The organism is Caulobacter sp. GW821-FHT09B11 (assembly GCF_059418205.1).
The window spans coordinates 57672-159138 of record NZ_JBWKPK010000012.1 but is presented as its reverse complement, the minus strand read 5'-3'; the positions used below and the strand labels follow the sequence as shown (position 1 = coordinate 159138).

The following is a 101467-nucleotide window of genomic DNA, read 5'->3' as shown; positions in this document are numbered from 1 at the left end:
CCGGTGGTCCTGGCCGCCGCCCCGCCGCCACCCGCCGCCGCTGCGCCCCAGATCGCGCCCGGACCGCCGCCGCCCGTCGGGGTGGATCCGAACCAGTCGCGGGCCGGGCCGATGGTCATCGACAACACGGCGATCGAGGCCGCCGCGCCGCGCGTCTCGGGCGGCCTCGCCGCCTCGGCCGCGCCGCAGGGCCAGCTGAGCGCCGACGAGCAGTTCGCGCTGCGGGCCGGAAACGACGCCCCGCCCAGCGCCCGCGCCTCCAGCCTTTCCGACCCGGCCGGCACCGTCGTGCAGGGCGCGATCATCCCGGCGGTGTTGGAGACGGCGCTGAACTCCGACCTGCCCGGCTACGCCCGCGCCATCGTCAGCCGCGACGTGCGGGGCTTCGACGGCTCGCGGGTGCTGATCCCGCGCGGCAGCCGGCTGATCGGCCAATACAAGAGCGGCGTCGCCACCGGCCAGAGCCGGGCCTTGGTGGTCTGGACCCGCCTGATCCGCCCCGACGGCGTCTCGGTGCAGTTGGCCTCGCCCGTCACCGACGAGAGCGGCCAGGCCGGGGTCGGCGGCAAGGTCGACCGCCACTTCGCCCAGCGGTTCGGGGCGGCCATCCTGCTGTCGGTGGTCTCGGGCGCGGCCTCGTCGCTGGGCGACGGCTCGTCGAGCACGGTGGTCATCGGCTCCAGCGGCGACGCGTCCAGCGCCGCCGGCCAAGCCTTGCAGACCGACGGCAAGATCTCGCCGACCATCCGCGTGGCCCAGGGCACGCCGGTGCAGGTGTTCGTCGCCCGCGACCTGGAATTCGGCCGGTGAACGCCCCGGCGGCCCTTCCCCCGCAGGACGTCTATCTGCGCACCTACCTGGCGCCGTTCGCGCCGTGGCTGGAGCGCGCCGACGTCTCGGAAATCCTGGTCAACCGGCCGGGCGAGGTGTGGATAGAGACCGCCGGCGCGCGGAGCATGCAGCGCGTGCTCGTCCCCGCCATCGACAACCGCCTGCTGGAACGGCTGGCGACCCAGGTGGCGCGCTGGACCTTCCAGGGCGTCAACCGCCAGAGCCCTCTACTGGCCGCCACCCTGCCCGGCGGCGAGCGGTTGCAGATGGTCGGACCGCCCGCCACCCGCGCCGGCTGGGCCCTGGCCATCCGCCGCCATCGCCTGGCCGACCTGGACCTGGAGGCCTTCCGCAAGGGTCCCCTGCCACCGCCGGCCGCGCCCGCTTCGCCCGAAGCCCTCGACGCCGCCGCCCGCCAGGAGCCGATCGAGTTCCTGCGCGACGCCGTCGCCGCGCGGAAGACCATCCTGATCTCGGGCGGCACCTCGTCGGGCAAGACGACCTTCCTCAACGCCCTGCTGCGCACGGCGCCGGTCGAGGACCGCATCGTGCTGGTCGAGGACGCGCCGGAACTGGCCCTCTCCCAGCCCAACGCGCTCGGCCTGGTGGCCGTGAAGGGCGACGAGGGCGAGGCGCGGGTCGATGTCGACGACCTGCTGCAGGCCGCCCTGCGGCTGCGCCCCGACCGGATCATCCTGGGCGAGATGCGCGGCCGCGAGGCGGCGACGTTCCTGAGGGCGATCAACACCGGCCACCCCGGCTCGCTGAGCACGGTGCACGCCAGCACGCCGCGCGGCGCCCTGGAGCAGATCGCCCTCATGACGATGCAGGCGGGCATGGCCCTCTCGCGCCGCGAGACCATCGACTACGTCGGGGCCATGGTCGACGTGGTCGTGCAGCTGGGCCGAATCGGCGGCGAGCGGCGGATCCTCGATATCCTGACGCTCAACTGCGGAGCGGAACGATGATCGCGTTTCCCGCCTCGGTCGCAAATACCACCCTCGCGCGACGTCGTGACGCGCGCAGAGGCCCGCTTGCAGCCCCTCCCCCTATGACTCGGAGCCTTTCGGTGTGTCATAGTCCGGACGCGATGACCCCCGACGCCTCGATCACCGAGACCGCGACCGTCCTCCTGGTGGAAGACGACGACGTCCTCCGCCGCGAGATGGCCGGCTACCTCGGCGCCCAGGGCTACGCGGTGCGCCAGGCCTCGACGGTCGGCGCCGCGCGCGAGGTGCTGGACGCCCGCGCCGTCGATGTGGTCGTGCTCGACGTCAACCTGCCCGGCGAGGACGGCCTGTCCCTGTGCCGCCAGCTAGCGCGAGGCGACGGACCGGCCATCCTGATGCTCAGCGCCATGGGCGAGCCGGTCGACCGGATCCTGGGGCTGGAGCTGGGCGCCGACGACTACGTGGTCAAGCCGATCCCCCCGCGCGAGCTGCTGGCCCGGGTCAAGGCCCTGCTGCGCCGGCGCAGCGCCGCCGGCCCTGCGGGCAAGAACCCCAAGCGCAACACCTACGCCTTCGCCGGCTTCCGCCTGGACCTGGCCGCCCGCCAGCTGACCGCGCCGAGCGGCATGCTGCTGCTGCTGACGCGCGGCGAGCTGGCCATCCTGTCGCTGTTGCTCGACAACGCCCGCTCTGTGGTGTCGCGCGAGGACCTGCTGACCGTCATCCGGGGCGAGGCCGCCGAGACCGTCGGCCGCGGCGTCGACCTGCACATCAGCCGCCTGCGCCGCAAGATCGAGGCCCAGTGCGATCAGGAACTGATCAAGACCTATCGCGGCGTCGGCTATGTTCTGGACGCCAAGGTGGTGGTCGAATGAAGACCCTGGCCGCCTCCTTGCGTCGTCCCAGCGCCCCGATCGCCCTGCAGATCGTCGCCCTGCTGCTGGCCAGCCTCGTCGTCGCCCAGCTGGCGACCCTGGCGCTGACCTTGCTTCTGCCGCCCAAGCCGCCGGCCCAGCACAGCCTGGCCGACATCGCCGCCGGCCTGAAGGGCGGACCGATCGACGCCAGCGAAACCCGTCCGCTGGTGCGCACGGTCGAGAAGGAGCCGCCCTCACTGTCGAGCCCCGGCTGGGTGGCCTCGGAGAAGTCGAGCGCCGACCTGGCCCGCCTGCTGAACGCCGATCCCGACGACGTGCGCCTGCTGTTCTACGCCCCGCCGCCCTTCGCCGGCGCGGGCGCGGCCAGCCGCCGGGCCGACGCCGCCGCCCTGCCCTTCACGGTCCTGCTGGGCTCCAGCGCCTACGCCCAGGGCCCAGCCCCCGGCGGTCGGGCCATGACCCCCGGCGGCGGCATGATGCAGCCCTCGGTCGGCCCCGGCTCGGTCGGCTTCCCGGTCAGCGCCGCCCAGAACAATCCCGCCATGTGGCGCGCCGCCCGCGCGGCCCTGGCCGGCAGCGGGGCGACCCGTCCCGACTATCGTCCCGGCGGCGCCATCGGACCGGCCGGCGCGACGTCCTCGCGCTACGGCCAGCAGCGCTTCCCTGGGATCGGGGCCGGCGGCGCGCCTCCGGGCGGCGTCATCGGCGGTCCGCCGCGCATCGGCCAGCGCCTGCAGCCGCGCTTCGCCACCGACCCGCTGTTCACCGCCCCGTTCCGCTCGTCGAGCTTCACGATCGGCGCCCCGCAGGCCGTCGATCCGATCGAGGCCCTGCCGCCGGAAGACGTCCGCGACGACGACGCGCCGGTCAGCACCCACACGATCGCCGTCGCCCCCGCCCTGACGGCCCGCGCCAAGCCGGCCAGCGAGGCGATCGGCGCCGCGCCGCGCCTTGCGACGACCGCCCCGGCCAAGCCCGCCGCCAAGCCGCAGCCGCAAGGCCGCCCGCTGGCCGCGCCGGTGGCGCGCGGCCTCTTCGGCCTGGCCCCCGCGCCCTATATCGAGGGCGACTTCGTGGCCGCCCTGCGTGTCTCCGACGGCCGCTGGGTGACCCTGCAGCCCAAGCCCGAGGGCTTCCCCAACAGCTGGCAGCGCCGGGTGCTGCTGTGGTTCCTGGTCTCGTTCGCCATCGTCGGTCCGATCGGCTACGTCTTCGCCCGCCGCCTGGCCGCGCCGCTGGCCGGCTTCGCCGACGCCGCCGAGGCCCTGGGCCGCGACCCGTCCTCGCCGGTGCTGGCCGCCGACGGTCCGGCCGAGGTGGGCCGCGCGGCCCGCGCCTTCAACCAGATGCAGGCCCGCCTGACCCGGTTCATCAACGACCGCACGGCGATGATCGGGGCCATCTCGCACGACCTGCGCACGCCGCTGACCCGCATGCGTTTCAGGCTCGAACGCGCCTCCCCGACCCTGCGCCGCGAGATCGGCCAGGACATCGACCAGATGGAGGCGATGATCAATTCGGTGCTGGCCTTCATGCGCGAGAACGCCGAGGCCGGCGCCCGCCAGCACGTGGACCTCCGCTCGCTGCTGGAATGCGTGGTCGACGACGCCGAGGTCACCGGCGGCGACGTCGCCCTGGAGCCGGGCCAGACGCCGCAGGTCGAGATCGACGTGCTGGGCCTGCAACGGGTGTTCACCAACCTCGTGGACAACGCCGTCAAGTACGGCGACAGCGCCCGGGTCAGCCTCTATGTCGACGGCGACGAGGCCGTGGCCGAGATCCGCGATCGTGGTCCGGGCATGAGCGAGGACGAGCTCAAGCGCGTCTTCACCCCGTTCTACCGCAGCGTCGCGGCCCGCACCTCGACCAAGCAGGGCGTGGGCCTGGGCCTGGCCACCTCGCGCTCGACCGTCCGGGCGCATGGCGGCGACATCCGGCTGGAAAACGTCGAAGGCGGCCTGATGGCCCAGGTCCGCCTGCCCCTGGCCGCCCAGCGCGGCGGCTCGCAGACCGAACCGCCGCTGCCGATCGCCGCGGAGTGATCCTTCTCCCCTTGCGGGAGAAGGTGGCGGCCGAAAGCCGGCGGATGAGGGGTCTCTCAAATGTGAGACGCCTCGCCCGGCCTGACCGCTGTACGCGGTGTTGAGTTCTGAGAGACCCCTCACCCGACCTGCTTCGCAGGCCACCCTCTCCCGCAAGGGGAGAGGGAACGGGTGGGCGATCTCACGCGCGATTGCGCTGAGCTGATGAAGGAGAGCGGAGCGCCCGGGCGACGCCCGGAGGTGTTGTTGTGTGTACCGTTTCGACGAAGCCTAGGCGCTCCGCGCGGTCGTTTGGCTGCCGGCTTCCCGGGCGGCGGCGCTCTTAACGCCTTACCAGAACCATCCGCCGGGTTTCCCGTTTGGACGGCGGCGAGGAGAGGGGTGCTCTGTAATCCTCGCCCAAGCAGACGACGGGCGGGCCTGGCCAGCGCCAGGTCCCCGGACGCGACGGATCTTCCCAATCCGCCCCAGTCCCGCTCGATCGCATCCCGCCGCCGCATGGTCGCTGGCCGCGCGCCCCTTCGGTGCGGCGAGACCCAGTGATTATGCGGGTGGTTTGAGCGCGTCTGATCCAGAGCGGTGAGAAAGTTGTAAGCCGCTGGATTGGTTGGGGTCTTTGGAACGGTCGCCGGGGATAGACGGCGTTGTATCCCCGTCCGCGATCCTTCTCCCCTTGCGGGAGAAGGTGGCGGCCGAAGGCCGACGGATGAGGGGTCTCTCAGACTTGAGACGCCCCGCCCGGCCTGACCGCCGCATGCGGTGTTGGGTTCTGAGAGACCCCTCACCCGACCTGCTTCGCAGGCCACCCTCTCCCGCAAGGGGAGAGGGAACGGAAAAGCCTGGGTCCCCGCTTTCGCGGGGATTTTGCGGGAGGGGGATGCGCGGAGCCCAGTCTCGCCCCCTCCACCACTTCGTGGTCCTCCTCCCCCGTTTGCACGGGGGAGGAGCAGGTTCAGAACGCGTCCTTGCCGGCGTCGCCGCCGTTGGAGCGGCGGGGGGCGGACTGGAGTTTGGCGCGGGCGGTTTCCAGGGCGTCGCCGACCAAAGCGAGGTTCTGGATGGCCGCCAGGCCCCACTGGGACGAGGCGTTGGTCGAGACGCGGGGGATCTCGACGATCGGCTCGATGACGGCCGGACCCTCGATGCGGCGCTCGCTGGCCACCGCGCCGATGCCCAGGCCCGCATCGCCGCTGAAGAACTCCAGCCAGGCGCGTTCGGCCAGGGCCGGGTCCTTGCGCTGGAAGGCGGCGTAGGCGGTCAGGCGCGAATGGCCTTCCTTGAGGTTGCGCCCCTTGGCCGGTGCGCCGGTCTTGGCCCGGAACTCGGCGTCGGAGGCGTTGTAGAACTGGCAGTAGTCGAGCCAGGCGCCCTTGTAGGCCGGACTGTCGATCAGCTGGAACAGCTCGGAATGGACCTCGACCGCGCCGAACACGGCGTTGAGGTGCGAAACGCTGACCTTGTCGCCCGCGCCCAGGAAGCGGCCGGTCTTGAGGTCGAAGTCGGCGCCGCCAGCGAACCACTGCTGCTTCAGGCCCGCGATGCTGTCCATGCCGGCCACGAGGCGGTCGCGCCAGCGCTTGTCGCCGGTGCGCTCCCACTCGGTGAGCCAGGCCGCGGCGAAGGCGCTCCAGCTGGTGCCGAAGCCCATGTCGACGACGCCCGGCGGGTGCGAGGCCGGGCCGTTCGGCAGCTTGCGGCTGATATCGACGCGGCTGAGGGTCTCGTCCGAGCCGATCAGGTCGTGCATCAGGTCGCCGACCCGCTCGTCGGCGGTCAGGTAGTAGTAGTAGCGACGATAGGCGGCGTTGGAGACGCGCGGCTGCTTGGAGCTGTCGGCCCAGTGCTGGACCCCGTGGCGCGTGCCGAAGCCGCGATAGGGGCCAAGGTGGCAGACATCGACCTCGCCGGTGTGGCGGGTCATGGCCTCGGCCAGGCGGAAGACGTCGGCGCGACCCGAGCGCACGAACGACAGCCACAGCCACAGGTCCGGCGACAGCTCGGAATTGGCCCAGGCGAAGCCGCCGATGTCGTAGCGCCAGACGTGACGGTCGCTGTCATAGGTGTGCATAACGTCGCCGTGGTTCCAGAAGCCGTACCAGCGGCGCTGTTCGACGTCCTTCATGTAGAAGTCGAGCAGGCCGTCGTTCTGGTCCTCGATGACGCGGCGGGTCGGGGTGGAGCGATCGACCAGGCTCCAGTCGCCGAACACCTGGGCCGCCTTCAGGCGGGCCGGGGTGGCCACGAGGCGCGGGGCGGCGCGCAGGCGGCCGGCCATGGCCGCGAACTCATCCCGCGACGGGGTGGTCGGCAGGGCCCAGAGGGTGATCTCGTTGGTGCGGGCGATGCCCAGCGGGCGACCCCAGCCCTTTTCATAGTCCTCGTAGGTGATCTCCAGGCCTTCACGCTCGGCGGCGTGGTCGCTCATGCCCAGGCCGTCGTGGTAGAAGCGCAGGTCCATGGCCGGGGCGTCCGGCGACCACAGCCAGATGGTGAACTCCGCCGCGTCGGTATGGGCGTGGCGGATGTCCAGGCGCGTGGGGCAGCGCTTCCAGAAGTCGGTCAGGGCGAAGGCGACGCCGCCGCCGGCCCCGCCGATATAGCCCAGGCCCGTGGCCCGGCCGCTGGTGACGGCGTCGATCCAGCCGTGGCCGGCCTTGGTGCGCTTCCTGATCGAGAAGCCGTCGGAATTGGGCTGGCTCAGCGTGAAGTCGCCCCAGGCCGGGATCAGGTCGAGGCGCTTGGACACCGTCGGCGCCATGCCCTCGAGCCCCGGGGTCTTGCGGCCGGCCACCTGGGCGTCGCGCCATTCCTTGCCGGGATCGCGGCGCAGGCCGGTCAGTGGTCGCACGCCCTCGCCCCAGACGCCGTCGCCCTCGCCCGAGAAGCGGACGTGGCGGTCGTAGAGGGCGTCGGTCAGCGGCGCCGTGCCGACGAGGCCGAGGCCCCGCAGGAAGTCGCGGTTCTCGTCGCCGTCGAAGATGAAGCTGTGCATGATCCGCAGCGAGCGGGCGCCGGCATAGACGTAGAGGCGCAGGGTGAAGGGCAGCCAGGCGCGGTCGCCCTGGCGGTGCTTGCCTTCCAGCTTCACGACCGCGCGGACGGGGCCCTTCTGCTCGACGGTCACGGCCGTGACCTCGCCCTCGAAGCGGGTCTGGGTGACGGGGCCATCGTCGAGGTCGGGCTTGTCCTGGGTCAGGGCCACCAGGCGCACGTCGCGCAGGGTCTCGCGGCCGGCCACCGTGGCGCGGGCGATGACGTTGGGACCCTTGCGGGGGATCAGCCAGGACTGCTCGCCGCTGACGATCTCGACCGCGTCGGGCGTCTCACGCACCGAGACGCCCGATGCGGGGGCGACCGGCTTGCCGGGCGCGACCTTGAGGGCCGGCGCGAGGCCGGCGCCGGCGGGGACGGCGTGGCCGGTCCACTTCAGCGAGCCGTCGGGCCAGTAGGCCAGCGGCCAGGTCTGGACGGGCACGGGCCGGCCGTCGGTGCCGGCGATCGTGAAGGTCGCCTTGGCCTTCTGGGCGCCTCGCGGCCACGGCAGGCCGAAGGTCTGGCCCTCGTGGGCGGCGGGCGGCGCGCCGTCGAGCCAGCGGACGCCGTCAGCGTCTAGCGCGACAGGGGCCGGAACGGCGGCCTGGGCGGCCTGTGCGGCGACGGGAACCATGGCCCCGGCCACGGCGGCCGTGCGCAGGAAATCGCGGCGGTTGAAAGGATCCATGGCGGTGCGCCCTCCCGTACCGGGGCGGTCGAGACGCCGCGCAGACGGAAGACTACCCGCCCATTCAACACCGGAACGAGCGCAGGTTTATTCTCACATAATGGATAGTCAATGCATTATTTGGAATATGCAGTTTGAGCCGCGAACCAGGGCGTGATGCGCTCCAGCGCCTCCTTCACCAGCGGCGTCGAGACGGCGAAGCTGAAGCGGATGAAGTGTCGTCCCTCGACCGGGTCGAAATCGAGGCCGGGGGCCGTGGCCACGCCGGTCTCGCGCAGCAGGCGCTCGCAGAAGGCCAGGCTGTCGTCCGTCAGGTGGCCGATGTCGGCCCAGATGTAGAAGGCCCCGTCCGGCGGGGCGATGGCGGTCAGGCCCAGGGCCGGCAGGGCGTCGAGCAGCAGCTGGCGGTTGGCGCGATAGACGGCGACGTGGCCTTCCAGCTCGTCGCGGGCGTCCATGGCGGCCAAACCCGCGTGCTGGCTGAGCGACGGGGCGGTCAGGAACAGGTTGCCGACGAAGGCACGGGCGCGGACCACGAGGTCGGCCGGCGCGACCAGCCAGCCCAGCCGCCAGCCGACCATGCTGAAATACTTGGAGAAGCTGTTGACGATCAGGGCCGTCGGCTCGAACTCCAGCATCGAGTGCGTGGGGTCGACATAGCTGAGGCCATGATAGATCTCGTCGGAGACGATGCGGATGCCCCGCTCGCGGCAGACCTCGGCGATCGCTTCCAGTTCCTCCGGCGGGATGATGGTGCCGGTCGGGTTGGCCGGGCTGGCGATGATCACTCCGGCCGGAGCGGGCTCCAGCGCCGCCAGGGCGGCGGCGGTCAGTTGGTAGCGGCTCTCGGGACCGCAGGCGATCTCGACCGGCGCCAGGTGCAGGGCTTTCAGGCTGTTGCGGTAGGCGACGTAGCCCGGCCGGGCCAGAGCCACCCGGTCGCCGGGCGAGAAGGCGCTGGACAGGGCCAGGACCAGGGCCGGCGAGGCGCCGCAGGTCAGGATCACCTGCTCGGCCTCGATGGCGACGCCGTAGGTCTCCTGATAGTGACGGGCGATGCGGGCCTTGAGCGCCGGGCTCTCCCAATAGCCCATGCCATCGCTGTCGAGCACCTGGTGGGCGCGGGCGATGGCGGGCGCGGGCGCGCCGGTCGAGGGCTGGCCGAACTCCATGTGGATGATCGAGGCGCCCTCCCCCTTCAACTGATGCGCCAGGCGGCTGATGCCGATGGCGTGGAAGGGTTCGATCTCGGCGCGGGTCATCTGCGAGCGGTCCGTCGGAAAACAGAGGCCGACTGCTAGACGGGTTTTGCGGTTTGCGCCATCAACCGCGGCAGTTGGTTGGGAGAGTCCCGATGTCCAAGAGCACGCCCGCGACCCTGGCGCTTTCCAAGGCCGGCGTCGCCTTCGAGGTGGCGACCTACGACTATGATCCCAACGCCGAACGCGTGGGCTTGCAGGCCGCCGAGGCCCTGGGCGTGGAGCCCGGACAAGTGCTCAAGACCCTGATGGCCCAGGTGGACGGCAAGCCGGTCTGCGTGATCGTGCCGTCCGACCGCGAGGTCAGCATGAAGAAGCTGGCGGCGGCCTTCGGCGGCAAGGCGGCGGCCATGATGAAGCCGGCCGACGCCGAGCGCCTGACCGGCTTCAAGGTGGGCGGGGTCAGCCCGTTCGGCCAGCGCAAGAAGGTCCCCACCGCCATCGAGGACGAGGCCTTCGTGCTCGAACGCGTCTACATCAACGGCGGCCAGCGGGGCCTGCAGGTGCTGCTGGCCCCGGCCGACGCCATGGCGGCGGCGGGCGCGATCCGGGCGGCGCTGGTGGCGTAGCGGGCCAAAATCCGTCGTCATCCCGGCCGAAGCGAAGCGCAGAGCCGTGACCCAGGGGCCGCCCCATCGCCTCGGCCACAGTCCCCTGAGACCCGGATGAGCCCTTCGGGCTTTCCGGGATGATGAGCTTTGGGGACGTTAGAACCGATAGGTCAGCCCGACCTGGGCCACCGGGAAGTACTTGAAGTCCTTGGCGTCGTCGCGGACCTCGGCCTCTTCCTCGCGCAGGCGCGACTGGAAGGTCGGGTCGTTGGACAGCGTTCCGCCCGAAGCGGTCAGGTCGACCTTGGGGCTGTCGCTGAACGACACGCCGCCCAGTACGCGGAAGCCCCAGCCGCCGTCGCCGCTGAAGGTGTTGTCCCAGCCCAGGCCGACGAACGGCTGGGCGTCGGAAAGCTGGACGTCGCCGGTGATCGTGCCGATCTGCTCGGGCGTGAAGGTGACGCCGCCGATCTCGGTGTTTCGGGTCGGCGTGCCCGAGAGGTTGATCTTGCGCTTGCCGAAATAGCTGCCGCCGGAGACGAAGAAGCCGCCCTGCATCGGATGCCAGTCGAGGAAGACGCCGCCGGTCTTGGACTTCAGCTTGCCGGAATAGGCGATGTCGCCATAGGTCTCGTCGTGGTCGAAGTCGAGCCAGTCGCCGCCGCCGCGGACCACGAAGCTGTCGTTGAGGCGATACAGGCCCTCGATCCCGAGACCGGGCGTGCCGACATTGGCGCCGAGCGCGAAATCGCCGCCGTCCTGGGCCTGGGCGCCGGCGGCCGCCAGCAAGGCCGCGCCGACCGTCGCCGCGAAAAGTCGAATCTTCATTTCGGAACGTCCCTTGAAGTCTTGTTCGGGCCGCAAACCCGCAAGACGCCGCGACAGTTCCTAAGGCTCAGCCTGCGGCGGACTCGACCGCGACGTGGGCGGCGCGGGTCTCGCGCTCGTCCACCGCCCGGCGGACCGCGTCCAGGGCCTTGTCGACGACGGCGATCCCCGCCCCCTCGGCGACGCCCTCGACGGTGAGGATCCGTCGCCAGGCGCGCGCCCCCGGCAGGCCGTGGAACAGGCCCAGCATGTGGCGGGTGATCCCGGCCAGGCGCCAGCCCTCGGCCAGGCTGCGCTCGATATAGGGGCGGTAGCGCTCGACGGCCTCGAACGGCGAAACGTCGGGAACGTCCAGGCCGTAGACGCGGCGGTCGACGGCGCCCAGCAGGCCCGCCTCGTGATAGGCCGCGCGGCCCAGCATAACGCTGTCGACGTGCTTGAGGTGCTCCAGCGCCGCGTCGACGCCCGGCACGCCGCCGTTGATGGCGATGAACAGGTTCGGGCGCTCGCGTTTGAGCCGATAGACCAGCGGGTAGTCGAGCGGCGGGACGTCGCGGTTTTCCTTGGGCGACAGGCCCTGCAGCCAGGCCTTTCGGGCATGGACGACGAAGCTGGTGACGCCGGCGGCGACGCACTTGTCCACGAGCGTGAACAACGCCTCCTCCGGATCCTGGTCGTCGACGCCGATGCGGCACTTGACCGTGACGGGAACCTTCACGGCGTCGGCCATGGCCGCCATGCACTCGGCCACCAGGTCGGGTTCGCGCATCAGGCAGGCCCCGAACCGCCCGCTCTGCACGCGATCGGACGGGCAGCCGACATTGAGGTTGATCTCGTCGTAGCCGTAGTCCTCGCCGATGCGGGCGGCGGCGGCCAGATCGACGGGCTCGGAGCCGCCCAGTTGCAGGGCCACGGGATGCTGGTCGCTCGAATAGCCCAGCAGCCGCTCGCGATCGCCGTGCAGCACGGCGCCGGTGGTGACCATCTCCGAATAGAGCAGCGTCCGCGACGACAGCACCCGATGCAGCGACCGACAGTGCCGGTCGCTCCAGTCCATCATGGGCGCAACGGAGAATCTATGCGCTTTGAATTGCTGTTCTTTTTCTTCAGTTTCAACGTGTTGGGTCACCAGACCACCCGCCTATTCTACGACCCGATCCGACCCTTTCGTCCCGCTACGATCGCTGACTGCACACGTAGAGCACACGAAAATGGCCAGGTTGACGAAGCTCTTAAAGAGCCCGGAAGGGCCGCTATATAGGCGAGACGTTCGTCAAGCGCGAGGACGCACGGAAGCAGCGGCGCGATCCGAGCCCGCTCCACATCTTCAAGCCACTGAACCTGCCTGCCATCTTCAAGGCTTCCTTCCAGAAGCCTTGAAGTCAGCAACGTGCCCGCCAGCGCCTATTGGACCCTAGGCGGTCATAAGCTGGGACGCTGCGGCCTTGAGGCCGGCCGAGGCGGCCAGCGGCAGGTCGCGGGCGGCGCCGTCGCGGGTCCAGACGGCCGCGCCGCCGCCGGCCTGGCCGCCGAAGCCGGCCATGGCCTGGCGCAGCAGGGCCTGGTTCTGGATCAGCGCCGGGTCGAGCGCGCCGGAAGCCGCCAGGCCCAGGCCCGAACCCAGGCCGGGAGCCGCATCCATCGCCGCCAGCCGCGAGGCCAGCGAGCCGCCGCCCAGCAGGTCCGAACCGCTCTCCTGGCGCCACCAGGCGCTGGAGGCCTGGCCGGCGCCGCCATAGGCGGGGCCGGTGTCCAGCGGCTCGCCGCCGGCCAGCGACAGGCCCAGGGACGGGGCCCCGAAGCTCACCCCCAGGCCAGAGGCGGCGGCCGAAGCCCCCTGCCCGCCGCCGGCTTGGCCCAGGCCCGTGGCGCTCACCGTCTGGCCCGCCTGGGCGTAGGCCTGGTCGACCACGTCCCGGCGCGCCTTGGCCGCGGCGTTGAAGTCGTTGGCCACGGCCTGCTCGGCCGAGATCAGCCGCACCTTGCCGGTCGTCTCCTGGCCGGTCAGCCAGCCGGCCTGCTCCGAGGCGCTCATCTTCTTCCAGCGTTTGGCGATCGAGGCGTCGACCCGGTCGTTGTCGCTGAAGTCCAGCTGGGCGGCGGCCTTGACCTCCTCGTAGCTGGCCCCGATCGCGTCCAGCAGGCCCTTCTTGGCCTTGATCCGCGCGGCCTTTGCCAAGGTCTTGGGATCGTTGGACAGGCGGCCAAGCTCGCCGTCCTCGTCGGCCGCGCCCCACTCGGCCTGGTACGCGCCGGCATAGAGGCCGTCGCTGCCCAGCACCCGCCGCGCCAGGGCCACGTCATAGCCCTCGCCCGTGCGGCCGTCGGCCCACACGAAGCTGATCGTGTTCTGCACGAAGCTCTCGGTGGTCAGCTCGCGGGTCTGGCCGGTGGCGACGCCGCCCAGGTTGATGGCCACGATGCCGGCCTGTTCCAGCGTGCGCAGCTCCCTGGCGGTCGAGCGGCCGTTCTGGTTGGCGTCGACGAACAGCAGGATCCTGGCGAAGTCCTTGTCGTTCCTGTCGAGCAAGCCATCGCCGTTGCTGTCCCAGGTGCGCAGGCCTTCCAGGTCGCTGGTCGCGCCCGGCTTGTCCTGCACGAACGACAGTTCCGACAGCTTGTTGATCGCCCCGTCGCCGTCGCGGTCCACGGCCAGGAAGCCGTCGGTCGGACCCACCCAGCCGATCCGCGAGATCCCGCCGCCGGCCGTCCTGACCACCACCTCGGAGCTGTCCACCGCCGACAGGTTCAGCCCGTCGCCGTCAAGATCCAGCGCGATCGGGTAGCCATAGTCGTAGTTGTAGACAATGTTCTCCGTCCAGGCGATGTCGAGCTTGCGCAGATCGATCGAGGTGCCGCCGGCCAGCACGTACTCGACCGTGTTCAGGCTCTCGTACATCACCGTGTTCGAATAGCCGTCCACGACCACGGTCTTGTAGCCGCCGCCCTGGATCCTCACCCGATCGGCGACCTGCGAGGCCGTCATCGTGGTGTTCACGACGTCACGCGCGCCGACATAGAGATCGCCGCCGACCACCTCGAAGATCACGTCCTCGGCCGCGATGGTCGAGCCGAACACCAGGGCGTCCTCGCCGCCGGCGTCGATGATCGTGTCGACGCCGTCGCCGCGGTCGTAGGCGAACTGGTCGTCGCCGCCCGAGGTGACGATGGTGTCGTTGCCCAGGCCGCCGATGATGACGTTGCCCTTGTCCTCCCAGGCCGAGCCCGAGCCGGTGATGTAGTCGTCGCCGTTGTAGGCCAGGATCAGGTCGTAATAGCTGTTGGTGCCGTTGATCGTGTCGGCGCCGTCAGAGCCGCCGCGGCCGAAGTCGACGGACCCCAGGTCCAGCGCCCCGCCGTCCTCGCTGGCCAGCGACTTGATCTTGGTGTTGTTGCGGGTGGCGAAATTGCCGCCGATGCGCACCTGGGCGCTGTCGCCCCGCACGCCGACGTCAAGCCAGCCGTTGACCCCGCCCGCCGTGCCGAACCACAGCTCCGAGAACTTGATGTCGCCGCCGAACGACAGCGTGTTCCAGCCGGTGTTGTCCTCGACGATCGTGTCGGCGCCGTCGCCGCGATACATGATGTAGGTGTCGGCCCCGCCTCCGCCGTAGAGGTAGTCGTTGCCCTGGCCGCCGACGAAGACCTCGTCGGCCGCGCCGCCGCCGATCGTGTCGGCATAGGCCGTGCCGATCACGCCCTCGACGCCGATGTAGCTGTGGTTGGACACCGTCCCGTCAACGCCCCGCACCTGGCCGTAACCACCGCCCAGATTGATGCTCAGGGCCGCAAGCGTGGTCGTGGTGGTCTCGTAGTGGCCGCCGGTGACGATCCAGTTGTACTGGTAGTTCCAGTCGTCGTACTCCCAGTAGCCGTCCTCGACCCAGGTCTGGTAGGTCGAGGTCCCGGCGGCGAAGCCTTCGGAGTAGTCGACGAAGTCGAAGCCTTCGCCGCCGACATAGGCGTCCTCGCCGTTGGTGGCCACGAACCAGTCGTCGCCGCCCAGGCCTTCCAGACGGTTGTGGAAGAAGTTGCCCTTCAGCTGGTCCCCGTTCTGCGAGCCACGCAGGTTCTCGATCTCCTGCAAGGTGTCGCCCTCGGCGTCGCCGCCGAACAGCTCGCCCGTGGAAAGATCGACATAGACCCCCTCCGACGAGCCTTCGTAGCTGGCGGTGTCGTAGTAGCCGCCGCCGACCAGCAGGTCGGCGCCCGCGCCGCCCTCGAGGATGTCGTCGCCTTCGCGGCCGTAGAGCTGGTCGTCGCCGTCCAGGCCCTTGAGCACGTTGTTGCCGCCCGTGCCGTAGAGGCGGTCGGCGTAGTTCGAGCCCGTGGCGTTCTCGATGCTGAGCAGGCCCTCGCTCGTCACCCAGGCGCCGGTGGCGGCGTTGGTGACGATGGCGGCGCGCGTGGCTGCGTTGCCCGCGTAGTAGTCGGGGTGGCCGTTCCAGTCGGCCGGACGGAAGTCGAGGTCGAACGCCACGCCGAAGGTCAGGCGCTCGGCGCTGATGGTGTCCTTGCCGTACGGGTCGCTGTTGAAGTCGCCGTCGCCGCCCCAGAACCAGTTGAAGGTGGCGTCCTCGGCGATCAGGAAGGTGTCGTCGCCGTCGTTGCCCTGCAGGACTTCCGAGCCCTGGTCATCGGCCAGGATGTCGTTGCCCGCGCCGCCGCCCAGGCCGTCGTTGCCCGCGCCGCCGGACAGGTAGTCGTCGCCCGCGCCGCCGATCAGGGTGTCGTCGCCGTCACGCCCGATCAGGGTGTCATTGCCATCGCCGCCGTCGAGATAGTCGTTGCCGCCGCGACCATCCAGCCAGTCCCAGCCGCTGCGGCCGTAAAGCGCATCGCCGCCCTGGCCGCCGACGAAGATGTCGTCGCCGCCGTCGCCGGTCGACCAGTAGGAATTGTCGACCTGTTCGTAGTCCCAGCCGTTCCAGTAGTAGTCATACTGCTCGACCCAGACCGAATGGGTGTCGTCGATGGTTACGCCGCCGACCGCCAGGCGCTGGTCGACGAAGTCGTTGCCGGTCGTCGTGTTGCCGGGCGTGGTCAGCGTGTAGCCGATCAGCGACAGGTCGTCGATGTTGACCACCTCGCCCGGGGCCGTCCACGTGGACGTGGCGGCGCCGACGTAGCGCGAGGTCGGCTGGGTGAAGAAGCCGAACGGATCGGTCCCGCCCGCGGTCGCCACCAGCCGCAGAACCATGCGCCTGAAGGCCGTGCCGGCCGGCGCCGTGGCTGTTCCGCTGAGGGTGTTGAAGTTGGCCAGTTCGCCGTGCCAGGCGCCGCTTTCCAGGCCCGAGCCGCCCATGAACGCCACGCTCAGCAGGTTCATGTTGGCGTCGTAGAACTCCATGTACATCTGGGACGTGCCCCGATGCTGCGCGGCCTTGACCGAGCCCTCGTAGACCGCGCCCGCGACGGAAACCATCGCCGCCGAGCGCACGTCGATGATCGAGCCGGCCGCCGGCGCTCCCGGCATGTGCATCCAGAAGACGTCGTTGCCGGCGCCCGACCAGTCGGCGTTGAGGTTCACCCCGCGCTGCGGATTGCCGACCTGGTAGGTCGCCATGTCCCATCCGGCCAGCCCGTCGCCGAACCGCGCATTGAGCACCTCGTTGTCGCCGGGGCCGTCCTTGGCCTGCGGCAGGATCGAGAACAGGTCGCTGCCGGCCTTGCGCACCTGGATTTCCGCCCCGTCGCCGACGGCGAACATGCGGACGTTCTCGTAGGCCACGCCGTGGCCCTTGAGGTCGAAGCTGTCGAGGAACCCGCGCAGGCCGCCGTAGAAGTCGGAATTGGTGAACTTGTTCAGCCCCAGCTCGTCCACGCGCGCCAGGGTCAGAAGATAGCCGGCCGCGAACGCCGAGTTCGGCGCCGCCGCGATCGCGCCGTTGATCGCGACCTTGTTGGACAGGTAGTCGACATAGTCGGTCGCCGTCTGGATGTCGCCGGCCAGAGCCTGCAGGCTCTGGGCGTTGCTGCGGGCGAAGACCCGCTTCATCATGATGTTGCCGCCGACGATCTGCGTGGTCTTGATGGCCCTCAGCACCCCGAAGTCCACGGCCTGGTCGGCCGATGAGAAGTTGGTGCTGACGCCGTTGATCTTCACGTAGATCTGGTTGCCGGTGTGGCCGTAGGTCTGGTTCGAGGCCGCGCCGTTCAGGTTGGAGACGTAGAGGGGACCGCTGGCGTAGTTGACCAGTCCGATCAGGCTGTTGAGCGCGTCGCGCGCGCCGGTGGCCATCGAGACCACCAGGTCGCGATTGCCGTTGTTGGCGACGGTGATGGTGCCGAGTTCGTAGCGGGCCAGGGGGGCCTGCAGGGTGGTCTCGGCCGAGGCCGTCGGTATCTTCGGCTTCTTCTTGCCGAACAGGTTGCCGATCAGCGCCCCGAGAACGAAGCCGATCAGCGACCCCAGTCCGGGCACCACGAAGTCGCCCAGATGGCCCAGCGACGCGGCCAGGCTGGCCGCCCAGGTTCCCACCGCCCCGGCCGCGCTCGCCCCCGCCGCGCTGAACATGTAGGCGCCGAGCGAGGACCCGATCGAGGAAAGCGCCACCCCGGCCTGGGTCTGGGGACTGACGATCATCGAGCCGAGCTTCGACCCCAGATAGGAGCCGATCGCCGAGGCCAGCGCCCCGCCCTGCCAGGCCTTCGGATCGACCTTGGTGGCGTCCAGGCTGGCGGCGTTGCCCCAGAGGTCGGTGGTCGAGAAGCCGTTGAACAGATTGGCGCCCGAGACATGGGTGGCCAGGTCGTAGGCGTTGTTCAGCAGGGTTCCGATGACCGTCGAACCCGTGACCTGGAAGAGGTCCCCGCCAAAGCCGCTGAGACCCAGCACGCTGCCCAGTTCCAGCGAGAGCGCGCTGCTCACGCTGCCGATCGCCGAGGAGCGGAAGGCCTGGCCCAGGTTGGCCGAGATGTTGCCCGCCACCGTGCTGATATTCTCGATCAGCCCCTTGGAGAGATCCAGGGTCAGCGAGCGGTCGAGCAGCGAGCCCAAGGTGGAGCCGACGCTGGACAGCAGGCTGGACGCGCCGACCGAGGCCAGGGGATCGCCGTTGCCGATCAGGTTGCCGATCGAGGAGCCGATGTTGGACAGGATCGCCGACATCTGCACCGGATAGACGAGCTTCCAGTTGTAGTCGGCCGACAGGTCAATGGACTTGCCGCCATAGTCGTCGACGCTGCCCTTCAGCTTGAAGATCTGCCGCGTGCCGTCCTTGTAGACGGCGGTGTAGGACAGGGCGTCGGTATTGCCGTCGAAATTGACGTCGACCGCGTTCATGATGATGACGACGCCGTCGCCGGTGACGCCGCGGACGTTCGAATAGACGCCGGTCGCCGGATCGTACTCGCCCGGATCGGTGATCGTCGCGCCCAGCAGGCCCATAAGGTCGTCGACGGAGTCGTTGTGAACGCGCAGGCCGTCGGCGACGTAGGTGTGCAGCCCTTCGATGGTGAGGTTGAACGTTTCCCACTGCTCGCGATGGACCGGCGCGCCGCTCGTGCCCGAGCGCAGCTCCACGGCCTCCAGCACCTCCCAGTCGAACGTGATCGCGCGCCCCTCGGCGTTCACCAGCCGCCGCCCCTGGCTGACCACGTCCTCGATCTTGTGGAAGCTGCCGTCGTCGGTGAGCACGTAGTGGCCGGGCGTGATCAGCGTCTTCGCCCCCAGGCGGAAGAAGCGGTCCGTCACGTTGCGATGCAGCTTCTCGATCCGGCGCGGCTCGAGGGGCCCCAGGCCGTCGAAGGCCATGACCAGGTCGCCGACCTGGAGCGTCTCGATCGCCCGCTCCGAACCGTCGGCCATCAGCACCAGGGTGCCGGCGGCGAAACACTTCGGCGGCGGCTTGGTCTTGAAGCTGGCCACGGCCGCGGCCTGCAGCGTGTTGAACTGCTGGCGGTTCGCCGGGGCCTGGGTCGGATCGGCCGCGACCATCTGGTCCATGCGCGCGGCCGTCGTGCGCTGGGTCACGTCCGGGATCTTGTAGCTTCCCACGCCCAGGACATCGCCGTGGAACAGGGCGGGGTTGGCGATCTCCAGGGCGGTCTCGCTGACGCCCAGCAGGTTGGCCCACTGCGACACGGTGCGCGAGCTGCCGCCGGCGGGAATCACGAGGCTGAGAACGCCGCGCGTCGACGTGAGCTGGAAGCCGCCGCCCAGGTCGTTGACCAGGCCGTTCACGAAGTCCTGGAAGTCGTTCTGGACCTGATTGATCGTCCCTTGCGTGCTGTGCTTGTCGCGGATCATGCCGTTGATGCCGGCGCTGATCAGCTTCGAGTTGGCGATGATGCGCGAGATGAGCGCCGTCGCCATGGCGGCGCGGTCGGCGGCCGTGGCGCCGTTCGGATAGATGGCCGGATCGCTCAGGCGCGCGGCGATGATCTCCTCGGCCGACTGCTGGAACCTGATCTGCAGGCCGGCGCTGTAGGCCTTGGCGTTGCCGTCGTGGACCGAAGAGTACATCCAGGCCATCTGCACGGCGAACTCGGCCACGTCGTTGGTCGAGAGCGGCTTGGCCAGGGACGCATAGATGGTGCCGGCGTTGTAGACCTTGCTGATGAGCTGGATCTTCTCCAGCGACCCGCCGGTGAACTCGGTGACGAGCGCGCCGCCGAGGTTGTACTTGGTGTCCGTGGCCTGGATCTTGGCCATGAACTTGGCTTCGTAGTCCGGAAGCGTGATGGTCAGCAGCGCCGAGGCCTGCGCCGCCGTCATGAAATCGCCGCTCGCCGGATTGAGGGCGGCCAGGAGTTGCGGCGTCGAGATCGTCCCCGCCCCCCAGTTCAGGATCGCCTGCCTCTGGGCCTGGGTCAGCGTGATGCCGACATTGGGGTTGGTGAAGTCATTGATGATCGATTGGGCGTTGTTGCGCCGGCTCGACAGGTCATAGCCGTAGCCGACATCGATCATCGTCGTCCCATGGGACGCGCTGATCCGCGTCTTGATGCCTTCCTTGGCCTTGATCAGCGCCTGCAGCTGGGCGTCGTACGAGGCCTGGGAAATCTTGTGGGTTTTATAGACGGACATTATGATCTCGCCGTTGGAGCCACAGACATGACGTAGAAGTTTTTAAGTTGATCAGCGACGGAACAAGCAAGACGGCGTCGATGACGTCGCCCCTGAAGACCATCCATCCAGATTCACTTTGTAGGTTGCAATAATTCCGCGACGCTTCTCGACATACGCGTGGTACGCGACATCGGAAACGAACCAGACGTCCTGCTCTATGCGGTCCGAAGCGCGGGATACGCACTCCTTGCAAAGCAGTTCGCCGGTCAGATCGGGAACGAATTTCGATCCCGCCGCCTCTTTGACGGCGGATCCCTTTCTCAGAGGATAGAAGACGCCGTCATCGCTCCGGAGGACGATTGTCGTCCCGCCGCGCGCGCCAGCCGATGAATTCAGGCGGCCGATCGAAACATGGCCGTCGATCGGGCTCTTCGTTTTGTATTCGCCGTAGATCTCGATGTCCGAAAAGGGGTTCGCCTTCTCGAACGTCTTCCAGGCCGACACAGGCACGGCTTTCCACCTGTGCATGCTCTCGTAGTCGGCGGCGTTCACGCGCCGCCGTATTTCCCGGCAGTTGGCGTCGCCATCGAGCACCGCGCGATAGCCCCGCGGCTCGGCATGCGCTGTTCCCGCGGCCGCGCCGAGGACCGTCAAAAACGAAATCACGGCAAGGACGCGAACACGCCCCACTCGCACGCCACGACCTTCCGACAAACGCAAAGCCACACGAAACGCCATCGCACGCGACTCCTCGCTCCGCGAGCCGTCCCGCCACCCCCACAAGGGGCCGCTGCCATCAAGGACGATCTGTTAGAAGCGTGACCGCACCCCACATCACAGATTACCGCAAGTCAATTTAAAGTTGCCAAACTGAAACGCTCGCAATCAGTGTGACAGATATGCGCCAGTTCGCGCCCCGACGATCACGTGGGGATCGGCGCCCGCGAGCGAGGCCGCGCGGATGTCACACGGCTGTCGTCGCCCGATGGCATGGGCCGCCCATGCCATTGCCCCTCTATGACGGCGGTGCGGTTCGAGACCCCGGCGACGTCGACGGCGCCGAGCGCTTCGAGGCCCTGACCCGCCGCCTGCGCGCGCCGCTGCTCAGCTACTTCGCCCGCCGCACCGGCTCGCGGCTCGACGCCGAGGAACTGGTCCAGGACCTGTTCCTGCGGCTGCTGCGCCGCCGGGGTCTGATGGCGCTGGAAAATGTCGACGGCTACGTCTTCGAGGCGGCCGCCAACCTGCTGCGCGACAAGGCGCGCCGCGACCGGGCGCGGCCCGAGGGCGGCCCCGTCGATCTCCACACGCTGGACCCGGCCGACGACCTGCCGGGCGCCGAGCAGGTGGTCGGCGGACGCCAGAACCTGGCGCGACTGCGCACCGCCCTGAAGGCGCTGCCGCCGCGCGCCCGGACGATCGTCATCCTGCGACGGTTCGAGGACATGACCCACGCCGAGATCGCCGCCCGCCTGCGGATCTCGGTCAGCGCCGTGGAAAAGCACCTGGCCCGCGCCATGATCGTGCTGCGCGACGCCCTGCGGGAGGAGGTCTGATGGCCGGCTCTCCCAAATCCCCCAAACGCCCTGAAGCCTCGGACGCCTCGGCCCACTGGTTCGCCAAGGTCGAGGGCGGCCGGCTGTCGCTCGACGAGCAGCGCGCCTTCGCCGACTGGTTGGGCGAGGCCGACAACGCCCGGGCCTTCGGCGAGCTGGAACAGAGCTGGGAAGCGCTTGGCGAAGCCGGCGGCGACCGCGAGCTGCTGCGCATGCGCTCGACCGCCCTGCGCAAGGCGTCGGGGCCCAGCCGGCGGGCGATCCTGGGCATGGCCGGCGGCGCGACGGCTGCGGCTTTCGCCGGAGGAATCGGCCTGATGATGGCCGGCGCGGCTCAAGCCACCATCCGCACCGGTCCCGGCGAGCGGCTGACGACCTCGTTGCCCGACGGCTCGCGCGTCACCCTGGCGCCGCTGTCGAAGCTGCGGGTCGGCTATGGCGGCTCCAAGCGCGCCGCGCGGCTGGACGAGGGCCAGGCCTATTTCGAGATCCGCCAGGGCAAGCCGTTCAGGCTGATCGCGGGCGAGCAGGTGGCCGACTGCGCCGGCGGGCGCTTCCAGGTCTCGCTCGACGGCGAGCGGGCGCAGATCCTGCTGGAGGAAGGCGCCTTGCAGGTCGCCGCCGAGACGGGCGGCGGGCGGCCGCTGGCGATCCGCGCCGGCCAGATGGTCTCCGGTCCGGCCCAGGCTCCCGCCATCACGACGGCGTCGAACGCCGAGGGGCTGACGGCGTGGCGCACCGGGCGGCTGGTGTTCAACGACGAGGCGCTCGACGACGTGGTCGCCGCCTTCAATCGCTACTCCCGCGACCAGTTGGTGCTGGCTCAGCCGGAGCTGGGGTCGATCCGCATCTCAGGGTCGTTCCGCTATGACGGCGCGCGCGAATTCGCCCAGGCCATGCAGGCCGCCTTCGGTCTAAGCGTGCGCCAGGTCGGGGCCTCGACCTGGTCGATCGCCGCGGCCACCCCGGCCTAGAGACCGCCGTTCGCTGCGTGAAATTTTCACGACGGGATGAGGCTTCGGTCACGGCGGCGGTTCCTGGAGTCGATCGGTCAGGGGCCGGCGGCTGTTTGGGACCATAGTCATGACGAGCTTCACTTCACGCGCGCTTCGACGCAACCTGCTGGCCTGCGGCGCGGTCGCCGCGCTTGGCCTGGCGTCGGGCCTGGCCACGCCGGCCCTGGCCCAGGCGAGCGGCGTCGCGGCGCTGAGCCTGCAAAGCCAGCCGCTGGAACTGGCCCTGCCCGCCCTGGCCCGCCAGGCCGACGTCCAGCTGCTCTATGCGCCCGCCCTGGTGCGCGGCAAGCGCGGCGCGGCGGTGGCCGGCGCCCGCACCCCCGCCGAGGCGCTGGAGCGCCTGCTGGCCGGCACCGGCCTGAAGGCCGTCGCCACCGGCGAGCGCACCTACACCATCACCGCCGCCGTCGAAGAGCGCGCCGAGGTCAGCCAGCTGGAAGAGGTGGTCGTCACCGCCCAGAAGCGCTCGGCCGCCATCCAGGACGTGCCGATGGCCGTCGCCGTGGTCGAAGGCGCCGACGCCTCGCGGCGCGGCATCACCAGCGTCACCGACCTGGTCGACGAGGTGGCCGGCCTGTCGGTGAACTACGCCTTCGGCGGCACCAACTACGGCCTGATCAGCATCCGCGGCATCGGCGGGGCCGACGACTACAAGCCCAACGGCAATCCGTCCGTCGCGCTGCACGTCGACGGCGTCTACCAGACCTCCAACGCCTATCTCGGCATGCCGTTGTTCGACCTCGACCGCGTCGAGGTGCTGAAGGGACCGCAAGGCACGCTGTACGGCCGCAACACCACCGCCGGCGTGATCAACGCCATCACCCGCGGCCCTGGCAAGGAGTTCGAGGGCTCGGCCCGCGTCGAATACGGCAGCTACGACTACACCGAGTTCGAGGCCTCGGCCGGCGGTCCGGTCAGCGACAATCTCGGCGTCCGCATCGCCGTGCTGGCCCAGAACGGCGGCGGGTTCATGACCGGCGCCGGGGCCGGCACGCTGGCCGGCTACCGGCCCTCGGTGCGCGGCGTGGTCCAGACCCAGGTTCCGGCCCTGACCGATCCCGGCCGCCGCGAAGGCTTCGGCGACAAGGACCTGTTCGCCGCCCGCGCCACCATCGACCTGGCCCTCGCCCCCGAGACCGACCTGACCATCAAGCTGTTCGGCAGCCGCGACCGCGGCGACACCCGCCAGTACGACCGCATCGCCCGCAGCCAGGACGCCACCATCGCCAACGCCGGCGAGAACGCCGACCCCTACGAGTTCTATTCGACCGGCTATCCGACCCAGAGCATCGACATCTATGGCGGCTCGGCCACCCTGGCCCATCGCGTGAAGGAGAACCTGAACTTCACCGCCGTCGGCGGCTGGCAGGGCTCGACGCGGTCGATCCAGGGCAACGGCGACGGCTCTCCCTACCCGGCCTCGTATTTCGACGCCGACGAGAAGCTGAGCCAGGCCTCGCTGGAACTGCGCCTGGCCGACGACACCGGCGGCAAGGTCGACTGGATCGCCGGCGCCTTCTACGTCACCGACGAGGTCGAGTTCGACACCAACTGGATCAGCTACACGGCCCTGACGGTCTACGACAACCTGCACAAGCAGCAGCGGTCCAGCCTGGCCCTGTTCGGCCAGGTCGACTACCGGCCGATCGAGCGCCTGCAGATTTCGGCGGGCCTGCGCTACACGCGCGACGACGCCGACTACAAGGGCAAGAACGTCGACCGCAATCCGTGGGGCATCAGCACTTTCACGACCACCTTCGCCACCACCGCCAACTTCGCCTGGGACGAGACCTTCAACGACGACAACGTCTCGGGCCGCCTGACCGCCAAGTACGACGTCACCGACGACCTCAACGTCTTCGTCTCGGCCGGCACCGGCTATCGCGGCGGCGGCTTCGACGGCACCTCGATCTTCACCGTCGCCGAGACCAAGCCTTTCGCCTCCGAGACCGTGAAGGCCTACGAGGCCGGCCTGCGCTGGACCACCGGCCGCGTGCGCCTGTCGCTCGACGCCTTCCGCTATCGGTTCAGCGAGCTGCAGGCCACCACGCGCCTGGCCAACGACACCAACGGCCGGGCCAATGTCGGCAAGGCCAGCAGCGAGGGCGTCGAGGTCGGCCTCAACGTCCAGGTCCTGCGCAGCGAGCGCCAGAGCCTGCAACTGGACGCCAACGCCACCTGGCTCGACACCGAGGTGCTGTCGTTCAGCTCCAACCGCGTGGCCGACGTGCTGGCGACGGTCGGCGACCCGCTGCCGGGCGCGCCGGACGTCTCGGCCACCCTGGCCCTCAACCACGTGCTGTTCCTGGACGGCGGCTGGAACCTGCGCAGCCGCCTGGGCGTCACCCATCACGGCGAGGAGAGCAACCGCCTCAACGCCCTGCCGGGCAACACCGCCCAGCCCTACACCCTGGTCAACCTGCGGATGGAGCTGGCGACCCCGTCGAACTGGACGCTCTATGCCTACGGCAAGAACATCACCGACGAGGTCTATTTCCCCGAACTGAACGGCGCGGCCCGCCTCGTGGGGGCACCGGCCACCTGGGGCGTCGGCGCGCGGTTCGACTTCTGATGTCGTAAGGTTGATCGACCTCGACGCCGTGCATGGTCCTCGCCCTTCGACGGGCTCAGGGTGAGGACCAAGTACACGCCGGACGGAGGAAAAACCTCATCCTGAGCTTGTCGAAGGACGAGGTTTTCGCCCCCGTCTGAACGCCGACCCCGCCATCCTTGAAGGAGGCCCGCCATGTCCCATCTCACCCGCCGCGGCCTGGTCGCCGCCTCGGCCGCCCTGGCCCTGGCGCGCGCAGACGCCGTGCTGGGGATGGAGATGGACCGCAGGGCGGGCCTCGATCCCTTCGCGCTCGGCGTCGCCAGCGGCGATCCGAACCTCGACGGCTTCGTGCTGTGGACCCGGCTCAGCGCCCATGGCGCGCCGCTGGACGCGCCCTCCGTGCCGGTGACCTACGAGGTCGCCGAGGACGAGGCCTTCGTCCGCATCGTCCGCAAGGGCCGGCGGGCCGCGTCGCCGTCGCTGGCCCACGCCGTGCACATAGAAATCGCCGGCCTGCGCCCCGGCCGGCCCTATTGGTACAGGTTCCACGCCCTGGGCGCGGTCAGTCCGGTCGGCCGCACGACCACCGCCCCGCGCCAGGCCGCGCGAGCCAGGATCGCGGCGACCTCGTGCCAGCACTTCGAGCTCGGCTGGTTCACCGCCTATCGCGACCTTGTCGCCGCCGCGCCGGACCTCGTCGTCCAGCTGGGCGACTACATCTACGAGAACAGCTACGCCCAGTTTCCCAAGGTCCGGTCGTTCGACGGCCCCGAGCCGATGGACCTGGCCGGCTATCGCCGCCGCCACGCGCTCTACAAGTCCGACCCCGACCTGCGCGAGGCCCATCGCCTGCTGCCCTGGGCGGTCACCTGGGACGACCACGAGGTCGAGAACGACTATGCGGACCTGGCCAACCTGAAGGCGCTGGAGGCGCCCGTCTTCGCCCGCCGCCGCCAGGCCGCCTACCAGGCCTATTTCGAGCACATGCCGGTGCGCCCCAGCCTGTGGGCGCGGCCGGATGCGCCCAGGCTTTATCGCCGCCTGGCCTGGGGGGATCTGGTCAGCTTGCCGATCCTCGACGGCCGCCAGTATCGCTCGACCCAGGCCTGCAACGCCCCGCGCCAGGCCGGCAACCGTCCGCGCCGTGATTGCGCCGAGCTCGAGGCTCCCGACCGCACCATGCTCGGCCCGGCGCAGGAGACCTGGCTGGCCGATGGCCTGAGGCGCGAGACCGCCCGCTGGACCCTGCTGGCCCAGCAGACCCCGATCGCGCCGATCCAGACGCCAGAGGGCGTGATGTCCGACCAGTGGGACGGCTATCCCGCCGCCCGCCGCCGGTTACTTGGCGCCCTGACCCAGCCGGCCGTCCGCAACCCGGTGACCCTGGGCGGCGACATCCACGCCTTCCTGGTCGCCGACCTGCATGCGACGCCCGAACGGCCGGAGACTCCGGTTGTGGCCACTGAACTGGTGACCACCTGCCTGGCCGCCAGCCATGCGCCGCGCGCCCGCTACGGCGAGGCCCGCGCCCGCAATCCGCACCTGCGCTTCGCCGACATCGAGCGGTCCGGCTATCTGCTGCTCGACGCCCGGTCCGACCGTCTGGAGGTCGACCTGCGCGCGGTCTCCGACCAGGCCGATCCGAACGCGACGACGACCAGCCTCGCTAGCTTCGTCGTCGAGGACCGGCGGCCCGGCGCGCAATCGGCTTGAGACGCAATTTATGGCGGATTGCATCACGGGCGCCTAACCGGCCTAGGACTGGCTAGTTTGAGACGCCTGGTCGAAAAACGGGGTCGGGCCGCGCTAGAAGGGCCTGGGCCGACAGTCCGGCCATGGGGATTCGGCGTATGACGACCGGCGTCCAGGATGATCGCCTGCCGCATCTGGCGGCCTGCATCGGCGCCGACTACGCCGACAGTTTCGCCGCCTGCCGCGAACTGCTGGCGACGATGTTCGAGCTGGAGGCGCCTTCGCCCGAGGTGCGCACCGGCTATGTCATGGACTTCGCCCTCTACGACTACGGCCCGATCAAGCTGGGCACGTCGAGGGCGCCGGCGTCGATCATGGTCCGCAGCCCGCAGACCATCGCGCGGACCGGTGTCGACCACTTCCACGTCCAGTATTATCGGACCCACGGCTTCGCCCTGACGCTGGACGGCGCCGAGCAGGAGGTGAGACCGGGCGACGTCTGCATGCTCGACCTGTTGCGCCCGGCCGCCTTGCGCACTGACGGGATCGACAACCTGTCCGTCATCGTCTCCCGCGACCTGCTGGCGCCGCTGCTGGCGGACGCGGGCGATGTCCACGGACTGGTTCTGCGCCGCGACAGCGAGGCCGGCGTCGCCGTTCGCGAACATCTGGAAGAGATGTGGCTGCAGGGTCCCGACCTGACCGTCGAGCAGGGACTGCGGTGGAGCCGCGCCACCGCGGCCCTGCTGGCCGGCGCCGTGCGGGCCAACAGCCAGAGCCGCGCGGCGACCCGGGCTGAGATGCGCAGGAGCCAGTTCCGCGCCATCTGCCGGCGCATCGACAGGGAGATCGGCGACCCCGACCTCGGGCCGGCCGTCCTCGCCAGCCAGTTCTTCGTGACGCGCCCGACCCTCTACCGCATGTTCGAACCGCACGGCGGCATCGGCAAATACATCCTCGGACGGCGGCTGACCGGGGTGTTCCGCGACCTGTCGGACCCGTCCCTGGCGCGCGAGCGGATCGCCACGGTCCTGCGCCGCTGGGGGTTCAAGAACCACACGGCCGCCGGGCGGGCCTTTCGCGCCGCCTACGGCATCACGCCGTCCAACTGCCGGACCCAGGCGCTGGACCTGCACAGAACCGGCGGCATGATCGGCGAGACGGCCTTCGACATCCCGCCCGAGGTGCCGGCCAATGTCAGGGCGTTCCAGAGCGCCGCCGGGTCGGATGGCGTCGACCTCGGCGATACTTCCCCGAAATGATGGCTGCATGGGCGGCGGCTAGCTGGCCCTTACGTCCAGGTCCTTGGCGAAGTCGCGACCGACCAGCCCGACGGCCTGGCGCCGACGGTCGAGGCCAAGCGCCGGAAACAGCAGCTCGGCGACCTTGTAGGCTTCCTCCAGATGCGGATAGCCCGAAGCGATCACGGTCTCGACGCCGATCGCCTGGTACTCGCGCAATCGCGCGGCCACCGTGGCGGGGTCGCCGACCAGGGCCGTCCCCGCCCCTTCCCGGATCAGGCCGACGCCGGCCCAGAGATTGGGCGCGATCTCCAGCGCGTCGCGCCGGAAGCCGTGCAGCGCGTTCATCCGCCGCTGCCCTTCGGACTCGGACCGGCGGGCGTGACGCTGGCGCGCGGCCTCGATCGCCTCGTCGGTGACCTTGCTGATCAAGCGCTCGGCGGCGGCCCAGGCCTCGTCCTCGGTCTCGCGGACGATCAGGTGGATGCGCAGGCCAAAGCGCACGGCGCGCCCCCGCGCGGCGGCCGCGGCCCGCACCTGGGCGAATTTCTCGGCCACCGCCTGCGGCGGCTCGCCCCAGGTCAGATAGTGATCGACATGCCGGGCGGCGACCTCGACCCCGGCCGGCGAAGAGCCGCCGAAATAGAGCGGCGGATAAGGGCTCTGGATCGAGGGATAGGCCAGGCCGCCGGCGCTTTCGACGGCGTAGTGCGCGCCCTCGAAGCGGATCGGCGCGCCGCTGGCCACCGCCCGCCAGATGGTCAGGAACTCGTCGGTCTGGGCGTAGCGCTCGCCATGGCTCAGGCGGACGCCGTCCTGGGCCAGCTCGGTCGGATTGCCGCCGGTGACGATGTTGAGCAGCAGCCGCCCGTCCAGCACGCGGTCAAGGGCGGCGGCCTGGCGGGCGGCGAAAGCCGGCGCGATCACGCCGGGCCGCATGGCGACCAGGAACTTGAGGTCACGGGTCAGGGGCGCCAGGCTCGAGGCCAGCGTCCAGCCGTCCAGGCACGACGGACCGGTCGGCAGCAGCACGCCCTCGAACCCCAGGCGGTCCGCGGCCTGGGCGATCGCCTGCATGTAGCCCGTCTCGGCCGGCCGCCATCCTTCTTGCGAGGCGAGATAGGGCCCGTCGCCCGCCGTGGGCAGGAACCAGAAGAGACGCAAGGCGGGCAGGCTCATCGCCGGGCGTTCCTCACCGTGATCCGAGGTTGCGGTGATAGGCCAGGGCCAGAAATCCTATCGACAGCGCCCACCGGACGGGACGGCCAGACTGAAACAGAGACAAAGGCGAGGCACCCGATCGCGGCCAGGACCGCCTCCATGCTGTAGTCGCCCCGCGCCGCCCCGACGATGGAGAGTTTCTCATCGTCCTGATGAGCGGGTCCGATCAACGCGGGGCCGCCAGACGACCGATAACCGCGTCGAATACAGATGATAAGAACGCCTCGTTGGTCTTGGCCGTGGCGAACGCCTATCCCGGCTTTCGACCCACGCTGCTTTCGCCAGCGCCTTCCCCGGCGCGGCGATCTTGGCCTGGAGAGTCGAGCGGACGCGGGGACGCATGAGCGATCTTGATCTGGAAACGGACGTTCTGGTGATCGGCGGCGGCATGGCCGCGACCTGGGCGGCCATTTCGGCGGCCCGCCAGGGCGCGGCGGTGACCCTGGTCGACAAGGGCTTCGTGGGGACCAGCGGCGTCACCGCGACCGCCGGCCCTGGTCACTGGTGGGTTCCGCCCGATCCAGAGCAGCGGCGGGCGACGATCGAGAAGCGCTATCCCAGCAGCCATGGCCTGGCCGAAAAGGCCTGGATGGAGCGCGTGCTCGACGTGACCTGGCGCACCCTGCCCGAGCTTGCGCCCTACTACGCCTTCGGCCGCGACGGCGACGGCCGGACCTATTATCCCGGCGTCCGCGGCCCGGAATATCTGCGCGCGCTGCGGGCCTACGCCCTGGCCAGCGGGGTGACCGTTCTCGATCACCATCCGGCGCTGGAGCTGCTGGTCCACAAGGACGGCTCGGTGGCGGGCGCCGCCGGCTACGCGCGGCTGGAGCGCCGCGCCTGGACCGCCCGCGCCGCCGCGGTGATCCTGGCCAGCGGCGGCTGCGCCTTCCGCTCCGGCCTGATCGGCAGCCACACCAACACCGGCGACGGCCACCTGATGGCGGCGGAAGCCGGGGCCGAGCTCTCCGGCATGGAATTCTCGGCCATCTACACCCTGTCGCCCGCCTGGTGCTCGACCCGCACCCTGCCCTACACCGCCTCGCGCTTCTTCGACGCCGAGGGCCGGGAGCTCGACATCCCGCCGCCGCTGTCGGACAAGGCCCACCATCGCGCCCTGGCCAGGGCGATGATCGCCGGGCCCGTCTTCGCCGATCTCAGCGAGGCCCCGCCCGCGCTGCGGCCGATCCTGCACCGCATCCAGCCCGCCACCGTCGCGCCGTTCCAGCGCAAGGGCGTGCGCCTGTTCGACCAGCGCTTCGAGGTGCGGCTGTTCGGCGAAGGCACCATCCGCGGCACGGGCGGCCTGCGCATAATCGACGAAGACTGCCAGACCACGGTGCGCGGCCTCTTCGCCGCCGGCGATGCGGCGACCCGCGAGCTGGTGGTCGGGGCCAGCAGCGGCGGCGGCTCGCCCAATTCGGCCTGGGCCCTGACCTCGGGCCAGATCGCCGGCGCCGCCGGCGCGCGCCTGGCCAGGATCGAGGGCCGACGCAGCGGCGAGCCGGTTCATGCGGCCGGCCGCGCCGGCCTTCGCCCCGGCGGCCAGGTGGCGGCCGTGGACGAACGCGACGCCGTCAGGACCGTGCAGGACGAGATGCTGGACTATGACAAGGCGCTCTGGCGGCGGCGTCCGACGCTGGAAGCCTCGCTGGCGCGGCTGGACGCGGCCTGGGCGGCGATCGCCGCCCATCGCCGGGCCGAAGGCCTCGACCAGGTCGCCGCCCGCGAAACCGCGGCCCTGGTGGCCAGCGCCCGCTGGTCGACCCACGCGGCGCTGGCGCGAAACGAGACCCGCGGCCTGCATCTGCGGGACGACGCCCCGGACCTGTCGCCCGACGGCGCCCGGCGCCTGCTGGTCGGCGGACTGGACCAGGTCTGGAGCCGCTACGAAACCTCCGCCGCCGTGGAGGCCGCCGCGTGATCGCCCACATCTTCGAAGAGTCCTGCAACGGCTGCCAGGCCTGCGTCAGCGCCTGCCCGACCCACGTCTTCGACCCCGGCGCCGCCGGCGGCCCGCCGGTCGTGGCGCGCCTGGACCGGTGCCAGACCTGCTTCATGTGCGAGCTCTACTGCCCGACCGACGCGATCTATGTCGGCCCCGACCAGACGCAGCGGGAAACGATCGATCCCGAGGCGATCAAGGCTTCCGGCGTTCTGGGCCAGATGCGCCGCGACCACCTCTGGGACGCCCCTGCGGGCGATCCCGAGCCGCTGGCCGAATACTGGCGCCTGGGGCCGCTTCTAATGGAGGGCTCGCAGATTTCCACCCGCCGCCACGCGCTCAAGCATCCCCCAAAGCCGTCCGAGCCCTGACCTTCCGGCTTCGGCTTCCCGCTGAGGCGCAGGGCCCACTTCACCGGCCGTAAGGCCACGCTTTAAGGAAACTCGTTTGTCCTGGCCCGACCGCGGGGCCATGCCACGAGCCTGCTTCAGCAAGGACACCGCAGCCGTGACCGGGTTTTCTCTTCCCTCCTTCCAGACCCGCCGCGCGCTCCTGGGCCTCGCCGCCGCGGGCCTGGCGGCGGCCTGCGCGCCCAAGGCCGCGAAGCCCGCGGGCAAGCTTCTGGTCGGCGACCAGCGCGGCGGCTCGCGCCTGGTGCTGGCCGGCGCGGGCAAGCTGGAAGGCGCGCCCTATCGCATCGAGTGGTCGCAGTTTCCCAACGCCGCTCCACTGCTGGAGGCCCTGAACGCCGGCGCGATCGACACCGGCATCGGCGGCGACTCCGCCTTCATCTTCGCCATCGGATCCGAGGCCCGGATCAAGGCCATCGGGGCCCAGATCAGCCAGGGCATGGGCCCCGCCATCGTGGTTCGCGGCGGCTCCGCCGTCCGGGACTTCAAGGACCTGGCGGGCAAGACGATCGCCACGCCGCGCGGCTCGATCAGCCACAACCACGTGCTGGGGATCCTGGAGGCCAACGGCCTGCCCTACGACGCGGTCAAGTTCGCGTTCCTGTCGCCCAACGACGGCCGCGCCGCCTTCCAGGGCGGGTCGGTCGACGCCTGGGCGATCTGGGACCCGCACATCGCCCTGGCCGAAAGCCAGGGCGCCCGGATCCTGACGGGCAAGCAGGACGAGGATCCCGGCTATACCCTGATGTTCGGCCGCGACGGCGCCATCGCCGAAAAGCCCGACTATCTGCGCGACTACCGCGACCGGCTCTATGAGGGCTGGACCTGGGCGGCGGCCAACCGAACCGCCTATGCCGAGGCGATGTACCGCGACACCGGCATGGATCCGGCGATCCTGAAGACCATGATCGGACGCACCCAGCGCCTGCCCGTGCAGATTGATGCGGCGCTGATCGCCACCGAGCAGCGCACGGCCGATCGCTATCTGCGGGCCGGCGTGATCGCCAAGAGGATCGACGTCGCCAAAGGCTTCGACACCCTCGGTTGATTTCAATCCAGATTAATATTCCCGTCGGCTCGCGAGCCATATTTACCGCGCAAATCCTATTCTTCGCGCTCATGGAGCAGCAAACAAATAGTCGTTTGCACGGATCAACACCCCACTGCCATTGAAGCGTCGCGCCGCTCCCAACACCGGCGACCACAAAGCATCGCCTCGCCTTGAGAGAACTTGGCGGGTCTTCGATCGGGGGATCTCATGACGACCACTTCTGCTCGACGCGCCGGCGGCGCGCCGACGCTGAAAGCCTTGCTGCTGACGGCGTCGGCCCTGCTCTCCAGCGCCGGCTTTGCGGGCCACGCGCTGGCCGCCGACGCGAGCGACGCGCCCGCCAGCGGCGCGGCGACGCCCGACAACGCCGGCGCGGCCGAGGTCGACGCCCTGGTCGTCACGGCGCGCTATCGCAGCGAAGACGTCCAGACCGTGCCGATCCCGATCACCGCCCTGGGCGGCCAGCAACTGGAAGCGCTGGGCGGCACCTTCAACCTCAAACAGCTGATGAGCCAGCTGCCCAGCCTGAACATCCAGGGCTTCAGCGGCCGCAACCAGACCACCACCATCCGCGGCATCGGCACCAACGCCGGCGGCACCAACGACGGCCTCGAGCAGGGCGTCGGCCTCTATATCGACGGCGTCTACCGCCCGCGCACCGGCACGGCGATCACCGACCTTGTGGACGTCGAGAGCATCCAGCTGCTGCGCGGCCCGCAGGGCACTCTGTTCGGCAAGAACACCGTCGCCGGGGCCATCGACATCCGCACCCGCGAGCCGTCGTTCACACCCGAATGGCGCGGCGAGGTCTCGGTCGGCAACTACAAGTACCTGCGCGCCTACGGCAGCTACAGCGGCCCGATCACCGACAACCTGGCCGTCCGCTTCAGCTACCTGCGCAACGAACGCGAGGGCCTCTACTACAACACCGTATACAAGAAGCGCTGGGACAACCTGGACAACAACGCCTACCGGCTGGACCTGCTGTACAAGCCCACCGACGACTTCAAGCTGCGGGTGACGGCCGACTACAGCATCCAGGAAGGCAATATGGGCTTCAACGTGGTGACGGCCGTGCTGCCCACCACCAAGGCCAACGGTTCGGTCGTGCGCGGCTTCTACGAGAAGGCCGCCTCGGTCGGCTATACGCCCATCGCCATCGATCCTTTCGCCCGCAAGGTCGACCTCGACAACTCCCAGTTCGACCGCATGCCCAGCTGGGGCGTGCAGTCGCGCGCCGACTGGCAGGTGGGCGGCTTCACCCTGAGCTCGATCTCGGCCTATCGCGACTGGCGCTGGATCCCCAACTACGACGGCGACCAGATCGGGGCCAACGTCTCGACCCAGGGCATCGTCGACACCGTCCAGACGCAGTTCAGCCAGGAGCTTCGCCTGGTCTCGCCGGACGAGCGCCGCCTGCAATACACCGCCGGCCTCTACTACTTCTGGCAGGAGGCCGACGACTGGACGACCTCGGCCTACGGCCGCGACGCGGCGAAATGGCTGCTGGGTCCCACCTATCCGGACGCGGTGCTGAACGGCCTGGCCTCGGTGGCGCACGTGGTGCCGGCCACCCACAGCTACGCCGCCTACGGCCAGGCGACCTGGAAGCTGCGCCCCGACCTGCGGCTGACCGCCGGCCTGCGCTACACCTACGAGGAAAAGACCGGCCTCTACGACGCCAAGGTCGGCGGCTCGGCCGTCGCCATCGCCGACCTGCCCGCGGCCTGGCAGGCCCTGGCGGTCACTGCCCGCGCCACCTACGCCCCGGTCAGCCGCTACGAGGCCGACTGGAACGGCGACAACGTCTCGGGCCTGCTCAGCGCCAGCTACGACCTCAGCGACGACGCCCACGCCTACGCCAGCTATTCGCGCGGCTACAAGTCGGCCGGCATCAACCTGGTGCGCCAGACCACGGGCGTCGACATCTTCGTCGCCCCCGAAAAGGTCGACGACTACGAGCTGGGCGTGAAGACGCGCCTGCTGGACCGCCGCCTGGAGCTGAACGCCAACCTGTTCTGGACCACCGACGAGAACTACCAGGCCAACTACGTCAACACGACGGTCAGCCCGGCGGTCACCTACATCGCCAACACCGGCACGCTGCGCTCGCGCGGCGTGGAGCTGGACGCCCGCGCCGCCCCCTTCACCGGCCTGACCGCCACCCTGTCGGCGAGCTACAACGAGGCCCGCTACCAGTCTTACAAGAACGCCTCGGCCCAGTACCTGACCTCGTACCAGGGGGTGAAGGACCTGTCGGGAGCGGAGGCCTCGGGCGCGCCGCGCTGGACGGTGGCGGCGACGCTTCGCTACGCCAAGCCGATCACCCTGCCGGGCGGCGACGGCGGCGAGGCCTATATCGGCGGCGACTACAGCCACCGCTCGCACTTCTTCGCGGCCGTCAACGACGACATCTTCAGCCTGGCGCCGGGCTACCAGGTGTTCGGGCTGAACGGCGGCGTGCGGTCGGACAAGGGCTGGGACGTCTCGATCTGGGCGCGCAACCTGTTCGACGAGGAGTACTTCAACACCCTGTCGGTCAACGCCACCTACGGGATCGTCCAGGGCACGCTGGGCGAGCCGCGCACCTTCGGCGCGACCCTGCGGATCAAGCGTTAGACCTCCGCATGAGCCCGGCCCGCACCTACACCGCCGCCCACTGGGGGATCTACGAGGTCGAGGCCGGGCTCGATGGCGCGCCCCCTCGCCTCTTCCCGCTGACCGGCGACAGCGATCCGTCGCTGATCGGCCTGGACCAGCTGGACCCCGCCACCCAGGCCCTGCGCATCTCCAGGCCGGCGGTGCGCGAGAGCTGGCTGGAGGGCGGGACAGGCTCGCGGCCCGAGCTGCGCGGCCGCGAACGCTTCGTCGAGGTCGACTGGGACACCGCGCTGGGTCTAGTGGCGGCCGAGGTCAGCGACGTGCGCGAGCGCTTCGGTAACGAAGCGATCTTCGGCGGCTCCTACGGCTGGTCCAGCGCCGGGCGGTTTCACCACGCCCAGAGCCAGGTGCACCGGTTCCTGAACCTGCTGGGCGGCTATGTGCGCAGCGTCGACAGCTACAGCCTGGGCGCGGGCCGGGCGCTGATGCCGCATATCGTCGCCTCGATGGACGAGTCGAACCTGTCCCACACCTCGTGGGACGTGCTGGCCGAGCATACGCAGCTGTTCGTCACCTTCGGCGGCGTGCCGCTGAAGAACACCCAGGTCTCGTCCGGCGGCTCGGGCCGCCACCGCACGCGCGACGGCCTGGCGGCGATGGCCAAGGCCGGGACGCGCTTCGTCAACATCAGCCCGGTGCGCGACAACCTGGAGACCGGCGGTCCTGTCGAGTGGATCCCGATCCGCCCCAACACCGACACCGCCCTGATGCTGGCCCTCGCCTTCGTGATCCGCCAGGACCCGCGCTTCGACCGCGGCTTCATCGACCGCTGCACGGTCGGCTACGACCGCTTCGAGCCCTACCTGACCGGCCAGCAGGACGGCGTCGCCAAGACTCCGGCCTGGGCCGAGGCGATCACCGGCGTGCCGGCCGCCCGCATCGTCGCCCTGGCCGACGAGATGCTGTCGGCCCGCACCATGATCAACGTCGCCTGGGCCCTGCAACGCGCCGCCCATGGCGAGCAGCCGTTCTGGGCGCTGGTGACGCTGGCCTGCATGCTGGGCCAGGTGGGCCTGCCCGGCGGCGGCTACGGCCTGGGCTACGGCGCGATGAACACGCAAGGCAGCGCCCATGCGCGGCTGTCGGGTCCGGTGCTGTCGCAGGGCCAGAACGCGGTGCCAGCCTTCATCCCCGTGGCGCGCATCGCCGACATGCTGCTGCACCCCGGCGCCCCCTTCACCTACAACGGCGTCACCCACGCCTATCCCGACATCCAGCTGCTGTACTGGGCCGGCGGCAACCCGTTCCACCATCACCAGGACCTCAACCGCCTGAGCCTGGCCTGGCGCAAGCCGCGCAGCATCATCGTCCACGAGCAGTACTGGACGCCGGCCGCGCGCTTCGCCGACGTCGTGCTGCCCGCCACCACCTCGCTGGAGCGCAACGACATCGGCTTCGCCGGTCGCGAGGGCTATTTCATCGCCATGAAGAAGGCGGTCGAGCCGCTGGGCCAGGCCCGCGACGACTACGCCATCTTCGCCGACCTGGCCGGCCGTCTCGGGGTTGGCGAGGCCTACACCGAAGGGCTCGACGCCGAGGCCTGGCTGCGGCGGCTCTATGACGAGAACGCCGCGCGCGTGGCCAAGGCCGGTTTCGACCTGCCCGCCTTCGACGCCTTCTGGGCCCAGGGGTTGATCGATCTGGCGCCGCACGATCGGCCGCTGATCATGCACGAGGCCTTCCGCGCCGATCCCGAAACCCATCGCCTGGGCACGCCTTCGGGCAAGATCGAGATCTTCTCCGAACGCATCGCCGGCTACGGCCTCGACGACTGCCCGGGCCATCCGGCCTGGTTCGAGCCGTTCGAGTGGCTGGGCCATCCCGACGCCGCCCGCCATCCGCTGCACCTGCTGTCGGACCAGCCCAAGCGCCGGCTGCACGGCCAGCTGGACCACAGCCCCTACAGCCGGGCCGGCAAGGTGGCCGGACGCGAGCCGGTCTATCTCAATCCCGGCGACGCCGCCGCGCGGGGCATCGCCGACGGCGACCTCGTGGAGCTCTTCAACGATCGCGGCCGCTGCCTGGCCGGCGCCATCGTCACCGACGACATCATGCCCGGCGTGGCCAGGCTGGCGACGGGCGCCTGGTTCGATCCGGGCGCGGACCTGGAGCGCAACGGCAACCCCAACGTCCTGACCCTGGACCGCGGCTCCTCGGCCTTCGCCCAGGGCTGCGCGGCCCAGACCTGCCTGGTCGAGGCCCGCCGGCACGAGGGCGCGCCGCCGAAGGTCGAGGTCTATTCATTGCCGCGCTTCGCCCCGGCCTGAGGAGGATCGGCGCGGGGGCAGATTTTCTCCAACAGGCGCGAGAAATCTCAACACCATCTGATTTCATTGAATTTTCCGAGATGAATTGATCAGCCACAATCGAACTGTTCAGTACTGCTCGTTATTCGCCCGCCCGCGCCCGTCATAGCCTCGAACCTTCAAATTCGAGGATCTCGACATGACGCAGCAACCTGCCCGTCAACTCAAGCTCGGCGCCATCCTGGCCGGCGTGGGCACCGATCACACCCGTTGGCGCGATCCAGCCCTGGCCGGCGACGCCAGCATCGACATCAACTGGTACATCGAGAACGCCCGCCTGGCCGAGGCGGCCAAGTTCGACCTGGTGTTCATCGTCGACAGCCCGTTCATCACCCCTGACACCGCGCCGCACTTCCTCAACCGCCTGGAGCCGCTGACCCTGCTGTCGGCCCTGGCGGTCTCGACCTCGAAGATCGGCCTGGTCGGCACCCTGACCACCTCGTACTGGGAGCCCTACAATGTGGCCCGCCAGTTCGGTTCGCTGGACCACATCAGCAAGGGCCGCGCCGGCTGGAACGTGGTGACCACGGGCCTGGAGGGCGCCGCGAGGAACTATGGCCGCGACGAGCACTTCGACCACGCCGTGCGCTACGAGCGGGCCGGCGAGTTCGTCGACGTGGTCCAGGGCCTGTGGGACAGCTACGAGGACGATGCTTTCCCGCGCGACAAGGCCGCCGGGGTCTTCCTCGACAAGACCAAGCAGCACGCGCTGAACCACAAGGGCAAGCACTTCTCGGTGGCCGGTCCGCTGGCCTTGAGCCGCTCGCAGCAGGGCCAGCCGGTGATCTTCCAGGCCGGGGTCAGCGGCGCGGGCCGGGATCTCGGCGCGCGCATCGCCGAGGGCGTGTTCGCCGGCGTCGACACCTTCGAGGACGCGGTGGAGTACTATGCCGACCTCAAGGCCCGCGCGGCGGCCCAAGGCCGCGATCCGGACCACCTCAGCGTCCTGCCGGGGATCTCGCCGATCATCGCCGACACCGACGAGGAAGCCCAGGCCATCGCCGAAGCCCGGGCCGGCAGCCGCGAGATCGACAAGCTGCTCGTCGAGCTCGGCAGGGCCTTCGGCTATCACGATTTCAAGCAGTACCCGCTGGACGGCCCGTTCCCGGACGTCAGCCAGCTCAGCCTCAACAGCTACAAGGGTCATGCCGAGCGCATCGTCCGCATTTCCCAGGCCGAGAACCTGACGGTGCGCCAGGCGGCCGAACGCTTCGGTCGCTGGAAAGCCAATTTCGTCGGCTCGCCCCAGACCGTCGCCGACGAGATCGAGCGCTGGTTCGTCGGGCGCGCGGTCGACGGCTTCATCCTGCACGTGACCGGTCCGGACGACTTCGCCCGGTTCCGCGAGCAGGTCGTGCCGCTGCTGCAGGCCAAGGGCCTGTTCCGCACCGAGTACGAGCACGACACCCTGCGCGGCCACCTGGGCCTGCCCGTTCCCGAGCACCGCTGGGCCGGGGCCGCCGGCAAGATCGCCGCCGAATAGGCCCCGCAGATGTCGCTGTTCGAGTCGCTGGCTCTGGGCGGGCTGGTCCAGCCCAACCGCATCGTTATGGCGCCGGCGCTGGAAGCGGTCAGGTGAACGACCTCGAACGCCAGACCTGGGCCGGCGGCATCAGCCGCCGCCTGCTGCTCGGCGCGGGCCTGGCCCTCGGCGGCGGCCTGCTGCTGGGCGGTTGCGGCCCGCGCCAGCAGGCCGCCCCGCCGGTGCTGCGGGTGTCGATCACCGGCAAGGGCGAGGGCGACCAGCAATTGCTCCAGCGCCTGGCGGGCCTCACGACGCCCGGCTTCGAGGTTCGCTTCGCGCGCTTCGAATCCGGTCACCTCGTGGTGGAGGTGCTCAACGCCGGATCCCTCGACTATGGCAGCATGAGCGAGATCCCGCCGGTCTTCGCGGCGGCCTCGACGACCCAGAGCTTCCGCCAGATCGCGGTGCTGCGCGGCGACGTCAACAACCAGGTCGTGCTGGTGCCTCGGGGCTCGACTATCCAGACCCTGGCCGAGCTGAAGGGCAAGCGCGTCGGCTATGTGCGCGCCACCACCTCGCAGTATTTCCTGATCAAGATGCTGGCCTCGGCGGGTCTGGGGTGGAGCGACATCACGCCGGTGGCGATGAGCGTCTCGGACGCCGCCACGGCCTTCTCCAGCGGCGCGCTGGACGCCTGGGCGATCTACGGCTTTCCGATCCAGCGCGCCCTGGCGACGCAAGGGGCCCGGGTCCTGAAGACGGCTCTCGGCTTCCTGTCGGGCAACTACATCATCTCGGCCCATGTCGACGCCCTGGCCGACCCGAAGAAGGCCGAGCTGATCGGCCGCTATCTGCAGGTCGTGCGCCAGGGCTATGCCTGGGCCGCCGCCCATCAGGACCAATGGACCGCGGCCATCGCCCACGAGATCGGCGTGCCGCTGGCCTATGTCCGCGACCAGTTCGCCCGCAAGAGCGCCAGCTACGAACTCGCCCCGGTGAACGCCGCCGCCATCGCCTCGCAGCAGGAAGTCGCCGACGTCTTCGCGCGCGCGGGCCTGATCCCCAAGGCCGTGGACGTGCGCCCCCTGTGGGACGACCGCTTCAACCCCATCCTCGAACGAAAGGCCTGACCGCCATGCCCGCCGCGCTCGCGCCCGCCCTTCGGGCCGCCCCGCCGATAGACCAGGATCGCCTGGACGCCCTCACCCATCGCCTGGCGCAGACCGCCGAGGCCTACGACCGCAGCGCCGAGTTTCCTCGCGCCAATTTCGACATCCTCGCCCAGGAAGGGCTGATCGGCCTGACGGTTTCGCCGGAGTTCGGCGGCGGAGGGGCCGGTCTCGTCGAGGCGCTGCGGGTGCTGGGCGCGGTGGCCAAGGGCGAGCCGTCGACGGCCCTGATCCTCTTCATGACCTACGCCCACCACGCCCAACCCGACCGGGGCCAGTCGTGGCCCGCGCACATCTACGGCCCGTTGGCGCGCCAGGCCGTGGCCGGCCGCGGCCTGATCGGCGGCCTGCGGGTCGAGCCGGAACTCGGCACGCCGGTGCGAGGCGGCCTGCCCAAGACGGTCGCGCGGCGCACCGCCCAAGGCTGGTCGCTGAGCGGGACCAAGATCTATTCCACCGGCTCGACGGGGCTGGACTGGTTCTCGGTCTGGGCCAAGACCGACGAGGAGACGCCCCGGGTCGGCAACTTCCTGGTCGCCGCCGCGAGCCCCGGGGTGACGATCCTGCCGGCCTGGGACCATCTGGGCATGCGGGCCACGGTCAGCCACGAGGTGACGTTCGACGACACCCCCGTCCCCGCCGACCACGCCGTCGACCTGCGGCTTCCGGCCGACTGGGCGCCCAGGCCCGGCGACAACGGGCCGGGAACCTGGAACGCGCTGGCGATCTCGACCATCTACGACGGCGTCGCCCGGGCCGCGCGCGACTGGCTGGCCGGCTGGCTGGTCGACCGCGTTCCGACCAATCTAGGCGCCTCGCTCGCCTCCCTGCCCCGAACCCAGGAGAAGTTCGGCGAGATCGAGGCCCTGCTGCAGGTCAACGCCACCCTGATCGGCGACGCCGCCGCCAGGGCCGATAGCGGACACGGGCTCGGCGCAGTCCAGACCAACCTCGTCAAGTACGTGGTCGCCGGCAACGCCATCCGCGCCGTGGAGATCGGCCTGGAACTGACCGGCAATCCGGGGATCAGCCGCAGGAACCCTCTGGAACGGCACTATCGCGACGTGCTGTGCAGCCGCATCCATTCCCCGCAGAACGACACCGTCCTGGTCGCGGCGGGGCGCGCGGGCCTCGGAGCCTTCGCATGAGCCTGGTCATCGCCAGCCAGATGGAAGACGGCTTCAACGCCGCGCTCCAGCGCCATCCCCTGGCCCCGACCCTGATCGCCGCGCCCGAGGCCGAGCCCTGGAGCGCGGCCGCCGACGCCGATGTGCTGATCACCCGCCCGAGCCCCGCCTGGCGCGGCGCCAAGGACCAGGGCCGGCCGCCCGGCTGGCCGGGCCGCCTCAAGTGGGTGTACAGCGCCTCGGCCGGCGTCGATTTCTATCCGCCCTGGCTGCTCGACGCCCCGCTGGTCACCTGCGGTCGCGGCGTGGCCTCCGAGGAGATCGCCGACTACGTGGTGGCGGCGATCTACCTGCGGTCCAAGGATCTGGAGGCGGTCCGCGCCAGATCGCCCCAGCAGTGGGTCAATGTTCCCCTCGGCCGCGTGGCCGGAACCACGATCGGCCTGGTCGGCTTCGGCGCCATCGGCCAGGCGGTCGCCCGCCGCGCCCTGGCGCTGGGCGCGCAGGTGACGGCCACCCGCCGCCGGCGCCACCTGCCCGCCGCCGTCTCGGGCGTGCGCCTGCTCGACACCCTGGAAGAGGTGGTCGCCAGCGCCGATCATCTGGTCCTGGCCCTGCCCGGCACCGACCAGACCCGCGACCTGATCGACGCGGCGATCCTGGCCAAGGCCAGGCCCGGCGCGCACCTGATCAATGTCGGACGCGGCTCGGTGCTCGACCACCAGGCCCTGGTCGAGGCGCTCGACGCCGGGGGCCTGGGGTTCGCCACCCTGGACGTCACCGAGCCCGAACCCCTTCCCGCCGGGCACGCCCTGTGGACCCACCCGCGCGTGCGCCTCACCCCGCACGTGGCGTCCAACCACACGCTGGTGCGCCACGTCTTCCTGCAGAAGGTCGGCGAGAACCTGGGCCGCTTCTCCCGTGGCGAGAACCTGCTCGACCGCGTGGATCCCGCCGTGGGTTATTGAGCAGGCGCGGCCTGGCGACGCCGCCGGGCCGCATCCAGAACACCTGCAATCGACCCGCAATTTTTCTAAATATTCAATAATCACTCATAGCGCTCATTGAATATAATCGCTGCCTAAGCGTTCAAAATTGAAATCTACATGTCGCCGCCACAACAATCGACGGGGGCGATCGATGTTCATTTCACCGACAGCGAAAGACGGTGCGTGCGCCGCGAGAGCGCCATTGTCGCGCTTCTATTTCGGCGTAGCGGCCTGCGCCCTGCTGCATACGGCCGCCCAGGCGGCGGAACCAGCCTCGGCGCCGGCCGCCGACAGCAGCGTCGAGGTCGACGGACTGATCGTCACCGGTTCGCGCGGAGCCCCGCGCACCGTGGCCGAAAGCCCCGCCCCGATCGACGTGATCTCCAGCGAGAAGCTGCAGCTGACGGGCCGCTCGGAGTTCGGTGAGGCCCTGGGCAAGCTGCTGCCGTCGTTCAATTTCGCCAGCAACTCGGCGGGCATCAGCTCGATCGTCCGGCCGGTGACCAACCGGGGCCTCGGCCCGGCCTACACCCTGGTGCTGGTCAACGGAAAGCGCCGCCACAACGGCGCCCAGATCACCAACGGCTCGGGCGACAACAGCGGCGTCAATCCGGTCGATCTCGACCTCGTGCCGCTCAGCGCGGTGCGCAGCATCGAGGTGCTCAAGGACAGCGCCGCGGCCCAGTACGGCTCCGACGCCGTAGCCGGCGTCATCAACGTGCAGCTCAAGCGCGGCGCCAAGGGCGGCCATGTCGGGATCACCGCCGGCAGCCTCTATGACGGCTATGGCGATCTGGAGACCTACAAGGCCGAGGCCGACTTCGGCCTGGCCCTGGGCGACAAGGGCTTCGTCCACTTCAGCGCCGACGCCCGCAAGCGGGGCCTGGCCTGGTGGAACTTCGCGGCCAGCAACAGGACGATCTACGCCCCGGCGACCAACGCCAAGAACGCGACCTGGAGCGGTGACGGCGCCCACAATGGCGACCCGGAGATCAAGGCCTTCAACCTGGCCTACAACGCCGAATACGAACTGGGCGAGGAGGCCGTCCTCTACTCCTTCGCCACCTATGGCGAGCGCGACACCGTCATCGGCAACAACTTCCGCCGTCCCAACGAGACGGCCAGCTTCACCTGGTTCTCACCCGACGGCTATTACCCGCTCAACAACACCGCCGAGTACGACTTCCAGGTCGTGGCGGGCGGGCGCGGCGTGACCGCCGGCTGGCGCTGGGACGCCAGCAGCTCCTACGGCAAGAACCGCGTGCGCCAGTACAGCGACTTCACCATCAACCCGTCACTGGGCCGCGCCTCGCCGACCCGTTTCGACAACCTGGCGACCTACCAGTTCGAGCAGTGGACCCAGAACCTCGACGTCACCCGCGGTTTCGACTTCGGCCTGGCCAAGCCGGTGCAGGTGTCGTGGGGCGCGGAATATCGCACCGACAGGTTCTCGACCTTCGCCGGCGATCCGCTGGGCTACGCCAACGGCGGCTACGTGATCCAGGCCGGCGACCAGGAGGGCGATCCCAATGTCGGCAAGCTGGCGGCGATCGGGGCCCAGGCGGCGATCACCCTGCGCCCGCAGGACGAGGCCCGCCTGACCCGCAACGTCATCGCCGGCTATCTCGACCTGGGGATCTATCCGGCCGAGACCTGGTACGTCGGGGCGGCCGTCCGGGCCGAGCACAACGACGACAGCTCCGGCGACACGGTCGGCGGCAAGCTGAACTCGCGCTGGGACGTGACGCCGACGTTCGCCATCCGCGGCACGGTCGGAACCGGCTTCCGGGCGCCCTCGCTCAGCCAGCTCGGCTACGCTCAGACCGACAACCGCACGGCGCTGATCAACAACGTGCTGGTCCCGAGCCTTTCCTACCTGGCCCGCAACGGCTCGACCCTGGCCAAGGCCCTGGGCGCGAGCGACCTCAAGCCCGAGAAGTCGTGGAACCTCGGCCTCGGCGCGGTCTGGCGGCCGCTGGACGACGTCAGCGTCACGATCGACGGCTACCGGGTGGTGGTCGAGGACCGGATCATCCGCACCAGCCTGCTCTACGGCCCGACGGTGCGCGCGGCGCTGGTCGCCAACGGCTTCTCGGGCACCGAATACGTCGCCTACTTCACCAACGCCGTCGACACCACGACGACGGGGGTCGACATCGTCGCCGAGACCAAGCGCGACCTTGGCCGCTGGGGCGGGCTGAACCTCAGCGCGGCCTTCAACTACAACAAGACCAAGCTCGACCGCATCGCCGACACGCCTTCGGCGGTCGGGACGCTGGACAGCGGCTTCTACTATTTCGGCCGCGACCGGCAGGGCGAGCTGACGGTCGGCAACCCTGAGACCAAGTGGGTGCTGAGCAGCCGCTGGACCCTGGGCAAGCTGGGCGTGAACCTGCAGACGGCGCGCTATGGCGGCGTCACCTGGCAGCGCTCGCAGACCGCCTCGCAGGACGTGAAGTACGGCGCCAAGTGGATCACCGACCTCGACGTCGGGTTCGCGGTCACCGAGCAGCTGCGGGTGTCGGTCGGGGCGGTGAACCTGTTCGACGTGCGGCCCGACTCCAACGGCCCCGGCGACGCCAAGACCGGGGTGGCCAGCTCGGTCTACGGCCCCTCGCCGTTCGCACCGAGCGGCGGCTTCTACTACGGCAAGATCGCGTACGACTTCTGATGACGACGCGCCCTTCCCTCCTCTCGCGCCGGAGCCTGCTGGCGTCCGGCCTGGCCGGCGCCGCGGTCTCGGCCTGCGGCGGACATACGCCCGACGAGGTGCTGGTGCTCGGCGACCAGGCCAACCTGACCCGCGCCAGGGTCGAGGCGGCCGGCTTGCTGCGGGACCGGCCCTATGCCTTCCGCTGGGCCAATTTCGTCGGCGCCGCGCCGCTGTTCGAGGCGGTGATGGCCGGGGCGGTCGACACCGCGCCGGCCGGCGACACCCCGGTGCTGGCCGCCGCGGCCGCCGGCGTGCCGATCAAGCTGGTGGCGGCCGTCCGCTCGTCGGGCCGCAGCGTCGCCCTGCTGGTTCCGCCGGACTCGCCCATCCGCAGGCTGCCCGACCTGCGCGGCGCCGAAGTGATCGTCTCGTCGGCGCGGGGCAGCATCGCCCACTACCTGCTGCTGGGCGCGCTGCGCGAGGCGGGTCTGTCGATCGACGACGTCAAGGTCGGCTTCATGCTGCCGGGCGAGGCCCAGGCCGCCTTCGAGGCCGGCCGCATCCAGGTCTGGGCTACCTTCGGCCTCTACCAGGCCCTGGCCGAGCATCGCGGCGCGCGGGTCCTGCGCGACGGGACCGGGATCAACACCGGCCTAAGCTTCGTCACCGCCTCGACCAAGGCCCTGGCCTTGGACTTCAAGCGCAGCGCCATCGCCGACGTCATAAGGCAATTCGAAGCCGCCTACGGCTGGGCCAACGCCAACAAGGAAGCCTATGCCGGGGTCTATTCCAAGGTCACGGGCGCGCCGCCGGCCGTCGCCAGACTGCTGGTGGAGCGCGAAACGCCCGTGCTGGGGCCGGTCACTCCCAAGGAAATCGCCGAGCTTCAACGCGTCGGCGACACCTTCTTCGCAGCTGGACTGCTTCCCCGCGCCGTCGATGCAGCCGGCCTGGCGGACAGGTCCTTTCTAGCCGCCGCCGCACCGGGGCCGTCGACATGACCGCATGACGCGTGCGCCCCTCATTGCGGCGGCTCATCCGACCTATTGACGAAAATCGCGTGTTTTGCCGGCCCGCCCTTCCTAGGCTCCGCGCGCAAATCCTCCCGCGCCTCCTGCGATGTCCCGCGTCGCCAGAGCCGATGCGCCACCCAAAGATCGATCGCTCTTGCCTCGCCCCTTCGAACGCTCCGGCGCGTCTTCCGTCCTGATCCCGCTGGTCGTCGGCTGCGGCCTGCTCATGCAGGGGCTGGAGGGGACGGCCATCACCACCGCCCTACCGACCATGGCCCAGGCCCTGGGCGAAAGCCCAATCCGGCTGAACCTGGCGATCAGCGCCTACATGCTCAGCGTGGCCGTCTGCATTCCGCTCAGCGACTGGACGGCCAACCGCTTCGGCGCCCGTAACGTGTTCTGCGCGGCGATGGGGCTTTTCGCCCTGTCCTCGGCCCTGTGCGGCCTGTCCACCAATCTTACGCAGCTGCTGGCCGCGCGTGTGCTGCAAGGCATGGCCGGCGCCCTGATGACCCCGGTGGGACGGGTGGTGATCCTGCGCGCCACGCCGCGCGACCAGATCGTCCGGGCGATGTCGATCCTGACCGTTCCCGCGGTGCTGGGCCCGATCCTTGGTCCCTTGATCGGCGGCGTCATCGTCGAGGCCGCTTCGTGGCGGTGGATCTTCCTGCTGAGCGCGCCCGTGGGCCTGCTGGGTCTGACCGCCGCGCTGCTGATCATACCGAACCTGCGCGGCGAAGCCGGCGGCCGGCTCGACCTCTGGGGCTTCGTCCTGATCGGGAGCGGCGTGGCGGCCCTGGTCACCGCGCTCGGCGAGGTGGGCCGGCCCGGCTGGCCGCCGGGCGCGATCGCCGGCCTGGCGGCCCTGGGCGCGCTGTCGCTCGCGGCCTACGTCCGACACGCCCGATCGACGCCCGCGCCGATCCTGGATCTGGCCCTGCTGCGGATCGCGCCGGTGAAGCTGGCCACGTTCGGCGGCGGCCTATGGCGCGTGGCCATGGGCGCCTCGCCGGTTCTGGTGGCGCTGCTGTTGCAGGTCGGCTTCGGGATGTCCCCGCTACGCTCCGGCGTGATCAGCTTCGCCGGGGCCATGGGCGCGCTGCTGATGAAGGCGTCGGCGACGACGCTGCTGCGGCGCTACGGCTTTCGGCGGGTGCTGATCGTCAACGGGGCCCTGACCAGCCTGCTGCTGGCGGGCATCGGCCTTTTCCAGACCTCGACCCCGCACGCCCTGATCTTCGTCCTGCTGCTGATCGGCGGCTTCCTCCGCTCGCTGCAGTTCACCGCCCTGTCGGCGCTGAGCTTCGCCGACGTGCCCGACCGGGCGCTGGGCGGCGCCAGCGCCCTGGCCAGCATGACCCAGGAGCTGGCCCAGAGCCTCGGCGTGGCCCTGGCGGCGACCACCCTGCAGAGCCTGCTGGCGCTGCGCCAGGGCGCGTCGCTGACGGTGCACGACTTCTCGGTCGCCTTCTTCATCATGGGCGGCCTGTCGCTGCTGTCGCTGCCGCTGTTCCTGCGCCTTCCCCCCGAGGCCGGCGATCAACTGAGCGGTCGAGCCACCCGCCCGGCCGCCGCGACGACCACCGCGGATCCGATCGAGCAGGCGGCGTGAAAGCCGCCACGCCCTCCGCGCCCGCCCGACGACGATCGGTTCAGCCGAAGGCCTGAACGCCTGCGCCGAAAGCCGGCTCTGCGTCCTCCGCGGCATAGTCGAACTGCTCGTAGGGATAGCCGGACCGATCTGACCGGCGCCGCCGAGAACTATCGCCGAGCGCCCCATGCCGTTCAGTCCGGCGACACGCCGGCAAGGTCGTAGACATAGGCCTTGTCGCCCTTGCTGCTGACCCACGCGATCCTGGGCGGATGATCGCCCTGGCGCTCCTTGGGCAGGACCCAGGGCAGGCTCAGCACCGTCCCGGCCGTGTCGAGCACGGCCCATCCGTGCTCGGACGTCCAGGCCAGATACAGGGCCCCGTCGCTGCGCCGCCAGCTCGGCCGCCCGGACCGTTCCGCCGCCGGCGAGAACCGGTAGACCAACCCGTCGAGACGTCGGCGGAAGGCCAGTTCAGCCTGTTTCGACATGCCGTTCTTCCCCGCGAACGCGCCGGGCCGCCGCGATCGTCGCGCGCCCCAGGCCAGCCAGGATGTTGCGGGCGCCAAGAGTGGTCCAATGACTTTTCGTCATTCGATCCTATTTGCGATCGCCCCGCCTCAACTTCCCTATCAACCCTCCTTATTGGACCGGCCTTCTCGGCCAAGGAGGCGCTCTACAAGCGCCAGCATGCGCTAGCCGGGCGGTTGCTGGATTTCCGCGACTTCGACCTGCTCTCGCCCGGTGCGGATCGTTTCGCGCCGCGACGGACACGCCCAGCCGATTCTCGCCTTCCTCTAGCTGAGGATCGAGGGGCGCTCGACGGCGGATCGCTCGCATGTCTACACCGCCGCCTGGATCAAGCGATCGGCGCCGCACCGACAACAATTTCGGACCCTTCCGTCTGAAGTGCTCGGATGCACGCGCCGTTGCCGCACCGCAAAAGCCGGTATACCCAAATAGAAAATCTGACGAATACGCGCCCAAGCCACGAGCGCGGTCGACGGATCAAAAACTATTCATCGCATTCGGGACGCAAGTCGCAGCACGACTTGGCGCGATCGCCTCCGCACAACTGAAGGCGGAGCCTGACGAGGCGCGCCAGTAACATTGAGCAAGGTGATCATGACCATCTTCGCCGCCGCCTTCACCGCCGCCACCGCCGGCGCTCCACCGCGAGAAACCCTGGCCGCCCTCCTGCTGGACCGCGCCGAGACCGATCCGGGCGCCGTCGCCGTCATCGAGGGCGACACCCGCCTGACGACCGGCGACCTCGTCGAGCGGGCCGGTCGCGTGGCGGCCCAGCTGATCGCCGCCGGCGCCGCCGGCGACGCGGTCATAGGCCTGTTCGCCGAACCTTCGGCCGCGCTGATCACCGGCGTCTGGGGGATCGTGCTGTCCGGCGCGGCCTATCTGCCCCTGGCCCCGGATTATCCCGAAGAGCGCCTGCGCCTGATGATCGAGGACAGCCGCCTGCGGATCGTGCTGTGCCAGGCCCGCTTCGCCGCCACGGTGGAAGCCTTCGCCCCGCCCGGCACGACGATCGTCGTCATCGAGGAAGCCCTGGCCGTGGGCGGCGAAGAGACGCCGCGGCGAGCCCTGGCGCTGTCGGGCGCGCGCGACCTGGCCTATGTCATCTACACCTCAGGCAGCACCGGTCGGCCCAAGGGGGTGATGATCGAGCAGGCCAGCATCGTCGGCCAACTGCGCTGGCTGGCGCGCGAGCATGGCCTGGTTCCAGGCCAGACGCTCCTGCAGAAGACCCCGATCAGCTTCGACGCCGGCCAATGGGAGCTGCTGGCCCCGGCCCTCGGCGTCACCGTCGTGACCGCCCCGCCCGGCGCCCATCGCGATCCGGACCTGCTGATCGACCTCGTCGTACGACATCGCATCACCCTGCTGCAGGTGGTGCCCACCCTGTTGCGAGCCCTGGTCGAGACCGAGCGCCTGGGCCTGGCGCGCACCCTGGCGCGCCTGTTCAGCGGCGGCGAGGCGCTGTCGAACGCCCTGGCGCGCGCCGCGCTGGACGCCCTGCCCTGGGCCGGCCTGGTCAATCTCTACGGTCCGACCGAGTGCACCATCAACAGCTCGAGCTGGCGCGTCGAGCGCGGCGCCGTGGGCGATCCGGCCGCGGCGGTGAGCATCGGCCGCCCAGCCGCCGACACGACCTACCACGTGCTCGACGCCGATCGCCGGCCGGTGGCGGACGGGGCCGTCGGCGAGCTGTGGATCGGCGGCGCCCAGCTGGCGCGCGGCTACCTGCATCGGCCCGACCTGACCGCCGACCGCTTCATCCCCGACCCGTTCCGCCCCGAGGTTCCCGACGCCCGGCTCTACCGCACCGGCGACCTCGTGTTCGCCACGCCCGACGGCGCGGCGCAGTTCGTCGGCCGGGCCGACGACCAGGTGAAGATCCGCGGCTTCCGCATCGAGCTGGACGAGGTGCGCCTGGCCATCGAGGCCCACGACTGGGTCAAGACCGCCGCCGTCGTCGCCCAGGAGGATGCCCGCGGCGACAGGAACCTCATCGCCTATGTCGAGCTGAGCCCGCGCGAGGCGGCGCTGATGGACCAGGGCCGGGCCGGCGCCCATCACCAATCCAAGGCCAGCCGCCTGCAGGTGCGCGCGCAGCTGTCCAACCCCGGCCTCAAGCAGGACGCCGAGCTGGCCGGCCTGGCCGCCGTCGACCTGCCCGGCCTCGAAGCGACGCCGGCCCAGCGCCGCCGCGCCTTCGCCCGCAAGACCTTCCGTTTCTTCGAGGGCGGCCCCACGCGCCTGGCCGACGTCCAGGCCCTGCTCGCGGCCGAACCTGTCCAGGCCCCGCCCCGCGCGCCCGAGCGCCTGTCGCTCGACGAGCTGGGCGCCCTGCTGCGGGAGTTCGGCCAGCACCAGAGCCCCGAACGGCTGCTGCCCAAATACGCCTACGCCTCCCCGGGCGCGCTCTACGCCGTGCAGCTGCACCTGGAGGTCGTCGGCCTGCCGGGCCTGGCCGAGGGGACGTACTATTATCACCCGGTCCATCACCGACTGGCCCGGATCGCCGGCGCCGCTTCGGCAAGTCCGGGCGTCACCCTGCATCTGGTCGGCCGCCGCCCGGCGATCTCGGCGGTCTATCGCAGCAACGTCCAGGAGGTGCTGGAATTCGAGGCCGGCCACATGCTGGGCCTGTTCGACCAGGTTCTGGGCGAGCGCGGCCTGGCGATCGGGACGCCGGTCGAGCACAGCCCGCTCGCCGCCGCCCTGACCGGCCGCGAAGGGGACGTCTATCTGGGGGCCTTCCCGCTGTCGCCGCTGGGCGCGACCGCCCCGACGCCTCACCTGGCCGCCCATGTCCAGTCGCTGGAGGGACGGCTCGAGGGGCTGCCCCCAGGGCAGCACCGACTGAACGCCGACGGGACGCTCGTCCACGTCGCCGATGGCCGGATCGAGCGCAAGCACGTCATCGCCATCAACCAGCAGGTCTACGACCGGGCCGGCTTCGGCCTGACCCTGACCAGCGACAATCCGCAGGCCTGGCTGCGCTACATCGAGCTCGGCCGCTGGCTGCAGCGCCTGCAGCAAAACGGCCTTTCCCTGGGGCTGATGTCGTCGGGATACTCGTCGAAGTCAGGCGAAGACCTGCCCTCGGCCCGGCGCATCGCCGCCTTGCTGGGGCGTGAGGTCGGGGCCTCGTACTTCTGCGTCGGCGGCCGCCTGTCCCAGGACCAGATCGACAGCGAAGGGATGAACGAGGACGCCGTGCACATGCAGGGGCCGGCCGAACTGATCGCGGCCGACCTGCGACGGACCCTGCCGCCCTACATGGCCCCCAGCCGGCTGGTGATCCTCGACGCCCTGCCGCTGACCGCCAACGGCAAGGTCGACCGCAAGGCGCTGGAGGCCCGCCGCGACCTGCTGGGCGAAAGCAATGCCCGCGCTCACGTGGCGCCGCGCACCAAGGCCGAGGAGACCATCGAGACGCTGTGGCGCGCCGCCCTCAAGCTGGACCAGGTTTCGGTGGAGGACGACTTCTTCGCCCTGGGCGGCAACTCGCTGACCGCCGTCTCCCTGATCCACCGGATCAACGCCGCCCTCGGCGCGGCGCTGAAGCTGCAGGCGCTGTTCGAGGCCCCGACCATCTCCGCCCTGGCGCGCAGGGTCGAGGCGGGCGACACGCAGCAGGCCTCGCGAGCCGCGCCGCTTCGGGCCCATGGAACCGGCGCGCCGGTGTTCTGCTGGCCGGGCCTGGGCGGCTATCCGATGAACCTGCGCGCCCTGGCCAAGGGCCTGGGCGGCGAGCGCCCGGTGTTCGGGCTGCAGGCGCTGGGGATCAACGCCGGCGAGACCCCGCATGGCGACATCCAGGCCATGGCCGCCGCCGACATCGAGGTCATCCGCAAGCTCCAGCCCGAAGGCCCCTACACCCTCTGGGGCTACTCCTTCGGCGCGCGCGTGGCCTTCGAGACCGCCCACCAACTGGAGCAGGCGGGGCAAACGGTCGAGGCCCTGCACCTGATCGCGCCGGGCTCGCCCAGGCTCGACCTGCCCGCGACGCCCGCCGGTCCGCGCTACGACAACCCCGCCTATTCGGCGATCCTGTTCTCGGTCTATGCCGGGGCCCTCGATCATCCGGACCTGAAGGCCTGGCGCGAGCAGGTCCGCGAAGATGCGAGCCTTGCGGCCTTCGTCTCCGCGCGCTTCGGCCTCGACGCCGAACTGGCCGTCCGCATCGCCGCCATCGTCCGGGCGACCTATCAATTCCGCTACAGCTTCGAGGAGCTGCAACACCGCCGGATCAAGGCGCCCGTCACCCTCTTCAAGGCCCGGGGCGACGACTACGCCTTCATCGAAGGCGCCGGCGGCTACAGCGCCGCCCCGCCCAGGGTGATCGAACTCGATATCGACCACTACGCCCTGCTCAAGCCCGCCGGAGTCGAGGCCCTGGCACGCGCCCTGGCCACTCCCGCCCGTCTTTCCCCCAGCACCATTGCCGAGACCGCCTGATCATGCCCCACGTCAACATCAAGCACTTCCCCCGCGACCTGACGCCCGAGGCCCGACAGACCCTGGTCGAGGGCCTGGTCGACCTGATCACCCGAACCTTCGACGTCGGCGAGGCCACGGTCTCCGTCGCCCTCGAACCGGTGACGCCCGAGACCTGGCGCGATCGGGTGGTGGTTCCCGAACTGCACGACCGGCTCGGCCTGCTGGTGCGCCGCCCCGGCTACGACATCGCCTGAAGGAGGACGGCTTGCCCCAGATCGATCCCAATCGCCTGGCCGAACGGCTGGTGCTGGCGCCCGAGGTCCGCGCCGCGCTCGCCGCCGGCCGGCCCGTCGTGGCGCTGGAATCCAACGTCATCACCCACGGCCTGACCTATCCCGACAATGTCGAGACCGCGCTGGCGGTCGAGGCGGCCGTGCGGGCCGGCGGCGCGGTTCCGGCCATGATCGCCATCGAGGACGGCCGCCTGCTGGTGGGCCTGGACCGCGACACGATCGAGCGTTTCGCCACCGAGCCCGGCATCCCCAAGGTCTCGACCCGCGACCTGCCCTTCGCCCTGGCGCGCGGCGGCAAGGGCGCGACGACGGTCGCCTCGTCCCTGGCCATCGCCGAGCTGGCCGGCGTCGCCGTCTTCGCCTCGGCGGGCATCGGCGGCGTGCACCGCGGCGCGGCCCAGAGCTGGGACGTCTCGGCCGATCTGGTGCAGTTCACCCGCTCGAAGGTCGCCGTGGTCTGCGCCGGCGCCAAGACCATCCTCGACCTCAACCTGACCGCCGAGGTGCTGGAGACCCAAGGGGTGCCGCTGGTCACCTACGGCTTCGACGAGGTGCCGGCCTTCTATTGCCGCTCCAGCGGCGTGCCCAGCCCCCAGCGCCTGGACGATCTTTCGACCATCGCCCGGGCGATCGACCTGCACTGGGCCCTGGGCGGAACCGGCGGCGTGCTGGTCGCCGCCCCCATTCCGGAGGCCGAGGCCCTGGACGGCGAGGCGATCGAGGCCGCCGTGGCCGACGCCGTCGCCAGCGCCGAGGCCGAAGGGGTCAGCGGGGCGGGACTGACCAAACGGCTGATGCGCGCGGTGGATGCGGCTACCGACGGCCGCGCCTCCAAGGCCAATGCGGCCGTCCTGGTCCACACCGCCCATCTCGGCGGCAGGCTGGCTGCGGCCTATGCGGCGCTGACGGCGCCTCAGCCTCGTCCGGCCGCCCAGGGAGAGCTCGTCCGATGAGCGGGAACATCGTCGAAACCCTGCTGGCCGACCGCGCCTATCACATCGAGTTCAACGGCCACCTGACCAACCACGCCAAGCACGCGGTCGTGGCCCTGGCCGGCCTTGGAACCGCGCCGCACGAGATCCTCGCCTACTATGAAAACTACGCCGAGCTGACGACCTACGGTTACGGACTGGAGCCGGCCAGAACCTCCGACCTCGTGGTGACGCACCAAACCTGGCGCGACTTCCTGGGCAAGCGGCGAGGCTACTCGGCCCTTTGCGCCTTCTTCGACGCCGAGGAACGGCGCCTGGGCCTGGACGGCGTCGTCGCGCTCTACGGTCCTGAACTGCTCACGGGGTGGATCGGCGCCTTCACCCACGCCACGATCCATCTGGGCTGGGGACTGGATGCGGGCAGCCGCTGGATGGCGATCGAGGGGCTGGCCTACATGGTCTTCACCCACGTCCCGGTCCATGCCGAGCGCGCGGCGGCGGACGCGACCGCCGCTGAGGACGCCTCCCCGCAAGACAGCCTGTTGCGCATCGCCCAAGCCTGGCATGCCGATCCGTCGGCGGCGCGGCGTCTCCAGGCGGCCCAGGCCGACACCCGCTCGCCCGGCGCCCAGACGATCCATCCGGAGCTGGCCCGCTCGGGCCTGCAATACCGCATCGCCCGCAGCGCCGCCCACGGTCACCCGCTGATCTACGGCCTGCCGCCGTGGGCGACGGGCGCGGGCCAGGCGCCGGAAGCGGAAGATTGGGAGGCGCTGTTCGAAGCGGTCACCCTGCTCTACCTCGCCTTCCCGGGCGACTTTGTCGTCCTGCACTTGATCACCGCCCTGCATGCGGTCGAGACCATCGCCTCGCGGCTGTCCCCGGCCGACGCCCGCGCCGCATACCAAGGCTACTGGGTCGGGGCCCTGGCCATCGCGCTGGGCGAAAAGCTCGTGCCCAAGCCGGGCAAGCTCGAGGCCCTGGCCGCCGCCCTGCCCGATCGGGACGAGGTCGATAGCCCCGAGCGCGCCGGCGATTGGCGGGCGATCATCGCGCGTGCGGTGCTGGAGGAGGAAGAGCACAACCCCAAGCTCGCCTACGTCCTGCAGAAGCTGTGGCGGCGATCGGGTGGACGCACGGTCTACCGCATCGCCGCCGCGCAGTTCACCAAGACCCCGCTCCTGCCCCCAAGCTTCGAACAACCGGCCGACAACGAGGCCTGAAGGAGACCCCTATGCCGCTCGACCAAGCTCCGGTCCCGGCCCGTCCGTCGATCGAGGCGGGCCTGCACGTCCTGCCCCAGACGCGGCAATTGCGCGCCCTGCACACGGTCGTGCGCGATCGCGCCGCCTCGCGCGCCGACTTCGTCCACTACAGCGGCCGCATCATTCGCCTGCTGCTCGAAAGCGCTCTGGACCTCCTGCCCTTCGCGTCGCGATCCGTCGAGACGCCGGTCGGCCGGGCCTATGAGGGCCTGGCCTTCGCCGAGCACATCTGCGGGGTGTCGGTGATCCGGGCCGGCGAGAGCATGGAGGGCGAGCTGCGGGCGATCATTCCCGGCGTGCGGATCGGCAAGATCCTGATCCAGCGCGACAAGGTCACCAAGACGCCGAAGTTCTACTACCAGAACCTCCCGGCCGACATCGCCGGCCGCCAGGTCCTGCTGCTCGATCCGATGCTGGCCACCGGCGGCACCGCCGTGGCGGCCGTCGACCTGCTGCTGCAACAGGGGGTGGCCGAGGAGAACATCGTCTTCGTGGCGTTCATCGCCGCCCCCGAGGGGGTCACCGTCCTGGCCAGCCGCTTTCCCAAGCTGCGGATCGTTGCCTCGGCGATCGAGGAGCGGCTGAACGAGAACGCCTACATGCTGCCGGGCATCGGCGATTTCGGCGACCGCTACTTCGGCTCGCCCGTCTGAGCCGCCAGCGCCGGGCGCAGTCTCGCGATCGCGCCTGGATTGTTGGCCAGCCAGATCCCGGCGACGATCAGGGCCGCGCCGGCCAGCCGCACCAGGGTGCGCCCGTCGATCGCCGCGCCGAGATTGCTGATCGCAACGCCGGTCAGCATCTGGGCCCCGACCACCAGGCCGGCCGTGCGGCTGGCGCCCAGCCGCACCACGACATGGCTGTTGAGGGCCACGAAGGCCACGCCCAGGACGCCGCCGATCCACGCAAACCAAGGGGCCGGGCCGACGCGGAAGGCCGCTGCTCCCTGCAGCGCGATCGGCGCCGACAGGAAGACGAAGCCCACGACGTGGTTCCAGAGCGAGGCGCGCAAGGCGCCCTCGCGGCGGCCCAGATGGCCGTTGATCCCTCGGCTGACGCCGATGCAGAGGCCGTTGGAGAGGGCGATGAGGACGGCGACCAGCATGGTCAGCCCGCCGCGGCGATGATGACGAGGCTGCCGATCAGCACCAGCCCGAGCCCCAGGAGCCCGCCGGCCGTCGGCGCGCGCCGCTCCAGGCCCAGCCAGCCGAAGCGGTCGGCCGCGACGCCGAACAGCATCTGGCCGGCCAGCATCAGCGCCAGGGTCCCCGAAAAACCCAGCGGTCCGTTGACCGTGATCGCCGCCAGCAGGACGGTCAGCGCCCCCGGCACGCCGCCCAGATAGATCCAGCGCGGCCAGCGCCCGCCGCCGGGCGGCGACGCCGCACCCACCGCGGAAGGCGCGGCGCGTCGCCAGGCCAGGACCGCGATCAGGGCCGCCACCGTGCCCACGCCATGGGCGACCCAGGACGCAAGGAGCGGCGACGAAAAATGCGCCAGGCGGCTGTTGAGCGCGATCATCGAGGCCAGCACGACCCCCGCCGTCAGGGCCAGGATCGTCTCCGAGGCGTGCGGCTTAGGCACCGAACAGGCCCTCCTGGCGCGCGGCGCCCAGCCTGGCCTCGATATGGCTCCAGAGACCGGGGCAGCCGCGCCGGATCGGTTCAGCCACCCGCGCGACCACGCGGTCGTGGCTGATGCCGTTCTCGCGCCAGCTCTGGCCGTTGTTGGCGAGGTTGAGCAGCACCGGCATAGCCCGGTCGATGGCGTGGGCGAAGCGCGCCTCGGGCGTGGCCTCATCCTCGAACTCGTCCCAGAGTTCGATCAGCGCCTGGGCCTGGCCTTGCGGCAGGACGCCGAAGATCCGCTCGACGGCCCGCCGCTCGGCCGCCTTGCGCTCGGCGAGGCCGGTCTCGACGAAGGCCATGACGTCGCCGGTGTCGATCTCGCCGACGTCGTGCACCAGCAGCAGCGATATCACCCGCGACAGCTCCACCGGCTCGGCTGCGTAGGGCTGCAGCGCCGTGGCCGCCAGGGCCATCTGCCAGCTGTGCTCGGCGGGGTTCTCGTAGCGCTCGAGGCCCAGCGGCTTGACCTTGCGGGTCACGCCCTTGAGCTTGTCGAGCTCCAGAATGAATCCGATCACGTCGTCCATGGCGTCCTCGCGGCGGTGCGGCATCATCGGCCTTGAGCGCCCGGGCGCGGAAGGCGGCTAGAGGTCCACAGAGAGCGGACCGGATCGTCCGCAATGGCGCGAGGACGGGGCATTGCCGTTGCACAATCTTGTGTTGAGCAAACCTCACTTGCGTCCGCAGGCGCGCGTGGGTCTCTATGTCGGCGAGGGCCGTCGCAGACAGTCGCAGAGGACCCCCGCGTGGATAATTTCGGCCAACTCAACGTCTTCATCCAGGCCGCCGAGACCCGCAACTTCACCTTGGCGGGCCGCAATCTCGGCATCTCGTCGTCGGGCGTCGGCAAGGCGGTGGCGAGGCTGGAGGAACGCCTGGGGGTGCGCCTCTTCCATCGCAGCACCCGTTCCATCGCCCTGACGCCGGAGGGCGAGATCTTCCTCGAACGCTGCCAGCGCATCCAGGGCGAGATCGCCCAGGCCGAGGCCGAGCTGACGGAAGGCCAGGGCGCGCCGCGCGGGCGCCTGCGCGTCAGCCTGCCGCTGGTGGGCATGCTGATGATGCCGGCCCTGACCGGCTTCATGCGGGCCTATCCGTCCGTGGAGCTGGATCTCGACTTCACCGACCGGATCGTCGACCTGATCAACGAGGGCTTCGACGTGGTGGTGCGCACCGGCGAGGCCAGCGACTCCCAGCTGATCACCCGCACGCTGGGCACGTTCGGCCACCGATTGGTCGGCGCGCCGGCCTATTTCGCGCGCCATGGCGCGCCCGAGACGCCCGAGGACCTGCTCGGCCACGCCTGCCTGCATCACAAGTATCCGGCCACCGGCAAGCTGGCGCCCTGGCGGCTGCTGCGGGACGGCGCGGAGCTTTCCCTGGACCTGCCGCGCAGCGTGGTCGCCAGCACGATCGAGCCGCTGGTGCAGATGGCCGAACAGGGCATGGGCCTGGCCTGCCTGCCCGACTACGCCGTTCACGCCCAGTTGCAGGATGGGCGCCTGGTCCCGGTGCTGGACCAGCACGTGGCCCATCGCGGCGTCTTCCGGGCGCTTTGGCCGCAGAGCCGTTTCAACTCGCCCAAGGTCAAGCTGTTCGTAGATTTCCTGGCCGGAGCCCTGCTGCCCGCCCAACCGTCGGCCCAGCGCCTGAGCGCGGCATAGCGGACAAAATCGTCCGCAATAACCGGACAATCGCCGGGATTATCGCCTCTGCCATCGACGCCTAGGGTCCGCCTCCCCCATCCGGGAGGGCGAGGAGACCCGATGCGCCGAGGCGGCGAGACCATGATCCTGGGGCTGTTCGTGCACCCGGCCGGCCACCACGTGGCCGCTTGGCGCGATCCGGCCGCCTGGACCATGCGACGGCTCGACGAGCATGTCGCCCTGGCCCGACAGGCCGAGACGGCCGGCTTCGACCTCTATTTCCTCGCCGACTTCGTGGAGGTGCAGCTGGAGTCGCCGGAGGCCGCCAGCCGCAAGGCCCACAACGGGATCTACGGCTTCGAGCCGCTCACCCTGCTCTCGGCCCTGGCCGCGACCACCAGCCGGATCGGGCTCGTCGCCACGGCCTCCACCAGCTTTTCGGACCCCTACGTCCTGGCCCGCCAGTACGCCTCGCTCGACCACCTCAGCGACGGCCGGGCCGGCTGGAACGCCGTCACCTCGGCCGATCCCGGCGCGGCCTTCAACTTCGGACACCAGCGGCCGATCCCGCACGCCGAGCGCTACGCCCGGGCCGAGGAATTCGTCGACGTCGTGCTCGGACTCTGGGACAGCTGGGACGACGGGGCCTTCGTCGAGGATCGCGTCGGCGGCCGCTTCTTCGATCCGGCCGGACTGCATCGCCTCGACTACGCCGGAGAGCACTTCCGGGTTCGGGGTCCGCTGAACATTCCCCGCGCGCCGCAGGGCCGGCCGATCATCGTCCAGGCCGGAAGCTCCGAGCCGGGCAAGGCCCTGGCCGCCCGCACCGCCGACCTCGTCTTCACCGCCCAGTCCGGCCCCGAGAGCGCCGCGGCCTTCTATGCCGACCTCAAGGGCCGCCTGCCCGCCCACGGCCGCCGCCCGGGCGACCTGAAGGTCCTGCCCGGCGTCGTGCCGATCGTCGCCCCGACCCGGGAGGAGGCGCGGGCCAAGCTCGAAACCCTGCAGGCCCTGGTCGACCCGACCGTGGGCCTGGACCTCCTGCGCAACCTGTCGGGAGGCGCGCCTCTGCCGCCGCTCGACCTGGACGGGCCCCTGCCCGCCCGGCCGCCGTCGCAGACCGCCCAGGGCCGACAGTCGCTGGTGCTGGACCTGGCCCGCCGCGAAGGCCTCAGCGTTCGCCAGCTCTATCAGCGCCTGGCGCCCGGTCGCGGCCATTGGCAGGTGGTCGGCGATCCCGTCGATGTCGCCGACGCGCTGGAGGCGATGTTCGAGGCTCATGGCTGCGACGGATTCAACATCATGCCCGCCACCCTTCCCGGCGGCCTTACCGACTTTATCGCGCTGGTGCTGCCCGAGCTCTCGCGGCGAGGCCTGATCGGGGCGTCGCATCGAGGACCGACCCTGCGCGAGCGGCTGGGCGTTGACCGCCCACCCTGGCCGCACCGACCACCGGCCGCCGTCAGCGCCGCCTCCTGAGGGTTCGCCCGCCCTGCTTTCACGCCCTCCCTTCACGCCGCGTCGGGAGCGTCTTCGCACGCCAATAACTTGAAATTACATCTTTATTTTCAATGATTTATATTGAAAACCTTCGCTTGATCGCACTGCCCCGGCGTGGAATTGCCCAGAAGCCGAAACCAGTTCCGGGGGATACCTTGCGACACATCCAAACGCCGGCGCATCCGCGCCTCAAACGCCGCCTCGCCGCCGGCGCGGCCCTGGCCCTGCTCAGCCTCTCGGCCGCGCGCGCGGCCGACGACATCGCTGCAGAGACGCCCGACGGCTCGACGGCCGAGGTCGATCGGGTGGTCGTCACCGCCGCCCGGCAAGCCGAGCGCAAGGCGGCCCTGGCCCAGGGCGACCCGGCCTCGATCTCGGTGCTGACGGCGGACGTTCTCGAGCGCCGGGGCGTGGCCAGCACGCTGGACCTCGTCAACCTGACGCCCAACCTCTACCAGCCGCGCAACACCATGAGCTATTCGGCCGCCCAGTACTTCCTGCGCGGCATCGGCGAACTCGACGCCCAGGGCGAGCCCTCGGTCGGCACCTTCATCGACGGCGTCTACATCACCCGCAATCTCGGGGCGATGCAGGAGCTTCTGGACATCGCCGACATCCAGGTGGATCGCGGCCCGGTGGTCCACCTGGGCCATCAGGTCGAGGGCGGCGCCGTGCGGCTGACCACCGTGGTTCCCGACAACCAGGTCCGGCGCGAACTGCTGGCCGGCTACGGCTCGTTCGACGAGATCAAGCTGGGCGGCCTCGTCAGCGGCCCGATCATCGAGGACAAGGTCTATGGCAGCTTCGCCATCAGCCGCCACCAGCGTGACGGTACCGACTACAATCGCACCCTGAACCGCCGCGAGAACGACATCGCCCTGACCCAGGCGCGGGCCAAGCTGCGGTTCACGCCGACCGCGGACCTCGACTTCACCCTGGCCGTGGACGGCACGGCCGACGACAGCCTCAATCGCGGCTACGGCAACCTGCTCAACGCCGACAAATACGCGCTGAACTCGCCGATCTATCCCAAAAACCGCTATCGGCAGGCCGGCGTGACGGCGACCACGCTCTACCGGCTGTCGCCGGCCTGGCAGCTCTCCAGCGTCACGGCCTGGCGGGTGTTCGAGGACCACGCCAACTACGACAACACCGGCGACCGCTTCGCCCGCAATTCCTCGCCGCTGCGCTACTACGACAACGCCTGGTCCCAGGACCTGAAACTGAGCGGGACGACGGGCAAGGCCCGCGTCGTGGCCGGGATCTACCTGCTCTACGAAGACTGGATCACCCGGCGCAACGTCAACGCCTCGACCACCTTCTACGGCTCGCCCAACCGGATCGTCTTCACCCCTGTCCACGCCGCCATCGACCAGAAGACCTACAACGCCGCCGCCTATGTCCAGACCGACTACGACCTGACCCCGCGCCTGACCCTGACCGGCGGCCTGCGCTACAATCTCGAACGCCACACGACCGAGGAGACGCTGAGCTGGCTGATCGCCGGCGGCGATCACACCTTCACGGTCACCGACGTCTCCCAGGTCGCCGACGAACTGGCGATCCTCTACGGCTCGCCGACCGCGACGGCCTGGCATGTGAAGGCCCACAAGAGCTGGACCCAGCTGCTCCCGCGGCTGTCGGCCACCTTCCAGGCCGCGCCGGGGGTCAAGGCCTACGCCTCGATCAGCCAGGGCGCCAAGTCCGGCGGCTTCGACTTCCGCGCCAACAGCCCCGCCAATTCGCGCCAGGCCACGACGCCCTATGCGCCCGAGAAGGTCACCACCTACGAGGCGGGGGTGAAGAGCGATCTTTCCGGCGGCCGGGTGCGCCTGAACGGCGCGGTGTTCTGGAACGACTTCACCGACATCCAGATCAGCGCCTACGACCCGCTGACGGCGATGAGCCGACGCTTCAACGCCGGCGACGGCCATTCGGTCGGCATCGAGCTCGAAGCCGCGGCCCAGGTCACGGCCGGCTGGAGCCTCGACGCCACCGCCTCCTGGCTCGACACCGAACTGGACACCTATCGCGGAACCTACAGCCAGGTGGTGCTGGCCGGCGGCGCGGTCGTGCCGACCTCGGCGCACTCCGGCTCGCCGCTGCCCAATGCGCCAAAGTTCCAGGGCCGGATCGCCAGCGACTACCGCCTGCCCGTCGGCCTGCCCGGCGAGCTGACGCTGGGCGTCGATCTCTCCTACCAGGGCGCCACTTTCCTGACCGCGGCCAACAGCCCCTACAACCGCATGCCGCCGCAGACCTTCCTGGACGCGGCGCTGCGCTGGAAGAGCCCCGATGGCGCCTGGAGGGCGGCGCTGCGCGGCCGCAACCTTCTCGACCGCCGCTATCTGGTCTGGTCGGGCCTGGGCACGACGAACGGCTCGCCGGCCTATCACACCTTCTATTCGGCCAGCTGGACCGATCCGCGCACGGTCTATCTGGAGGTCCGCCGAAGCTTCTGACCTCGCTCCGGACGCCGCCGCCCACGCAGGAGCGGGCGGCGGCGCTCCCCCAGGAACAGCCCCCGACATCGCAAGAAGAGCCGCCATGACCTCCAGTCCCCGCACCGCCCGAGAGGTGCACATCATCCGCCGCCCGGACGGCCCCTTGAGCGCCGATGACTTCGCCATCGCCGAACGGGTCCTGCCGGACCTCGCGCCGGGCGAGTTCCTGATCGCCAACCGCTTCCTGTCGATAGATCCGGTTCGACGGGTGTTCTTCGCCAATGGAACCGCCCCCCTGGACGCGGGACTGCACAGCTTCGCCATCGGCGAGATCCTGGAGTCTCGCCATCCCGACTACGCCCCCGGCGAGTTGGTGGGCCACTATCAAGGCCTGCGCGACCTGGCCGTCGGCCGAGGCGAGGAAACCCGCAGGATCCCGGCCGGCGACGATCCGCTGGAATGGCACATGGGACCGCTGGGGGTGGGCGGCTTCTTCGCCTATGTCGGCCTGATCGAGGTGGCGCGCGCGCGCCCCGGCGAGAGCGTGCTGGTCTCCTCGGCCGCGGGGTCGGTCGGAAGCCTGGCCGTCCAACTGGCCCGACTGATCGGTTGCCGGACGGTGGCCACCGTCGGTTCCGCCGACAAGCAGGCCTGGCTGGCGAACGTGGCCGGCGTCGAGACGGTGATCGACTACAAGCAGGACGACTGGCGCGAGCGCCTGGCGACCGCCCTGCCCGACGGCCTGGACGTCTATTTCGACAATGTCGGCGGCGGCCAGCTGGATGCGGCCCTGTCGCTGATCAATCCCCACGGCCGGGTCGCCGTCTGCGGCATGGTCTCGGCCTATGACAGCGCCGTCCCCTTCGCGGAACCGGCCGGCGCCTGGACCTGGCGGATGATGACCTCGCAGGTCGAACTGAAGTCCTATCACGTCCGCGACCACCAGCGCCTCTGGCCCGCCTTCCAGCGCAGCGTCGGCGACTGGCTGCGCAGCGGCGCGATCCGCGTCGAGACGCAGGTGCGGGACGGCCTGGAGGCGACGCCGCAGGCCTTCGTCGACCTGATCGCCGGCAAGAGCCTGGGCAAGACCGTGGTGCGCCTGTGACGAGCGCCCTCATCACGCGCCGCTCGATCCTGGCCGCCCCGCTGCTGCTGGCCGCCTGTAGGGGGGCGACGAAGCCCGTCCTGCGGGTCGGCGCCCTGACGGGTCCGATGCGGGCGACGCTGGAAGCCTCCGGCGTCCTCGCCGGCGCTCCCTACGAGATCGCGTGGAGCAGCTTTTCCACCGGCCAGGAGGTGCTGCAGGCGATGGCCGCCGACGCCGTCGACGTCACCACTACCGGCGACGCCTCGTTCCAGTTCGCCTACCAGGCCGGCAAGCCGATCAAGGCCGTGCAGGCCCAGCGGGCCGAAGACGTCGCCGGCGCTTCGGGCGTGCTGGTCCCCAAGGCCTCGGCCATCCATGGTCCCGCCGATCTGAAGGGAAAGCGGATCGCCGTACCGCGCGGCTCGGCCGGCCATTTCCTGGTGCTGCGGGCCCTGGCCAGGGCCGGCCTCTCGCCCGACGACATCGACTGGGCCTTCCTCTCGCCGGCCGAGGCCAAGGCCGCCCTGAGCGCCGGCGCGGTGGACGGCTGGGCCACCTGGCCGCCGTTCATCGGCGCGGCCCTGCTGCACGATCAGGTTCGCCTGGGCGTCGACGGGCTGGGGCTGGTGCGCAACTACCTGCTGCAGGTGGCTTCCGAACGGGCCATCGCCGAGCGCCGGCCGTTGTTGCAGGACTATCTGGCGCGGGTCAGGGACGCAGCGGCCTGGACCAACGCGCATCCGGACATCGCGGCCAAGGCCCTGGCCGGCGCGACGGGCTCGCCCGAGGACGTCGCCCGCTACACGGTGGATCGCCAGCATTGGCGTCCGGCGGCGCTGGATGCGGACTTCGTCGCCTACCAGGCCGGGCTGGCCGCCGACTTCCGCAAGGCCGGCGCCATGGCCGCCGATCGCCCCGTCCCGGCGGCCTTCGCAGCGCTCTGATCGCCGCGGCGTTCCTGGGACGCCGGGATCCAGGAAAAAGGAACGGCGTCTCAGAGGGGAGAGACGCCGCTCAGTTGTTCCAGAGCGTCATGGAAGGGCCGATCGCGGCCGTTCCATTTCCCGCCAAATCAGGATTGTCTTTCCACGCTCCTGGCGTTGCGGAACGACATCGGTCAGGCTCCGGATCGAACGGAGCGAGCTTCGTCGATGACAGCGGTAACCCCCTACACCGCCGCACGCGAAAATGAAACACACTTTCCCAGATGACCTTGACATGGAATATGCCTTCCACTTTTGTGTCAGCCAACGAAAGCGATGCCCAGCATCCGATAATCAAGTCCATTAGCGAGTAGAGAAACGCCATGATCCGCCCCCTGACGTCGCGTCGGCGCCTCCTTGGTCTGGCAGCCGGACTGGGGCTGACGGCGGCGGCGAGCGGACTGCTGGGGGCCTGCTCGCGCGGCGGCCAGGACGCCGAGGTGGTGGTCAGCTTCAACGACCTTTCCCAGCCCTTCTTCGTGGCCATGCGCCGCGAACTGGAAGACGAGGCGACCAAGCTGGGCGTGAAGGTCCAGGTGATGGACGCCCAGAACAATTCCGCCAAGCAGATCGCCGACCTGGAGGCCGCCGCCGTGCAGGGCGCCAAGGTGGTGATCGTCGCCCCGACCGACTCCAAGGCGCTGGCGACCGCCGCCGACGAACTGGCCAAGCAGGGCGTGGCGGTGATCTCGGTCGATCGCAACATCGCCGGCGCGACGCCGCCCGTGCCGCATGTGGGCGCCGACAACGTGGCCGGCGGCCGCGCCATGGCCGACTGGGTGGTCAAGACCTATCCGGCCGGCGCACGCGTGGTGGTGATCACCAACGACCCCGGCAGTTCCAGCTCGATCGAGCGGGTCAAGGGCGTGCACGAAGGCCTGGCGGCCGGCGGCGCGGCCTTCAAGATCGTCACCGAGCAGACCGCCAACTCCAAGCGCGACCAGGCCCTGACCGTCACCCAGAACGTGCTGACCTCGATGCACGACAGCCCGCCCGACGTGATCCTGTGCCTGAACGACGACATGGCCATGGGCGCGCTGGAGGCCGTGCGCGCCGCCGGCTTCGGCAAGGACAAGATCAAGGTGCTGGGCTTCGACGCCATCCCCGAGGCCCTGGCCCGCATCAAGACCGGCGAGATGGTCGCCTCGGTGGAGCAGAACCCCGGCCAGCAGATCCGCACCGCCCTTCGCCAGGCCGTCGATAAGATCAAGACCGGCGCGGCGCCCAAGTCGGTCAGCCTGACCCCGGTGCTGATCACCAGCGCCAACCTGACGCAGGCCTCGCGCATCTCCGAGGTCAAGTAGGTCGCCATGACCCTCCTGGACGTCAGCCAGGTCAGCAAGCGCTTCCCCGGCGTGCTGGCCCTCGACCATGTGCGGCTGACCGTCGGAAACGGCGAGGTCCACGCCCTGCTGGGCGAGAACGGCGCGGGCAAGTCGACCCTGATCAAGATCCTGTCGGCCGCCCACGCGGCCGACGGAGGAACCGTCACGTTCGACCGCCATGCGCTGGACCCGCGCGATACGCCGCTGCGCCGCCAGCAGCTTGGCATCGCCACGATCTATCAGGAGTTCAACCTCTTCCCCGAGCTCAGCGTCGCCGAGAACATGTATCTCGGCCGCGAGCCCAAGCGGCTGGGCCTGATCGACTGGGCGCGCCTGCGCGACGACGCCAGGAAGCTTCTGGACGAACTGGGCCTGCCGCTGGATCCGGACGAGACCGTCCGTCATCTGACCGTCGCCGAGCAGCAGATGGTCGAGATCGCCAAGGCGATGACCCTGAACGCCCGGCTGATCATCATGGACGAGCCGACCGCCGCGCTCAGCAGCCGCGAGGTCGATCGCCTGCACGCCATCATCGCCGACCTGAAGGCGCGCGGCGTCAGCGTCATCTACGTCTCGCACCGCCTGGCCGAGGTGAAGGCCATGTGCGACCGCTACACCGTCATGCGCGACGGCCGCTGGGTGGCCAGCGGCGACGTGGCCGACGTCGAGGTCTCCGACATGGTCCGGCTGATGGTCGGCCGCCACGTCGAGTTCGTGCGCCGCGTCCGCTCGAGCGAGCCCGGTCCCGTGGTGCTGAAGGTCGAAAGCGTCTCTCCACGCCGGCCGCGCGTCGCCGCGCCGGGCTATCTGAAGGACGTCTGCCTGGAGGTTCGCGCCGGCGAGATCGTCGGCCTGGCCGGCCTGGTCGGCGCCGGCCGCACGGACCTGGCCCGCCTGATCTTCGGCGCCGACGCCATTGCTAGTGGCTCGATCAAGCTGGACGACAAGCCGCTGAAGCTGAAGTCGCCGCGCGACGCCATCAAGGCCGGGGTCATGCTGGTGCCCGAGGACCGCAAGCAGCAGGGCTGCTTCCTCGACCACTCGATCCGCCACAATCTCAGCCTGCCCAGCCTGGGCGGTCTCAGCCGCATGGGCCAGTGGATCGACGAGAACGCCGAGCGCGACCTCGTCGAGACCTATCGCCAGAAGCTGCGGATCAAGATGGCCGACCAGGAGACCGCGATCGGCAAGCTGTCGGGCGGCAACCAGCAGAAGGTGCTGCTGGGCCGCTCCATGGCCCTGGCCCCGCGCGTGCTGATCGTCGACGAGCCTACGCGCGGCATCGACATCGGCGCCAAGGCCGAGGTGCACCAGGTGCTGTGCGACCTGGCCGTGCAGGGCGTGGCGATCGTCGTGATCTCGTCGGAACTGGCCGAGGTCATGGCCGTCAGCGACCGCATCGTCGTCTTCCGCGAAGGCGCGGTCGTCGCCGATCTCGAGGCCGAAACGGCCACCGAAGAGGGCCTGATGGCCTACATGGCGACCGGCGGCCTGCCGGTCTCGTCAGGAATGGAACACCGCCCGCAATGACCGCCTCCCCCACCCTCTCTCCCGACCCGGCCGCCGAGCGCGCCGTCCCGCCGCCCGGCCGCCGCTTCGACCTGCTGGCCTTCGCGCGCAAGCACCGGACGATCCTGTTCCTGCTGCTGCTGATCGCCGTGTTCGGGACGGTCAACGAGCGCTTCCTGACGCTGCGCAACGCGCTGAACATCCTCAGCGAGGTGTCGATCTACGGGATCATCGCGGTCGGCATGACCTATGTGATCCTGATCGGCGGCATCGACGTGGCGGTGGGCTCGCTGCTGGCCTGCGCCTCGCTCGCGGCGGCCTATGTCGTCACGAACCTGATCGGCGGCTCGCCCGCCGCCTGGTTCGTGGCCCTGGCGATCTCCAGCGCCGTTGGTCTGGTCGCCGGCTACGTCCACGGCAAGGTGGTGACCAAGCTGCACGTGCCGGCCTTCATCGTCACCCTGGGCGGCATGACCGTCTGGCGCGGAGCGACGCTGCTGCTCAACGACGGCGGCCCGATCTCGGGCTTCGACGCGGCCTATCGCTGGTGGGGCACGGGCCAGATCCTGTTCGTGCCGGTCCCGATCGTCGTCTTCGCCCTGGTGGCGGCCGTGGGCCACGTGGTGCTGCGCTACACCCGCTACGGCCGGCAGGTCTATGCGGTGGGCGGCAACGCCGAGGCCGCGCGGCTGTCGGGGGTCAATGTCGATTTCGTCGTCACCAGCGTCTACGCCGTGATCGGCGCCTTGGCCGGCCTGTCGGGCTTTTTGCTATCGGCGCGCCTGGGCTCGGCCGAGGCCGTGGCCGGCACCGGCTACGAGCTGCGGGTCATCGCCTCGGTGGTGATCGGCGGCGCCAGCCTGTCGGGCGGTTCGGGCAATGTCGGCGGGACCATACTGGGCGCCTTGCTGATAGGCGTCCTGTCCAACGGCCTGGTCATCATGCACGTCACCTCGTACTTCCAGCAGGTGGTGATCGGCTTGATCATTGTCGCGGCCGTCGCCTTCGACCACTACGCCCGCACCCACAAGGCCTGACTCGACTCGGCCAGTATCCAGGATGGCGACGATGCGTTCCTTTCGAGCCCTTCTGCTGGGCGCGGTCATGATCTCGACCCCGCTGGCGGCCCTGGCACAGGCCGGACCGCCTGACCTGACCGCAAAGGTCGATCCCTTCGTCGGGGTCGACGGCGGCGGAGTGACCGGCGGCAACACCGTGCCGGGCGCCGGCGTGCCGTTCGGCTTCGTGTCGCTGAGCCCCGACACCACCAACGCCGACACCAACGGCTACGATTCCAAAAGCCCGATCATCGGCTTCAGCTACACCCACGTCAGCGGCACGGGCGGCTCGGGCAAGTACGGCAACTTCCGGGTCACGCCCACCGTGGGGCCGTTGAAGCTGAACCACCTGCACTTCGGCAAGACCGATGAACAGGCCTCGCCCGGCTACTACGCCGTGGGGCTGGGCAACAGCGAGGCCGAGCGCATCAAGGTGGAGCTGACCGCCTCGCGCCGGGTCGGCTTCCAGCGCCTGACCTATCCGGCCAATGCACAGAGCCAGCTGATCTTCGACGTCAGCTCGGTAGTCGCCATGCGCGGGCGCGGCCAGCGGGTGCGGCTGGCCAAGGTGGAGCTGATCGACGACCACACCCTGGCCGGCGAGGTCACGGTCGAGGGCGGCTGGAACCCCACGCCCTACACCCTCTATTTCCACGCCGTCGTCGATCGCCCGGCCAAGGCCTTCGGCTCGTGGACGGCCGGCCAGGGCTGGTTCGAGGCCAAGCCCGGCAAGGGACGCGCCGAAGGCGGGTCGCAGGTCAAGAGCCCCGCCAACCGCCAGGGCCTGATGATCGAGTACGACACCGAGCGCGAGTTCTCCAACCGCCTGGGCGCCTGGCTGACCTTCGACACCACCACCGACCGCCAGGTGCAGATGAAGCTGGCCGTGTCGTTCGTCAGCGCCGACAAGGCCCGCGCCAACCTTGCCGAGGAAATGCCCGGCTGGGACTTCGACGCCTACCACGAAGCCGCCCGCGCCGAGTGGGCGCAGGCCCTGGGCAAGATGCAGGTGCAGGGCGGCAGCGACGAGCAGCAGCGGATCTTCTATTCCGCCCTCTACCGCTCGCACACCATGCCGCATGACCTGAGCGGCGAGAACGTCTGGTGGAAGTCCGACGAGCCTCACTACGAGGACTTCTACACCCTGTGGGACACCTTCCGGACGCTGCATCCGCTGATGACGGTGATCCAGCCGCAGCGGCAGCGCGACATGCTCCGCTCACTGATCGACACCTACAAGCACACCGGCTGGATGCCCGACTCCCGCATCGCCGGGGCCAACGGCATGACCCAGGGCGGCTCGAACGGCGACATCCTGGTGGCCGACGCCGTGGTCAAGAAGCTGGGCGGTTTCGACCTGCCCCTGGCCTACGAGGCTCTGCGCAAGAACGGCGAGGTCGACAGCGACCAGCCCTTCCTGCAGGGCCGCGTGCTGAAGGACTATCTGAAGCTCGGCTACGTGCCGTTCACCCAGACGCGCTCGGCCTCGCGCACCCTGGAATACGCCTATGACGACTACGCCATCGGCGTGGTCGCCAAGGCCCTGGGCAAGACCGAGGACGCCAGGCGCTACATCGCGCGCTCGGGCAACTGGAAGAACATCTGGGACGACAGTCTCGGCTGCGTGCGCCCCCGCTATCCCAACGGCGAGTGGGTCGAGAACTACAGCTGCACCTACGAATATCCCGACCGCTCGGGGCCGTGGTGGGACGCGGTGTTCTACGAGGGCAACGCGCTGCAATACTCGACCTATGTCCCGCAGGACGTGGCCGGGCTGATGGCCAAGACGGGCGGCGCCAAGGGGTTCGTGACCTGGCTCGACCACCTGTTCGACGGCCACTATTCGCAGGGCAACGAGCCCGACATCCTGGCGCCCTACCTCTACATCCACGCCGGGCGGCCCGACCGCACGGCCGAGATCGCCCGCCAACTGATGGCCAAGCACTATCGCGCCACCCGCACCGGCCTGCCGGGCAATGACGACGCCGGCGCGATGTCGAGCTGGTACGTCTGGAACGCCGTCGGGCTCTATCCGAACGCGGGCCAGCCCTACTACTACATCGCCTCGCCGGTGTTTACGCGCAGCGCCATCGCGCTGGAGGGCGGCAAGACCTTCGTGGTCTCGGCGCCGGCGGCGTCGGAGGCCAACCGCTACGTCACGGCCGCGAGGCTGAACGGCAAGCCGATCGACCGCGCCTGGATCACCCATGACGAACTGGCCAAGGGCGGGGTTTTGGAGCTGACCATGGGGCCGGCGCCGTCGGCCTGGGCGACGACCTTCACCGCGCCGCCGAACGGGCTTTGAGCCGCTCAAGCCCGCCGACAGGTTTCGCATTTGAGGTCGTCATCCCGGCCGTAGCGCGCAGCGCGTAGAGCCGGGACCCAGGGGCCGCCGCACTGCGCCGGCGACCGCTCGGGTGGATGATCTCGGCGCCGCGCCCAGTCCCCTGGGTCCCGGATAAGCCCTGCGGGCTTTCCGGGATGACGATCACATTCCTCAATGGTTCTCGTGCGTCGCCACCTGCTCGGGCAGGACCAGACGCACGCGGTCCAAGCCCACGCGCCCAACACGCGCCGTCACCACCACCGTATGCCGTCCGGGCGACAGCGACGGGCCAACGACAGGCTTCAGCAGGTTGTCGAGCACGCCTTCGGCCCAGGCCGGCGAGCCGACCTTGCGCGGCAGGGTCACGCGCTCGGGCGCGCCGCCGTCGATGCTGACGTCGAAGGCGATGTCCTGGGCCTGGCCGTCGGGGAAGATCGGCAGGACGCCCAGCTGGACGCGGCGACCATCGGCGTTCGCGACATCGACCGACAAGGTCAGGGTCGCGCCGGGCGCATCCGCCAGCATCACCCCGCGACCGCGCCCAACGCCCTCGACCAGACGCCAGCCGGTGTTGGCGACAAAAGCCTCGGCCTCGAAGATCGGCGAATTGGCCGGCGCATTGCCATCGACCACGGCCAGGAACGCCGCCGGATCGGAGACGAGGCCAAGGCTCGGCGTCGGGATCGGACGGGCGCGGTAGATCCGCCACTGGCTGTCGGCGGGCTCTTCAGGCATCAGCCAGCGCCACTTGCCGCCGGCGACCTGGTTGTTGAACCTGTCGGTGAGAGCCGTGATCTCGGCCTGGGCCTCGACGGCCGCGCCGCCGGCCGAGCGGGCCATGGCCTGCTGCTTGTCGACCAGCTCGTTGTACCGCTCGGCCGCGAAGAACCGCATGTTGGCGGCCGCCGAAACGCGGATCGGGAACTCGACCAGCTCGAACCAGGCGTCGGCCAGTTGCGGCGGCACGTCGGCGGTCGCCGCCTTGGTGTCGGCCGTCAGCTTGCGGAAGGCGCGCAGGCGGTCGTTGACCTCGTCGGGCGTGTAGCTCGACAGGTGCCGGTTCTCGGCCTGGGGCTGCCACTCCAGATGCTCGGGGCGGCGCTCGAAGTTCAGGCGGTAATAGGCGTCGAGCAGATCGGCCGCCTTGCCGCCGAGGGCGGGACCGAAGGCGCGGCCGGTCCAGTCTGCCAGGAACTGGCGCTGGGTCTTGCCCCGCCAGCGGTCGATGTCCCAGGCCATCTCCAGGAAGTGGCTGGCGCCGATCTCGGCCGGCTTGATGTCGCCGACATTGGCGATCCAGACGCTGCGCGCGCCCTTGTCCCAGGCGTGGATCATCTCCTCCTGGACCAGGGCCGGCGGGGTCGTGCCCAGCCACAGATAGGCCAGCGGATAACCCAGATAGGACAGGTGGTAGTAGACCCCCGCCCCGCCCCTGCGGCCGGCTTCCTCGGCGCTGGGGAATTGGCGGATGTAGCCGAAATTGTCGTCGGGCCAGACGATGGTGACGTCGTCGGGGACCTTCACCCCGGCGCGGTAGATCTCCAGCACCTCCTTGTAGGGCACGAAGATCTGCGGAACCTTGGAGACGTCGCCGGGGACGTTCTTGGCCAGGACCTCGCGCTGGTCGGCGATGATCTTGTCCAGCAGGGCGACCTTCTCCTCCATGGTCTTGGGGCCGACCATGCCGGTGTCGTGGATGCCGCGCATGCCCAGCGTCCAGAGGCTCTCATAGGGGCCGTTGGCCTTGGCGCGCTCTTCCCAATAGGCCTTCACGCCGTCGGGATTGGTGGCGTAGTTGAACTTGGCCGGGTCGTCCTTCCACTCGCCGACATTGTTGCGCAGCATGGCTTCGGCGTGGGACGAGCCCATGACGATGCCGTACTCCTGCGCCAGCTTGGCGTTCTCCGGATCGGAATTGAACGGCGCGGTCGTGTGGTGCATGGCCGGCCACAGGGTGTTGGCCTTCAGGCGCAGCAGCAGGGTGAAGATCCGGCGGTAGGTCTTGGGGCCGACGTCGCCGCGCTCGGGATCGAAGGTCTTCACCGCCCACGGATAGAGCCCCCAGTCCTCGTCGTTGACGAAGACGCCGCGATAGCGGACCGACGGCGGGCCGAAGCGGTGCACGCCGGCGGCGACGACCAGCTTGTCCTTGTGAGCGGGGTTGACGTCGGCCCACCAGGCCCAGGGCGACACGCCCATGCCTTGGGCCACCTCGTAGACGCCGAAGGCCGTGCCCCGCCGGTCGCTGCCGACCACCACCAGGGCCTTGTCGACGCCGGGCGCCGGGCGGTCGACCGAGGCGATGACGAAGCTTTCCCAGGCGCCGGAGAGCCGCGACACGTCGATCTTCCTGGCCTTGACCAGAGCGTCGATAACCTTGCTGGAGCCAAGGGTTCCGACCAGGATCGCGGTCTTGCCGGCGGGGACGTCCGACACGGCGACCTGCTGGCCAGTGACGGTGTTGAGGTCCTCGGCCAGGTCGTCGGCGGCGTGGCGCACGACGGCGGCGTCGGCGGGATCGACCACGATCGTCGGCGCCCTGCCCGTCTCGACCAGCACGAAGCCGCCACGCGAAAGGCTGTCGGTGAAGATCGCGCCAGCCTCGCCGCGTCTCTGGGCCTGAGCGGCCTGGACGGCGCCGAGGCACAGCACCAGCGCGAGCGCCCCGCGCCAGATCGACTTCGACATCTTCATCGGCCCGGGCCTCCCTACGCGTGGCGGGTCTTGTACTGGATAGGACGGCGACGACGCGCCAAACCTCAACGGCAGCCGGTTCCGGCGATCAGTTCGACCTCGGAAACCTCGACGGCCTTGCCGGCGGTCAGTTCCAGGCGATAGCGGGCATAGGCCTTGGCGGTCTTCAGGTCGAAGCTGCGGGTGGCGTGGCGATGGGCGAAGCGCTCGCCGCGCCGCTCGTCGAGCTTGACCCAGCGCTTGCCGTCGAAGCCGCTGAACCGCCAGGCGGTCGGGTCGGCCTCGTTGGCGCCGACACTGACCGTATAGGTCTTCAGGCAGGTCGCGGTCGGTCGGGTGAACGTCGCCGACTGACCGGCCGAAGCGGTCCAGACCGTCGAAGTCTTGCCGTCGGCCAGGGCCGGGACCGCAGCCTCGCTGCCCAGCACCGCACCGTCATAGGCCCACTGGCCGGGCTTTTCGCTCATGGTGAAGCTCAGCACGCCGCCCGCCAGCACCTGGGCCTGGGTGATGAAGGGCCCGGCCAGCGGCTTTCCGTTCAGGCTGGCGGCGGCGATGTAGGGACGATCCGCCCCGGCGTTCGCCGCGACGACCTCCAGCGACCGCCCGCCCTCCAGGTGCAGCACGCTGCGCGGATGGCGCGGGCCGTGCAGGTAGAAGAGGTCGCTGCCCAGCTTGGGGAACAGGCCCAGGCGGTTGAAGACGTAGTTGGAGCTCATCGCGCCAGCGTCCTCGTCGCCCGGATAGGCGGTGGCGGTGAAGTGCTTGAACACCTCGCCCGACCAGTAGGACGACAGGTCCGACCGGCCCAGATTGTGGAACAGCCAGGGCGTGGCGAAGGACGGCTCGTTGGTGATGTCGATCAGGCCCGCGTCCAGGGCGTGGTTCAGGCGCTCGTTGAAGCGCACCCGGCCGCCCATGGCCTCGATCAGGCCCGGCAGATCGTGCAGCACGCCGTAGGAATAGATCCAGGCCGTGCCTTCATAATAGCCGACATTGTTGTGGACCTTGCCATCCCAGCCGAGCTTGGGATCGATGTCCTGGAACTTGCCATCCGGATAGCGCGGCATCAGGAAGCCGGCAAAGCCGTCGCTCGTGGTCTGCGGATTCCAGATCTTGCGCCAGTTGGCCGAGCGCTTGAGCAGTACGCCCGCCTCGTCGGCATGGCCGGCCTTGGCCGCGACCTGAGCGGCGAAATAGTCGTTGAGCGCGAAGCCCAGGGTCGAGGAGCCCGACTTGGCGCGCTGGTTGTTCGGCTCGGGGCTGCGGTCGCCGACGCCGAAATACCCGCTCTCCAGATAGCGCGGCCGACGGCGCTCGAAGGCGTTGAAGTGGGTCAGCCGCCAGGCTTCGTTCCAGTTGACGCCCGCAGCCCCGCGCAGGGCCGCCTCGCCCAGCACGTTGTCGACCTCGTCGCCCCCCTGCCCCACGTGATAGTTCTGGCCGCCGATGATCGCCGTGTCGGCCGCACCGAACTTGTCGAAGGTGTGGATCAGCGAGTTGATGTTGGCCGCGTAGTCGCTGGGCCGCAGCACCGACATCAGCGGAAACAGCGTCCGATAGGTGTCCCACAGGGTGTAGTGGTCGTCCCAGTTGGGACGGCCCAGCTCCTTGGCGGGCTGGTCCAGGCTGCGGTCCCGGGGATGGGTCGAGGCGTGATAGAAGGCGGTGTAGAACCGACGGGTCTGCGCCTCATCCAGGCCCGAGACCTCGATCTCGCCCAGTCGATCGTTCCACGCCGCCTGGGCCTGCTGGCGGACGCGGTCATAGTCCCAGTCGGGAATCTCCCGGTCCAGCAGGGCCTCGGCCGTCTGCGCGCTGGTGAAGGACACCGCGATCTTGACCAACAGCGGCTTGCCGGCGGTCGTCTTGAAGGTCTGCCAGGCGCCCAGGCGCTCGTCCGGACCGGTCTTGCCCTCGGTCGCGCCCGCGCGCCGGTCGGCCTTGTCGAAGACGCCCCAGGCGACGGGCTTCTGGTCGAACTTGGCGACGAACCAGATGTCGATCAGGGCTGGGTTCCAGTAGCCCTTGGCCTTCACGTGGCCGACGATCTTGCCCTCGGCCGGATAGAGCTTCACGTCGGCCTGGTCGGAGGCCACGAGCCCCCCGACCTTGCGGGTGACGTCGAACACCAGCTGGGCCTGGTCGGAGTCGGGATAGGTCAGGCGATAGATCGCCGAATAGTGGGCCGGCGTCGCCTCGACCTTGGTGTCGTAGCGCGACAGCCGCACCGAATAGGCGTCGGCGGCAAGCACCTCGTCGGCCTTGGGCGACAGGTGGGCCGTCTCGTCGAACTCAGGCTGGCCCACCTGGGGCGACAACAGGAATGTGCCGTAGGTGGTGACCCCGCCTGAGCCTTGGGAATGCAGCAGGGCAAAGCCGCTGATCGGCTCGGCGGCGTTGTAGCCGGCGTTGCTGGGATTGGGGGTCTCGGGCGAGGGATGGATCGAGCCGTTGGGCAGGGTCGGCCCGGGAATGGTGTCGCCTTCGTTGTCGTTGCCGAGGCCGACCTCGAGGGCGGGAAGCTTGTAGAGGGACGGGCCGGACGCGGCCTGGGCGATCGGGCCGGCCGCGAGAGCGGTCATGGCCAACAAGGTCGAAAGTCCAGCGCGAAGTCCCGGCATCGAAATCCTTCCGGTCTGGGGTCTTCCGCGAGTCGCTCGGCGCGCGCCTCGAGGAGGAGAAAATATAGCCGGTCCACGAAGGGACCGGCTATCGAGTGCATCACTGGGGGAAGTGAACTTTAGAACGTGGCGCGCGCCGTCAGGGTGAAGGTGCGGCCGTCGTAATCGACCCAACGAGAGACCTGGTAGTCGTTCTCGTATTCGAAGCGGACCGCGTCGGTCAGGTTGTAGGCGTCCAGCGAGACGGTGAGCTGGTCGTTGACGTTGTAGGACGCCGACATGTCCAGCTGGCCGCGCGGCTTAACCGAGCGCGAACCGCCGCTGTAGGTGCCGTTGGCGTTCAGGTCGTAGGCCGAGCGGTAATTGTAGACCATGCGCACGCCGAACTTCGGCGTCTCGTAGTAGCCGATGACGTTGACGTTGTGCTTGGAGATGCCCGGGAACGGAGCGATCGAAGGGCTCTTCGACGTCGTGTAGGCGTAGTTGAAGCTGCCGCCGAAGTTCTTCCAGAAGCCCGGCAGGAAATCGAGGTTCTGCTGGACGTTGAACTCGACGCCCTCGACGGTGGTCGGCTTGTCGAGGTTGTAGGCGCCGCTGGCGTTGACGTGCACCTGCTTGGTGGTGCTGCTGAGCGCGGTGGCCGTGCAGTAGGTGCCGTCCCACGACAGGGCGCCGAACCCCCAGGTCGAGCCGTCGGCCGGGCACAGGAGCGCCGGATCCGAGGTCGAGGCGATGCGGCCGGTGATGTTCTTGCGGAAATAGGCCAGCGAAACCAGGCCATTGGGGCGGTTGTACCACTCCAGCGACAGGTCGAAGGACTCGGCCAGATAGGGCTTCAGCTTGTTGTTACCGATCTGCACCGAGACATCGTAGACGTTGACGCTGCCCGAGGTCAGGCTGCTGTTGAGGATCTGGGTCGGGCTGACCTTGGTCGACGGCGAATACTGGCGCGGGTGCGGGCGGACATAGGTCTTGTAGTAGGCGCCGCGCAGGATCAGGTCGTCGGTGATGTCGGCCACGAAGATCGCCGACGGCAGGAAGTAGTCGTACTTGTTGACGTACTTCTCGGTCTTGAAGGCCGTGGACGAGCCGATCGAGTCGGTCGGCGCGGTCGTGCGGTCCAGGGTCGTGATGGTGTTCTTGGTGTCTTCGTAGCGGCCGCCGAAGTTGCCGCGCAGGCCGTGGCCGAAGATCTCGGTGTCGTACTTCGCCTGGATGTAGAACTGATTGATATCGTTCTCGTTGGTGAAGTTCTTATCGTAGTAGCTGCTGTCGGCGTACTGGATGTTGAAGCCCTGGGTCGACAGGCCGCCGCTCTGATAGGCCGTGACCGGACGGACGGCGTTCAGGAACTGGCGGATGTTCAGCACCTGCCAGTTGCGATTGTAGTTGCCGCCCTTGCCGCCCATGAAGTCGTCCACGAAGGGCGACGTGATCATCATGCTCGAGGTGATGTTCTGCAGCTGCGCGCCGTAGGCGTAGACGCGGTAGCCGGTCGACACGTACTTCTCGCGCTCCAGGCGCACGCCGCCCTGGATGCTCTTGATCGGGCCCAGCTGCGTGAAGCGCTCGACGTCGAAGGCCGCGCTGTTCAGCTCGTTCTCGGCGAAGCTCTCGGTGCCCTGGATCTGGATCTGGTTGGTCGAGTTGGCCTTCGCGCCGTTGTTGTAGAAGGCCGTCGGATCGGAGGCGCCGCCCCAGGTCCAGGTCTGGCCGGTCGTGATCGAGTTCTGCGGGTTGGGCGTGGTGACGTACTGGAAGGCGCCGATGTCGTCGAGGCCGGTGGTCAGAGACCCCGAGACGCCGTTGCCGCCGGCGCGGGTGTAGTTGGCGACGTCGACCTCGGTCTCGACCGAGGCGTTGTAGCCCGACGACAGGGTCAGGGCGGCGGCGACGCGCCAGTCCTCGTTGTTCCAGTCGAAGGTGCCCAGCAGGCCGTCCGACTTCTGGCGCTGCGAATAGAGGCGGGTCGAGGACAGCGCGTTCATGTTGGCGAACGAGTAGCTCTCATACAGATAGCGGCCGTCGCTGGTCTTCACCGGCGTGCCCGTCGGCGTGATCACCGTGCCCGCGCCGGCCGTGGACGACGGCAGGACGGTGTTGATCAGGAAGTACTGGACGGTGTCGGGCAGGTTGCGATCGGTCTTGAAGCCGATCAGGCCGAACTTGGTGTTGTCGTTGGGACGCCACTCGACGCCCGCCGTGCCCGACCAGACCTCGCCGACGTTCATGCGGGTGTACTGGCGGATCTGGCTGTTGGCCCAGACGCCGTTGGTGCTGGTCGCGCCGGTGTTGCTGGTGGTGTAGGCCGCGGCCTGCGCCTGGGTCAGGCCCAGCGCCTGCCCCAGCGAGCGGCAGTAGGACGTCGCGCTGGTAGGGCACGCGGTGGCCGAATAGTACTGGCCGTAGGTGGCGTTGAACTGGGTGGGCGTCAGGCCCGTCATCGCCGACGTCAGGTAGTCGTAGCTGTTGAGCCGGATCGTATCGCGGCGGAAGTTCTCTTTCTTGTAGGCCAGGGTGCCGAACACCGCGAGATCGTCGGTGAGGTGCTTGTTGTAGCCGATGGTAGCGGCCGGCGCGCCCAGGCTGCCCAGGGTGTTGTACTCGTAGGACGCCTTCATGTAGCCGCCGTCCTTGCGCGACAGCGCCGGCGCGATCTGCAGGTCGACATTGCCCGACAGGCCGCCGGACACGGTGTTGGCCATCGGCGACTTCTGGATCACGAAGGCCGAGAAGATGTCGGAGTTGAACGCGCCCAGCGGCGAGCCCTGGTTGTCGCGCAGCAGCGCGGGGCCGGCGAACGACTGGCCGTTCAGCGTGTTGCGGGCGTATTCGCCGGGCATGCCGCGCAGGTTGATGGTGGCGTCGCGGCCCTCGGCCTCGCGGTTGATCTGGACGCCGGGAATACGCTGCAGCGCCTCGCCGACGTTCAGGTCGGGGAAGCGGCCCAGGCCGTCGGACGAGATGCCGTCGGTGATCTCAACGGCGTTCTTCTTGGTGCGGACGGCGTCGGCGTAGCTCTTCTTGAAACCGGTCACGATCACGGTGTCGACCGTGTCGTTCTGGGCCGCGGCGGCTTCCTGGGCCATGGCGATGGCCGGCAGGCCGCCCATGACGGTTGCGGACAGAAGCGCGACCTTCAGGACGCGCGTCGGGCTGATCTTGGACTTCAATTTCGTTCCCTCCTCGTTATGGCCCGCCGTCTTGCGTGACAGCTTTTCAGCCAACCCCTCTCGCGTTACCGGTCCCAGCAATCTTGCGATTGGCCAGGGCAATGTGGAGGTAGAACCCACACGGCGCCGCGCCCGTAAACCAACGACGATCAGTTTGATATCGCTAGCTTTTTTCGTATTGTTAAATTGATTTGTATATTATTTTCGCGAGACAATCTAGAAAATATTTTTCGGAATTGCAAATTGGTCAGGCCAAAATAGATAGGTCGCAACCAGCGGTGACAGCCTCTCACCTGAGCGTTGAGCGCAGCCGGACTGGAAAAGCGACGCGGGCTGAACCAGGCTCGGGTCAGGGAGTGAACGAATGAAGGCAAGCATGATGGCGGGCGCGGCCTGGCTGGCGATCGGCCTCGCCGCCCAGGCGGAGGAAACGCCCCGGGTCGATCCGGTGCAGATCGATTCCGCCCGTCCCGACTGGGAGAACCCGGCCGTCAACGCCCGCGGCAAGATGCCGGCCAGCGCCAGCCACTTCCCGTTCGAGACCCGCGCCGCCGCCCTGGCCGGCGACATGACGAAGTCGAGCCGCTACCTGTCGCTCGACGGCCCGTGGGCCTTCCAGTTCTCGCCGTCGTCGGACGACGTGCCTAACGGCTTCGAAAAGTCGGACTACGACGCCTCTTCCTGGAAGAGCATCAAGGTCCCAGCCATGTGGCAGGCCGAGGGCTACGACCAGGCCCGCTACAACAACATCACCTATCCGTTCCCGGCCAACCGCCCGCTGATCCCGCACGCCACCAACACGGTCGGCTCCTATCGGCGGACCTTCGAGGTTCCCGCCGGCTGGAGCGGCCAGGACGTCATCCTGCACATCGGCGCGGCCGGCGCGGCCTACCAGGTGTGGGTCAACGGCGTTGAGGCCGGCTATTACGAGGACTCCAAGCTGCCGGCCGAGTTCGACGTGACCAAGCTGGTCAAGCCGGGCCAGAACCTCGTCGCCATCCAGATCCACCGCTGGGCCGATGGCTCCTACCTGGAGGACCAGGACTTCTGGCGGGTCTCGGGCATCGAGCGCTCGGTCTATCTGAAGGCCGTCCCGCAGGCCCGGACGGCCGACGTCTTCGTCCACGCCGGCCTCGACAAGGCCTATCGCGACGGCGTGCTCTCGACCGAGCTGTCGCTGACCGCCCGCAAGGCCCCGCTGACCGCCCGCATGACCCTGCTGGACGGCGACCGCGAAGTGCTGAAGACGGAGACCAAGGTCGCCGCCGGCGCCGCCCGCACCGTCTCGCTGAACGCTAACGTCCCCGGCGTCCGCCAATGGACCGCCGAGACGCCCAACCTCTACACCCTGCTGGTCGAGCTGCTCGACGCGAAGGGCGCTGTGATCCAGGCCACGCCGCAGCGGATCGGCTTCCGCACGGTCGAGATCAAGGACGGCCGGGTGGCGGTCAACGGCAAGCCCATCGTCATCCGCGGCGTCAATCGCCACGAGCACGATCCGGAGACCTTCCACGTCATCTCCGAAGAGAGCATGCGCCGCGACATCGAGCTGATGAAACGCGCCAACATAAACGCGGTGCGCACGGCCCACTATCCCAACGCCGAGCTGTGGTACGCCCTGGCCGACGAGTACGGCCTCTACGTCATGGACGAGGCCAATATCGAGAGCCACGCCTACATGGGCTGGGGCAATGCCGATCCTGACCAGCGGGCCAAGCGCCAGATCGGCTTCGACCCGGCCTGGGAAGGCGCCCATGTCGATCGCGTGATGAACATGGTCGAGCGCGACAAGAACCACCCCTCGGTGATCTTCTGGTCGCTGGGCAACGAGGCCGGCATCGGCCAGAACTTCGAGAAGGCCGCCGCGGCCGCCCGCAAGCGCGACCCGAGCCGCCTGATCTCGTACCTCGGCTGGGGCGCGCGCCCCTGGGAGCACGTGCCCAACACCTATGTCGACATCTACGCCCCGATGTACGACGACGTGACCAAGATGGTGGATTGGGCGACCGATCCGACCCGCACCCAGCCGATGATCCAGTGCGAATACGCCCACATGCAGGGCAATTCAGGCGGCAACCTGAAGGACTATTGGGACACCATCTACAAATACGACAAGCTGCAGGGCGGCTTCATCTGGGACTGGGTCGACCAGTCGATGTACCGCTACACCAAGGACGGCCGGCGCTACTGGGGCGACGGCGGCGAGTACGGGCCCAATCCCGGCGGCGAGATCGAATTCGGCGACGGCGTGATCCAGCCCGACCGCACGCCCAATCCCCAGTACTACGAAGTGCGCAAGGTGCTCTCGCCGATCCAGTTCGGGGCGTTCGACCCGGCCACCGGCAAGGTGAGCGTGACCAACCGCCACGACTTCCGCGATCTCTCCGGCTTCGACTTCGAGTGGGTGCTGGAAGGCGACGGCGTAGAGGTCGCCTCGGGCGCCCTCCCCGCCTTGACCACCAAGGCTCATGGCGTCGAAACCATCACCCTGCCGCTGCCGGCGATCGCGACCAAGCCAGGCGTGGAATACCTCGTGACTGTGCGAGCCAAGGCCCAGGCCGGCGCCGTGCCGATGACCCCGGCCGGCTTCGTGGTCGGTTGGGAGCAGTTCGCGCTCGCCGCCTCGGCCAAGCCGGCGATCGCCCGGCCGGGCGCGGTGGCGGTCGCCGACGGCAAGGACGCCGTCACCCTGTCCGCCGCCGGCGCGACGCTGAAGATCGACCGGTCCACTGGCCTCGTCGCCGCCTACAGCAAGGACGGCGAGGTCCTCGCCAAGGGCGGCCAGCCCAACTTCTTCCGGGCCGAGACCGACAACGACGCCGGCACCGGCCTGTCGACCCAGCAGCGTCCCTGGCAGGTGATGACCCAGCAGCGCCAGCTGCGCTCGGTAACCACGCGCGCCACGGCCGACGGCGGCGAGGTGGTCGTAACCTACGGACTGGGCGCCGGCGCGGCGAGCTTCGTCACCACCTACGCCATGGCCGGCGACGGCACGGTGGCGGTGACCGGCGACCTGACGCCGCTGAAGGACGACCTGCCGCCGCCCGTGCGCGTGGGCCTGTGGTTCACAGTCCCCTCAAGCCTCAAGACCGTCGAATGGTACGGCCGCGGTCCGCACGAGACCTATGTCGACCGCTACACCTCGGCCCCGATCGGCCTGTGGCGCGGCGCCGTCGCCGACCAGAACCACGACTACATGCGGCCCCAGGACACCGGCAACAAGATCGACGTCCGCTGGCTGGAGCTGTCGGGCAACGGCCGGGGCCTGCGGGTCGCCGGCGACAAGCCGCTGATGACCACCGCCCTGGCCTTCCCCTACGAAGACCTCTACCGCCGCGCTCCGGGGACCTGGAAATCCACCGACGTCGTTCCCCACGGCGACGGGACCCTACTGGTCGATTCAGCCCAGTGGGGGATCGGCGGCGACACCACCTGGAACGGCTTTGGCCTGCCGCACATGAAGTACCGTACGCGCCTGGCGCCGACGCGGGTCAGCTTCCGCCTGGAGCCGTTCAAAGGCGACGGGACGACGCCCGACAAGGCCCATCCCGCCGAAGCCACGCCGCCGCAATAGCCGTCCGCATGACCATCGCCCCGATTGCCGAAGCCGGCGAGTCCAAGGAGTTCCCGATGAAGCGTCTCGCCCTCTCGCTCGCCGTCCTGCTGGCCGGATCGGCCCTCGCCAGCGCCGCCCTGGCCGGCGAACCGATCAGCCCGCGCTTCAACGCCGACCCGTCGCCGCACGCTTTCAAGAGCGGCTACTACCTCTACGCCACCGACGACGCGTCCAACTCGGGCAAGTACTGGGACTCGACGACCTGGCGCCTCTACACCTCCAAGGACCTCAAGACCTGGAAGGACGGCGGCGCGTTCCTGGGGGTCACGGTGTTCAAGTGGGCCAAGCCCGACGCCAAGGCCTGGGCGCCCGAGGCGGCCTATCGCGACGGCAAGTACTACTTCTACGCCCCCGTCGGCGGCGACAAGATCGGGGTGGCGGTGGCCGACCGTCCGGAGGGGCCGTTCGTCGACGCCATCGGCGCGCCACTGGTCGACAAGGCCCGCGACGCCAACGCCGGCGCCGAGCCGATCGACCCGCAGGTGCTGATCGACGACGACGGTCAGGCCTACATGCTGTTCGGCACCCGCGTGCCCAAGATCGTCAAGCTGGGCAAGGACATGAAGAGCCTGGCCGGCCCGATCCAGGACATCGCCGTCACCGGCTTTCCCACCGACGACCCGAAGAAGAAGTACGGAGAAGCCCCGTTCCTGCACAAGCGCAAGGGCCTGTACTACTTCAGCTTCTCGACCGGCTGGCCGGGCCAGATCGTCTATGCGACCTCGAAGACGCCGCTGGGCCCCTACGCCTATCGCGGCGTGATCTTCGACTACCTGAAGATCTCGACCAACCATCAGGCCATCCTGCAGGACAAGGGCAGGACCTGGTTCTTCTATCACGACAACCTGCTGCCCGGCGGCGGCGACCACCGCCGCTCGATCGCCATCGAGCCGCTGACCTACGGTTCCGACGGCGCGATCGTGGAAGTGCGCCCCGGGAAGAAAGCGCCGTGAAGGGCAAGGCGCGACGCTCGGCGCTGATCGCGACCCTGCTGCTCGGCCTGCTCGCTCCCGGCCTGGCGGCGGCGCAGACGGCGCCCAAGCCGCTCTACCGGGATCCGGTGCTGGACGGCGCGGCCGACGTGTCGATCGTCTGGGACCGCGCGGCGCATCTGTGGACGATGTTCTACACCAACCGGCGCGCCACCTTGCGTCTGCCCGATCCGGCGGACGTCGCCTGGGTGCACGCCACCCCGATCGGCGTCGCGACCTCGGCCGATGGCGTGACCTGGCGCTACAAGGGAACCGCGACCTTCCCGCAGGCCTGCACGGGCGTGACCCTGTGGGCGCCGGAGCTGTTCTACGAGCAAGGCGTCTACCACCTGTGGCTCACCATCGTGCCCGGCGTCCACCACCGCTGGGGCGAGCCCGGCGCGACGACGAAGATCGTGCACCTGACGAGCGCCGACCTTTCCGGCTGGACCTGCCGCGAGACGCTCGACCTGGGCTCGGACCAGATCATTGACGCGTCGGTCGTGCGCCTGAAGGACCGCTATCGCCTGTATTATCGAGACTCCCGGCCCAGGACCCGCCTCAAGGCCGTCGACAGCCAGGACCTCAAGACCTGGACGCCCGCGCCGGAGGGCGACATCACCAAGGGCGCGGCCGAGGGTCCCAAGGCCTTCCGGTTCAAGGGACGCTGGTGGCTGATCGCCGACGTCTGGAAGGGCCTGCTGGTGCTCCAGTCCAAGGACGGGCTGCACTGGACCGAGCAAGCCGATCGGCTGCTGCAGGCGCCGGGCGCGCTGCCGACCGATCGCGGCATCGGCCAGCATCCCGACGTCGTGGTCAGCGGCGGACGGGCCTTCATCTACTATTTCGTGCATCAGGGCGCCGAGCCGGAAGCCCAGAGCGATCCCTACTGGAAGCAGAGGACTGTCATCCAGGTGGCGGAGCTGAAGCTCGTCGGGGGCCGGCTGACGGTAGACCGCGACGCACCGGTGAAGTTCCGCCTACGGCCTCCACGGCGGTAGGCAGGGACGGCGACGCTCAGGCGAAAACCTCGTCCTTCGACAAGCTCAGGATGAGGTTTTCCAGCGCCGCGCCTGCAATGGTCCTCATCCTGAGCTTGTCGAAGGACGAGGACCACGCAAGGTGGTTTGGGGAGAGCGCCGCCTCACCGCATGGTCGGGATGACGAAGCTCTGGTCGAGCACGGCGCCGCCCTTGGGCCAGCGCTGGGTGACGGTCTTGGTGCGGGTATAGAAGCGCACGCCGTCCAGGCCGTACTGGTTGAGGTCGCCGAAGCCCGAGCGTTTCCAGCCGCCGAAGCTGTGATAGGCCACCGGTACCGGGATCGGCACGTTGATCCCGACCATGCCGACCTCGACCTGGTCGGCGAACTCGCGCGCGGCGTCGCCGTTGCGGGTGAAGATGGCCACGCCGTTGCCGTACTGGTGGCGCGAGGCGAGATGGATCCCCTCCTCCAGGCTCTCGGCGCGGACCATCTGCAGCACCGGGCCGAAGATTTCGTCCTGGTAGGAGCGGCTGGTCGGCCCCACGTGGTCGAACAGGGTCGGGCCGACGAAGAAGCCGTCCTCGTGGCCTTGCAGCGCAAAGCCGCGACCATCGACTACCAGCTCGGCGCCCTCGTCGACGCCCAGCTGGATGTAGCTCTCGATCCGCGCCTTGTGGGCGGCGCTGACGACCGGGCCGTAATGGGCCTCGGCGTCGGTGCTGACGCCGACCCGCAAGGCCCCGATCGCCGCGACCAGCTTCTCGCGCAGGGCCAGCGCGGTCTTCTCGCCGACCGGCACGACCACCGGCAGGGCCATGCAGCGCTCGCCGGCCGAGCCGTAGGCCGCGCCGATGATGTCGGCGGTGGCCTGGTCGAGGTCGGCGTCGGGCAGGACGACGCCATGGTTCTTGGCGCCGCCCATGGCCTGGACGCGCTTGCCGGCCGCGCCGGCGCGATGGAACACCGACTGGGCGATGTCAGAGCTGCCGACGAAGCTGACGGCCTTGATGTCCGGATGGTCGAGGATGGCCTCGACGCAGTCCTTGTCGCCCTGGACGACGTTGAGAACGCCCGGCGGCAGGCCGGCCTTGATCATCAGTTCGGCCAGGCGCACCGGCACCGACGGATCGCGCTCGGAAGGCTTGAGGATGAAGGCGTTGCCGCAGGCGATGGCCGGACCGAACATCCACATCGGGATCATGGCCGGGAAGTTGAACGGGGTGATCCCCGCGACCACGCCCAGCGGCTGGCGCATCGAATAGACGTCGATGCCGGGGCCGGCGCCCTGCGTGTACTCGCCCTTCAGCAGGTGCGGGATCCCGCAGGCGAACTCGATGACTTCCAGGCCGCGCTGAATGTCGCCCTTGCTGTCGGCGATGACCTTGCCGTGCTCGGACGACAGCAGGTGGGCCAGCTCCTCCATGTGGATTTCGAGCAGGCGCTTGAACTCGAACATCACCCGGGCGCGGCGCTGGGGATTGGTCGCGGCCCAGGCCGGCTGGGCGGCCTTGGCGTCGGCGATGGCGGCGTTCAGTTCCTGCGCCGAGGCCAGGGCGACGCGGGCCTGCACCTTGCCGGTGTTGGGATCGAAGACCTCGCCGAAACGGCCGGACGCGCCCTCGACGGCGACGCCGCCGACGAAGTGGGGAATGCTGCGCATGACGCGCTCCTTGTCGATGTCGCCGAGGATCATGGCTTGCGCACGATCCAGTCGTGGGCCGGGTCGTTGCGGAAGATCCACTTCCGGTGCGGGCCGGCCATGACGTTGAGATAGTAGAGGTCGTAGCCGTGCGGGGCCCCGACCGGGTGATAGCCGCGCGGCACCATGACCACGTCGCCGTCCTGCACGCAGACCGTCTCGTCCAGGCTGCGGTCGTCGGTGTAGACGCGCTGGAAGGCGAAGCCCTGCGGCGGGTTCAGGCGGTGATAATAGGTCTCCTCCAGCGCCGTCTCCTCGCCTTCGGCGGCGGTGTCGTGCTTGTGCGGCGGATAGCTGGACCAGTGGCCGCCCGGGGTGATCACCTCGACCACCAGCAGGCCGTCGGCCGGCGCCGTCTCGGGCAGGATGTTGCGGACGTGGCGGACGTTGGTCCCCTGCCCCCGCACCTCGCGCGGCATGTCGGCCTCGGCGATCAGGCGGGCCTGGCCGCCAGGCTTGCCGGGGGCGGTGCACAGGGCCAGTTCGACATAGGTGACGGCGACGACCGCGTAGGCGGCGCCGGCGGGGACGTAGACCGCGCCGGGGGCCTTGTTCTCGAACACGCTGGCGCGACCGCCGATCGCGCCGAACGACGCGTCGCCGGCGCTGACCTCGGCCGCTCCGCTCATCACGACGATGCAGGTCTCGCGGTCGGGCTCGACGCCGTCGAAGGTTTCGCCGGCGGCAAGCTTGACCACCCGGAAGCCGACATGGCTCCAGCCGGCGGACTCGGGGGTGATCTCCAGGACGGAGCCTGACACGTCAGGCGCATGCGGGCGAACGAGCAACTTGGACATCAACAGTCTCCGGCCATCCCAATTTTCGTCATCCCGGAAGCCTCGCAGAGGCTATCCGGGACCCAGGAGCTGGCGCACCGCGGTCGCCCCTGGGTCCCGGCTCTCCGCGCTACGCGCTGCGGCCGGGATGACGAGGAGTGGAGTTGAAAAGGGGTCACGCCGCCCTCAGGCCCGCCGAAGCCGCTTCGCGTTTCAGGGTGGCCAGGCCGATCTCGCCGTACTGGCGGGGATTGGCGATGGCCGGATCCTGCTCGGCCTCGACGATGATCCAGCCGGAATAGCCGATTTCGGCGAGGGCCTGCATGACGGCGGCGTAGTCGAGCGAGCCGTCGCCCGGCACTGTGAACATGCCGGCCAGCACGCCTTCGAGGAAGCTGCCCCCGTCCTGCGAAATCACCTTGCTGAACACCTCTCCCCGGATGTCCTTGCAGTGGACGTGGGCGACGCGTTCGGGGTGGTTGCGGATGATCGAGACGGGGTCGAGACCGCCCAGGGCCGCATGGCCGGTGTCGACCGTCAGGCCAACCGATGGACCGGTATTGGCCAGGAAGGCGTCGAGGTCCTCGGGTCGTTCGACGACGGTGCCCAGGTGGTGGTGGTAGGCGAACTTCAGGCCCTGGGCCTGGATGTAGTCGGCCACCTGCGTCAGCCGCGCGCCGAATTCCTTCCAACCCTCGACGTCGAGGCGCGGGGTGGCCGACAGGGCTTGTGAGCGGTCGCCATGGATGGCGTTGCTGGTCTCGGCGTGGACGAAGACGGTGCAGCCCATCGCCTTCAGCAGCGACAGGTGCGGCTGCAACGCCGCGATCTCATCCTGCGCCGACTGCACCAGCAGGTTGCCGCTGTACCACCCGCCGACGAGGTCGAGGCCGTAGCGGTCGAGCAGCGGCTTCAGCACCAAGGGATCGCGCGGGAAGACGCCGCCCAGCTCGACGCCGGAAAAGCCGATGGCCTGGCAGTCGGCCAGCACGCTCTCCAGCGGGGTGTCGCCGCCCAGTTCGGGCATGTCGTCGTTGATCCAGGCGATGGGGCTCACGCCGAAACGGATGGTCATGGGTCAGTCCCCTGTACGCTGCTGCTTGATCTTGTCTTCGTAGTCGGCGCGGGCCGCGTTGACGGCCGGGCGCGTCGAGACCTCGGGCACCGCCACGTCCCACCAGGCGCCGCCCGGCGTGGTGGGCCCCGAGTCGGTGTCGATGACCACGACATAGGTCCGGTCGCTGGCCCTGGCGCGCTGGAGGGCGGCTTCCAGTTCGGCCAGGCCGGCGACCTTCTCCGACCGCGCGCCGAGGCTCGCTGCATGGGCGGCGAAGTCGATCTCGGGCAGGGTCTGGTGGACGGTGTCGGCCAGCAGGTTGTTAAACGCCGCCCCGCCGGTGGCGGCCTGCAGGCGGTTGATGCAGCCGAAGCCGCGGTTGTCGAGCACGGTGACGATCAGCTTGGCGCCCAGCATCACCGAGGTGGCGAGCTCGGAATTGAGCATCAGGTAGCTGCCGTCGCCGACCATCACATGGACCTCGCGGTCCGGCGCGGCCATCTTCACGCCGACGGCCCCGGCGATCTCGTAGCCCATGCACGAGAAGCCGTACTCGACGTGATAGCCGCCGGGCCGGCGCGTGCGCCACAGCTTGTGCAGTTCGCCCGGCAGGCCGCCGGCGGCGCAGACCACCACGCTGTCGTCGGACGAGGCCCGCCACACGGCGCCCAGCACCTGGGCGTCGGTCGGCAGAGGCCGGTCGTCGGCCGCCGTCGCGGCGTCGAAGATCGCGTTCCAGCCGGCGACGCCGCCGGTCGCCTCAGCCGTCCAGGCTTCGGGCGCGCGCCAACCATCCAAGGCTTCGGCGAGCGCTTCGACCACCGCCTTGGCGTCGCCGACAACGCTGGTGGCGCCGTGCTTGTGGGCGTCGTGCGGGGCGACATTGACCTGGACCAGCTTGCGATCCGGTGCGCCGAACAGGGCGCGAGAACCGCTCGTGAAGTCCTGCAATCGCGTGCCGACGCCTATGACGAGGTCAGCCCGCTCGGCGGCGGCGACGGCGGCGCTCGTGCCGGTGACGCCGATCGCACCGAGGTTCAGCGGGTGATCCCAGGCCAGGCTCCCCTTCCCGCCCTGCGTCTCGGCGACCGGCAGGCCGGCGGCGGAGGCGAGGTCGGCCAGGGCGGCTTCGGCGCGGGCGTAGAGCACCCCGCCGCCGGCCACGACCAGCGGTCGCTTGGCCGCCTTGATCAGGGCGACGAGGTCGGCCAGTTCGCGCGGATCGGGACGTGGCGCGCGGATGCGCCAGACCTTCTTGGCGAAGAAAGCTTCCGGATAGTCGAAGGCCTCGGCCTGGACGTCCTGGCAGAAGGCCAGGGTCGCGGGGCCGCAGGTCGCCGGGTCGAGCATGGTCGCCAGGGCGCGCGGCAGGGCGTCGAGGATCTGCTCGGGCCGCGTGATGCGGTCGAAATAGCGCGACACCGGCCGGAAGCAGTCGTTGGCGCTGACCGTGGCGTCGCCGAAGTCCTCGATCTGCTGGAGGACGGGATCGGGCCGGCGGCTGGCGTAGACGTCGCCGGGCAGGAACAGCACCGGCAGGCGGTTCACATGGGCCAGGGCGGCGGCGGTGACCATGTTGGTCGCGCCCGGCCCGATCGAGGTGGTGCAGACCATGGCCCGCTCGCGCCGCGACTGCTTGGCGAAGGCGATGGCGGCGTGGGCCATGCCCTGCTCGTTGTGGGCGCGCCAGGTCGGCAGCACGTCGCGGGCGCCGTGCAGGGCCTCGCCCAGGCCCGCGACATTGCCGTGGCCGAAGATCGCCCAGACCCCGGCGAAGTAAGGGACCACGCCCTCGCTGGTCTCGACATGCTGCTGCGAGAGCCAGCGGACGGTCGCCTGGGCGGCGGTAAGACGGATCACGGCCATTTACGCGGCTTTCTCGGCGGCGCTCCGCAGACGCTTCCAGGCGTCCACCAGCACCTTGAACTTGCTCACCAGGGCGGCGACGGCCGCTTCGTCGTCGATGCGGCCGGCCAGCCAATCGCGAGCCACATCGTAGAAGATCGTCCGCCCCACGGCGAAGCCCTTCACGATCGGGAACGGCGCGACGACCTCGAACGAGGCGACGAGTTCGGCCTCCGGCGCCGACAGCCCCAGCAGCACCACGCCCCGGCAGAGCGGGTCGTTCTCGCGGATGGCGATCTCGATCTCGCGCCAGGCGGCCGGATCGGTCAGGGGCTCCAGCTTCCACCAGTCGGGGCGGATGCCCAGGTCGTAGAGCCGGCGCACGCCGCGCGCCACGGTCCGACTGTCGCTGTGCATGCCGGCCGGCAGGATCAGTTCGAGCAGCAGTTCGTGGCGCGTCTTGCGGCAGGCGTCGAACAACCGCAGCAGCTGACGCTCCTGGCGCTCGCGCAGTTCGACCTCGTCGTCGGGGTGATAGAAGACCAGGCACTTGACGATCTGGCTGGCCGGCCACTCGACCAGCTCGGTGGCCACGTCGGCCGAGCTTTCGAACTCCAGCGGCCGCGACTTGGGAAGCTCGATCGGGCGGGCGATCCAGTAGTCGTGGTCGGCGGCCTGGGCCAAGGCGTCGAACCCGAAGCGACCGTCCAGCAGCAGGCCAAAGCGGCTCTCGTCGCCGCCGGCCACGGCCTCGACCGCGTGCAGGGCCAGGGTCTTGAAATGCGGAATGCGTTCGGGATCGCCGCCCGTCTCGGCGATGAGGTCGAGAAACTGGCTGCGATGATCGACGGCCAGGACGGTCAGCTCGTCATAGACGCGGTCGCGGGTGGTGGCCCAGTGGATGTGCTCCAGCTCCAAATCCTCGCGCAGGCGGAACGGCCGCTCGCGGTCGGACAGGAAGGCTTCCAGTTCGACCCAGGTCGGCATGGCCGGGGTGCAGCCGTGGCGCGAGACGACGATGGCCCCGCAGGCGTTGCCCCACTCGCAGCAGGTTTCGACGCTTTCGCCGCGCAACCAGCCGCGCAGGAAGCCGGCCATGAAGGCGTCGCCCGCCCCCAGCACGTTGAACACCTCGACCTTGAACCCGCGCGCGCTGACGCCCTCGTCCAGGCTGTCGGGGATCGCACCCGGGAAGGCCACGCAGCCGTCGGGCCCGCGCTTGCAGACCAGCAGCGCGCCGGGGGCGCCGCCGCGGATCGCGCGCAGGGCGGCGATGGTGTCGGTCGAGCCGCCGAGGATATGGATCTCCTCCTCGGTGCCGACGATCAGGTCGCAGAGGGCCACGACCTCCTGCAGCTTCTCGGTGACCTGACGGTTCTCGACGAAGCGGTTCTCGCCGGCGTCCTTGCCGGCCAGGCCCCACAGCACGGGGCGGTAGTCGATGTCGAAGACCACCCGGCCGCCGGCCGCCTTCACCGCGCGGGCGGCCTTGAGGCTGGTGTCGTAGACATTGGGCTGCGACAGATGGGTGCCGTTGATCAGCACCGCGCCGGCCCTGGCGATCCAGGCCTCGTCCACGTCGGAGGGCAGCAGCGCCATGTCGGCGCAGTTCTCGCGGTAGAAGATCAGCGGAAAGTTCACCCGGTCGCGGATGCCCAGGATCACCAGGGCGGTCAGGCGGTCGGGGTCGGACAGCACGCCGGCGACGTCGACGCCCTCGCGCACCAGCTGCTCGCGGATGAAGCGGCCCATGTGGTCGGAGCCGACCCTGGTCAGCAGGCCCGTCTTCAGGCCAAGGCGCGCGCCGCCCGCGGCGGTGTTGGTCGGGCTGCCGCCCAGATACTTGGCGAAGGAGGACATGTCCTCCAGCCGGCCGCCGGTCTGCTGGCCGTAGAGGTCGACGGAGGAACGGCCGACGGTGATGAGATCAAGGGCCTTTTCGTCGTGCGCCATTCCGGTTCCACGCTACTTTTTTCTGACCGACCTCCCCGTCGGCGCCATGTAACGCATATTCCAAGCTTCCAAATCTCGCAACATTCATTTCATTTTTGAGCGCGAATGGAACGCGCGGTTCAGCCGGCCTTGCGCTTCTTGCCCTTTTCCCTGTTGGCCTCGAAGGCGAAGCCGATCACCAGGGCCTGGGCCAGGCAGATCGAGGCGGCCAGGGAGCGGAAGGTCCGCACCTCGGACTCGCGCACGTGCAGCACCAGTTCGGCCGGCTTGGCGATCGGGCTGACTAGGCTGTCGCTGATCGACAGCACCTTGGCGTCGCGCTGCACCGCCATCTCGACGGCCTGCACAGTCTCCTCGGCATAGGGGTGGTAGCTGACGGCGATCAGCAGGTCCTTGGGACCGATGGTCTGAACCTGCTGCTTGGTCAGGCCCGCCACCCCGTCGATGAACAGGGTGCGCTTGTTCACCTGCTGCAGCGAATAGGCCAGGTACGATGCCACCGGGAACGAGCGGCGGAAGCCGACCACATAGACCGTCTCGGCCTTGTCGATCAGGGCGACGGCCTTGGCCATGTCGGCCTCGCTGACCGTCTGGCCGAGGTTCTGGAGCGCCAAGGTGTTGCCCTCGACAAACTCCGACAGCACGTCGGCGCCGCTCTCGGGCTTGCGCGCCACGGCCTCGTTGAAGTGACGCACGCGCTCGCCATAGCCCAGGGCCGAGTGGCCTGACAGCAGGCCGTCGCGGAACAGCCGCTGCATCTGGCTGGCGCCGGGAAAGCCGAAGGTCTTGGCGAAGCGCACGATGGCCGAGGGCTGCACGCCGCATCGCTCTGAGATCACCGCCAGGGTCTCCAGGGCCATCTCGTTGGGCTCGTCCAGAACGTAGCGCGCAATCTGCTGCAGGCGCTTGCTCAGCGTCTCGTAGCGCTCGAGGATCGCCGCCCGCAGCTCGTCCGCGCTGGCGGGAGCGTTCGCCGCCATGATTTCTTCCGTCATCCGCGCCCCACAGTCCGATCGGTCAAATTAGAATATCCGTTCCGCGTATGAACGCCAGGGTTCAACTCACGACCAGGAATTCCACTTTACCCGTAGAGGGAATTTTTATTCCAGGCTACAGGAACACGAAGTCCCGGCCGCGTCACGAGCCGGACGAGGGAGCGGTCATGGTCGATACGACGCGATCGAACGGTCAGGCGATGGACACGCCGCCCGCTCCTGCGCTCAATCCACCGAGACCTTGAAGGTTCCCATGCACGACATCGCCATCCTCGGCGCGGGCCGCATCGGCCGCATCCACGCCAAGAACGTCGCCGGCCAGGCCGGCCTGCGCCTGAAGCATGTGGTGGACCCTGTCGCCGAGGCGGCCGAGGCGCTCGCCGCCGAGACCGGCGCCCAGGTCTCCGATCTCGATACCGCGCTGAACGATCCGTCGGTGGCGGGGGTGATCATCGCCAGCTCGACCGACACCCACCTCGACTACAGTCTGAAGGCCGTGGCGGCGGGCAAGGCGGTGTTCTGCGAGAAGCCGATCGACCAGGACCTGGCCCGCGCCCGCTCGGCCGCCGCCGAACTGGGCGCGCCCGGCGTGAAGCTGTTCCTGGGGTTCAACCGCCGCTTCGATCCCAGCTTCCAGGCCTTGCAGGCCCGACTGGCGGCCGGCGCGGTCGGCGCGCTGGAAACGGTGCACATCACCAGCCACGACCCGGCCCCGCCGCCGGTCGCCTACGTCAAGGTGTCCGGGGGGCTGTTCAAGGACATGGCGATCCACGATTTCGACATGGCCCGCTGGCTGCTGGACGAGCCGGTGACCGAGGTGTTCGCCGCCGCCAGCTGCCTGGTGGATCCCGCCATCGGCGAGGCCGGCGACGTCGACACCGCCAAGATCCTTTTGCGCACCGCCTCGGGCAAGATCTGCATGATCAGCAACAGCCGCCGCAGCGGCTACGGCTACGACCAGCGCATCGAGGCCTTCGGCTCCAAAGGTCTGGTTCGGGCCGACAACGTCACCGAGAGCACGGTCTCGGTCTGGGGCGAGGCGGGCGCGGCCAGCGACGCCTTCCAGAACTTCTTCCTCGACCGCTACGCCGAGGCCTACCGCCGGGAGATGGCGCACTTCGCGCAGATCATCCGCGGGGAAGCCCTGCCGGCGATCGGCTATGTCGACGGCGTCGAGGCCCTGGCTCTGGCCGAGGCGGCCGGCCAGTCGGCCCGGACGGGCCAGGTGGTCAAGCTGTAGGACGGATCAACCTTGACCCGCCCTGCGTGGTCCTCGTCCTTCGACAAGCTCAGGATGAGGACCATTACAGTCTCAGACGCCAGAAAAACCTCTTCCTGAGCCTGTCGAAGGACAAGGTTTTCGCCCCCGTTAGAATTCCAACTGCAGGCGGGCCTGGGCGACGGTGACGTCGGCGTCCAGCTGCGAGCCGGCGATCAGGCGGTTGTCGATGGTCGCCCGCGTCAGGTTCCCGGTCAGGCGCACATAAGAATAGGGATACCAGTTGGCGCCGAGCGTGACGGCCTTGTAGGTCCCCGCCGTGGAAAGACCGGTCTGCGAGGCCAGCGTGGCGACGCCGTTGGCCGCCATGTCGCTGAAGTCGGCGTAGTCGTAACGGGCGGCGAACTCCAGCGCGCCCAGGCCGCCCTTGTCGAGCGGATGGGCGACCTTGATCCGGCCGAACGAGCCGTTGGGATTGTAGGGCCGCGTCTCGCCGGTCGCGAACCAGCTGGCCGAGGCGTAGGCGGTGACGATGTCGAAGTCCGGCCCGCCCAGGGTGGAGCTGAGATTGGTGGCGATGCGGTCGACCTTGATCCGGGCCGCCTCGCCTTGCAGCGACAGCGCCCGGTGGATCCAGGCGGCCTCGATCCCAAGCGTGGTGTCGCCGTCGCCGACCGCCCCGGTCGAGAACAGGGTCGCGCCGGACGAGGTCTGGGACCTGAAGGCGGTGTTGGCGGCCGCCGAATAGGTGAAGCCGGTCTCCCCTCCCCGATCGCGGCGGCGCACCCAGGCGCCCAGGTGCAGGCGGTCGGCGTCAGAAAGCTGCGGCGACCAGGTGGCGCGGACAGTGGCGCCCAGCCGCTCGACGGCCTGGTTGGGATCGTAGCCGCCCGTGGTGTCGGTCTTGTTGATGTTGTCGCCCTGCAAGGCGCCCCACAGCGACCAGTTGGAGCCGGTGCGCACGGCTTCCAGCGACAGGGCGTAGCCGGCGTCGATCACGTCGCCATAGGCGCCGCGTTCCATGAAGGTGATCGACTTGAACGAGGTCAGCCCCTCCAGCGAGGCGGCCTTCTGGTTGCCGGCCAGCAGCGAGGTTTGGGCGTCGAGCTTGTACTCGATGATGGCGTCGTCCCAGCTCCAGGCGCCGCCGCTGACCGCGCCGCCTTCCAGGCGATAGCCCCAGCGGCCCGTCTGGCCCTCGACGCCCAGGAACAGCTGCCGGGCCTTGAACTGGCGGGCGTGATAGTCGGCGACGCCGTCGCGCTCGGCGACCGCGTCGACGGCGTCCAGCAGGATGCGGCCGCGCAGCTTGAAGGTCGCCCCCGAGGCGTCGGTGAAGCGCGGCGAGTTCTCCCAGCGAACGGTCTCGGCGGCCGGTTTCGGCGGCGGGGCGGTCGGCAGGGTCGCGATCGGCGCGGCGGTGGGAGCGGCCGTAGTGACGGCGGACTGGCGCTCCAGGACGTCGATCCGCGCCTGCATCAGCTGGATCTGAGCCTTCAGGGCGGCGAGATCGGCGTCCTCGGCGCGGGCGGCGCCGGCGAAGCCGACGGCCACGAGGGCCGTGGTGGCGAAGAGAATGCGCATGGGCGTGGGTTCCCGCTCCCGCGGCGCGCGCGGGAGGAAGAGGAGGAGGAAGGGGCCGCCGCGTCGGCGGCCCGGCTGCCTTTTGGAATCGCTACTCGGCCGCGGCCGGAACCGGCTCGACGTCGGACGGGACGGCGTGACCGGCCAGGGCGGCGTCGAGGGCGTCCTTGTCGAGGGCCTTTTCCCAGCGGCTGACGACGATGGTGGCCACCGCGTTGCCGATGAAGTTGGTCAGCGCCCGGCACTCGCTCATGAACCTGTCGACGCCGAGGATCAGGGCCATGCCGGCCACGGGCACCGAGGGCACCACCGAAAGCGTGGCGGCCAGGGTGATGAAGCCGGCCCCCGTGACGCCCGCCGCGCCCTTGGACGACAGCATGGCCACGCCCAGCAGCAGCAGTTGGTCGCCGAGCGACAGGTGCACGCCCGTGGCCTGGGCGATGAACAGCGCCGCCAGGGTCATGTAGATGTTGGTGCCGTCGAGATTGAACGAATAACCGGTCGGGACCACCAGGCCGACGACCGGCTTGGCGCAGCCGGCGCGCTCCAGCTTGTCGATCAGGCTGGGCAGGGCCGATTCCGACGAGCTCGTCCCCAGCACCAGCAGCAGTTCGCTCTTCAGGTAGCGGATCAGCTTGAGGATCGAAAAGCCGTTGAACCGGGCGACCGCGCCCAGGATCACCACCACGAAGATGATCGAGGTGGCGTAGAAGGTGCCGACCAGGGCGGCCAGGTTCACGACCGAGCCAATGCCATACTTGCCGATGGTGAAGGCGAAGGCTCCGAAGGCGCCGATGGGCGCGGCCTTCATCAGGATGCCGACCAGGCGGAAGAAGGCGTGGGCGATCGACTCCAGCAGGTCGACGACCGGCTGGCCCTTGTCGCCGACCAGCACCAGCGCGACACCGAACAGGATCGAGAAGAACAGCACCTGCAGGATGTCGCCGTCGGCGAAGGCGCCCGTGACCGTGGCCGGGATAATGTTGCTGAGGAAGCCGACGATGGTCGTCTCGTGGGCCTTGGCGGCGTAGTCGGCGACCTTCTCGCTGTGCAGCGTGGCCGGATCGATGTTCATGCCCGCGCCCGGATGGACGAGGTTGCCCACCACCATGCCCAGCACCAGGGCCAGGGTGGAGAAGGTCAGGAAGTAGGCGAAGGCCTTGAGCACCACGCGGCCGAACTTGCCCAGGTCGCGCATGCCGGCGATGCCGGTGACGACGGTGAGGAAGATCACCGGGGCGATGACCATCTTCACCAGCTTGATGAAGGCGTCGCCCAGCGGCTTCAGGCTCTCGCCGAAGCCGGGCCAGAAGTGGCCGATCAGGGCGCCGGCGGCGATGGCGACCAGCACCTGGACGTAGAGGTGCGTGTACCAGGGACCGGGGCGCGGCGGCGTCGCGACGGACGGGACTTGCGGGATCATTCGGCGGGCTCCTGGCTGGCTTCCTCGCGCGCCCTTGCAGGTCGGACGCTTGGATCCAGAGTGGCGCAGCCCTCGGCAAGTGGGAGGAGCCCTCCCGAGAAAATCCGTAAGAATATGAATAAACGAGGGAATATGACGATATTGGCTCGCGTCGACACCCGAGCGCGTGCCATAATCCGCCCAGCCCGGATCCGTATTGTGTGGAATATGGCACAACCTCAACCGATCGAGCCGAAGCCGTTCGCCGCCTCGGCGCCCACCCTTTCCCGACCGCGACTGCTCGTGTTCGCCCTGGTCGCGGCGGTGACCGGCGCCCTGCTGGTCTGGTCGGTCGGAGCCCTGGTCGAGCAGCGAGCGATGACGGCGCTGCGCGCGCGGGCGGCCGCCTCGGCGGCGCTGCACGCGGCGGTGCTGCGCAGCGAACTCGACAAGCAACGCGCCCTGCCCCTGGTCCTGGCCGACGACGCCGACCTCGAAGCCGCCCTCGCCAGCCGCTCGCCCGCCAGGCTGGAGGCGCTGTCGCGCAAGCTGGAGGCGCTGGGCGTGCAGGCGCGGGCCGCGGCGGTCTATGTCATCGCGACCGACGGCGTCACCGCGGCGGCCAGCAACTGGCGGCTGCCGACCAGCTTCGTCGGCTCCGACTACGGCTTTCGCCCCTATTTCACCCAGGCCCTGCGCAGCGGCTACGCCGAGCAGTTCGCCCTGGGCACGGTCAGCCGCAAGCCCGGCCTCTACCTGGCCCGCCGTGTCGACGGCCCGTCCGGACCGTTGGGCGTGGTGGTGGTCAAGCTGGAGTTCGACGGCGTCGAAGCGGCCTGGCGCGCCATCGGCGAACCGGCCTTCGTGGTGGACCGCCAGGGGCTGGTGCTGATCACCAGCCAGCCCGAATGGCGCTTCCTCGCCCGTGATCCTCTGCCGCAAACCAGGCGGGACGCCCTGCGCGCCGGTGGCCAGTATGGCGGCGCGACGTTCAGCCCTCTGCCCTTGCGCCAGAAGTCCGGCGCCGTGACCCGGACCGATACGCCCCGCGCCGAACGCCAGATCGAGACGCGCCTGCCCGACATCGCCCCCGGCTGGACCCTGCACCTCCTGAGCACCGCCGTTCCCGCCGAGCAGGCCGCGGCGGCGGCGCGGTGGATCACCGCCCTGGTCTGGACCCTGCTGAGCGCGGCCCTGCTGTGGCTGTGGGTGCGGCGGCGGCGCATCCACCTGGCCGCCCTGCGCGATCGCGAGACGCGCCTGGAGCTGGAACGACGGGTCGAGGAGCGCACCCACGAACTGACCGACGCCAACCGGGCCCTGTCGCACGAGGTCGAGGAGCGCCAGCGCACGGAAACCCGGCTCCGCTCGTTGCAGGCCGACCTGGTGCAGGCCAACAAGCTGGCGTCCCTGGGCCAGATCGCCGCCGGGGTGGCGCACGAGATCAATCAGCCGGTGGCCGCCATCCGGGCCAACGCCGACAACGGCCTGCTGCTGATCGGCCGAGGTCTCGCCGACGCCGCCGGCGAGACCTTCACCGCCATCGTCGCCATGACGGAGCGGATCGGCCGGATCACCGACGAACTGCGGGCCTTCTCGCGCAAGGCCGACGGCCGGGTCGAGCCGACCCTGGTCACCGAGGTGATCGACGGCTCGGTGCTGCTGACCGCAAGCCGGTCGCGACGCCAGGAGGCCCGCCTTGTCCGCCTGGGCGAGACGGCGGGCCTTAGCGTACTGGGCGAACGGGTCCGGCTCGAACAGGTGCTGGTCAACCTGCTGCAGAACGCCTTCGAGGCGGTGGGCGGTCGCGCCGACGGCGTCGTCACCGTCACGGTGCGAGAAGACGTGGACACGGTCGAGATCGCCGTCGGCGACAACGGTCCGGGTCTGGCGCCCGAGGTGGAACGCGCCCTCTTCACGCCGTTCCTGACCACCAAGCCGCGCGGCCTTGGCCTGGGCCTGGTGATCGCCCACGACATCGCCGTCGACTTCGGCGGCCAACTGACGGCGACCTCGGCGCCCGGCCAGGGCGCGACCTTCATCCTGACCCTGCGCAAGGCCGTTCCATGAGCGCGCCGGCCGGCAGGATCCTGCTCGTCGACGACGACGAGGCGTTGCGGGTCGCGCTGGCGCAGGGCCTGACGCTGCGCGGCTTCGACGTCGCGGCGCTCGACAACGCCCCGGCGGCGCTGAAGGGACTGGCGCGCGACTTCGACGGGGCCGTGGTCTCGGACGTGCGCATGCCGGGCATGGACGGCCTGGCGCTGTTCCAGCGCGTCCAGGCGATCGACCCCGACATTCCGGTGCTGCTGATCACCGGCCACGGCGACGTCGCCATGGCCGTCGCCGCCTTGCAGGACGGGGTCTACGACTTCGTCTCCAAGCCCTTTCCGATGGAGCGGCTGACGGCGGCCCTGTCGCGCGCGCTGGAGAAGCGCCGGCTGGTGCTGGACAACCGCCGCCTGGAGGCCGCCGCCCAGAGCCCCGGCGGCTCGATGCTGCTCGGCGACACGCCGGTCATGCAGCGCCTGCGCGCCACCATCGCCCAGTTGGCCGAGGCCGAGGTCGACGTGCTGATCCAGGGCGAGACCGGCGTCGGCAAGGGCCTGGTCGCCCAGGCCCTGCATCGCGGCGGCGCCCGGCGCGCCCGACCGATGGTCGCGGTCAACTGCGCCGCGCTTCCCGAGGCCGTGTTCGAGACCGAACTGTTCGGCGCGGCCGGCGGCGCCGGCGGCCTTCGCCCCACGATCGGCCGCATCGAGCGCGCCGATCGCGGGGTGCTGTTCCTCGACGAGATCGAGGGCCTGTCGCCCACCCTGCAGGCCAAGCTGCTGCGGGTGGTCGAGGAGCGCGAGATCTGGCCCGTCGGCGCCTCCGAACCACGCCACCTGGATCTGCGGATCGTCGCGGCCAGCAAGGTCGACCTGGCCGAGGCCGTGCGCGACGGCGCCTTCCGCGCCGACCTCTATTACCGCCTGAACGTGGTGACCCTGGTGGCTCCGCCCCTGCGCGAGCGACGCGAGGACGTGCCCGCGCTGTTCGGCCACTTCCTGGCCGAGGCCGCGGCCAGGCTGCGGCGGCCGGCGCCGCGCCTGACGGCGGCGATCCGCGACCACCTGCTGGGGCATGACTGGCCGGGCAACGTGCGAGAGCTGGCGCACTACGCCGAGCGCGTGGCCCTGGGCCTGCCCTCGGCCGGCCTGGGCGAAGACGGCGCCGCGCCCGGCCTCGACGAAGGCCTGGCCGAACGCATGGGCCGCTACGAGGCGATGGTCATCCGCGAGACCCTGGCGGCCTGCGGCGGCGACGCCCGCACGGCGATGACGCTGCTGCAGACCCCGCGCAAGACCTTCTACGACAAGCTGCGTCGTCACGGCATCGACATCGATCGCTACCGATCGGCAAGGTCCGCCCGCCAGGGCGGCTAGGCCCGGCGCACGCTGATCCGCCCCGCGGATCGGCGACAGCCCATCGTGATTTCCTCAAACCGACGACGACGCACAGGCGACCGCCCAGGCGGGCGAAAGCGCGTCCGAAGCGCGCGCGGCGCCTGTTTTTCAGGGCGCGCGGATACGGGAGCGACCTGCCGTCGCAACCCTGGGATATATCGTATAATTTATTTTGACGTAGTCTGAGTTATATGCGTTCTTCCTGTCACGAATTTGTCAGGGGAGAGGACAAATGCAGGTCCGAGGGAAAAACTGGTTGCTGGTCGCTACGAGCGCGGCGGCAATCATGGTTGGAAATCAAGCGCTGGCGCAGGACGTCAAGGCGGACGCCGCAAGCGCTTCTGAAAAGTCAGACAAGAAAGCCGAGGACGACGCCAACGTCGTCGACACGGTTATCGTCAAGGGCATCCGCGGAAGCCTGAACGCGGCCGCGGAGCGCAAGCGCAAATCCGCTCAGATCGTGGAGTCGATCGAGTCCGAAGACGTCGGCAAGCTGCCCGACAACAACGTGCCCGAGGCGCTGTCGCGGATCACCGGCGTGCAGATCGAGCGCGTCCACGGCGAAGGGTCCAGCGTCGCCATCCGCGGCATGACGGGCATTTCGACCACCATCAACGGTAACAGCAACAGCGTCGGCGAAGCCCGCTCGACCAACCTGGCCGACATCCCGGCCGAACTGCTGAAGTCGGTCCAGGTCTACAAGACCCGCACCGCCGACCAGGTCGAAGGCGG

Annotated in this window: 65 protein-coding genes and 2 pseudogenes (1 of these 67 running past the window's edge); 43 read left to right on the top strand and 24 right to left on the bottom strand. The window is 69.6% G+C overall.

Annotated features, from left to right (window positions below; genetic code table 11):
- The 4 genes from AC07N1_RS11385 to AC07N1_RS11370 all read left to right on the top strand — a co-directional run.
- Positions 1–810, top strand: an 810-nt coding sequence (locus AC07N1_RS11385) for a TrbI/VirB10 family protein (RefSeq protein ID WP_494671915.1), incomplete at its 5' end; no start/stop codon positions are given.
- Positions 807–1799 carry a P-type DNA transfer ATPase VirB11 gene (gene virB11, locus AC07N1_RS11380; protein WP_494671914.1) on the top strand — a complete coding sequence of 331 codons (993 nt, stop codon included), beginning with the start codon at positions 807–809 and terminating at the stop codon, positions 1797–1799. The genes AC07N1_RS11385 and virB11, both read left to right, overlap by 4 nt.
- Before the next feature lie 101 nt (positions 1800–1900).
- Positions 1901–2656 carry a response regulator gene (locus AC07N1_RS11375; RefSeq protein WP_494671913.1) on the top strand — a complete coding sequence of 252 codons (756 nt, stop codon included), beginning with the start codon at positions 1901–1903 and terminating at the stop codon, positions 2654–2656.
- The gene (locus AC07N1_RS11370) at positions 2653–4701 is read left to right on the top strand and encodes an ATP-binding protein (protein WP_494671912.1); all 2049 of its coding nucleotides are present in this window, start codon (positions 2653–2655) and stop codon (positions 4699–4701) included. The genes AC07N1_RS11375 and AC07N1_RS11370 overlap by 4 nt, the downstream gene beginning before the upstream one ends.
- A 952-nt stretch (positions 4702–5653) precedes the next feature.
- Here AC07N1_RS11370 and AC07N1_RS11365 read toward each other — a convergent pair.
- A complete protein-coding gene (locus AC07N1_RS11365) occupies positions 5654–8422 on the bottom strand; it encodes an exo-rhamnogalacturonan lyase family protein (protein ID WP_494671911.1) in 2769 nt (922 codons plus the stop codon).
- Between the two features lie 116 nt (positions 8423–8538).
- The gene (locus tag AC07N1_RS11360; protein WP_494671910.1) at positions 8539–9684 is read right to left on the bottom strand and encodes a pyridoxal phosphate-dependent aminotransferase; all 1146 of its coding nucleotides are present in this window, start codon (positions 9682–9684) and stop codon (positions 8539–8541) included.
- A 92-nt stretch (positions 9685–9776) separates the two neighbouring features.
- Here AC07N1_RS11360 and ybaK point away from each other — a divergent pair, with 92 nt between their 5' ends.
- Positions 9777–10250, top strand: a complete 474-nt coding sequence (ybaK, locus tag AC07N1_RS11355; RefSeq protein WP_494671909.1) for a Cys-tRNA(Pro) deacylase — start codon at positions 9777–9779, stop codon at positions 10248–10250.
- 138 nt (positions 10251–10388) lie between these two features.
- Here ybaK and AC07N1_RS11350 read toward each other — a convergent pair whose 3' ends face one another.
- The 4 genes from AC07N1_RS11350 to AC07N1_RS11335 form a co-directional block, all read right to left on the bottom strand.
- Positions 10389–11060, bottom strand: a complete 672-nt coding sequence (locus tag AC07N1_RS11350) for a hypothetical protein (RefSeq protein ID WP_494671908.1) — start codon at positions 11058–11060, stop codon at positions 10389–10391.
- 67 nt (positions 11061–11127) lie between these two features.
- The gene (dusA, locus tag AC07N1_RS11345) at positions 11128–12189 is read right to left on the bottom strand and encodes a tRNA dihydrouridine(20/20a) synthase DusA (protein WP_494671907.1); all 1062 of its coding nucleotides are present in this window, start codon (positions 12187–12189) and stop codon (positions 11128–11130) included.
- A gap of 285 nt (positions 12190–12474) precedes the next feature.
- Positions 12475–20091 (bottom strand): SPM autocatalytic domain-containing protein, encoded by a 7617-nt coding sequence (locus AC07N1_RS11340; RefSeq protein WP_494671906.1) that lies wholly within the window; start codon positions 20089–20091, stop codon positions 12475–12477.
- 51 nt (positions 20092–20142) lie between these two features.
- Entirely contained in the window at positions 20143–20811 is a 669-nt protein-coding gene (locus AC07N1_RS11335; RefSeq protein ID WP_494671905.1) for a hypothetical protein, read from the bottom strand.
- Positions 20812–21074: 263 nt separating this feature from the next.
- On the opposite strand from AC07N1_RS11335, the gene AC07N1_RS11330 reads away from it, so the two are divergent.
- The 5 genes from AC07N1_RS11330 (at position 21075) to AC07N1_RS11310 (ending at position 28153) form a co-directional block, all read left to right on the top strand.
- Positions 21075–21629 (top strand): RNA polymerase sigma factor, encoded by a 555-nt coding sequence (locus AC07N1_RS11330; protein ID WP_494671904.1) that lies wholly within the window; start codon positions 21075–21077, stop codon positions 21627–21629.
- Positions 21629–22603, top strand: a complete 975-nt coding sequence (locus AC07N1_RS11325; protein WP_494671903.1) for a FecR family protein — start codon at positions 21629–21631, stop codon at positions 22601–22603. Before AC07N1_RS11330 ends, AC07N1_RS11325 begins: the two co-directional genes overlap by 1 nt.
- 109 nt (positions 22604–22712) lie before the next feature.
- The gene (locus tag AC07N1_RS11320) at positions 22713–25217 is read left to right on the top strand and encodes a TonB-dependent receptor (protein ID WP_494671902.1); all 2505 of its coding nucleotides are present in this window, start codon (positions 22713–22715) and stop codon (positions 25215–25217) included.
- A gap of 174 nt (positions 25218–25391) precedes the next feature.
- Positions 25392–26912: an alkaline phosphatase D family protein gene (locus AC07N1_RS11315; RefSeq protein ID WP_494671901.1), complete on the top strand. Its 1521-nt coding sequence runs from the start codon at positions 25392–25394 to the stop codon at positions 26910–26912.
- Positions 26913–27049: 137 nt separating this feature from the next.
- Positions 27050–28153 carry an AraC-like ligand-binding domain-containing protein gene (locus tag AC07N1_RS11310; RefSeq protein ID WP_494671900.1) on the top strand — a complete coding sequence of 368 codons (1104 nt, stop codon included), beginning with the start codon at positions 27050–27052 and terminating at the stop codon, positions 28151–28153.
- A gap of 18 nt (positions 28154–28171) precedes the next feature.
- On the opposite strand, the gene ssuD is transcribed toward AC07N1_RS11310, so the two are convergent.
- Positions 28172–29311, bottom strand: coding sequence for an FMNH2-dependent alkanesulfonate monooxygenase (ssuD, locus tag AC07N1_RS11305; protein ID WP_494671899.1), 1140 nt, complete (start codon positions 29309–29311; stop codon positions 28172–28174).
- Between the two features lie 382 nt (positions 29312–29693).
- On the opposite strand from ssuD, the gene AC07N1_RS11300 reads away from it, so the two are divergent.
- From AC07N1_RS11300 to AC07N1_RS11245, 12 genes are all read left to right on the top strand, one after another.
- Positions 29694–31277 (top strand): FAD-binding protein, encoded by a 1584-nt coding sequence (locus AC07N1_RS11300; RefSeq protein WP_494671898.1) that lies wholly within the window; start codon positions 29694–29696, stop codon positions 31275–31277.
- A complete protein-coding gene (locus tag AC07N1_RS11295) occupies positions 31274–31669 on the top strand; it encodes a 4Fe-4S dicluster domain-containing protein (protein ID WP_494671897.1) in 396 nt (131 codons plus the stop codon). Before AC07N1_RS11300 ends, AC07N1_RS11295 begins: the two co-directional genes overlap by 4 nt.
- Positions 31670–31805: 136 nt before the next feature.
- On the top strand, positions 31806–32756 hold the full coding sequence (locus AC07N1_RS11290) for an ABC transporter substrate-binding protein (protein ID WP_494671896.1): 951 nt from the start codon (positions 31806–31808) through the stop codon (positions 32754–32756).
- Positions 32757–32966: 210 nt separating this feature from the next.
- Positions 32967–35378 carry a TonB-dependent receptor gene (locus AC07N1_RS11285; protein ID WP_494671895.1) on the top strand — a complete coding sequence of 804 codons (2412 nt, stop codon included), beginning with the start codon at positions 32967–32969 and terminating at the stop codon, positions 35376–35378.
- Between the two features lie 8 nt (positions 35379–35386).
- The gene (locus tag AC07N1_RS11280; protein ID WP_494671894.1) at positions 35387–37687 is read left to right on the top strand and encodes a molybdopterin-dependent oxidoreductase; all 2301 of its coding nucleotides are present in this window, start codon (positions 35387–35389) and stop codon (positions 37685–37687) included.
- Positions 37688–37865: 178 nt separating this feature from the next.
- Positions 37866–39209, top strand: a complete 1344-nt coding sequence (locus tag AC07N1_RS11275; protein ID WP_494671893.1) for an LLM class flavin-dependent oxidoreductase — start codon at positions 37866–37868, stop codon at positions 39207–39209.
- Between the two features lie 92 nt (positions 39210–39301).
- Positions 39302–40321, top strand: coding sequence for an ABC transporter substrate-binding protein (locus AC07N1_RS11270; RefSeq protein WP_494671892.1), 1020 nt, complete (start codon positions 39302–39304; stop codon positions 40319–40321).
- A 5-nt stretch (positions 40322–40326) separates the two neighbouring features.
- Positions 40327–41508, top strand: a complete 1182-nt coding sequence (locus tag AC07N1_RS11265) for an acyl-CoA dehydrogenase family protein (RefSeq protein ID WP_494671891.1) — start codon at positions 40327–40329, stop codon at positions 41506–41508.
- Positions 41505–42455: an NAD(P)-dependent oxidoreductase gene (locus AC07N1_RS11260; RefSeq protein ID WP_494671890.1), complete on the top strand. Its 951-nt coding sequence runs from the start codon at positions 41505–41507 to the stop codon at positions 42453–42455. Before AC07N1_RS11265 ends, AC07N1_RS11260 begins: the two co-directional genes overlap by 4 nt.
- Before the next feature lie 223 nt (positions 42456–42678).
- Positions 42679–45147 carry a TonB-dependent receptor plug domain-containing protein gene (locus AC07N1_RS11255; protein WP_494671889.1) on the top strand — a complete coding sequence of 823 codons (2469 nt, stop codon included), beginning with the start codon at positions 42679–42681 and terminating at the stop codon, positions 45145–45147.
- Complete coding sequence (locus AC07N1_RS11250) at positions 45147–46130, top strand: ABC transporter substrate-binding protein (RefSeq protein WP_494671888.1); 984 nt, start codon at positions 45147–45149, stop codon at positions 46128–46130. The genes AC07N1_RS11255 and AC07N1_RS11250 overlap by 1 nt, the downstream gene beginning before the upstream one ends.
- Positions 46131–46296: 166 nt before the next feature.
- Entirely contained in the window at positions 46297–47754 is a 1458-nt protein-coding gene (locus AC07N1_RS11245) for an MFS transporter (RefSeq protein WP_494671887.1), read from the top strand.
- A 173-nt stretch (positions 47755–47927) separates the two neighbouring features.
- Here the strand turns inward: AC07N1_RS11245 and AC07N1_RS11240 are convergent, their stop codons facing one another.
- A complete protein-coding gene (locus AC07N1_RS11240; protein ID WP_494671886.1) occupies positions 47928–48224 on the bottom strand; it encodes a hypothetical protein in 297 nt (98 codons plus the stop codon).
- Between the two features lie 634 nt (positions 48225–48858).
- Here AC07N1_RS11240 and AC07N1_RS11235 point away from each other — a divergent pair.
- From AC07N1_RS11235 to upp, 5 genes are read left to right on the top strand one after another with little or no spacing between them, the layout of a single operon-like run.
- A complete protein-coding gene (locus tag AC07N1_RS11235) occupies positions 48859–52716 on the top strand; it encodes a non-ribosomal peptide synthetase family protein (RefSeq protein WP_494671885.1) in 3858 nt (1285 codons plus the stop codon).
- Positions 52717–52718: 2 nt separating this feature from the next.
- On the top strand, positions 52719–52952 hold the full coding sequence (locus tag AC07N1_RS11230) for a tautomerase family protein (RefSeq protein WP_494671884.1): 234 nt from the start codon (positions 52719–52721) through the stop codon (positions 52950–52952).
- 11 nt (positions 52953–52963) lie between these two features.
- Positions 52964–53944 carry a pseudouridine-5'-phosphate glycosidase gene (locus tag AC07N1_RS11225; protein WP_494671883.1) on the top strand — a complete coding sequence of 327 codons (981 nt, stop codon included), beginning with the start codon at positions 52964–52966 and terminating at the stop codon, positions 53942–53944.
- Complete coding sequence (locus AC07N1_RS11220) at positions 53941–55146, top strand: questin oxidase family protein (RefSeq protein ID WP_494671882.1); 1206 nt, start codon at positions 53941–53943, stop codon at positions 55144–55146. The genes AC07N1_RS11225 and AC07N1_RS11220 overlap by 4 nt, the downstream gene beginning before the upstream one ends.
- An 11-nt stretch (positions 55147–55157) precedes the next feature.
- Positions 55158–55841 (top strand): uracil phosphoribosyltransferase, encoded by a 684-nt coding sequence (upp, locus tag AC07N1_RS11215; protein ID WP_494671881.1) that lies wholly within the window; start codon positions 55158–55160, stop codon positions 55839–55841.
- On the opposite strand, the gene AC07N1_RS11210 is transcribed toward upp, so the two are convergent.
- Genes AC07N1_RS11210 through AC07N1_RS11200 form a run of 3 tightly spaced genes read right to left on the bottom strand, consistent with a single transcriptional unit; the run spans position 55820 to position 57343 of the window.
- Positions 55820–56293, bottom strand: a complete 474-nt coding sequence (locus tag AC07N1_RS11210; protein WP_494671880.1) for a DMT family transporter — start codon at positions 56291–56293, stop codon at positions 55820–55822. The genes upp and AC07N1_RS11210 overlap by 22 nt on opposite strands.
- 2 nt (positions 56294–56295) lie before the next feature.
- Positions 56296–56772 (bottom strand): DMT family transporter, encoded by a 477-nt coding sequence (locus tag AC07N1_RS11205; protein ID WP_494671879.1) that lies wholly within the window; start codon positions 56770–56772, stop codon positions 56296–56298.
- A complete protein-coding gene (locus AC07N1_RS11200) occupies positions 56765–57343 on the bottom strand; it encodes an HD domain-containing protein (RefSeq protein WP_494671878.1) in 579 nt (192 codons plus the stop codon). Before AC07N1_RS11200 ends, AC07N1_RS11205 begins: the two co-directional genes overlap by 8 nt.
- A gap of 219 nt (positions 57344–57562) precedes the next feature.
- Here AC07N1_RS11200 and AC07N1_RS11195 point away from each other — a divergent pair, with 219 nt between their 5' ends.
- The 5 genes from AC07N1_RS11195 (at position 57563) to AC07N1_RS11175 (ending at position 64437) form a co-directional block, all read left to right on the top strand.
- Positions 57563–58480, top strand: coding sequence for a LysR family transcriptional regulator (locus AC07N1_RS11195; RefSeq protein WP_494671877.1), 918 nt, complete (start codon positions 57563–57565; stop codon positions 58478–58480).
- 102 nt (positions 58481–58582) lie between these two features.
- On the top strand, positions 58583–59941 hold the full coding sequence (locus AC07N1_RS11190) for an LLM class flavin-dependent oxidoreductase (protein ID WP_494671876.1): 1359 nt from the start codon (positions 58583–58585) through the stop codon (positions 59939–59941).
- A 176-nt stretch (positions 59942–60117) separates the two neighbouring features.
- Positions 60118–62424 carry a TonB-dependent receptor gene (locus AC07N1_RS11185; protein WP_494671875.1) on the top strand — a complete coding sequence of 769 codons (2307 nt, stop codon included), beginning with the start codon at positions 60118–60120 and terminating at the stop codon, positions 62422–62424.
- A gap of 85 nt (positions 62425–62509) precedes the next feature.
- Complete coding sequence (locus AC07N1_RS11180; protein WP_494671874.1) at positions 62510–63511, top strand: zinc-binding dehydrogenase; 1002 nt, start codon at positions 62510–62512, stop codon at positions 63509–63511.
- A complete protein-coding gene (locus tag AC07N1_RS11175; protein WP_494671873.1) occupies positions 63508–64437 on the top strand; it encodes an aliphatic sulfonate ABC transporter substrate-binding protein in 930 nt (309 codons plus the stop codon). Before AC07N1_RS11180 ends, AC07N1_RS11175 begins: the two co-directional genes overlap by 4 nt.
- A gap of 70 nt (positions 64438–64507) precedes the next feature.
- On the opposite strand, the gene AC07N1_RS11170 is transcribed toward AC07N1_RS11175, so the two are convergent.
- A complete protein-coding gene (locus AC07N1_RS11170) occupies positions 64508–64801 on the bottom strand; it encodes a hypothetical protein (protein WP_494671872.1) in 294 nt (97 codons plus the stop codon).
- Here AC07N1_RS11170 and AC07N1_RS11165 point away from each other — a divergent pair.
- Genes AC07N1_RS11165 through AC07N1_RS11150 form a run of 4 tightly spaced genes read left to right on the top strand, consistent with a single transcriptional unit; the run spans position 64800 to position 70673 of the window.
- On the top strand, positions 64800–65780 hold the full coding sequence (locus AC07N1_RS11165) for a sugar ABC transporter substrate-binding protein (RefSeq protein WP_494671871.1): 981 nt from the start codon (positions 64800–64802) through the stop codon (positions 65778–65780). The genes AC07N1_RS11170 and AC07N1_RS11165 overlap by 2 nt on opposite strands.
- A gap of 6 nt (positions 65781–65786) precedes the next feature.
- A complete protein-coding gene (locus tag AC07N1_RS11160) occupies positions 65787–67331 on the top strand; it encodes a sugar ABC transporter ATP-binding protein (RefSeq protein ID WP_494671870.1) in 1545 nt (514 codons plus the stop codon).
- Positions 67328–68347, top strand: a complete 1020-nt coding sequence (locus tag AC07N1_RS11155) for an ABC transporter permease (RefSeq protein ID WP_494671869.1) — start codon at positions 67328–67330, stop codon at positions 68345–68347. The genes AC07N1_RS11160 and AC07N1_RS11155 overlap by 4 nt, the downstream gene beginning before the upstream one ends.
- Positions 68348–68369: 22 nt before the next feature.
- On the top strand, positions 68370–70673 hold the full coding sequence (locus AC07N1_RS11150; RefSeq protein ID WP_494671868.1) for a GH92 family glycosyl hydrolase: 2304 nt from the start codon (positions 68370–68372) through the stop codon (positions 70671–70673).
- Positions 70674–70865: 192 nt separating this feature from the next.
- Here AC07N1_RS11150 and AC07N1_RS11145 read toward each other — a convergent pair.
- The 3 genes and pseudogenes from AC07N1_RS11145 to AC07N1_RS11135 form a co-directional block, all read right to left on the bottom strand.
- A pseudogene (locus tag AC07N1_RS11145) lies at positions 70866–73292 on the bottom strand (glycosyl hydrolase 115 family protein); the annotation flags it as partial.
- A 161-nt stretch (positions 73293–73453) separates the two neighbouring features.
- Positions 73454–76012, bottom strand: coding sequence for a GH92 family glycosyl hydrolase (locus tag AC07N1_RS11140; RefSeq protein WP_494671867.1), 2559 nt, complete (start codon positions 76010–76012; stop codon positions 73454–73456).
- Positions 76013–76131: 119 nt separating this feature from the next.
- Positions 76132–79125: a TonB-dependent receptor gene (locus AC07N1_RS11135; protein ID WP_494671918.1), complete on the bottom strand. Its 2994-nt coding sequence runs from the start codon at positions 79123–79125 to the stop codon at positions 76132–76134.
- Between the two features lie 424 nt (positions 79126–79549).
- On the opposite strand from AC07N1_RS11135, the gene AC07N1_RS11130 reads away from it, so the two are divergent.
- Genes AC07N1_RS11130 through AC07N1_RS11120 form a run of 3 tightly spaced genes read left to right on the top strand, consistent with a single transcriptional unit; the run spans position 79550 to position 84773 of the window.
- On the top strand, positions 79550–82759 hold the full coding sequence (locus AC07N1_RS11130) for a glycoside hydrolase family 2 TIM barrel-domain containing protein (protein ID WP_494671866.1): 3210 nt from the start codon (positions 79550–79552) through the stop codon (positions 82757–82759).
- 8 nt (positions 82760–82767) lie between these two features.
- Complete coding sequence (locus tag AC07N1_RS11125; protein WP_494671865.1) at positions 82768–83754, top strand: family 43 glycosylhydrolase; 987 nt, start codon at positions 82768–82770, stop codon at positions 83752–83754.
- Positions 83751–84773 (top strand): glycoside hydrolase family protein, encoded by a 1023-nt coding sequence (locus AC07N1_RS11120; RefSeq protein ID WP_494671864.1) that lies wholly within the window; start codon positions 83751–83753, stop codon positions 84771–84773. The genes AC07N1_RS11125 and AC07N1_RS11120 overlap by 4 nt, the downstream gene beginning before the upstream one ends.
- 23 nt (positions 84774–84796) lie before the next feature.
- Here AC07N1_RS11120 and AC07N1_RS11115 read toward each other — a convergent pair.
- From AC07N1_RS11115 to AC07N1_RS11085, 7 genes and pseudogenes are all read right to left on the bottom strand, one after another.
- Positions 84797–84889, bottom strand: a pseudogene (locus AC07N1_RS11115) (hypothetical protein); the annotation flags it as partial.
- A 27-nt stretch (positions 84890–84916) separates the two neighbouring features.
- Entirely contained in the window at positions 84917–86449 is a 1533-nt protein-coding gene (locus AC07N1_RS11110; protein ID WP_494671863.1) for a CoA-acylating methylmalonate-semialdehyde dehydrogenase, read from the bottom strand.
- The gene (gene iolB, locus AC07N1_RS11105; RefSeq protein WP_494671862.1) at positions 86446–87255 is read right to left on the bottom strand and encodes a 5-deoxy-glucuronate isomerase; all 810 of its coding nucleotides are present in this window, start codon (positions 87253–87255) and stop codon (positions 86446–86448) included. The genes AC07N1_RS11110 and iolB overlap by 4 nt, the downstream gene beginning before the upstream one ends.
- 151 nt (positions 87256–87406) lie before the next feature.
- Complete coding sequence (gene iolE, locus AC07N1_RS11100; RefSeq protein WP_494671861.1) at positions 87407–88306, bottom strand: myo-inosose-2 dehydratase; 900 nt, start codon at positions 88304–88306, stop codon at positions 87407–87409.
- 3 nt (positions 88307–88309) lie between these two features.
- Positions 88310–90154, bottom strand: coding sequence for a 3D-(3,5/4)-trihydroxycyclohexane-1,2-dione acylhydrolase (decyclizing) (iolD, locus tag AC07N1_RS11095; RefSeq protein ID WP_494671860.1), 1845 nt, complete (start codon positions 90152–90154; stop codon positions 88310–88312).
- Entirely contained in the window at positions 90155–92086 is a 1932-nt protein-coding gene (locus tag AC07N1_RS11090; protein WP_494671859.1) for a bifunctional 5-dehydro-2-deoxygluconokinase/5-dehydro-2-deoxyphosphogluconate aldolase, read from the bottom strand. It abuts the gene before it with no gap.
- A 119-nt stretch (positions 92087–92205) separates the two neighbouring features.
- The gene (locus AC07N1_RS11085) at positions 92206–93081 is read right to left on the bottom strand and encodes a MurR/RpiR family transcriptional regulator (protein WP_494671858.1); all 876 of its coding nucleotides are present in this window, start codon (positions 93079–93081) and stop codon (positions 92206–92208) included.
- Between the two features lie 253 nt (positions 93082–93334).
- Here AC07N1_RS11085 and iolG point away from each other — a divergent pair, with 253 nt between their 5' ends.
- Entirely contained in the window at positions 93335–94321 is a 987-nt protein-coding gene (iolG, locus tag AC07N1_RS11080) for an inositol 2-dehydrogenase (RefSeq protein ID WP_494671857.1), read from the top strand.
- Between the two features lie 129 nt (positions 94322–94450).
- On the opposite strand, the gene AC07N1_RS11075 is transcribed toward iolG, so the two are convergent.
- Together AC07N1_RS11075 and AC07N1_RS11070 are read right to left on the bottom strand one after the other, a co-directional pair.
- Positions 94451–95884 carry an OprO/OprP family phosphate-selective porin gene (locus AC07N1_RS11075; protein ID WP_494671856.1) on the bottom strand — a complete coding sequence of 478 codons (1434 nt, stop codon included), beginning with the start codon at positions 95882–95884 and terminating at the stop codon, positions 94451–94453.
- Positions 95885–95975: 91 nt separating this feature from the next.
- Positions 95976–97307: a dicarboxylate/amino acid:cation symporter gene (locus AC07N1_RS11070; RefSeq protein ID WP_494671855.1), complete on the bottom strand. Its 1332-nt coding sequence runs from the start codon at positions 97305–97307 to the stop codon at positions 95976–95978.
- A 207-nt stretch (positions 97308–97514) separates the two neighbouring features.
- Between AC07N1_RS11070 and AC07N1_RS11065 the strand changes: the two genes are divergently transcribed.
- The 3 genes from AC07N1_RS11065 to AC07N1_RS11055 all read left to right on the top strand — a co-directional run.
- Positions 97515–99356, top strand: coding sequence for a sensor histidine kinase (locus AC07N1_RS11065; RefSeq protein WP_494671854.1), 1842 nt, complete (start codon positions 97515–97517; stop codon positions 99354–99356).
- Positions 99353–100714, top strand: a complete 1362-nt coding sequence (locus tag AC07N1_RS11060; protein WP_494671853.1) for a sigma-54-dependent transcriptional regulator — start codon at positions 99353–99355, stop codon at positions 100712–100714. Before AC07N1_RS11065 ends, AC07N1_RS11060 begins: the two co-directional genes overlap by 4 nt.
- 307 nt (positions 100715–101021) lie before the next feature.
- Positions 101022–101467, top strand: partial view of a TonB-dependent receptor gene (locus AC07N1_RS11055; protein ID WP_494671852.1) — the 5' end (the start) only. The gene runs 2239 nt beyond the window's last position; only the first 446 of its 2685 coding nucleotides appear in the window; it begins with the start codon at positions 101022–101024; its stop codon lies beyond the right edge, outside the window.

Excerpts from the sequence above, each read along its gene's own strand:
- AC07N1_RS11370 (WP_494671912.1), top strand. The coding sequence starts at position 2,653 with ATGAAGACCCTGGCCGCCTCCTTGCGTCGTCCCAGCGCCCCGATCGCC.
- AC07N1_RS11365 (WP_494671911.1), bottom strand. The coding sequence starts at position 8,422 with ATGGATCCTTTCAACCGCCGCGATTTCCTGCGCACGGCCGCCGTGGCC.
- AC07N1_RS11360 (WP_494671910.1), bottom strand. The coding sequence starts at position 9,684 with ATGACCCGCGCCGAGATCGAACCCTTCCACGCCATCGGCATCAGCCGC.
- ybaK (WP_494671909.1), top strand. The coding sequence starts at position 9,777 with ATGTCCAAGAGCACGCCCGCGACCCTGGCGCTTTCCAAGGCCGGCGTC.
- AC07N1_RS11350 (WP_494671908.1), bottom strand. The coding sequence starts at position 11,060 with ATGAAGATTCGACTTTTCGCGGCGACGGTCGGCGCGGCCTTGCTGGCG.
- AC07N1_RS11340 (WP_494671906.1), bottom strand. The coding sequence starts at position 20,091 with ATGTCCGTCTATAAAACCCACAAGATTTCCCAGGCCTCGTACGACGCC.
- AC07N1_RS11335 (WP_494671905.1), bottom strand. The coding sequence starts at position 20,811 with ATGGCGTTTCGTGTGGCTTTGCGTTTGTCGGAAGGTCGTGGCGTGCGA.
- AC07N1_RS11330 (WP_494671904.1), top strand. The coding sequence starts at position 21,075 with ATGCCATTGCCCCTCTATGACGGCGGTGCGGTTCGAGACCCCGGCGAC.
- AC07N1_RS11325 (WP_494671903.1), top strand. The coding sequence starts at position 21,629 with ATGGCCGGCTCTCCCAAATCCCCCAAACGCCCTGAAGCCTCGGACGCC.
- AC07N1_RS11320 (WP_494671902.1), top strand. The coding sequence starts at position 22,713 with ATGACGAGCTTCACTTCACGCGCGCTTCGACGCAACCTGCTGGCCTGC.
- AC07N1_RS11315 (WP_494671901.1), top strand. The coding sequence starts at position 25,392 with ATGTCCCATCTCACCCGCCGCGGCCTGGTCGCCGCCTCGGCCGCCCTG.
- AC07N1_RS11310 (WP_494671900.1), top strand. The coding sequence starts at position 27,050 with ATGACGACCGGCGTCCAGGATGATCGCCTGCCGCATCTGGCGGCCTGC.
- ssuD (WP_494671899.1), bottom strand. The coding sequence starts at position 29,311 with ATGAGCCTGCCCGCCTTGCGTCTCTTCTGGTTCCTGCCCACGGCGGGC.
- AC07N1_RS11300 (WP_494671898.1), top strand. The coding sequence starts at position 29,694 with ATGAGCGATCTTGATCTGGAAACGGACGTTCTGGTGATCGGCGGCGGC.
- AC07N1_RS11285 (WP_494671895.1), top strand. The coding sequence starts at position 32,967 with ATGACGACCACTTCTGCTCGACGCGCCGGCGGCGCGCCGACGCTGAAA.
- AC07N1_RS11280 (WP_494671894.1), top strand. The coding sequence starts at position 35,387 with ATGAGCCCGGCCCGCACCTACACCGCCGCCCACTGGGGGATCTACGAG.
- AC07N1_RS11275 (WP_494671893.1), top strand. The coding sequence starts at position 37,866 with ATGACGCAGCAACCTGCCCGTCAACTCAAGCTCGGCGCCATCCTGGCC.
- AC07N1_RS11265 (WP_494671891.1), top strand. The coding sequence starts at position 40,327 with ATGCCCGCCGCGCTCGCGCCCGCCCTTCGGGCCGCCCCGCCGATAGAC.
- AC07N1_RS11260 (WP_494671890.1), top strand. The coding sequence starts at position 41,505 with ATGAGCCTGGTCATCGCCAGCCAGATGGAAGACGGCTTCAACGCCGCG.
- AC07N1_RS11250 (WP_494671888.1), top strand. The coding sequence starts at position 45,147 with ATGACGACGCGCCCTTCCCTCCTCTCGCGCCGGAGCCTGCTGGCGTCC.
- AC07N1_RS11240 (WP_494671886.1), bottom strand. The coding sequence starts at position 48,224 with ATGTCGAAACAGGCTGAACTGGCCTTCCGCCGACGTCTCGACGGGTTG.
- AC07N1_RS11235 (WP_494671885.1), top strand. The coding sequence starts at position 48,859 with ATGACCATCTTCGCCGCCGCCTTCACCGCCGCCACCGCCGGCGCTCCA.
- AC07N1_RS11230 (WP_494671884.1), top strand. The coding sequence starts at position 52,719 with ATGCCCCACGTCAACATCAAGCACTTCCCCCGCGACCTGACGCCCGAG.
- AC07N1_RS11220 (WP_494671882.1), top strand. The coding sequence starts at position 53,941 with ATGAGCGGGAACATCGTCGAAACCCTGCTGGCCGACCGCGCCTATCAC.
- upp (WP_494671881.1), top strand. The coding sequence starts at position 55,158 with ATGCCGCTCGACCAAGCTCCGGTCCCGGCCCGTCCGTCGATCGAGGCG.
- AC07N1_RS11210 (WP_494671880.1), bottom strand. The coding sequence starts at position 56,293 with ATGCTGGTCGCCGTCCTCATCGCCCTCTCCAACGGCCTCTGCATCGGC.
- AC07N1_RS11200 (WP_494671878.1), bottom strand. The coding sequence starts at position 57,343 with ATGGACGACGTGATCGGATTCATTCTGGAGCTCGACAAGCTCAAGGGC.
- AC07N1_RS11190 (WP_494671876.1), top strand. The coding sequence starts at position 58,583 with ATGCGCCGAGGCGGCGAGACCATGATCCTGGGGCTGTTCGTGCACCCG.
- AC07N1_RS11180 (WP_494671874.1), top strand. The coding sequence starts at position 62,510 with ATGACCTCCAGTCCCCGCACCGCCCGAGAGGTGCACATCATCCGCCGC.
- AC07N1_RS11165 (WP_494671871.1), top strand. The coding sequence starts at position 64,800 with ATGATCCGCCCCCTGACGTCGCGTCGGCGCCTCCTTGGTCTGGCAGCC.
- AC07N1_RS11170 (WP_494671872.1), bottom strand. The coding sequence starts at position 64,801 with ATGGCGTTTCTCTACTCGCTAATGGACTTGATTATCGGATGCTGGGCA.
- AC07N1_RS11160 (WP_494671870.1), top strand. The coding sequence starts at position 65,787 with ATGACCCTCCTGGACGTCAGCCAGGTCAGCAAGCGCTTCCCCGGCGTG.
- AC07N1_RS11155 (WP_494671869.1), top strand. The coding sequence starts at position 67,328 with ATGACCGCCTCCCCCACCCTCTCTCCCGACCCGGCCGCCGAGCGCGCC.
- AC07N1_RS11150 (WP_494671868.1), top strand. The coding sequence starts at position 68,370 with ATGGCGACGATGCGTTCCTTTCGAGCCCTTCTGCTGGGCGCGGTCATG.
- AC07N1_RS11140 (WP_494671867.1), bottom strand. The coding sequence starts at position 76,012 with ATGCCGGGACTTCGCGCTGGACTTTCGACCTTGTTGGCCATGACCGCT.
- AC07N1_RS11135 (WP_494671918.1), bottom strand. The coding sequence starts at position 79,125 with ATGGGCGGCCTGCCGGCCATCGCCATGGCCCAGGAAGCCGCCGCGGCC.
- AC07N1_RS11130 (WP_494671866.1), top strand. The coding sequence starts at position 79,550 with ATGAAGGCAAGCATGATGGCGGGCGCGGCCTGGCTGGCGATCGGCCTC.
- AC07N1_RS11125 (WP_494671865.1), top strand. The coding sequence starts at position 82,768 with ATGACCATCGCCCCGATTGCCGAAGCCGGCGAGTCCAAGGAGTTCCCG.
- AC07N1_RS11110 (WP_494671863.1), bottom strand. The coding sequence starts at position 86,449 with ATGATCCTCGGCGACATCGACAAGGAGCGCGTCATGCGCAGCATTCCC.
- iolE (WP_494671861.1), bottom strand. The coding sequence starts at position 88,306 with ATGACCATCCGTTTCGGCGTGAGCCCCATCGCCTGGATCAACGACGAC.
- iolD (WP_494671860.1), bottom strand. The coding sequence starts at position 90,154 with ATGGCCGTGATCCGTCTTACCGCCGCCCAGGCGACCGTCCGCTGGCTC.
- AC07N1_RS11090 (WP_494671859.1), bottom strand. The coding sequence starts at position 92,086 with ATGGCGCACGACGAAAAGGCCCTTGATCTCATCACCGTCGGCCGTTCC.
- AC07N1_RS11085 (WP_494671858.1), bottom strand. The coding sequence starts at position 93,081 with ATGACGGAAGAAATCATGGCGGCGAACGCTCCCGCCAGCGCGGACGAG.
- iolG (WP_494671857.1), top strand. The coding sequence starts at position 93,335 with ATGCACGACATCGCCATCCTCGGCGCGGGCCGCATCGGCCGCATCCAC.
- AC07N1_RS11075 (WP_494671856.1), bottom strand. The coding sequence starts at position 95,884 with ATGCGCATTCTCTTCGCCACCACGGCCCTCGTGGCCGTCGGCTTCGCC.
- AC07N1_RS11070 (WP_494671855.1), bottom strand. The coding sequence starts at position 97,307 with ATGATCCCGCAAGTCCCGTCCGTCGCGACGCCGCCGCGCCCCGGTCCC.
- AC07N1_RS11065 (WP_494671854.1), top strand. The coding sequence starts at position 97,515 with ATGGCACAACCTCAACCGATCGAGCCGAAGCCGTTCGCCGCCTCGGCG.
- AC07N1_RS11060 (WP_494671853.1), top strand. The coding sequence starts at position 99,353 with ATGAGCGCGCCGGCCGGCAGGATCCTGCTCGTCGACGACGACGAGGCG.